Genomic DNA, 115,343 nt, shown 5'->3' with positions numbered 1-115,343 from the left:
TCCTCGCCGAACGAGGCCGGGAGTCCGTTGGGGTTCAACGCCGAGGTCAGCTCGACGCGATCGGTCGCGGCCTTGCCGTCCCACACGAAGGAGAAGAAGCGGCCCGTCACGTAGTCGCCATAGAGATAGCGGCCGCGCAGGCACGGGATCTTCGCCCCGCGGTAGACATAGCCGCCGACGATGGAGCCCGCCTCGCTCCGCGGGTGCTCGACCGCGGGCGGGAGACCGCGCGGCTTGCACGTCGCGCCAGGAGGGTAGCAGTGGGCGCCCTCCATCGCCTCCCAGCCGTAATCGTTCCGGCCCTGGCCAGGGCGCTCCACCAGGATCTCTTCCCAGCTCTTCTGGCCGACGTCGCCGATGTACATGTCCCCGGTGAGCCGGTCGAAGCTGAACCGCCACGGGTTCCTGAGCCCGTAATCCCAGATCATCGGGTCGCCGCTGGTCATGTTGCCCGCCGGCGCCTTGCCCGGCTGATCGACGTCGATGCGGAGGATCTTGCCGAGCTTCGAGGTGAGATCGGCCGCGGGGCTCGGCGATCGCGCGGAGTCGCCGATCGCGGCGTAGAGATAGCCGTCCTTGCCGAAGGCGAGCATCCCGCCGACGTGGTTCCAGGCGCCGTGCTTCACGTCGACCAGCGACCTGACCGGCTCGGGATGGGCGGAGTCGCCGCCCTGCGCCGCGCGCTTCCACTCCTCGATCACCACGTTGCCGCGCGGGGCCGACGAGTAGTGGAGCCAGAAGCGCCCGTTGTTCGCGTAGTCCGGGTGGAACGCGAGCCCGAGCAGTCCGCCCTCCGCGTTCGGCGCCGGAAAGAACACGCGCGAGCGCACGTCGAGGAACGGCGCCTGCTGGAGGGCGCCGCCCTTGATGAGCCGGACGACGCCGGTCTTTTCGAGCACGAGGAGGCGCGACGGATCGCCGGGCGGCCCGGCGACATACGTCGGCTGATCGAGCCCGCTCGCCACCAGGGTGAGCTTCAGCTGCGGGACGCCCCCGCACTTCGCCGGGCGAGCGAGCTCCGCGGCGCTCGCGGGCGCCCCCTGCGCCGGCGGGGCGCCGTGGGCGGCGGGCGCCCCCTGCGCCGCCGGCGTGCCTTGCGCGGCGATCGCCGCGCCAGGCGCCCCCGTGCCCCCCTGAGCCGCCTGGACCGGGCTCCCCGCCGCGGCCTGGCCGGGAGGGCCGCCCTCGCGAGGCTCCTCGGGCGGCCCCGCGACCTGCACGCGCCTGTCGCAGGCGGCTACACTGCCAGCCAGCAGGAGGCACCAGGCGGTCCGATGGCACGCTCTCGTCGCATAAGCAGCGCGCCCCACGACGCGCCGGTGGCTCGGTCTCTCGGGCAAGCGGGCACCTCCCTCTCCACCTTCACCACGAGAGGCCGCGCCTGGCAAGCCGTGGCCGCGTCGCTGCTGCTGGCCGGCTGCGGCGGCTGCGGCGCGCAGGAGGCGCCCCGGCCCGAACCTCTCCCCACCCCACCGGACCAGGCCGGCCCGGCGGCCGCGACCACCACGCGCGCACCCGGCACAGGCGATCGCCCCGGCCAGGGCGCGGCCCAGGCGCCCGGAGGCCTGCCGCCTTGCAAGGACGGCGACACCGATCCTCACGATCTCCGCTGCACCGGGCTTTACAGCGACCCCGGCGCGCGCACGATCGCGGCGGGTGTCCGCGAGTTCAAGCCGGCCTTCGAGCTCTGGAGCGACGGCGCCGAAAAGACGCGGTGGATCTACCTCCCTCTGGGCGCGACCATCGATGTCTCCCGGATGAACGACTGGACCTTTCCTGTCGGCACAAAGCTGTGGAAGGAGTTCCGTCTGCCCGTCACCGGCGCGAGCCGCCGTATCGAGACGAGGTTCCTGTGGAAGACCGCGGAGGATCGCTGGACGCGCGCCACCTACGCCTGGTCGGAGGACGGAGCGAGCGCGATGCAGGTGAAGGCCGGTGTCCCCCACGTCCCCGGCGCCCCCGACTATGCGATCCCGGCGCAGGTCGACTGCATCCGTTGCCACGCTGGCAAGACCGACAACCCGCTTGGATTCGAGGCGATCCAGCTCGCCGCGCGGGGCGCCGGCGGCCTGACGTATGCCGAGCTCGTCGAGCGCGGCCTCCTGTCGACGACCTCCGGCGGCCCGCTCCCCGACGCGGCCGCGCTCGAGGTGCCCGGGACCGCGACGGAGCGGCGCGCCCTCGGCCTGCTGCACGTCAACTGCGGCGTCTCGTGCCACCACCCGCGCGGCGTCGCGACGCACTTCGAGATGCGCCTCGACATCGACGCCGCCGGCCGGGTGGGCGACGTGCCCGGCACGCGCGTCTACCAGACGGCGATCAACCAGCCCGCGAAGGTCCGCCCGCCCGGAGCGCCGCCGGGAGCCCGCTATGACCGGCTGAGGCCCCTCGATCCGGATCGCAGCGCCGTGCTCCGCAGCATGTCCCGGCGCGACGTGCCCGGCGCGCCGCCCGAGCAGATGCCGCCGCTCGCGACCCGGCGCGTCGACGAGGAGGCCGTCGCCGCGATCCGCGCCTGGATCGAGGCGATGACCCCCGCCGCCGGCTACCCGCGCCCCTCGCCTTGATCGCGATCGCCCGCCGGGGTTGCCCGGCGCGTCGCGAACATGCCCTCTCGTGGCAGCACCTCGTGCCGCCGTCCGAGGCGCCGGGAGGAAGGGAGCGCCGGAAACGCGCGAAGGGCGCCCGCAGGAAACGCCACCGCGCGCGCGCCGGGCCCGTGGTGATCGCGGCCCTCGAGCTTCATGCTCCCGGCGGGTCGCAGCGCCGCGCGGCCTCGACCGACCTCGCGCTCGCCGTGCCCACGGCGCCGGCAGATCCCGCCCTCGCCCGGCGAGCGCCCACGACCACGGGGGGAACACGTCACGTGAAGCAGCCGAAAGAGATCAAGACCGCGGAGGGCAAGCTCGGGGTCCTGCTGCCGGGGCTGGGCGCCGTCTCCACGACGACCATCGCGGGCGCCCTGCTCGCGCGGCGCGGGCTCGCGGCGCCCATCGGGTCGCTCACCCAGATGGGCACGATCCGGCTCGGCCGGCGCACCGACGAACGCGCGCCCAGGATCAAGGATTTCCTGCCGATCGCGGCGCTCGATCAGCTGGTGTTCGGCGCGTGGGACATCTTCCCCGACAACGCCTACGAGTCGGCGCGGCACGCGGACGTGCTCGAGCACCGCCACCTCGACGCCGTCCGCGAGGAGCTCGAGCGGATCCGCCCGATGCCCGCGGTGTTCTACCCGCAGTACGTCCGGCGGCTCCACGGCAACCACGTGAAGAAGGGCGCGAGCAAGGCCGCGATGGTCGAGCAGGTCCGGGAGGATATCCGCGCCTTCCTGCGCGACAGCGGCGCTGCGCGCGCCGTCGCCGTCTGGTGCGGATCGACCGAGGTCTATATCGCGCCCGCGGAGGTCCACTCCTCCGTCGCGCGCTTCGAGGCGGGCCTCGCCGAGGACCACCCGGCGATCTCGAGCTCCCAGATCTACGCGTGGGCCTGCCTGAAGGAGCGCGTCCCGTTCGCGAACGGCGCCCCGAACCTGACGGTCGATTTCCCGGCCGCGTGGGAGCTCGCGAGCAAGCAGGAGGTCCCCATCGCCGGCAAGGACTTCAAGACCGGCCAGACCCTGATGAAGACGGTGATCGCCCCGGGGCTCAAGGCGAGGATGCTCGGCGTCGCGGGGTGGTTCTCGACGAACATCCTCGGCAACCGCGACGGCGAGGTGCTCGACGACCCGGACTCGTTCCGATCGAAGGAGGTCTCGAAGCTCGGGGTGCTCGAGCACATCCTCCAGCCGCACGTCCACGGCGAGCTCTATGGCAAGCTCTTCCACAAGGTGCGAATCGAGTACTACCCCCCTCGGGGCGACGCCAAGGAGGGGTGGGACAACATCGATCTCGTCGGCTGGCTCGGCTACCCGATGCAGGTGAAGTTAAACTTCCTCTGCCGCGACTCGATCCTCGCCGCGCCCCTCGTGCTCGACCTGGCGCTCCTCCTCGATCTCGCGCAGCGCGCCGGGCTGCGCGGCACGCAGGAGTGGCTCAGCTTCTACTTCAAGAGCCCCATGACCGCGCCGGCCCTGTACCCGGAGCACGATCTCTTCATCCAGTCGATGAAGCTCAAGAACACGATGCGCTGGCTCATGGGGGAGGACCTCATCACGCACCTGGGCAACGAGTACTACGACTGATCGCCCGGCAGCTCCGCGCCGCCCCGCGGCGGCGTCACTGCCAGCGCAGGTGCACGTCGACGACCGCGCCCGTCCGCGTCGAGGCGCCCTCCGAGAACGTGAACGAGGCCCGCTCGATCTCGCAGTTGCCGCGCGCGTCACAGCGCCGCTCGCGCCCGTACGAGAGCTCGATCGCGACGAGCCCGCGCGACGCGATCGGCTCGAGCTCGCCGGCGCTCGACGCGCGGTTCGCGTCGCGGTCGCTCCAGAGCACGAGCCGCGACCACGCCTCGTCCCGCGCCGTGATCCGGCCGTCTCCGTCGGTGTCGAGCTCGCGGAGCGCGGTGAACCCGTTGTCCGCGCGGGCGCCGCCCGAGAGCACCGTCGCCGAGCCGAACAGCTCCTCGCCGCCGTCGATCGCCCCGTTGCCGTCCCGATCGAGCGCGAGCCACGGCGTCGCCGCGGTCGGCCAGTCGGTGGCGATCGTGGCCCCGAGCCCGCTCAGATCGAAGGCGCCGCTCATCGCGGTCACGTACTCGACCGGCCGCTGCTCGAACGAGAGCACGAGCGGCGTGCTGGCGGCGCCGCCGCCCGCCTGGCACCCGGTCCAGGTCGCCACCCCGTCGATGTTCTCGCATTGCTCGAAGCCCTCCGTCCCGTTGGCGGTGCAGCTCCGGGACTCGCCGATCTCACACGCCGCCTCGGCCTCCTCCCCTTCGAGCTCCTCGCCTTCGAGCGCGCCCTCGTCGGTGCCCTCACCGCTTTCCCCTTCTGTCACCTGCGCGGCGCATCCAGCGCCGATCGACGCCACGCCGAGGAGGAGCGCAAGCGAGGCAATTCCCATCGAACCGGAGCGAAGAATGGTCAGCTTGATGTTCATGGCACAGACCCGGAGCAAGCGTTGCGCCAGCCCCTCGCCGCCCGCTCATCCCGCGAAATCCCCGGGGATCATGGCACCAGGAGCCCCTGAAGCGCCCCGACGTGCCACCCTGCGCCAGGAGCACGACGCGAGTCGTGCCACTCTGGTCCAATCCGTGTCGTCTCACGCCCTGCCGGACGGGTGAGCCTTATCCGCGCGGCGGCGCGTAGAAATCGACGATCCGGATCGGCTCGGTCAGGCGCACGCGCACCCGTGATCGCTCCCCGCGGACGTCGCCGCCGATCTGGAAGCTCGTCACCGGGTCCATCTCGATCGTGACCTCGTCCACGAAGTAATCGAACACCGTCTCCAGGTCGTCGTACTCGCCGCTCCAGATGCTCGAGAAGTTCCGCACGAACGTGAACGGCGAGACGACCGACACGCGCAGCTGCATCCGGTCCTGGCGATCGTCCGCATAGGGGAACATCCGGAAGCCGAAGCCGTAATAGGGGATCGTCGACAGCGCCGCGATCTTCGCCGGCCCCTCGTAGATGACGCCGCCCTTCTTGATGGGCGCCCCCAGCATCGCCCCCTTCTCGCCGACGCGGATCGCGTCGTTGCCCTCGTTGATGATGCGGCAGTGCGGTGTTCGCCGCACGAGGTAGCTCGGGATCGTCCGCGTCGTCGCGGCGACGGCGTACGCCACCGGCCCCGGCGCGAGCCGCTTCAGCGGCCCCCGCGCGAGCGCCGACTTCACCGCGTTGTAGTCGCGGAGCATCACCGCATCGATCCCGAAGCCGCAGAACGGCGACAGGATGTCCTCGGCCTCCACGAGCCGCAGGTTCCGGCTCCCGGCCTCGGCGCGGAGCCGCTGGAGGTCGACAGCGAGCCCGGGCTTCGCGCCCGCGCCGCCGGACGCGCCGAGCACCCACGCCAGCGAGTTGCCCGTCCCCAGGCGGAGCAGCCCGAACCGCGGCAGCGGCAGCCCGCGCCGCTTCGCCTCGTTCACCACGGCCGTCACCACCACCGTGAACGTCCCGTCGCCGCCGCCCGTGAGGATCGTGCCGTAACCCCGGTCGACCAGGATCCGCGCGATGCCCTCGCTCTCCTCCACCCGCCGCGAGACGAACAGATCCCCCGTGTCAAGGATCTGATCGAGCGTCTCGATCACCTCCGCAGTCACGCTCTTGGCGTTGCCGTTCACCACCACGGCAATCCGGCTGCTCGCCGCGCCTCGCGGTATCTCGCTCGCACGACGCGGCGCATCAGCGACCGCGGCCTTGGGGACGTCATCGGCGGGGCCGCGACCGGCGGGCGGAGAGGTCATGCACCGCGATCTACCACGACCCACCCCTTCGCTTGGAGCGCGGGATGACGCGGGATCGCGCGGGATGCGCTGGATGGCTGCTGGATGACCAACTGCCCGGCCGGCGGCCTGCGCGCGGCAGGCGCCGCGGGCGTGGCCTACGCCGGATCGCAGCGCCGAGCCCGCCGGGGCCGGCGATCGTGGACCGATGTGACCGGCGCGACCCAGCGGTCCGCCCGACGACCGACTTTCCGCGAGGCCCGATAGCGTGCGATGCTCGCTGGTTTTGGCTCCCGGACCGATCTTGGGTCATGCTGCCCTTCGGGAAAGCGAAAAGCCTCCCCGAAACTTAGTGGACGGGGTGGTCGATTTTTTGGTAAGGCGACGACCTGGTGAGCCAATTGGGCTTGACAGCCGTGCGGGTCTTTACCGCCGCGCGGGCGGCGCGCGCTTGAGGCGAAGGGCCGCGACGATCTCGTACCCAGCGGGGGACGCAGCGACATGCCGAAGATCACAAAGCAGGGCAGCTCCGAGAAGGCGACGGGTATGAAGAAGAAGGCCTCTTCGAGCAGCAAGGGGGGCGCAGAAGCTCAGCTTGCCAAGCCCGTGAATCCGGTAATCAAGGAAGATTCGAAATCGGCGTCGAGCGCGTCGAAGCGTAAGCTCGGCCTCCGTGGCGCTGCGCCATGGGCTGCGCGGCACGCCGCGAAGCACGCCGCCGAGGCGCGGGCCCGGGCCGCGGAGCCGGCGCCCCCTGGCAGCGCCCGGGCGACCATCCGCGTGCCGAGCGGCGCCGAGGAGATCAAGGCGAAGATCGCCGAGCTCCACAACCAGACCCAGAAGATCCGCACGCTCCGCAAGCGGCTCGACAAGGGGTTCTTCGATATCGGGGTGGTGCTCGCCGAGATCCAGCAGCAGGAGCTGTATCAGGCGAAGGGCTACGGCTCGTTCGAGGCGTTCCTCGAGCGCGAGATCGACCTCGGCAAGCAGACGTCGTTGCGCCTCATCAAGGTCGCCCACGTCTTCCAGCGCGAGGTGGCCCTCGACTACGGCATGGACCGGCTGTTCGTCGCGCTCGCCGCCCTCGAGGGCGAGGTGCCCAAGCCCGCCCCCTCCGCGATCCCCTCCGCCCCCGGCTCCAAGCCTCCCCTTCCCCTGAAGCCCCCGATGCGCATCGTCGGCTGAGCGACGTGGGGCCGCCGCGGCGGCCCCATCAGCTGCCAGCGCCGCGGGGGGGTGACGAGCCGATCGGGCGCTCGACGGGCTCGGGGACGAAGCGGGGGAGGCTCACCCGGACCGTCGTGCCGTCGGCGGCGTGCGCGTCGACATCCACGCGGCCCGCGTGCTGATCGACGATCTTCCGGACGATCGCGAGCCCTAGGCCGGTGCCCGCCGCCTTCGTGGTGAAGAACGGATCGAAGATCTCGGCGAGGATCGTCGGCGCGATCCCTGGCCCCGTGTCCCCGATCGACAGCCACACCTCGTGCGCGTCCCCCGACGCGCACGCCCGCAAGACCCCGCCGTCGGGCATCACGTCGAGCGCGTTGACGACGAGGTTCAAGACCACCTGCTTGAGCTTCTCGACGTCGCCCAGCGCGAAGCAGTCGTCCGCCAGATCGCGGACGACCTCGACGTGGTGGCTCGCGAACGCCTCCTCCTCGAGGTCGAGCACGTCGCGCACGACGCGGGCCAGATCGACGGGCTCCCGGTGGGGCGCGCGCGGCCGGGCGAGCTCGAGGAACTCGCCGAGGAGCCGGCCCAGGCGGGCGATCTCCGCCTCGACGATGCCGACGCGCCGCTTCATGGGCTCGCGGATCGCCTCGTCGGAGAGGCGGTCGATGCCGCGGCTGAGCAGGTGGAGCTCCAGGACCGCGGCGTTCAGCGGGTTCCTGATCTCGTGGGCGAGCCCGAGGGCGAGCGGGGCCATGGCGTTCAGGGCCTCGGCGTCGGCGGCCCGCCGCTCCAGGGCGCGCCGCTCGGTCACGTCGATGCCGATGCCGTAGACGAGGTCGGTCCTGCCGCCGCGCCCGCCGCCGCGGACGCCGGAGAGGTGCCAGCGCACGCGGCGGACGGCGCCCACCGCGTCCCGGACGCCGACCTCGACCTCGGCGGCGGCGTCGCCCTCGACAACGCTCAGGAACGACTGGTTGAACCGGCGCTGATCGGGCTCGTCGACGAGCGCCTCGCAGAACGCCATGCCGAGCGCGGCGTCGCGGGACAGGCCGGTCAGCGCGGACAGGCGCGGGTTGAAGAGCGCGACGCTGCCGCCGGCGTTCAGGCCGAGGATGAGCACGTCCGCCGCGTCGATGATCGCCCGGTACCGGCGCTCGAGCTCTTCCCGCTCCCGCTTCAGCGAGATCTTCTCGATCGCCTGGGCCACGGTGGAGATGAGCTCCTCGGGGCGGAACGACTTGAGGATGAAGGCGAAGGCGCCGGCGCGGAGCGCGGCCATGGCGGCGTCGACGGTCGCGAAGCCGGTCACGAGGACGATCTCGCCGTGGGGGGCGGCGGCGCGGAGCGGGGCGATGAGCTCGAGGCCGCTCGCGTCCGGCAGCTTGACGTCGACGACCGCGACGTCGAACCCGTCGCGCCGGGCCGCCGCGAGCCCCTGCTTGCCGTTGGGCGCGAGGGCGACCTCCACGTCGAGCTCGCGCGCGCCCTCGAGGACCTCGCGGAGGTTTCCGGCGAGGCTCGTGTTGTCGTCCACGATCAGGATTCGAGCGGGCACCTGGGGTCTCCTGGGCGAGCGGTCCGGCGGGCGGCCCGATGCGCGGGGCGCCCTTCCGCTTTGGGGTCTTTCCTAAATTGTATGCTATGAGCCGCCGTCATGCGGTTCGTCGATCGGTGCCGTCTGAAGGTGATCGCCGGGGATGGCGGCAATGGAGCGATCGCATTCCGTCGTGAGAAGTACATCCCGTTCGGGGGCCCCGCGGGTGGAGACGGCGGCCGCGGCGGGGACGTCGTCTTCGTGGGCGACGGAGGCCTGTCCACGCTACTCGACTTCACCTACGCGCGCACGATCGAGGCCGACCGGGGCGAGCACGGGATGGGGAGCGACTGCCACGGGCGCGCCGGCGCCGACCGGGTCGAGAAGCTCCCCGTGGGGACGCAGATCTTCGACGCGGAGAGCGGCGAGCTGATCGCCGACGTGACCGAGCAAGGCCAGCGGGTCATCGTCGCCCGCGGCGGCAAGGGGGGCCGCGGCAACCTGCACTTCAAGTCGCCGCACGACAGGGCCCCGCGGCGCGCCGAGCCGGGCGAGCCGGGCGAGGCCCGCGAGCTCCGCCTCGAGCTGAAGGTGCTCGCCGACATCGGCCTGCTCGGCTTCCCCAACGCCGGCAAGAGCACCTTCGTCGCGGCCGTCTCGGCGGCCCGGCCCAAGATCGGCGACTACCCGTTCACGACGCTCACCCCGATCCTGGGCATGGTCGAGATCGGGGGCGGCGTCCGGGCAGGCGGGTCGAGCTTCGTCATCGCGGACATCCCCGGGCTGGTCCCGGGCGCGAGCGAGGGGGTCGGGCTCGGCATCCAGTTCCTGAAGCACGTGGAGCGGACGCGGGCGCTCCTCCACCTCGTGACGCTCGACGCGGGCGAGGGCCGCGAGCCGCTCGCCGACTACCGGGCGCTCCGCAAGGAGCTCAAGAAGTTCAGCCCGGAGATCGCGGAGCGCCCGGAGATCGTCGTCCTGACGAAGGCCGATCTGACCGAGGTGCGCGAGGCCTACCCGAAGCTCAAGGCGCGGTTCGCGAAGGCGAAGGTGAAGCTCCACCTCATCAGCGCCGCGACGGGCGAGGGGGTGCCGGAGCTCGTCCGCGAGCTCGCGGCGCTCGCGCGCAGGCGGGAAGAGCCGGCAGAGCAGGAAGGCTGAGCGCCTCGGCCCGGACGGCGGGCGCGGCGCGCACCGGCGGCGCGGCGTGAGCGCCGCCGCCGTCGGCGCATCGTGAGACGGCTCGGCCCGCTGGCTCGAACGGACACCGGCTCACGGAACGCGTGAAGAACGCTGACGGCGGCGCAGAGCCGGCGCCGTGCGCCCCCTCGTCATCACATCACCCGTCATCCGGCGCACTGGAAAAAGGGGTTCACCCGCCCTCGTGCGCACAGGCACGAAGTGCTCTCGCGTGGGCTGGTCCTCCACATCCGTTATTCTCGGGTTCGAGCGGGCGCGCCGCACCTGGACAGGAGAGCGAAACGCGAGTCCAATTTACGATCCCGACTCACGTGTCCTGTCGGAAGGAGAAGCCCTATGCGCTGGTCGACCCCCAACAAACCGTCTTCTCTCGCGTGGCGTGTCGCCCTCTTCGTGGCGCTCGGCACGGGCGGGACGGCGCGCGCGGATGTGGTGCAGCCGAACGGCACAGTCGTCCCCGCGGTCACGAGCCGATTGAGCGATCTGCTGAACGGCTCGACGAAGAACGACATGCTCGACGAGATGATCGACGTCGTGGCCGACGCCGCGGTGGAGCCCCAGGTGTTCTCACCGCTCTGCGAGTTCAGCGGCAAGTACATCGAGAAGGGGGGCGGCGCCAACTTCGCGGTCGGCTGGTACAACGTCGACGATGGCCGCGACAGCGGTGACCCGCCGCGGTACGTCCCCGTCGACACCGGAGCCAACCTCAGCACGCCGGCGCCGGAGAGCGATATCCAGATCCTCTTTCCGTTCTCTGGCTCCCTGCCGCCCGCCGCGCAGCGCGAGCTGACGGCCGTCTCGATCCGGGAGAACCCCGCCTACGCGGGCGGCCTCATCGGCTTCGTGCTGATCCCCAACCCGAACGGCACCGGCAACGGCAACGCCACGCAGTACCATTACACCGAGCACCGGTTCAACGTGGAGTGTACGGTGTGCGAGACCCCGGGGCCCTGGTACTCCGATCTCATCTACAGGTCGAACCAGCTCGCCAACACGTTCTACCTGGGGTTCGAGGATCTCGATTTCCAGAACGCCGCCGGCAGCGCGGGCGTCAACGGCAATGATCTCGATTACGAGGACTTCCTGTTCCGCTTCTCCGGCATCACGTGCTCCGCGGCCGGCCAGCCGTGCGAGATCGAGGAGAACGTGGGCGCGTGCCGCGCGGGCATCTCCGACTGCGACGCGCAGGGACAGGCGATCTGCACGCCGATCGTCGAGCCTGGCAGCCAGGCCGAGCAGTGCGACGGCATCGACAACGACTGCGACGACATCGTCGACGAGGAGGCGCCCTGTCCGGAGGACCAGGTGTGCAGCCGCGGCCGCTGCGTGAACCGCTGCGGCTCGGCCGAGTTCCCGTGCGAGCCGGGGCTCGTGTGCCTGGAGGGCCTGTGCGTCGAGCAGGCGTGCGTCGACGCGAACTGCGATGTCGGCGAGGTGTGCCATGACGGCGTGTGCCGCGCCCCGTGCCACGGCGTTGTGTGCCCGCACGGCCAGACCTGTCGCGGCGACCGTTGCCTGGATCCGTGCGACGGCGTGACGTGCGGCGCGGGCGAGGTGTGCGAGAGCGGCGTCTGCGTGGTCCAGTGCGGCTGCCGGGGCTGTCCCTCGGACGACCGCTGCGCCGCGGACACCGGGCGGTGCGTCGAGGCCGCGTGCGCCGACGTCGCGTGCGGCGCGGGCACCACGTGCCGTGGCGGGGCGTGCGTCGACCTCTGCGACGGCGTCGTGTGCCCCGCGGGCGAGCGGTGCGTGACCGGCATGTGCGCCGAGGAGCCGCCGGCTCCTGCCAGCACGACGGCGGCGGGTCCGACGCTCGACGTGGCCGCCTCGGTCGGCGCGGGCGACGCCGGATCGGGCGCGGACGCCGCTTCAGGCTCGGGTGGGGCTCCCGCCACCGGCGCGGGCGGGGACGCGAGCGGGAGCGGGGAGTCGGCGGGCTGCAGCTGCAGCCTCGGCGGCGACGCGCCGTCCGCCGGCGGCGTCGCCGCGTTGCTCCTCGCCGTGAGCCTCGGGCTCCGCCGCAGGAGGGGCGGAGACCCGGAGCGCTCGGCCCCGGGCCTCCGTATCCGTCGTTCAGGGTGATCCGGACGTCGGCCCGAAGAACTCGACGTCGTCGATCTCGATGGTGCCCGAGTCGGCCTTGTCCTTGCCGAGGAAGCCGTTCGCGCGGACGCCGTTCATCTCCGCGCTGAAGGAGAGGCCGACGATCGACCGGAGCACGTCGTTCACGTCGTCGCCCGGGTCGCGCCCCTGATCGATGGCCCAGCCCGGGAGCGCCATGTCGGCGAACCTGAGCTCGATCAGCGTCGGCTCCGCGGTGAGCCGCACGTCCCATCCGTGGCGAACGCCCGTGAGCCCTTCGCTCTGCGCCGGGCTCTCGACGTCGAAGCGCATCCCGCGCGCCGCCTCCGCCCGCGCCCAGAAGCGGACCCCCTCGAGCGCCGTCGCGTCGATCATGCCCTCGGCGAGAGGCACCCCGAAGTACACGTACTGCCCCCAGGGAGACGCCTCGTCGCGGAAGTCGAAGCGGAGGAGCATGCTCTGCGCGCCGTTCAGCGGATCTTCCTGCGAGAGGCCCTGCACGGCGCTCGACGCGTTGTTGGTGGACAGCACCGTCCCGACGTACAGCCCGAGCGTGTCCGCGGCCTCGAAGTCGTTGATCCCCGTCGCGGTGAACGAGAACGGCGCGAGGGGCGTGCCGCCGGCGAAGCGGCCCAGGCGCTCTCGCAGGATCGGCAGCTCGTTCCTGAGGCGCTCGACCGCGGGCTCCCACCCGGCGAGCCCGGGCCCGAGCGGGTCCTCCTCGACGGCGGTGCGGATCAGCGCCGCGTACTTGTCGACCTGCTCCTCGAGCCGCCCCTCGCTGAACGGGCCCTCGTGGAGCGCCTGCAGCGCGGCCTTGTAGCCCGCTGCGTCCTGGTTCAAGGCGGCGAACAGCGCATCGCAGCCCGGCGGGCGCACGTGCTCGGAGCCCATGAACACCGGGACCACGGCGCTGCAGTCCGCCGGCGTCTCCGTCCATCGCGGCACGTGGCCGAAGTAGGTGCTGGGGCCGAGGGTCTGATCGAGATCCCACGGGATGAGGTGGAACTTGCCCGAGGACGGCTCGTCGTAGAAGTAGAAGTTGTGGTTGAACGCGGCGCCCGCCTCGGTGGCGTAGTAGGTCGTGACGCCGTCCCAGTTCACGATCGTCTCGTCGACGGCCATGTAGCGCTGCAGCTGCTCGATGTCCGTCCACTCCGACAGCGCGGTGAGCCTCTGCTCGCCCTCGGCGGACGCGAGGGCGGTCGAGAACGCGATGAATCGCTCGTGCGTGGCCACGTCTTCGTTCGTCTCGATCCGCTCCGCGTAGTAGCCGGCGTCGTCCGCGACCGGCCACGCTTCCTTGTAGAGGTCGCCGTCCGGGGCCTCGGAGAAGTGGTGTTCCAGGAAGCGGCCGTCCACGTCCTCGACCATCGAGAAGAGCCCTTGGGACTCGCCGTTCACGCGCAGCGTCGCCCACGCGCTCCGCGGGGCGGCGACGCCCATCTCCCGGAACAGGCCATAGGCGATCCGCTCGTGGAGTCGAGTGGGGTCCCAGATCATGGAGTGGAAGTTCAGGCGCTTCTGCGCGTAGAAGCGCTGTCCGTCGACGACCTCGTCGAACTTCACCTTCATGCTGAGCTTCGGACAGGTGAGGTTCCCCTCCCCGTCGAAGCACATGGCGAGGGTGCCGTAACCGCCCTTGAACCGCAGGCCGACCACGCCCAGGCTCTTGCCCTCGTAGCAGGCCTCGGCCTCGACATACTGCTCGTCGCGTGCGTTCTCCTTGAGCTCCGCCCAGCGCTCTTCCGGAAGGTAGAAGTCGAAGCGCGGGACCTCCTCCGCCGCGTACAGCTCGTCCGCGTCGCGGTCGGCCAGCGCGGGGTCGGACGGCTCGCACCGCGGCGTCGGGGGCTGCCCGCCGCTCCCGCCGTCGCTCGTGCCGCCCTCTCCGCCGGCGCCTCCGCCTCCAGCGCCTCCGCCTCCGCCGCCTCCGCCTCCAGCGCCAGCCCCGCCCGAGCCGCCTGGCCCGACGCCGCTGCTCGCGCCTTCGTCATCACCGCAACCTGCGCCCACCGAGGCAGCCGCAAGTGCAAGCACCATCCAATACCCAAGCTTCATCCAACGATCCTCCAAGAGCCTCGACCCTAGTCGTGGCCATCCCGTCCGTCGATGCCTGATTTTCACGACAGGCATGGACGCCTCGCTGGACATCGTGCGTCGCCGCGCCGCGTGACCCCGCGACCCCGCTCATGACCCGGCACGAGGCGCGCGGTGATGGTACTTTTCCAGGCGTGAGCCAGCGCCCGTATCCTGAGCCCCAGGCAGCCCGCCTCTTGTCCGTCGCGGAGTGGGCAGCGCTGCCGGAAGACGAAGCCGGTGAGCTCATCGATGGCCGCCTGGTCGAGGAAGAGATGCCCGATTGCGTCCACGAGCTGGCCGTCGCCTGGCTCATCCACACCCTGCGGGCCTGGCTCATCCCGCGCGGCGGCTTCGTCTTCGGCTCCGAGGTGAAGTACGCGCTCAAGCCGCGGCGCGGGCGCAAATCCGACGTGTCTGCGTTCCTCCCGACCTCGCGGAGGCCCCCGGCCCGTGGCGCCGTCGGCATCCCGCCGGACATCATGGTCGAGATCGTCTCCCCCTCACCGCGGGACAGCCGGCGCGATCGCGTCGAGAAGCTCGAGGAGTACGCCGCGTTCGGGGTGCGCTGGTACTGGCTGCTCGATCCGCAGCTCCGCACGCTGGAGATCCACGAGCTCGCGCGCGGCGGGCTCTACCAGCTTCGCCTCACCGCGCCCGGAGGGGTACTCCGGGAGGTTCCGGGCTGCGAGGGGCTGACGCTCGATCTGGACGCGCTCTTCCGCGAGCTCGACCGGCTCGACGCGACGGATCCGCAGGAGCCGCCGCAAGGCAGCGCGGACGACGAGGCGTAGCAGCGCAGGCGGCGAACGGCGCGGCCGCGCGGCGGTTCACCCGCGATGCCAGCGCGGCTCACCCGCGGTGCCGTGGGGCGCGCTCCCTCGCGGCAGGGGCCGGCGCCTCCGCCTCGACGGCCAGGCACGCCTCGAACCCCTCGATGTAGCTCGGGTAGAGCAGCGCCATCCCGAGGGTGCGCTTGATCTTCGCGTTGTCCACGGCGCGATCGTGGCGGAGCGTCTCGTGCAGATCCTCCCGCGGCGCCCCGGCCGGCAGCGCGAGGCCGAGCCGCGCGCAGAGCCAGCGGACGACCTCGATCTGCGGCACGGGCGCGTCGTCCGCGACCAGGAAGGCCTCGCCGGGGGCGGCGCGACCGGCGCGCTCCAGCGCCGCGAGCGCGAGGCGCGCGAGGTCCTCGACGTGGATGCGCGAGACGACGTTCCTGCCCTGCCGATCGCCCTCGCCGGTCATGCGGAAGTCGCCGCGCAAGAGCCGCTGGTGCAAGCCGCGGCCCGGGCCGTAGATGCCCGCGGCGCGCAGCACCACGGCGCCCCGCGCGCGGTACACGTCCTCGGCCGCGAGGCGCGCCGCCGCGCGGGGGCCGTCGGCCGACGTGGGCGTCGCCTCGTCGATGCGCCCCGTCGCGTCGCCGTACACGGCGGTCGACGAGACGTAGGCGATCGCGCGCGCGCGGCGGAGCGAAGGCGCGATCGCGGCGTCGGTCGCGCCGTCGGGCGGGAAGGCGACGAGCACGTCCGCGCCGTCCGTCACGAGCCGGTCGACGGCCTCGGCGGTGAGCGCCGGGAGGACGCTCACCTCGATGCCCGCCTGCGCGAGCTCCGCGGCGCGCTCCGGCGAGCGCGTCGTCGCGACGACGCGGCCGCCGGACGCCCTCCGCAGGCCGGCGACCACCGCGCCGGTGAAGCCGCAACCCAGGACGATGAGCGGGGGGGAGGTGTTGAGCATGGGTGCTGGCGACGCTTCTACCAGCAAGCGCGAGAGGACGCCTCCGCGGCGCGAGAGCGCTGCCGGCCGCGCCCGAGGTGCACGGAGGGGGTCGCGACGTCGTCGCCTTCGTGCGGGTGGGTCGCCGGGTCTGCGCGCCGCCGCCTAGGATGGTCATGGTAGGGCTGGCGGCCACGCTTCGATCGCCGGCATGGCGGGGGCGCGGCGCAACGAAGGCAGGAAGGACTGGGAAATGGGTAATAGGGAGAGAGCGAAGAAGCTGCTGCTCGTGGTCGCGACGGCGGGGCTCACCGCGTGTGAGGACGACGATATCTCGATCAATCCCCCGCCTCCACCGCTCGTCTGCGACGAGCTCACCCACGACTCCTGGACAGGGCTCTTTGCGACGGCGAGGTTCAAGAACGATCCCCAGGATCCACAGGCTCTCCTCTTCATCGAGCTGCACATCAACAATGGCGGCGATTGGACCGCCCCCCCCGTCGTGACGGCCTTGTCCGGAATGACCATCAACGCCTACAACCAGTCGTCGAGGACCATCGTCGCCCGCGTGGACGACGGCGCCACGACCGCCAGTTTCCAGCTGCGCGGCCAGCTCGCTGACAGCGCGACGACGTGCGACGTGGACCGCACGTTCACCCTGACGATCGACGAAGAGAACAAGGTTGAGATCACGAGGCACGACGCGCTCCCGTTCCTGCCGCACAGGCGCGCCTCGCTCGATCCGGGCAGGCACGCCTCGTTCGACGTGATGCGGTGCGACGGCGGCGACGCCGGGCCGCGCGCGTCGGGCGGTGAAAACGAGCGCGCCTCACGGACGAAGGCCGCTGGCACCACCGAGGCGACGGCCGACGTGGCGCGGGGCGACGCTGGCCGGAGAGGCCGGGCATCTACCCGGCGGAGAGGCTGAGCGAGCGCGGCGAGCGCAGCCCCGCGCCGGCGTCGTGGCATCTCGACCTCACGGGTCGACGGCCCGCGCCCCGGGGAGCCGGCCAGGCCGCTTGCACGGCCCGGACGGCGTGGCTCCGACGGATGGTCGAAGGCCCGCTCCGCGTCTGGTAGCCTGGTCGACGCGGAGCGGGCGGCCGGGACGCGAGCGAGCTCGCCGCCGCAGCGACGCGCCTCTGCGCATGGCGGTCCACGTCTTCATCTCCTACGCCCCCGCGGATCGGTCGCACCTCGAAGCGCTCGAGGCGCACCTCGCCTCCCTCAAGCGGCAGGCCTGGTGAGCACCTGGCACCGCGGCAGGATCGGCCCAGGCGCGATGCGCGACGAGTCGATCGCGGCGGAGCTCTCCTCCGCCGAGGTGGTGCTGCTGCTGGTGAGCGAGGCGTTCCTCGCCTCGGACAGCTGTTACGAGCGAGAGCTCGGGCGAGCGCTGGAGCGGCATCGCAGCGGGGCGGCGCGCGTGGTGCCCATCCTGGTGCGCGCGTGCGACCGGGAGGGCACCGCCCTTTCGGAGCTCCAGGCGCTGCCGCGTGACGGCGTGGCGGTGACGAGCTGGGCCAACCCGGATGAAGCGTGGAGGGAGGTCGTGCAGGGCATCCGCGCGGCGGTGGAGGAAGCCGCCGCGAGCGCGCGCCCGGAGGCGGCGCTCGCCGGCACAACCGCGCTGCCCGGCGCGCTCGGCGTGAGCCTGCGCGAAGCAGACGAGACGATCCGCGCCGTCGACAGGCAGATCGCCGCCGCGCAGAAGCGGCGGGTGAGGCTGAGGGCCGCCGGCGCGAGCACCGAGGAGGTGGACCGGGAGATCGTCGACCTCCGGCGCAAGCGCCGGGAAGGCGGCCAGCTCCACGTCGGCGAGGAGCTCAGCGATGGCCGGTACCTGCTGCTGGAGCGGATCGGGCGCGGCGGGTTCGCGACCGTGTGGCGCGCGCTCGACGCGGGGCGGGGCGACCTGCCCGTGGCGATCAAGGTGCTGCACCCGAACCTCGCGGGCGACGAGAGCCGGCAGGAGCGGTTCTTCCGGGGCGCGCGCGCGATGGCAGAACTCGACCATCCCGGCGTGGTGCGCATCCTCGATCCCAAGGGCGAGGACAGCGGCTGGCACTACTTCGTGATGGAGCTCGTCCATGGCGAGGACGTTCACAGCGCGGTCGTCGGGAAGCGACTGCCGGCAGAGCGGGTGATACCGATGCTCCTCAGCGCTGGAGAGGCGATCTCGTTCGCGCACGGGAAGGGGCTCGTGCACCGGGACGTGAAGCCGGCGAACATCCTGCTCGACGGAGAGGGGCTGCCGCGGATCACAGACTTCGATCTGGTCTGGGCGCGCGACACGACGGGAGGCACGAGGAGCGGGGCGCTGGGGACCTTCCTCTATGCGGCGCCGGAGCTGATGCACCGCCCGCAGGACGCAGACGCGCGCGCAGACGTGTACGGGCTCGGCATGACGGCGGTGTTCTGCCTGCACGGCGGTGAGCTGCCGCCGATCATGATGCGGTATCCGGGGCGGGTGTTGGAGCGGCTGCCGTGCAGCGATGCGATGCGGAAGGTGCTCGAGAGGGCGATCGAGTTCGAGGCGTCAGAGCGGTTCCCTGATGTGGCGGCGTTCTGCGAGGCGCTGCGGGGCGCGGTGGGGAGTGCGGGCGGGGTGGAGCGGGAGAGCTCGAATAGCGCGAGGGTGGAGGACGAGCCGCGGCAACAGGCGCACGAAAGCGCGCGGCGGGTAGCGGGCGTGCTCAAGGGGGAGGTACGGCGAGACCTGGAAGAAGGCGGCCCGATTCGCCGAGCGATCATACAGACAATCTCGGGACCGCGAGCGGGGCGTGTCCAAGAGCCGGTGACGCTCGCCGATTGGACCGTAACAGCGGTCGCAGCAGGAGAGGTGCGCGCGGTCGTGACCGGAAGTTGGAGTCTCGTATGGCCAGAGCGCCCGGATTCCGGCGCAGCCGAGGGGTCGTTCCAGGAGCGCGGGACGTTCCGCTGCGGAGTCCGCGTCGAGGAGTTCGGGGGGCTCCGGCCATACCGGCCGAGATACCGGAGCGACTTCTTCGAGGCCCTGTTGCCGTGGGTGGAGGTTCCTGGCGGAGTGTTTCTCATGGGCAGCCCGGAAGGAGACACTGACGCTCACGAGGACGAGCGGCCGCAGCGTCGAGTAGAGGTCACGGCATTCGCTCTAACCGCCACGCCCGTCACCGTGAGACAATACGCGGCCGTGTTGGGAGGGCATATCACCGGAGGGAACGCCGATCAGCCGATCACGATGGTTTCATGGGAAGATGCCATCAAGTTCTGCAACGCTTTCTCCCAGCTGGCGGGGAGGCACAGGTACTATGCACTGAACCGGGACAGGCGAGTGTGGGCGCAAGATAACGACGGCATCCGACTCCCGGACGAAGCGGAGTGGGAATACGCGTGCCGCGCCGGGACGACTACCAGATATTTCTTTGGCGATGACGAGCGCCAACTCGGAGAATACGCCTGGTACCGCGAGAATGGCGGAGGACGGGCCTCCCCCGTCGGCATGAAGAAAGCCAGCCCGTGGAACCTTCATGACATGCACGGGAATGTCTTGGAGTGGACCTGGGACGAGTACCCCGGCAGGTCTGGGCGAGGTGGTGGCGGTACGGCGTTCGCCGACAGAAGCAGGATGACAGCCATGCACCGTCCGCCCCTCGGCGCTCGGGTGGTACGCGGCGGCTCGTTCATCGACGCCCCTACGCTCCTGCGTTCGGCGCAAAGGACCGGGGCCGCACTCGACAGTCGGAGTGAGCTTATCGGCTTCCGCTGCGCTGGCCCAGCCCGCCGTCGAGGCTTCCGCACAACCGGCCTCTCCCGCAGCCGAGGTTAACTCTCGGTGCCGGGCGCTCACCCCGCCGGCTTGCGCGTATACCGGTGCTTCACCCCGAGCGGGAAGTACTCCGGATCCCCCGCCGCCCTCAGCGTCACCCGCGGCGCTCGCTTCCCGGCCGGCACGTAGCTCCTGAACTCGCTGTTCAGCCGGACGAGGTGCTCCTCGATCGACCGTGCCGCCGCCTCGCGCCGCGCCTCGCTCGCCCCCTCCCCCGGCGCGAGCTCGACCACCACCGACAGGACCACATCCCTGTCCGCACCCTCGCGGACCTCCAGCACGAACTTCCCGGTCACCCACTCCTTCACGCCGGGCTGCTCGATGCCCACGACCACGTTCTCCGGATAGATGTTCGCCCCGAAGTACGACACCGTGAAATCCGAGCGCCCGAACACATGGACGAACGGGAGCTCCCGGGCCCCGCGCTCCCCGTCGAGCTCCCGCCGCGGGTCGAAGCCGAAGCCGGCCAGGGCCGCCATCATGTCCGCGTGTGAAGTGACGCCCCCGCTGTCGAGGATCGCATAACGAACGAGCGGGACGCCGTTGTCGCCCGAGAAGAGGAGCATCCCGTCGCGCTGCTCGAAGAACCGCTCCGCGGGGTCGTACTGCACCAGCGTGGGGAGCCGGTCCTGCCCGAACAGGGCGCGCGCGGCGTCCGGCCTCCCCGCGAGGAACCGGCGGATCGCGATGCTGAGCGGCGTCTCGTTGCCCAGCACGCCGGCGTCCGCCGTCCCGTACAGCGAAGCAGAGTCGTAGCAGGGCGACGTCGACCCGACGCGCTCGCCGACCAGGGTCCGCCACTCCTCGCTGAACACCTCCCCGGCCATCACGAGCTTGATCCGGAGAGGCGCCCAGTCGACGCCGCGGGCCCGCCCCGTGTCGATGACGTCCTTCAGGAACGGCGGATAGCCGAGCAGGACGACCTGCTCGAACGCCGGCCCCAGATCCTGCACGACGCGGAAGATCTCTTCCTTGTTGTTGCCCGGCGTGACGACCGTGATCGGATATCCCTTCGCCGCGAGGTGACGGCAGCACGCGGCGGTGTACATCCCGCCGACCCACGAGCCGAGCGCGAAGCACACGACCGCGAGCGTGCGGCGCGTGTCGGCCCGGAAGCCGTCGTGGAACACCTGCTCGAAGCGCCGGGCGACCGGGAGCTCGTCCGTGACGGAGCGCGGCCAGAACGTCGGCTTTCCGGTCGAGCCCGAGGAGACCGCGATCATGTCGCACGGCTCGACGCGCCCGCCCCGGCAGAGATCCGCGATGGGGTGCCGGAGCACGTAGTTCTGCTTCGTGATCACCGGCAGCGCCGCGAAATCCGCGGACGTCCGGATCGCCGCCGGGTCCACGCCGTGCTCCGCGAGGAAGCGGCGGTAAGCAGGGACAGCGGCGGCGACCTCGTGGAACAGCGCGAGCGCGCGGTCGGCCGGATCGGTCTCACGGTGCCGCGACAGCGCCGCGTCGAGCGGCGTGCTCAGGAAGGCGTCGATGGCCGCCAGGACCCGCTTGGGTTGCACATCCTGCATCGCGAGATCTCCCTCCGTTCGATGTTCGCAGGAACGCAGGAGCCGGTCCAACGCCCGCCTGCCTTCCTCCCCCTCGCCTCGCGGGCGAAAGCGCCCGCGCAGCGTCAGCGCCCTCCACCCCCCGCCGCGCCGGCGAGCTCCGCCGCGAGCGCGATCTCCTCGGCGCGCTTCTCGTAGCCGTCCGGCGGCTCGGGAGGCGGGTTCGCGAGCCGCGACGTGATCACCGTCTCCAGCCAGCGCCGGAGCGGCGTGTGCTGGAAGCCGAGCTCCGCCCTCGCCTTCGCCGGATCCAGCATCGACATCCAGCGGTCGCTGAACGGCGACATCGCGACCGGATCGATCCCGCGGGCCCTGATCGCCGCCGAAGGGATCGGCGCGAGCCGCGCCGGCGCGCCGAGCAGCGAGGCGATGAGCTCGAGCAGCTCGGTGAGCGTCGGCGTCTCGTCCATGCAGAGGTTGTACGCCTCGCCGAAGGTCGACGGCACGAGGAGCAGCTTCACGATCGCCCTGACGACGTCACCGCTGTAGACGTGCCGCACAGCGTGTCCGCCGCCGTCCGGGACGAGCAGCGGACCGCCGTCGAGCATGCGGACGATGTACCGATCGAGGCGGCGGTAGGGATCGCGCTCCCCGTTCACCATCGGGATGCGCAGGACGGTCGCGGGGAAGCGGTCCCTCTGCCAGGCGGCGGCGATCTCCTCCTCGCAGCCGCGCTTGTTCACGCCGTAAGACCACGCCTCGCGGTCCTCTTCGCCCGCGGGCTCAGGGAGGAGCGGGCCGTGGTAGTCGCGCTCGCGCGACGGCCGCGGGCACGCCTCCCGGACCAGGTACACCGAGCCGGTGCTGATCATCACGTAGTGGCCGATGCGCCCGCCCCCGAGCGCCTGGACCGCCGCGCGGCCGTCCGCGGCCGTGTACGCGGTGAAGTCCACCGCGGCGTCGAACTCGCGACCTCCGAGCGCCTGCGCGAGATCGCCGGCCGCGCGATCGCAGCGGACCCGCGCGACGCGATCGCCGAACGCGTCGGGCGTCGCGCCGCGGTTCAGGAGCGTGACCTGGTGGCCCGCCGCGAGCAGGCGATAGACCAGGAAATGACCCATGAATCGAGTGCCGCCGAGCACGAGGACGCGCATGCGCGGCAACCTATCACCGCCGCGCGCAATGACGATAACGAGGACGAGGACGCCATCACGCGTGGGACGGCGCGCGGGAAGGAAGCCCCCGCCGGGCGGGCTCGCGCGCGGCGCGGACCGGGACCAGGTCGACCCCCGGTCGTGCTAGATAGCGGGCCGTGCCGTTCTCCCACATCCTCGGCCAGGACACCGCGGTCGGCACGCTCGTGCGCGCGCTCGAGGCGGGCCGCGTGCACCACGCCTACCGCTTCGAGGGCCCGCCGGGCGTCGGTAAGGAGCTCGCTGCCGTCGCCCTCTCCCAGGCGCTCGTCTGCACCGGGGGCGACCCGCTCGGCTGCGGGCGCTGCGACGCGTGCCGGCGCGCGGCCGCGCGCTCCGACGGGCGCCCCGCGGCGCCGCTCCACCCCGACGTGCAGATCGTCGCGAAGAACTTCTACCCCGCCGCCGTCATCGGCCGGAGCCGCGACGAGCTGACCGAGATCTCGGTCGACCAGGTCCGCGCCATCGTGCTCGCCCGCGCCGCCTACCCGCCCCACGAGGGGCGCGCTCGGGTGTTCATCGTCCGCGACGCCGAGGACCTCAGCGTCGGCGCCGCGAACGCGTTCCTCAAGACGCTCGAGGAGCCGCGGCCCGGCACCCACTTCATCCTCTTGACCTCGCGCGGCGATCGCCTGCTCAACACGATCCGCTCGCGCACCCTGCCCGTGCGCTTCGCCCCGCTCTCCGAGGCCCTCATCCGCCGCATCCTCCGCGATCGCGGCGTGCCCGAGGGGCGGCACGACCTCGCCGTCGAGCTCGCCGCCGGGAGCGCGTCCACGGCGCTCGATCTCGCGGACGAGGAGCAGACCGCCTCGCGCGACGCCTTTGTAAAGGGTGTCCTCGATGCCGCGGCCGCCCGGGACCTCGGGCCCGCCGTCGCGTTCGCCGAGTCGGTGGACCGCGACAAGGGCGCCCTCAAGGACGACCTCCGCGCGCTGAGCGCCGCGCTCGCCCGAGAGGCCCGCGCCGCTGTCACGTCCGATCCGCGCCACGCAGGCCTGTCGGCCCGGCGTTACGCGGCGGTCTCCCGCGCCGTGGCGCAGCTCGAGCGCAACGCCTCGCCGAGCCTCGCGATGGCGTCGCTGATCGCGGAGCTGCGCAGCGTCGTTGGCTGACGGGCGCCGCGCGCCCACGTGGCCGCGCGGGCCGGCGTCAGCCCTCGCCGCCTCCGCCCAGCCGCTCGTACCCGCCGTCCTCGATGCGCCGCCCGGCCCACGCGTGGATCCGCCCCTCGCTGGCGAGCACCACGGCCGCGTCGCGCCCGGCGCCGTCGTAGAGGGCGATGATCCCTGCGTCGCCCACGGAGGGCGCGCCCTGCCCGCACCGCTCGAGCGCCGCCGGCAGCCGCGCCCGCCGCCGCATGGTCGCGCCCGCGATCTCGAGCGTCGCCGGCGGCTCGTCCGGCGAGTCGGCCGCCGCGGGCGCGAGCCACAGGATCTCGCGCCGCGGCGCGGGGAAGGCCACGACCGCCACGTGCGCGCCGCCCTCGGGCGCGAGGAACACCGCGGCGACGATCTCGCCCCGCTCGCGCGCGACGATCGCGCCCGAGAGCCAGCGCTCCTCGCTCCCGGCGAGGACCACGTCGCCGAGCGCGAGCGGCAGCTCGTGCCACGGCGCGTCCCCCGGGGGCGCCGCCGGCGCGCCTCGCGCGCGCTCGCCGCCGTTTCCTCCCGGCGCCTCCCGCTCGCGGCGCGACGCCATGTAGCCCACGGTCGCGGCCACCGCGGCGGCCGCCGCGAGCAGCGTGAGGCTCATCGCGCGCCCCTGTCCACCGGCGCCGCGCGCGCGCCCGCCAGCGCGAGCGCCTGCGAGAGCGCCTGCTGCAGCGCCCGCGCCCGCGCGCTCACCTCCTCGAGGGCGCGCGGCGCGGGCGTGTCGTGATCCGGCAGCAGCGCGGCGATGATCGCGGCCGCGGAGCAGCGCGCGCCGACCTCGGCCGCCCTCTCCAGGGAGATGCCGCCGATCGCAACGACCGGGAGCCCGGGACACACCCGCTCGACCAGGGCGCACAGCGACGCGAGCCCCTCGAGGCCGACCACGGCGTCGGGGCGCTCCTTGCTCGAGGTCGCGAAGATCGGCCCGATGGCGACGTAGTCGAGGCGCTCGAGGGACTCGCCGGAATCACCGGCATCGCGGAGCTCGCTCGACGCCCGCAACGCGGCCTCGATCTGGGCGGACGTGTGGGTCGAGAGCCCGACGCGCAGCGGGACGGAAGCGCGCTGCGCCAGCCTGCGAACCGCGGCCACCGGGAGATCGTCCTGGCCGACGTGCACGCCGTCGCAGCGGGCGAGGATCGCGAGATCCGCCCTGTCGTTCGCGAACAGCGGCACCCCCGCGCGCGCGGCCAGGGGCTGGATCGCGCGGAGGAGCGAGAGCGTCTGGGCCGCCCCGCCCCGCTTGTCGCGCAGCTGGATGGCCGCGGGGCGCGCGTCGAGGACGGCCTCGGCGAACGCCGCAGGATCGAGCCCGCGGCGCGCGAGGGAGTCGGTGTCGACGATGGCGTACAGGCCGCGCATGACCACGCTTCGAGCGGTGGGAGAGCGCCCGGGCGCTCCGGAGGAGGCCAGGCTCGCTGGCTACGCTAAGGTTGACGCCCCCGGAAAGAAAGCGGAAGCGTTCGCTCCCGAACGGATCCTCCATGCGCACACGTCTCGTCCGGATCGCCTGTCTGTTCACCTCGATCGCTCCTGCTGCAGCGGCCGTGATGGGGCTCGCGTCGAGCCCTGCGCTCGCGGAGGAGAAGTCGAGCCCCGCGCAGCAGACCGAAGGGCCGGGCTCCGCCGTGCCCGCGGAGGGGCCGAAGGCTGCCGCCGCCCCGCCGCCTGCAGGGAGCAAGGTCGCCGCGCCCAAGGCGAGCGTCGGCGCGCCCAAGACGAGCGCGAAGAAGAAGGCGCCCGAGTCCCCGCCGCTGCCGCCTTCACCGGCGCGCCTGTGGCTCATCGCGCCGTCGCCTCACGGGCCCTGGACGTTGCGGATCGACAACGAAGGCGAGCGGCCGATGCGCATCCCGGCGGACGTGCGGCTGCTGCGCCTCGAGGTCGACACGCTGAACAAGCGCACGAAGAAGACGGTCCGCTGCGCCGCGCCCGCGGGGCTCAAGCCGAGCGGCTTCCCGGAGCGGCGCGCGCTGCTGCTGGCGCCCGGCCAGTCGTACATGGAGCATTTCGACCCGCGCCTGCTCTGCTTCGGCAAGGACGAGGCGGCGCTCGTCGGCGGCTCGGTGGTGAGGACCTGGTACGGCTGGGGTCCGCCGCCCAAGTGGTCGAAGAAGCCACCGGCGGCGCCGTTCGCTGCGGAGTCGACGGACGATCCGCCGGCGTTCGCCCCTGCGCCCGGCCTCGCGGCGCCCACCGTCGTGCTGAGCTACGGCCTGCCCCCCAAGGAGGCCGCCGCGGACGATGCGGGCGGCGCCGAGCCAGCCTCTCCGGCGGACGAGACGGCTCAGCCTCCGGGCGACAAGGCCACTCAATCCTCGGGCGACAAAGCCGCTCAATCCTCGGGCGACAAGGCCGCTCAGCCCGCGGACGACAAGGCTGCTCAACCCGCGGACGACAAAGCGGCCCAGACGTCCGCGGACAGGCCAGCTGGCGAGTCCCCGGAAAAGCGCGTCCCGTCGGACAAAGGCCACAGCGCCGGTCCGCCCGGCAAGCCGATCAAGGACGCCAACGCGCCTCGCCTGGAGCTCACGAGCGAACCCTGGTCCGACGCGGCGAGCCCTCGCTCGATCGTCGTCCGGGTGAGCGCCAAGAACGCTGGCAGGCGCCCCATGACCGTCGCCATCCGGTCTCGGATGCTCGAGTTCCACGTCGCCGGCCCGAACGGCGAGACGGTATGCACGGCGGCCCCGCCGACGGGGGCGATCCCGCGCGATCTCTTCAGGACGCTGAAGCCCGGCGCATCGGCCGACGTCTCGCTCCTCCTCCGGGAGGTCTGCCCCGCCGACACGTTCAACCGCGAAGGCCTCTACGAGGTCACAGCCACGCTGCACGCGAACGAGCCGGGCACCGGGCTCGGCCTGGACGCGTACACCGCCGTCGTCCCCGCCAAGAACACGACGCTCCTTCGCGTGAAGAGCGCTCCCGAGCCGTTCTACGCAGCCGCGCCGCGAGCCGTGCCGACGCCCAAGCCGAAGCCCGAGGCCAGCCAGGCGCCGGAGCACGAGGAGCACGACCCGTAGCGCGAGGAACAGGAGCGCGCGTCAGTGCGGCTGGGCCCCCCGTCCCTCGCGCGACTTACACCGGAAGGATCCCCCGCTTCTTCTCCGGCCGCTCCACCCGCTTCTTCCGTGCGAGCTCCAGCCCCCACGCGATCGCCCTCCGGGTGTCCCGCGGATCGATCACGTCGTCGATGAGGCCCCAGCCGGCGACCTTCATCACGTCGATGTTCTTCTGGATCGCGTCGACCATCCCCTGCTTCACCTCCGGCGGCGGCGGCGCGTCGCCGAACATCTTCCTCGCCGCGATCCCGAGCATCCCCTCCGGCCCCATCACGCTGATCTCCGCGGTCGGCCAGCCGACGATGAGGTCCGGCTCGTACGCGCGCCCGCACATCACGTAGTAGCCCGCGCCGTACGCCTTGCGCACGACCACCGTGATCTTGGGCACGGTGGCCGCCGCCATGACGTGCAGCATCTTCGCCCCGTGGCGGATGATCCCCTCGTGCTCGACCTTCGAGCCGATCATGAACCCCGGCACGTCCTGCAGGAACACGAGCGGGATGTTGAACGCGTCGCAGATCTGCATGAAGCGCGCGGCCTTGTCCGACGCGTCCACGTCGAGGATGCCGCCCATCTGGGTCGGCTGGTTGGCCACGACGCCGACCGGCTGGCCGCCGATGCGCGCGAGGCAGGTGATGATCGACCGCGCCCACCGCGGCTTCAGGTCGAACCGCTCGCCGTGATCGACGATGGCGTCGATCAGCTTCAGCATGTCGTAGGCGCGCCGCGGGCTCTCCGGCAGGAGGTCGAGCAGCGACTCCTCCCGCCGGTCGATCGGATCCGTGACCGGCAGGCGCGGCGGCTCCTCGTCGCAGCTCGACGGGAAGAACGACAGGTACCGCTTCACCGCGGCGACGCACGCGGCGTCGCTCGGGTACTCCGCGTCCCCGACGCCGCTCTTCGTCGCGTGCACCTTGCTGCCGCCGAGCTCCTGCTCGGAGATGTCCTCGCCCGTCATCGCGCGCACGAGCGCGGGGCCGCCGAGCGCCATCGAGCCGACGTCCTTGACCATCGGCACGAAGTCCGCGAGCCCCGGGATGTACGCCGTGCCCGCGGCGCCTGGCCCCACCATGGCCGCGACCTGCGGCACGACGCCGCTCATGTGCACCTGCTCGCGGAACAGGTGCCCAGAGCCGGCGAACAGCGAGATGCTGTCCGGGTGCATCGAGCCGGGATCGATGCGCGCCCCGCCCGAGTCGATGAACCACACGATCGGCCAGCGGCCGCGGAGCGCCATCTGCCGCAGGCGGGTCACCTTCTCCTCGCCCGTCTGCCCGATGCTGCCGCCCTTCACGGTGAAGTCGTACGCCGCGGCGCAGACCATCCGCCCGTCGACCTTGCCGAACCCGCAGACCACCGCGTCCGCCGGCGGCCGGTCGCTCCCGTCCGGCCCGGCCGCGAGCCCCATCTGCGTGCCGTGCATCCCCACCTCGAAGTGCACCCCGTCGTCGAAGAACGCCGCGAGCCGCTCCCGCGCCGTCATCTTCCCGCGCGCGTGCTGCTTCGCCACGCGCTCCTCGCCGCCCATCCGCCGCACCAGCTCCCGGCGGGCCTCGAGGTCCTTCACGAGCTCTCGCATGTTCACGGGCCACCTCTCCCTGCGCGCCCCGGCGCGCCTACCTGCCCGACCAGCGGGGCTTTCGCTTCTCCAGAAAGGCCAAAAGCCCTTCCCGCGCGTCGTCCGTCGCGAGGCAGCCGGCGAGCCGCTCGCGCAGGAGCGGCAGCGCCGACTCGAGGTCGAGATCGTCCTGCGCCGCGAACGCCTCGAGGCCGAGCCGCACCGCGATCGGGCTCTTCGAGGCGATGGCGGAGGTCACCTCGTCGACCGCGGCGTCGAGCGCGCCCGGCTCGACCACCTTGTTGAGCAGGCCGCACTGCGCGGCCTCGTCGGCGTCGAGGCGCTGCCCGAGGAGCATCATCTCCAGCAGCTTGCGCCGGCTCACGTGCCGCTGGAGCACCGCCATGATCATCATCGGGAACAGTCCGACGTTGATCTCCGGCGTCCCGAGCTTGGCGCCGCGGGCGCCGATCGCGAAGTGCGACGCCGCGACGAGCCCGAGCCCGCCGCCGAGCGCGTGCCCGTTCACCCGCGCCACGATCGGCTTGCTCGAGTTCGCGAAGGCGAGCAGGAGGTCCGCGTAATCGCCCTTCATCTCGGGCGGCGGCGCCCCCTCGGCGCCCGCGATCTGCGCGAAGTCCCCGCCCGCGCAGAACGCGTCGCCCGCGCCGGTCAGGACCACGCAGCGCACCGCCTCGTCCGCCGCGCCCGCCGCGAGGGCGTCGAGGAGCTCGCTCACCATCGCCGGCCCGATCGCGTTCTTGCGCCACGGGTTGTTCAGCGTGAGCCGGAGGACGCCCCCCGCGGAGAAGGCCTGGATGACCGTATACACGCGCTCCGTCACGAGGCCGCTCCTCCTGCCGCTCCTGCCGCGCCGCCGTCATGAAGGCCCAGGATCTGACGGGCCTCCTCGACGGTCGCCGGCCTGCGGCCGACGTCGCGCACCATGCGCACGGCCACCTCGCAGAGCTCTCCGTTGCTGCGCGCCATCTCGCCGCTCGGCAGGTAGAAGTGGTCCTCGAGCCCGCACCGCACGTTGCCGCCGAGCACGAGCGCCGCCGCCAGCATCCTCCACTGCCCGTGGCTGATCCCGATCACCTCCCACTCCGAGCCGGGCGGCATGATCCTGGTCTGGAGCTGGAGCGACTCCACGTGCGCGGGGATGCCGCCCAGCACGTTGACGATGAACGAGAACTGGAGCGGGGGTTTGAGCAGCCCCATGTCGACGAGCGGCCAGGTGCCCTGGGTGTGCCCCGTATCGAAGCACTCGAGCTCTGGCTTCGTCCCGGCCTCGTTCATCGCGTCAAGGAGCTTGCAGATCTTCGCGTACGTGTTGGGAAACACCATATCGAAATCGAAGGTCTTCCGCGCGCGCGAGTACTTCGAGTAGTTCATGGTGCCCATGTTGAGCGCCGCGATCTCGGGGCGGCTCTCCCGGACGGTCGCGCACTGCTCGCTCACGTCGTCGAGGAGGGTGCCCGTCGAGAAGTTCAGGATCACCGGGCAGCGCTTGCGCACCTCGTCCTTGATCCGCGCGAACACGGCCGGAGAGAAGGTCGGTGATCCGTCGTCGTTGCGCGCGTGGATGTGCACCGCCGCCGCCCCTGCGTCGTAGGCCCGCTTCGCCTCCTCGGCGATCTCGACCGGCGTATAGGGGATGGCGGGGCATTGCTTGCGGCCGGCGAGCACCCCTGACAGCGCGCAGGTCACCACGCAGATATCGGGATCTCGTCCGTTCGGATCCCTCGGTTCCCCGGTGAACGTCGGCTTCTCTCTCATGCCCCCTGCCTCCCTTTCGCGTCCTCAGCGCCGTCGCTCTTCTTCCGTCCGGCTCTGTCCGACCCGCGAGACCACCTGTTTCTGCAGCTTCGTCAGGATCCGGAGCAGATCGCGCAGGTCGGTCGAGCTCAAGCTGAGCAGCGCGCTCCGGAAGATCTCCATCGGTTCGACCTGGATCTCGCGGGCGAGCCGCGCCCCCTTCTCGCTGAGCCGGATGTGGACGACGCGCCGGTCGGCCTTCGAGCGTTCGCGGCGGACGAGCCCCTCTCGCTCCATGCGATCGACGATCCCGGTCACCGTGCTGTTCTGCGCCCGGATGCGCTCCGACAGCGTGGACAGCGAGAGATCCTGGAACGACTCGAGCAGCTTGAGGATGGTGAGCTGTGGCCCGGTGAGGCCGAATCCGCTCGCCATGCCCTTCGTGAGCCTGCGCGACTCCGTGTAGAGATAGATGATCATCTCCACGATGGCGTCGATCTCCGGCCTCTCGGGCGGCGGCAGGGTCGCTGTCACGATGCTTCGTGTACGAAATATTCGCTCCCCGGGGGTGCGTCAAGCTCCCGCGCCCCCCTCCGACCGAGCGGGCGCTGTCCCACCCTCCGAGACATCGGCGTTCACCAAGCTCGTCCGGTCACCGAAGCCCGCCCCCACCATCGGTCACCAACGTGGACGTTTACGTGGTCATGAACGTTTACGTGGTCGTGGTCGTCAACGATAGGCCGTGAACGACCACCACCACGACCACGTAAACGTCCACGTCAACGTTCGGATGTAGGAGAACGCGGCGCGAAGTCGGATCTACCGCCGCTTCCCTGTCGCCCGGTCTGCCCGGAGCTCCCGGATGCACCACCTCAGCGCCTCCTGGAGGTCCCGATGCACCTGGACGGACGAGAGATCGACGCCGAGCGACGAGGCCGTCTGCGCCACCTGCGGCTGGACTCCGGCCACCACCCCTTGCGCGCCGAGCAGCTCGATCGTCTGGAGCATGTTGATGAGGTGCTGCGCCGTCGTGGAGTCGACCTCCTCGACCCCCGTCACCTCGACGATCGCGTAGCGCGACTTCGTCTCGACGATCGTGCGCAGCAGCTTCTCCGTGATCTCTGTCGCCCGGTGGCGATCGATGCTGCCGACGAGCGGCAGCACGAGCACGCTGTCCCAGACCTGGATGATCGGCGTCGACAGCGTCTCGATCGCGGACTCCTGCCGCGAGATCACCGCGCGCATCGACTCCTGCTGCTCGACCACCTCGCGCAGCGACTCCTCGGCGCGCATGCGCTCCAGCGTGATCGCGAACATCTCGCCGATGACCTGGAGCAGCGCCCGGACGCTCTTGTCCCACGCGCGGGTCGATCGCACCGCGTCGAGCCCCACGACGCCCACGAGCCGCCCCGCGTAGGCTGCAGGCATCCGGACGAGCGAGGCGATCCCGAGCTCCGTGAAGGCCCGCCGCTCGCTCGCTGCCTCATCCGGCAGATCGGCCACGCGCGGCACGTCGCACACCTCGAGGCGGAACAGCCGCTCGACGAGCCACGGATACACGTCCCTGGACACGACCCCCCGCTCCGCGCGCAGCGACGGCACCCCGTCGGCGCACCACTCGTGCGTGTTCAGGAACCGCCGCCCGTCCTCCGCGAGGAGGAACAGGCTCGTCCTGTCGGCGCGCAGCGCCTTGCCGAGCTCCGCGAGCGCCGAGTGGAAGCCGCGGTCGACGTCCGAAAGCTTCACGTTGATGAAATGGGCCGAGATCGACGCGACAAGCATCTTCGTCTCGATCCGCTGCATCAGCGCCCGCTCGAGGCGCTTCTGCTTGCCCACGTTGCGCGCCCACCCGTACACGAGCCCCTCGCTCGGTACCGAGAGCATCGACCACGACAGCCAGACGTAGAGGCCGCTCCTGCTCCTGCACCGGTTCTCCAGCCCGAGCGTGACGGGCCCCTGGCGGAGCCGATCCATCTGCTCCCGGGTCGCGACGACGTCGTCCTGGTGCACGAGATCGAGGAGGCTCCGGCCGACGAGATCCTCGGTCCCCAGGCCGAGCGTCCGCTCCCAGGCGCCGCTCACGCGAAGGAACGATCCATCGCTCCGCAGAACACACAGCGGATCGGGACAGACAGCGAAGAACCTCTCTACGTCCGCTTCGTTCGCAGGTGTGCCCATCGCCGGTCGCCTTACCCAGCCCACACCCCCACGCTTAGGTCTCCTTGACGTCCTCGAACGTCGTCCGCGCGGCCACGTGCTCCTCGTTCAGGTTGAGCAGGATGGGCAGCGTCTCGTGCTGCCAGTCATCGTCGAGGATCCGCCGCACGGTCACCCGGCCGGGCACCAGGTTGTACACGGCGTCCACGATATCCATGATGACGTAGAAGCCGTTCGAGTTGCAGAACCGCATCTTCACGAAATCCATCACCGTGGACGTGATCGGGTGCTGCGGGAGGACTCGGGCGAGCTCGTCCAGGTAGCTCGACAGGTACCGGTACGGGTTGTCGATCCGGATAGCGCCCTCGAAGGTCAAGACGAGGCGGTTGTCGTCATCGAGCCGGGCGACCGACTGAAAGACGCTCAGCCCGCCATCCGTGATTTCTCCATAGCTGAGAGCCTTCATACGCGACCTTTCGTGGAAAACATACGCAGCCTTTTCAAGGGAAAGTAGCCTGGACGACGAGGATTCCATCGACGTACTGCGTCGAGAGATGGAACTTGTTCTCGGCGGTCAACCGAATGAGCCCTAGACCGCCCCTGCGTCGATCGTTGCGCCGCTCGCGCACCGTCCTGGCAAAGAGCTCTCTCGGGTCCTCCGCGGCGAAGATCTCGTCGAATACCGCCTTGACGGTCCGGTACTCTTCCGGCGTAACGCGGTTGGATACCTTGATGAGCAATCGATCCGGATCGATGCTCAGATCGAGCCGTACCTCGCTCTCACGCTCGGTCCCGTGCTGGAGCACGTTGGTGACCAGCTCCGTGACCACCACGTTGACCTTCTGGCAGATCCGTCTGGGGTAGAACCTCACCAGCAGCGCGTCCAAAAAGTTCGCAAGCAGGCCGGCCACGTCGCCCGTGATGTGATCGATCGGAGATATATATATCGATGCACCGACCGACGTCTGCGAATGATTCTTCTCGGGCTTCATCAGGCGCACCTTCGCAGGATGATCAGTGTGATGTCGTCGGCGTCCGCCACCCGGAACCGCGTGTAGTCCTCGATGCACCGGTCGAGGATCACCTGCACGGGTTCCTCGCTGTGCTTGACGACGATTTCGTTGAGACGTTGCACGGAATATATCTCCCCGCTCGCGTCCTGCGCCTCGAACATCCCGTCTGTGTACAAGGCGAGGACGTCATCCTCCTCGAACGGCAGCTCGAACTCGTGAAATGGCTTGATGCGCAGACCGATGAAGTTGCTCACCCGGTTGAACGAGCGAGGCGTACCGCGACGGACCAGGAGCCCGTACCCTCCGCCCGAGACGTAGCGGAGGAATCGGTCAGTAAACATGACGAAGTTCACCGTCGCGTAACGGCGAACCTCCCGGAGGAACGAGTAAGCGCTCCGGTTCACCCAGTCCACGATCGCCCCCGGGCTATCCAGCCGCTTGGTAGCGTGGGCGAACTGCGCCTTCAGAAACGCCATGATGAGCGCCGACGATACTCCGTGACCTGAGATATCGTAAACACCTATCGCGTGGCGCTCGCCGGGAAGGTAGAAGAAGTCGTAGTAGTCTCCTCCGACCTGGGCGAGCTGCTTGTGGAAGATGGCCATGTCGAACGACGAGGCGATGGCCCCGCTCGCCTCCGGAAGCAGGGCGCGCTGGACCTGCCGCGCCACCGCGAGGTCGTCGTCGATGGCCCGGTTGTACCCCTCGAGCTCGTTCTCGATGCTGGTCGCGTGTTCCAGGATCGCCTCGTGCACCAGGGAGAGGTCGTCGAAGTCGAGCTTCAGCTTGTCGACGTACTCCAGCAGCGCGCTGCAGCGCTCCATGAAATCTGTGAAGTTCCCCTCCTCGCGGAGCAAGGTGTTCCACGCTTGCCGCTCCTTCACGATCGCCCTGATGGCATCCAGATTGCTCTGCTTCTGCAGGAAGCCTCTGGAGTGCATCGAGCTGATGTCCTTGGGTGCAGTCATGGCTCGACCTGGACGCGATTCGGGTTGGACGGAAGAACCCATCCGATCTCAATCACAGAGTATCATCTCGAAGTTCTGATTGAACTTCTTGAGGTTGGGCAGCGACTTCCCTTGCCACGGGATGGACTTCGACCCGCGGACGATGAGCTGGAGCTCGCCCTTCTTCCTGGTGGCGATCGCGAACTTGTAGAGGACGTTGATCCCTGAGCTGTTCAGGAAGTTCAGCGCCCTGACGTCGAGTGTGATGGTGGGAGGGTTCGTGGCGAGGACCTTGTCGAGCAGCTCCTCGATAGGGGCGTACTCGGTGGTGCCGCCAAGGCGAAGGATTCCTTCCAGGTACACCACCACCTCAGAGGGATCGTACCAAACCCGATAGTTGCCACCCTTGATTTCCATTCTCGACCTTTCATTCAAAATAGGAATCCTGGCCATCGTCTTGATGCTGAAGCTGTTGACCGAGATCGGGTCCAGCTTCCACCCAAGACTGACACCGTAATCATTCATGATGATGAGATACCCGAGCCCCGACCCGGCGTTCTCCGCGTCCTCGGCGTTCGCCTCCGCCTGTCGACGCAGGAGCTCCCCAGGGTCCTCCTGTGTGAGCTCTAGGAGCTTCTCACGAAGCGAGGGGACGGCGGCGTTCGTGATCTGGTTGCTGACGAGGCACACCAGGTCCTCACGCCCGATACCCACGGTCACGGTGATGTCACCGTGCTGATTGAACTTGACGGCGTTCTCAACCAGTTCGTTCAGAACGTACCCGATGGCGCCTGAGACCTCGTCTCGGCTGATGAGCCTGTCCTCGCCGTCTATCTCCGGAAAGAGCTCGCCGAAGTACTCGGCCATGAAATTGGCCGTCAGGTTACAGAGGCTCCATCTCACCGCGAACGAGTCGGGGTACAACGTCAGCGACATGTGTTCGCTGAACGAATCGTCTAAAGAGTAGACGCCGATGATTTCGCTCATGGTAATGCCCAGTCTCCCCCTTGCTCATACCCTCTTAATGACAAGTACAGTGATGTCATCATGGATTTTGTTGTAGCCTACGTGCGCCAAGACGTCCTCGATGATAGCGTCCTTGATCTCCCGCGAGGTTCTTTCGTGGTTTCGCGAGATCACCTGACACAGACGGTCGATTCCGTACTGTTCCTCTGAAGAGTCCTCCGCCTCGGTGATGCCGTCGCTGAAGAGCGTCACGACGTCCCCGGGCGCCAGCTTCACCTCGATGCTACCGATGAAATCGCTGATATCCAGGTCGATGCCTATCGGCAACCCGAGCCCCATGGTCTCGACACGATCGAGGGTCCCGTCCTTCCGGACGATGATCAGATCCTCGTGCTGACCGGTGAGCTGGAGCTCGCCGTCGCTGTAGTCGAGCAGGGTCAAGGACAGGTTCTTGTCTGACCGGATGCGCTGGATGTTCTGGTAGATGACCTTGTTGACGATGCTCAGGAACTTCTTCGGATCCCGCTCGTTGGCCGCGAGCAGCGTCCGGACGGCCGTCTGGACCATGAGCATCAGCACGCCGCTCTCCAGCCCGTGCCCGGTGACGTCGCCGATGCCGATCTTGACGAGCCCGTCGCTCCGCAGCACGTCGTAGTAGTCCCCGCCGACCTCGTCGGCAGGGGCCATGTAGCCCGCGATGTCGAGGCCCGGGATCTCCTGGAGCTCGCTCGGCGCGGGGAGCACCATGAGCTGGAGCTGCCGCGCGACGTTCAGCTCGGCGCCGAGCCGGATGTTCTCCTGGGCGAGCTTCGCGTTCAGCTCGCTGATCTCCTCGTTCGCCTTCTCGAGGGCCCTCGTCCGCTCGCCGACGAGCTCTTCGAGGTTGTTCGTGTAGGCCTCGATCTCGCTCGCCATCTCGTTGAACGCGACGCCGAGCTGCCCGATCTCGTCCGCGGAGTTCACGTCGATGCGAACGCCGTAATCGCCCTCGCGCATCCGCGTCGCGCCGGTCGAGAGCGCGACCAGGGCGCCCGTCATCTTGCGGGAGATCAGGTAGACGCCCAGCATGAGCACGAGGAACGAGGCGATCGTGATGAGGACCTGGGTCCCGACGATCACCGTCCTGCTCTTCTCGATGCTCTTCTGCGCCGCGAGGAGCGAGGCGTACATCTCCTTCTTCGGGACGACGAAGCCCATCGTCCACCGCTCCTTGGCCACGCGCGCGTCCGGCCCGGCCCAGCCGTTCACCGGCGCGAGCCGCTGGAGGGCGATGATGTACGTCTCGCCCGATATCACCATCTCCCGGTAGTCGACTTTATCATCGTTCGGAAGGACGATGCCAGACACCCCCGCGTCCTCGCTGTCCTTGAAGAAGCGCTGCAGCATGCCGACGCCGGAGTTCTGGCCGGCGCCCGCGTCCGTGCGCAGCCGCAGCGTCTTTGCGCCGAGCTCGTTGACCGCGAAGACGTTCCCGTCCGCCTGGGCCAGGAAGGCGAAGCCCGCCGTGGCCAGCTTGACGTCCTTGATCGACGCGATGAGCTGCGCGAGCGTGAGATCGAGCCCGACGGAGCCCACGAACGTCTTGCGGTCCTTCGCCCAGAGCGGGTGGAACGCCGTCATCACGATGCCGCCGCCCGCCGCGTCGTCGTACGGCGCCGTGACCGTGGTCTGATCCGGGTGCGCGCCCAGCCCGGCGGGGTCCTTCGCCCACTCGTTCCAGCTCTCGGCGATGCCGGGGAAGAAGAACTTGTACCACCCCTGGTCGTTGTGCCCCGGATACAGCTTGTCGAAGGTCGACGCCATGTCCGTGTACGGCGTCAGCCGCACATACGGCTTGTCCTCCGGACCGATGTAATAGATCTGAAGCTTGTCGGCGCCGTACTTGCCGAACGAGGGCAGGATCAGATCCAGAAACGCGGTCTCGTTGACGGCCCGCTGGACCTCGGGCAGGATCGTCCCGTCCTTCCCCAGGTAGCCCCAGACGCTGACGACGCTCGGCTCGCTAGGATCGTTCTGGTACCAGTTCCCTTTCGGGTTGTACTTCATCTGATCGCGGAAATACGGGAAGTCGGCGGCCGTCTGCAGGAACGGGGCGACGTCCTCCTCGCGATCGATCACGGTCTGCAAGACGCCGGCGAGGGTCTGGAGATCCCTGTACGCCTCACCGAGCCTGAGGTTGACGTGAGTGGCCTTGTCCTCCAGGTGATTGGTGAGGTACTCGCGGTTCGCCGAGTTGAGGCCGGCCTCGATCTCCGCGGCGGCCTCGCTGCTCAGCCGGTGGATGCCTTGCCGCCCGACGACGACGTTCCACACGGCGCCGAGCAGGACGCTCACGCCCGTCACGAAGATGATCTTGGTGCTGAACTTCCTGAACCTGAAGAGCAGGCTTTGAGGCCGCTGTTCGCCAGAGTTCCGAGGTTGAACGCTCACGGCTGGCAATCTCCTAACGGCACGGCCCTGGGCCACTCGATCGGCATCACGACGCGGCGGAGCATGACGACCCGGCCTCCCCTCACATGACCCGCATCGGCTTGCGGCCCGAGCCGGCGTAGATCGGCCACGAGGCGAGGCCGTGCGGGTGCGTGATGGCCGCCATGTGAGCGCGCAGCCCGGTGCTCAGCTCGGCATGGTAGTCCGGCGGGGCGCCGGCGGTCCGGGCCATGTTGGCGGTCACCGAGATCCAGCACTCGACGACGCGCGCGAAGTCGAAGCAGTCCGTGTTCATGTTGTTGATGTCGATCAGGTTGACGCGGATGTCCTCGAGGCCGGCCTCCCCCATGATCTGCCGCGTCTTTATCCCCGTATCGAGATCCATCCCGATCGACCTGCCGAGCTCGACGAACCGCTTGTAGGTCGCGCGGATGAGGTCCTGCTCCGGATAGCCGTACGCGCACGACAGGAGCTCGTTCGTGATGTAGATCCGGCCGCCCGGCTTGCAGATGCGATAGAGCTCCTGCATGATGCGCTCGGGCTGCGGAAAGACCTGGAGAGACAGACGGCAAGACACGAAGTCGAACGAGTTGTCCGGCAGGAGCAGCGCCGCGGCGTCGCCGTACTGATACTCGACGTTCTCCAGCCCGAGCCGCCGCACGTGGTCCTGCGCGTAGCGGAGCGCGGGCCGGGAGTGATCGACCCCGACGACGTGCTCTGGCTTGAACTCCTTCTGGAGCAAGATCGCGAAGTCGCCGAAGCCGCACGCGATGTCGGCGATCTTCATCCCCGGGTAGAGGCCGTGGTTCGTCAGCCCCGTCTTCTCGTGCTCCCAGATGATGCGCTCCTGGAGGCGGAGGACGTCGATGAACTCGGCATCTTCGAGCATTCCCTGGCTCGGGTAGAACGCGACGTCGTAGATCTCGACGGAGACGCTCGAGTAGATCTCCGCGATGACCTGAAACTTGCGGATCGCCCAGGGGATGACGCTGGAGATGATCAGCCTGATCTTGAGGTTGGGACGAGCCTCGACGGCCCAACGGACAAACCTGTTGATCTCCAGGAATGCCACGTTGTTCATGTACTTGAGCCGCTTGAAGTCCAGGCAGAGCTCGCCGCTCGCGTTCTTGGCCGCGGTCTCCAGCGTGCCGCGGATGGCCCTCATCTGATCGGCACCGAACGGCCGCAGCATGCCCGAGAGCGCAACCTCCTGGTCGGTCTGGTCGACGCGCATGCTGAAGGTCACCTGCGAGCGCCACGAAGGGAGGCCGCTCGCAGACGAGGGCGGTACGGCGGATTCGCGACCGATCGGAGCTGTCATAGTTCTTCTACCTCAGTGAACGGGAACTGAATCGCCAGAAGGAGCCAGTCCCCGCTCGTGGGTTCGGAGATACTGAGCTTCGAGCCGTAGACGACCGCGAGTTCGAGCAGCCCGAGCGCCTGAGCGTCATCATCCGGAACGTCGTGCTCGAGCTGCTCTCGATACCAGGCCATCGGGTCCGGCTGATTGGCCAGCTGGACGGCGTGGTTGTAGAACTTGGCGCTCTGCTCGTTGATCGGGACCTCCGCCTCGACGAGGATATGGTTCTGCTTCTTGCGGAACCGCATCTTGATCTCGCCGGTGGATCCGTGATTCCGGTATATCGCTTCCAGCAATTCGTTGAAGAACGTCGAGAGCAAGGTCGCGTGGCGCTCGGGGTCATCCTCATTGGCGCTCGCGTACCTCGCGAGGAAATTGGCTAGCTGATGACAGTGGTTCCACCGTTTACTGAAGCCACCGACCGAGAAGTTCGCGGAAATGACCATGCCGTCCGCCGGTAACGCGGGCGGCGGTCGCAAGGTCGGAGCTATGTCGGCCTGCTTGGAAACGGACATCAAAGCCTCGGGGGTTGGTTGACAAGTGAGGCACGAACGAGGTTACCCGGGTTCGGGGTGCCCCGTCGAGTGCATCGCGAGGTTTCCAGCGAGCGCCATCCGGGCCTTCACGCGGCAGAAACGTCAGCGACCGCCCGGCCGGTTGCACCAGGTATGCCACCGCGCGGTAAAATTTCTGTAATACAGCTCGCATTTGCCGAAGACCACTGGTCTCATGACCAGGTGAACCAATGTAGGGTGTCGCCTGCTGGCCGGCGGCTCCGTTCGGTCGTTTCGCACAGTTCCGGGTGAAACGGGCTCCGCTTGCCTCAGCACGCGATGTTCGTGGGTCACCACGACAGGCAGACATTTTGTCCACAGAGCACCCGCGCCGGCGGCGCCATTTGTAGTCCTCTACACATGCGCTCCCCGCTCGCCTCGGCGGGGCGCACAGTCGTTGACCATCAGACCATTTGGAGCAGCAGAAGAGAGGTAATCGAAAGTGCGTCGCTGCTGTCAACCCCTTCCTGCGCGCGGCCGAGGTGCGCTCAGACATCGTGTGGTCCCGCGACTCGCCGCGGGAGTGCGAGGAGATCCGTGCGCCCACCTACCACGCAGCCCATCGCGCGCCGGAGCCGAGTGCGTCTCTCCGGCTCGGATTCGGTATGCGGCCCTCCCGCGCGGGAGTCGGCGTCTCGCGGCAGCGCCGCGACGAGTCCCACGCCGGGCGAGCGCTCGCGGCTGGCGCCGGGTATCGTCAGGCGTCCGGAGCGCTTCACAACATCGATGGTCCTGCAGCCGTCGTCCTGCTGCCGGGCGCCGCTCGACGAGCGCCCTCACCTTCGCCGCGAGCGGCGCGAGCGGCCAAAAGACGCGCGGGGTCGGACATGGCAACGATTGAGCTTGACAATCATCCATGCAGGCCGCGTGTGTTCACCGTCGCGCTGTCCGGCGCAGCAGCGCGCAACCTCCCGAGCGCAGCGCGCAGCGCGCGCCTGACCGCGGGCTCGCGCCGCGCAGCGCAGCGCAGCGCCGCTGTGGCGCACGCGACCGGCGCTTCGCGCGTCACCGCGGCGGAGCGCCGCGCCGCTCGATGGCGTCGAGCTCGTCCATCACCGCCTTCACGCGTGGATCCGTGGGATCGACGGCGCGCGCCTTCTCGTACGCTGCGCGCGCGTCCTTCAGCTGGCCCGACTGCGCAAGGGCGTTGCCCAGGTTGATCCAGGCGCTCCCGAGCTTGTCGTCGAGCTTGAGCGCCTCGCGGTAGAGCGCGGTCGCCTTCTGCAGGTCGCCACGGAGGTGGTACGCATACCCGAGGTTCGATCGGTAGGTGGCGCGCGCCGGGTCGCGCGCCACAGCCGCCTCGAGGTGCGGAACGGCGCGCGCGGGATCGTTCGCGGCGAGGAGCGCCGTCCCGAGGTCGTTCTGCAGGCGCGCGTCCGCCGGCGAGAGCCTCGCGGCGCGCTCGTAAGCGCGGATCGCGTCGGCCGTCCTCCCCGCGGCCAGGAGCGCTGTCCCGAGGTTCGCCTGCCGCTCCGCGTCCCCGGGTGCGAGCTCTGCGGCACGCGTCAGCTCGCGGACAGCGTCTTGCAGGTTGCCGAGCGCGAGGTGCGCGACGCCGAGCGCGGAGCGCGCCTCGGCGTCGCTCGGGGCGAGCTCCGCGGCACGTGTCAGCTCACCGAGCGCGGCGTCGGCCCGGCCGAGGACGAGGAGTGTGCGGCCGAGCTCGAGGTGCGCGAGCGCGTGGTCAGGCTCGAGCGTCACTGCGCGCTTCAGCTCCGGGAGCGCGGCGAGCAGCGTCCTGTCCCCCGGCGCCCCGTTGTAGTCGGTGGACACGCCTGCCCGGGCGATCGCCGCGCGCTGGGCGCCGACGATCGCTGCAGCGTCCTTCTTGTCGAGCTGCGCGGCCGCGCGATAGGCCCTCTCGGCAGCGGCGAAATCGCCGCTCGCATAGGCGGCGTCGCCCTCTTCGAGCTTCCTGTCCGCCGGCGTGCCGGTGCCGCGCGCGACGCGCGGAGGAGGGCTCGCCGCCGCGACCTCGCTGGTGGACGGCGCGTCGAGCGGGACGCCCGAGCCGACCGGCGGGCCTGCCGCGCCCGGGGCAGCGCCGCTCCCCGGAGGCGGCGCGGGCGCGGCGTTCGCCGTCGGATCGAGCCGGGCAGACGGCGCAGGGGCCTCCGCCGAGGGTCGCGGCGCCGGCGAGCGCGACGCTGGCGCCGCCGGGGCGCAGCCGGCGAGCGCGAGCAGGACGCCGAGCCGGCGGATCGCTCCGCAGGCGCTCACAGCTTGTACGGGGTCATCGCGTGCTCCTTGCCGTCGTACCGGAGCAGCACAGGCTTGTTATCCATCTTCGTCGCCACGCCGACCGGCCGCTTCCAGCACCGGACGAGCGCCACGAGCGTCTCGCGCGCGTAGTCGGCCCGGAGGTCGAAGCCGCCGTGCACGTGCTCGAGCAGGAGCTCTCCCCGGTTGCCGTAGTTGGCGTCGACGACACGGATGTACGGGTCGCCGAAGTTCGTCAGCTGGAAGAGGAGCTTCTCCTTCACCTCCTTGAACTCGCGGCTCTCGATCTCGAACCTGTCGTTCCGCCCCGAGAAGCCGAACGTGTACATCTTCTGATCGATCACGAACTCCGGCGTCAGGAACTCGTCGATGAAGGTCACGTCATTGTAGAGCGCGCGCACCTGGAAGATCTTCTCGCGGCCGAGGCCGAGCCGCATGTCCCAGGTGCGCTTCGCGTCGAGGTCCGCGCACTCCTCCCACTCGCGGCCGAAGCGGCCCTTGTTCCATCGATCCTCGATGTAGCGATAGAGCTCCACGCCGACCTTGTAGGGGTTGAAGCGCCCCGGCGCCGTCGCCATGACACCGGCGTTGTTCTCGGCGTAGTCGATGATCTCCGACGCATCGAGGACCTTCTCGGTCATCATCTTCGAGTGCCAGTACGAGGCCCACCCCTCGTTCATGATCTTCGTCTGGCGCTGGGGGACGAAGTAGTACGTCTCCTCGCGGATGATCTCGAGCACGTCGCGCTCCCACCGATCGAGCGGCGCGTGGTCGAGCAGGAACTTGAGCACGTCGCGCTCCGGGCGCTCCGGCACCTTGCGCTCCGGCTTCTTCTGGTCCTGCCGCTTCTTCCGCTGCGCCGCGAGGATCTCCTCCGGGTTGATGAAGGAGTCCATGTACTCCTTGGCCCGGAGCTTGTAGGTGTCCATCGGCTCCTCCGTGGGCTCCTCGTCCTCCCTGGCCACGGGGCGGCCGGTGAAGGGGGCCCACGGGTCGATCAGGTTCTCGAGCGAGAGGCAGTGGTCGACGAACGCCTCGACCTTGTTGATGCCGTAGCGCTCGATGTGGCGCGACACGCGCGCGCCGTGGTTCGCCATCTTGTCGATCCACTTGCGGTCCGGATCGTAGGCATCGCTCTTCCGCACCGGGTCGAGGATCGGGCCGCGATGGTCGAGATCGGTGGACCGGAAGCAGAAGTTGTTCTTGAAGAAGTCGACGTGCGCGTACACGTGCGCCATGACGAGCTTCTGGTCGGTGAGCGAGTTGCCCTCGAGGAGGTAGGCGTACGAAGGGTTGTTGTTGATGACCATCTCGTAGATCTTCGAGAGGCCATACTCGTAGCTCTTCGAGAGCTGCTCGTACTCCATGCCGAACCGCCAGTGCGGGTAGCGGCTCGGGAAGCCGCCGTACGCGGCGATCTCGTTCATCTGGTCGTACGTCAGCATCTCGAAGATGACGGGGAAGAAGTCGAGCCCGTAGTCCCGGGCGATCTTCTCGATGCGCTCCTTCTCGGTGCGCAGGTAGCGGGGAAGCGCGGTGTTCAGGGCGAACTTGCTCATACCGCTCTACTTCCCCTTCCCCAGGAAATCCTTGATGCTGCCCACGATGGCGTCCTTGTCCCTGATCTCGCTCACCACCACCCGATCGTCCTGCGAGAAGTGTTCTTTCAGATCCTTGATGAACTGGCCCGAGCCGTACGGGCTCTCGACCTGCCCGTAGGCGAACATGTTGACCCGCGGCAGGATCTGGGTCTTGAGCACGTCCACGCAGGAGAGCGTGTCGTCCATCGACCAGTTGTCGCCGTCGGAGAAGTGGAACGGATAGATGTTCCACTCGTCCGGCGGGTAGTCGTTGTCGATGATCTGCGAGCACAGCTTGTAGGCGCTCGAGATCATCGTGCCGCCGGACTCGCGCGTGTGGAAGAACGTGTCCCGGTCGACCTCGCGGGCGATCGCGTCGTGGATGATGAAGCGCGACTCGAGGCCCTTGTACTGGCGGGTCAGCCACGCATCGAGCCAGAACGACTCGATGCGCACGATCTCCTTCTGCTCGTCGCCCATCGACCCGGAGACGTCCATCATGTAGATGATGACCGCGTTCGCGACGGGCTCGGTGATCGTCTTCCACGAGCGGTACCGCTTGTCGTCCGGGACGGGGACGACGACGGGCGCCGCCGGGCGGAACGTCCCGCTCGCGATCATCCGCTTCAGCGCCTCGCGGTACGTCCGCTTGAAGTGGCGCAGCGACTCGGGGCCCACCCTGCGGATGCCGGAGTAGCGATCGTGGGCGTTCGAGATCTTGCTCTTGCCCTTGTCCTGGATGTCGGGCAGCTCGAGCTCCTCGCCGAGGATGCCGGCGAGCTCCTCGAGCGTGACGTCGACCTCGAGGAGGTGGTCCCCCTCGCCGCTGCCCGCCTGCCCCTGGCCGGGCTGCTTGTCGTCCGAGCCCCCCACGGGATCGCCGGGGTTGCCGTCGCCCTGCCCCACGCCGCCGCGTTGCTTGTCGCCGAAGCGGAAGCGCGGGATGTCGATCTGAGGGATGGGAATCGAGACGAGGTCCTTCCCCTTTCGTCCGATGAGCTCGCCCTGCGAGATGTACTTGCGCAGGTTCTCGCGGATGCGGCCGCGAACGATCTGACGGAAGCGCCCGTGATCCTGGTCGATCTTCAACGACACGCTCGCGAGTGTAGCATCGGAAGCCGCCTCGGGTCCGCACGTTCGGCGGGCCGCCGAGGTCTCCCGCCCCGGCGGCGCCGCTTCCCCGCTTCCGTTCGACATCTCCATCTCCACTTCCCCACGTCCCCGCCGTTGCCCCACCGCCACGCCCGCCCGTCGTGAACTGCCCCCGTGTTAGCCTCCGCGCCGTGCTTTTCCGAGCGCGCTGCCTCCTCGTGTTCCTCGTGCTCGTGGTCCTCGCGGCGCTGGCCCTCGGGTGCGGCTCCCGAGAGCAGCTCGTCGGGCTGCCCGATCTCGCGGGCGCGGGGGGCGCCCCCGACGCGCCGCCCCCGGACCCGCCGCTGTGCCGGGAGGACGGGCTCCCCTGCCAGGGCGCGGCGGACTGTTGCAGCGCCGCATGCGCGCAGGGGATCTGCGGCGGCGACAGCTGCGCGCGGGACGGCGCGCCGTGCGCCGCCCCGGGCGACTGCTGCGCCGGCCTGTGCGCCGGCGGGCTCTGCGGGCAGGGCTGCTCGGCCGACGGGGCGCCGTGCCAGAGCGCGGCGGAGTGCTGCGCCGGGGTCTGCATGGGCGGAGCCTGCGGGCGGGGCTGCTTCCGGGACGGGAGCGCGTGCGGGTCCGCGGGACAGTGCTGCTCGCTGAGCTGCGTGGAGGGCGCATGCCGCGCGCCGTGCATCCCGAACGGCGCGCGCTGCAGCGCGGGCGACGCGTGCTGCAGCGGCGCCTGCGTCGCGGGCGCCTGCGCCGAGGCGTGCGCGCCCGACGGCTCCATGTGCGGCCAGAGCGCGGACTGCTGCACCGGGCGCTGCAACGCGGGCATCTGCGGCGGGTGCAGCTCGGACGGGGTCGCGTGCGGCTCGGCCGATGCGTGCTGCAGCGGCGCGTGCGAGGACGGCGTCTGCCGGCCCCCGTGCGCGCGCGACGGCCAGCCGTGCGCGGACTCCGGCGAGTGCTGCAACGGCAGCTGCCAGAACGGCCTCTGCGGCGGCCCCGCTTGCCCGTCGGACGGGACGGGCTGCGGAGGATGCGTGGCCGAGCGCTGCTGCGCGCAGCTGAGCCAGTGCCTGCTCAGCCCCACCTGCGCGGACGACGTCGCGTGCTTCTTCGGCTGCCTCGACGAGGGGAGCGGCCCCGCCGTCTGCGGGTTCCAGTGCATTCACAGCCCGGAGACGTTGCAGCTGCTGCGCTGCGTGGGCAGGAGCTGCGGCGGCGGCACCTGCTTCTGACGCGCGGCGCGGGGCGCGATGGCGCGCGAGGGGAGCGGGTCTCGCGCGGGCGTGGGGCTCGCCGCGCCCGCGGCTCCACCGCGCGGGTCTCGGGCGCGGATTTGCCGAGCGCCTGACGCGCAATAGGCGCTTCCGCCGGGGTTGGCTACAGCGGATCCTGATTTCGATTCCGGTGCTTCCCGCCGACTTTCCGACCGGGAAAGAGGGAAGGCTGTGGCACCATGAGTCCACGAGCGAGCTCATGTCGAGAGAGCTCGGGGGGAGGGCTCAATGCCGAGAGGCGAGACATCGAAGGATACGTCCAAGCAGAGGAAGCGGGTCCAGAGCGGCGAGCGCGAGCAAGCTGCGCCCGCGATATCCCAGGGCGAGGCGGGTCGGAAGGCTCCGCGCAGGCGGACGAAGTCCGCTGCCGGCGCACGGATGGCCGCTGTGTCGACCCGGCGGGTGACCCGGGCGAAGAAGGGAGCGAGCAAGGCAGGAGCGAGCGCCGCGGCGCGGCCGGGCACGGCGCGGAGCACCGCGGCGGCGGAGAAGAAGAAGACCAGCAGCGCGCCGAGGAAGGCGACCGCCGGACAGACGAGCCGGCAGCAGAGCGGCGCGGCCAAGAGGGCTGCCACGACGAGGAAGCGGACCGCCACCGGTAGCGCGGCGGGGCGCGGCCGGAGCGCGGCCGGCGCGACGCCGGCCGGCGGGCGCAAGACGACGCGCGCGGCGGGCGCGACGCCGGCCGGCGGGCGCAAGACGACGCGCGCGGCGGGCGCGAAGCGCGCGGCGCCGCAGCGCGCAGCAGCGATGAGGAAGCCGTCGGCCAGCGCCCGCGTCGGGCGCGGAGCCGCGCGGCGAACGAAGGCGGCGCAGTCGGGCGCGCAGAGGGCGGGGCAGAAGCGCGCGACCGCCGGCAAGCGGTCGGCGGCCAGCTGAGCTGCAGCGTCGGGCGCGCCGCTCGCCGCGGAGCGCCCAACCGCACCTTTCCCGTCACATCCCATCCCAAGCATCCCAAGAGGCCGCCGGCAGATCTCGGCCGTCGCGCCTCCGCGCGAGGCCCCACCTCCGGGCGCAGCGGCACGCCGGCCACCTTCGCGGCCAGCGTGAGGGGTGGGCGCGCGCCCGCTCCGCCGCGCAGGCGACGAACGCGCCCGGAGCGCGGCTGACGCGCACGACGCCGCGCCCGGGCGCGGCAGCGCGGCTGACGCGCACGACGCCGCGCCCGGGCGCGATCAGGGCGGTGACGCCAAGGGCTCGCCGACCATGAGGACCACCCAGGTGGCGGCCAGGAAGGGATACGGCGCCCCGCCGAGGCCTGGCATCGTCGACCGCGCGCGCCGCGCGCAGAGCGGGCAGCCCGCGTCGCCGCGCCGGCTGAACAGGTACCGGCGCGAGGACGGCGGCGGCGCAGGACAGACCTGAACTTCATCGCCCTCCATCACTCCGCGCATCCCCCCCATCTCGCCCTGCAGCGGAAGCGCCTCCGTGCGCCCGGTCTCCTGCGACGCCCCGCGCAACCGCGGAGCACGACCGCCCTCGCGAAGCCAACGCTCGATGGCCCGGTATGCAGCCGCTGGCTTAGGGCGATGCTGGACCATCGTAGGAATGTCCCTTCTGCCGAGCCGAAGACCAGCGACCAGGCTCCGGATGTAACCCCGCACTGCGGGCGAGATTCATCCTAGCAGGATCCCCGGACCATGCATGGATGACATTCCGTACCTGCGTGGTGCTTCCCACCGCGACAGCCTCTTGTCTCGGCTGTCGTCATGATTGTCGTCTTCGTACGTCTTCGTACGCCTCCGTCTGCTCAATCGATATCTCCGAGGCGCACGCGGAGCGCGGCGCGGCGAAATGGGTGCGCAGCGCGGCAGCGTGTCCCGCCGCCGCGCGCAATGGAGCACAGATGCTCCGCGGCTCGTGGTCTCCCGCGATCAGGCGAGGCGGATAGCAACAGGATATCCCGGAGAGGAACGAAGGCGACCCCCGATGGCGCGCGGCGCTCGCCGGATCGAGCGGAGAGGACGCTCTCCGCCCATCATCAAGGATCGTTTGCGGGGCAGCTCGGGATGGAGACGACGTAGTTCAGGAGAATACCGACATGGGTCCTTCAGCCCCGGCGGCGCTCCGAGACCGGCGCACGGGCGCCGGCGGCGCGGCGGACGCCAGGGACGCGAGGGAGGCAGGTCACTGCGGGATGGGGATCGGCGGCGGCTCGTCGTCGGGCACGATGCAGGACGACAGGTCGAACAGCATGAAGAGCAGCGCCTTCTCCTGAGCGCTCAGCTCCTCCGCGGAGCACCCCTCCGGGAAGGGCGGGCCCGTGATGTCCGCCGCAGAGACATGGATGTCCGTGAACACGAGACGCCCGCACTGCTGATCTTCTGGGGCGTCGACGGGCGTGTTGAATGTGAAGTACTGGACCCCGGCCGGCTCGGGCTCGTCGTAATAGATCCACCGGGTCGAGACGTCCTCGGTCACGTCGCTCACCGTATGCTGCGCGCCGTTGATGACGATCTCGCCGGGCACGTCCGACGCGCCGACATTGACGAGCCACTCCGCGAGGGCTTGCCCCTTCGGGAGCGTGGTGTCCACGAGCGCCGTGAGAGGGCTCTCCGGGTCCGTGACGTCGTTGTCCCAGACCGCCGTGTCCGGGAACGGCGCCGGCCCCCGCTTCAGCCAGACGTTGTGCCAGTGGGACGCGAACACGCGCCCGCCGAGCGAGGTATAGTCGAACATGGCCTGGCGCGCGGGCCCGGGTTTGTCTTCCACGTGCGGGTCGCCCTCGCAGGCGAGGATCACCATGTCGTACTGGCTCAGGGCGTCGACGGTCCCCCAGAGGCTCGTGGCCGGCGTGAACTCCGCGCCTTGATTCAGGCGATCCGCATAGCGCGTCGTCACCTCGTGATCGACGTCCCCGCGGCCGGCGAACAGGTTGATCCGCCCGGTCCCGGTCTCCGGCGTGAACTCGCTCTCATCAATCCCGAGTTTGTGCAGCAAGCACTCGAGCGGATCGGCGCCGCCCGTCGTGAGCGCGATCTTCGGGATGTGCCCCTCTGATTGGTTGCGCGGCAACCGGATGATCCCGGCGTCCGTCGCGGTGTCCTTGCATCGGTCGACCACGGGGAGCGTCATCTCGCGGCGCCATTTGCCCACCTGCACGACGAGCGGGATGTTCTCGCCGACCGGCACGTCCTCCAGGACGAACTTTCCTTCCGTGTCGGTCAGCGCCGTCACGAGCGGTGAGCCGGAGAGCGTCGCGCTGCACTGATCGCAGGTCGCGCCGTCGGGGATGGGTTCAAGCGGCGCATTGGGCACGTAGACGATCACGTTGTAGAGCGGCAGTTTGCCCGAGGGGTCGTACACGGTGCCGCTCACCGTGGTCTTCGCCCCGTTCTCGCATTCGACCTGCTGGCATTCGAGGCCCTCGCAGTCGCCTTCGCCTCCGACGCCGCCCCCGCTGGCGATCGCCGGGAAGCCGCCGAAGCCACCGCCAATTCCACCGCCAATTCCACCGCCAATTCCACTCCCACCGCCAGGCCCCGCGCCGCCGGATGCTAAAGGCGCCGTGCCCCCGGTATCTCCGCAGGAGCAGCCAGCCATGACGCCCGGTGCTACAGCGATCGCAGCCATCAAGACTCCCGCCTTGCCCGACCAAGTCACCATTTCGAGCCTCCCGGCGACGCGAGCAAAGGTGCTCTGCTGCCGCCCAGTCTCTATCGTATGCCAGACTGTAGAAATCGGGAAGTATGTCCAGCAAAGAGCAGGAATGGAGCGATGGGTTATTAGGGCGAGCCCTGATACCTCTGACTACCGCGTCCGCAAAGGACATGCGTGTCGCGCGGTCGGACGGCCTGGACAGTGAATATTCGTGCGTCCGACATGGTGCGTGACGCAATGACAAGAAGGATTGACGGATCGATGATTCGTGACGAGCGCGTTGTTCTTTCGCACCGCGCGCCGCGCGCCGCGCGCCCCGTGCAATTGCTCCGCGAGCGAGGTCCCGCGACGAGCGCCGCTCGCGCCTCCGGCTCGCCTGAGCCCGCTTCGGGCCCGTCCGGCGGATTACTGCGGATCGACGCGGGTCAGCCCGAACCAGAGCACGGCGTGCCACCGCTCGTGCCACTTCAGCAGCATCGGCCCGATCGCGAGCCCGGCCTCCACGGTCCGCAGCTCGTCCTTGACCGCGCTCACCGGCCAGGGATTGCCGAACGCCTTCTCGCCATACGTCAGCGCGAGCGTCGGCTTGCCGTCGAGCTCCGAAGCGATCAGCTGCGCCTTGAAGCGACAGATCCGGCTCCCGAAGACCACGTTCGTGCCGGAGTTGCCGCCATGGTCGAACTCGTTCCCTTTCCAGGGCATCCAGCGCGACGCGAGCGCCGTGATCAGCGGGCGCGTCGCCAGGTGGATCCCGGCCGTCGGCTGCAGGGCGAGCAGGCGCCCTCGCGGCAGATCGCCGAGCTCCGCCGGATCCGCCGGCTTCCCTGCCTCGTAGAACTGCCTCAGCGTACCCGGGTGCGCGCCGACGAGGCTATCGAGGGAGGTCGTCCCGGTGACATGACGGTGCCCGACGGACGGGCGTGCGCTCTGCTCGCTCTGGGTGGTCATCGGAACGCCTGGCATTCCACCGCGTCCGACTAGGGTCAACGGCAACCGTCAGCGCTCGTCTTCGCACGGTTCCCCCGGTTCCGCAGGTTCCCCCGGTTCCGCAGGTTCCCCCGGTTCCCCCGCGCTCGCCGTGTTCGCCCCTCGCGCCTCGCTCGCCTCACCGAGAGACGCCGCGCCGCCCGCGACGATGGCCTCGTACGCCCGGCGCACGCGCTCGGTGATCGCGCCGTAGCGCGCGAGCAGCTCGCGCGCGGCCTCGGCCGCGGTGCGGCCCCGGATGCCCGTCCGACGCGCGAGGGTCGGGACCCCGGGCGCGTCCTCCTCGAGGAGCTGCGACGCGTCCGCGTGCACGATGCGGATCCGCTGCTCCAGCTTGCGCAGGAACGCGTGGCCGTCCCGGAACGTCTCGGCGTGCTCGGCCGAGAGGTGTCCGGCCGCGGCGAGCGCGTCGATCGCCGCGAGCGTCTCGGTGGTCCTGACGCGCGGATCGGCGCCGTGCCGGATCTGCAGGAGCTGCACCGCGAACTCGATGTCCGCGAGTCCGCCCCGCCCGAGCTTGAAGTCGCGGCGGCCGCGGCGCTCGTGCGAGAGCTCGCTCTCCATGCGCAGCCGGAGCCGGTGGATCTCCTCGGCGATCCGATCGAAGTCGTCCGCCTGGAGGTACGCGGCCTCGTGCACGATGGCGATCGCCTCCGCCCCGAGCTCGGGATCGCCGGCCGAGGCGCGCGCCCGGATGAGCGCGAGCCGCTCCCAGATCGCCGCGCGCATGTGCCGCGCGCCGGGCGACGACTCCGGCTCCGCGGGCGCCGGGGAGGCCGCGTCGGCGCGGCGGATGCCGTGGTAGCGAGCGAACGAGTCGATGGACGTGACGAGCAGCCCCTGGCTGCCCGACGGGCGCAGGCGCGTGTCGAGCTCGTAGCCTGGGCCCGCCGCGTGCGACATGGAGATGAGCCGGATGATCTGCCGCGCGCGCCGCGCGTAGTACGTGCCGGGGTCGGACGCGGCCCCCTGCTCGCCGGGCGGCGCGCACGCCGGGTCGAACAGGAAGAAGACGTCCAGATCCGAGCCGTAGCCGATCTCGCGGCCGCCGAGCTTGCCCATCGCGATCACGGCGAGCCCTCGCACGGGCTCGCCCGGGGGCGTCCCCAGCGCGAAGCGCGTCGCGGCCTCGAGCGACGCGTCGGCCAGATCCGAGAGCGCGAGGGTCGCCTCGCGCGTGCCGACCTCGCCGCTCAGGTCGGCGAGGCCGACCTCGATGGTGACGCGCGCCTTGGCGCGCCGGAGCGCCCCGATGAGCGCCTCCTCCGGATCCTCGTCCGGCGACGCCTCGCTGAGGCTGGCCTCGATCGTGTGTCGGATCAGCTCGGCGCTCGGCGCGCCGCGCGCGAACAGGACGGCGTCGACGAGCTCGGGGTACCTCACCATGGCGTCGCCGATGAACGCGCTCGACCCGAGCGCCTCGACGAGCCTGCGGAGCGCGCGCGGCTCGTCGCCGAGCATGCGCGCGTAGACGGAGGAGTGCCTGATGCGGGAGAAGCACAGCCGGAGGAAGCGCGCGGCCTGCTCCGGATCGGCGGCGTCGACCACCGCGGCGAGCAGCGTCTCCGCGAGGGACGAGGACGCCTCGCGGCTGCGCGCCCCGAGCAGGCCGTCCGGGTGGCGGGACAGCTCGAAGAGATCGTCGGCGACATCGCGGAAGCGCGCCGTCAGCGAGGCGTGCGGCTCCGGCGGCGCGGCGAGCTCGGGCGCGGCGCCGTCGGCGGCGGCCGCCGGCTCGCCGCCGAGGACGAGCACGGCGTGCTTCGCCAGCGCCTCGGCGAACGCGTCGCGATCGCCGTGGTCGAGCGCGGCCATCGCGTCGATCCACCGCGACGGCCGGGCGCTCCCCTTCGGCAGGAGCGACAGGAGCCGGGCCTTGATGCGCCCCCGGCGCTGCGCGGTGTCGGCCAGGAACGCCGCGGCGTCCTCGAAGCGCAGCGCCCGCGCGAGGCGCGCGATCTCCGCCTCGCTGTCGGGGAGGAGGTGCGTCTGCACGCCGGTCGCGGACTGCACCGCGTGCTCCGCGCGCCGGAGCGCGAGGTAGCCCTCCACGAGCTCCCGCCCCTCCCGGTCGGTCACGTACCCCAGGGTGCGCAGGCGCCGCAGGCCGTCGAGCATGCCCTGCGCGCGCGCGCGGGGCTCGCGCCCGCCCCAGATGAGCTGCAGGGCTTGCACGAAGAACTCCGCCTCGCGGATCCCGCCCGGGCCGAGCTTCAGGTCGCGCGACGCGTCGTGCGGGAGCTCCGCGCGAGCGCGATCGACGAGCTCGATCATGTCGACGGCGAGCTGCGGATCGACCTGGCGCCGCCACACGAACGGGCCGAGCACCCCGAGCGCCTCGGCGCCAAAGTCGAGATCACCGGCGATCTCGCGGGCGCGGAGCAGCGCGGCGCGCTCCCAGAGGCGGCCGAACGACTCGTAGTAGCGCTCGGCCGCGGCCAGGGAGTTGACGAGCGGACCGCTCCGGCCCTCCGGGCGGAGCCGGAGATCCACGCGCCAGACGAAGCCGTCTTCCGTGACCTCCTCGAGCGTCGACGTGAGGCGGCGCGCGACGCGGGCCCAGAAGTCGTGCAGGGTGACCGAGACGGCGCGATCGCCGGGCAAGCCCACGTGCCCGTCGTCCGTGTCGTAGAGGTAGATCAGATCCACGTCGGAGCCCGCGTTGAGCTCGTCGCCGCCGAGCTTCCCCATCCCGAGCACGACGAACTTCGAGCGCGCGCCCGTCGCGGTGCGCGGCTGTCCGAACCGCGCGGTCACGGCGGAGACGGCCTCGGCGAGCGCGACCTCGATCGTGGCCTCGGCGAGCGCGGTGAGCTCGCGCGCGGTGACGTCGATGTCCGCGCCGCCCGCCGACGGCGGGAGCAGCTCGCGCAGCGCGACGCGGATCCGCTCCTCGCGCGCCACGCGCCGGAGCTCCCGCCGGACGCGGTCCGTGTCCGAGACGTCGCCGACGCGGCTCCGGATCCGCGCCAGGTACGTGGCGCGATCGCGCGCCGTCTGGTGGCCTTCCGCCGCGAGCCGCTCCACGATGTCCGGATTCGCCTCGATGATCGCGCCGATCGCGGGGTAGGCGGCCGTCAGGAGCGCCGCGATGGCGAAGGCCATCGTCCCGGGACGAAGCCGAGTCGACAGCCGCTCCGCGCGGTCCTTCACGCGTTGCTCATCGATCGCGCTCGCGATCTCCAGGAGCCTCGAGACCTGTTGCATGGCGGGAGGCTAGCAAGACCGTGGGGGCGTGAACGGCGGTTCCGCAGGGCCCGACCGCCGGTTTATCGCGACCTGGCCCCACCTCGCGCCTTGGCGGCGTCGCTCTCAGATCCTATGCTCGCCGGGTGCGATTGCTCTGCGTCTCGGATATTCACGGCCACGCCGACGCGCTCGCGGCGGTCCTGGCCACGGCCGAGCGCCGAGGGTATACCCAGCTCTTGGTCGCCGGAGATCTCTGCTTTCCCGGCCCGAAGCCGCTCGAGACGTGGCGCCGGCTCACCCAGGCCAAGGCGGTTTGCGTACAGGGCGTATCGGATCGCGCCCTGGCGACGCTGGACCTCGACAAGGTCAGGGCGCGGAGCGAGCACGAGCGAGCGCGGCTCGATCGCCTGTCCCAGACGCGCACCGAGCTCGGCGAGCTGATCCTTGCGCGGCTGGCGCGGCTCGCCCCGACGTACCGCCTGCCGCTCGAGGACGGCGGCGAGCTCGTCCTGGTCCACGGCTCCCCGGCGGATCCGCTCGAGCCGATCTCTCACGACATGACCGATGAGGAGGTGCTCTCCCTGCTCGGCGACGATCCGGCGGATGTCGTGATCTGTGGTGGCTCCCACGTCCCGTTCGATCGGATGGTGGGCGGCGTGCGCATCATCAACGTCGGCTCGGTGGGCGAAGCGCCGTGCTCGCTGCGGGGCGACGTGCGGAGCACCGTCGATCACGTGCGCGTCGGTGCGCGCGCGCCTGGCGAGCTTGTACGGAGCGGCGCCGTCTCAGGGTATGGCGCGGGGCACGCCGACGCGACGTTCGTCGAGCTCCGAGCGGGCGAGCTCTGGGTCGAGCAGCTCGTGGTGCCGCTCGGCAGGGCTGCGTGAGCGCGCAGGTGCGCGGGAGCGCTCCGTCGGGAGCGGGCGCAAGGGGTGGGAGACGCTCGAGCCGCGCGAAACGCGCGACGCTCCGTCACGCACCCTACCCGACAGGGAACATCGCCTGTGCCCTGCCCTCGCGCTTGAACCTATTTCAAGGATTTAGGATCATCCTCAGGGAGCATGGGCAGCTACCTCCCCGACGATGACTTCGAGGCCACGCGGGTGGCCAACGTTGGGGAACTCCACAAGGAGCTCCCGGCGCGCTCGCCGAAGGACCGCGCCTACCTCATCGTGCTCGCTGGCTCGAACGTCGGCGAGATGTACCGGGTCGAGGGCGCCGAGATCGTGATCGGCCGAGCATCCGGGGCGACCATCCGGCTGAACGACGACGGCATCTCGCGGCGCCACGCGCGCCTCCTCCAGATGGACAGCCAGGTGCTGATCGAGGATCTCAACAGCTCGAACGGGACGATGGTGAACGGCGAGCACATCACGCGCGTCGCCCTGCACGACGGCGACAAGATCCGCCTGGGCTCGACGACCATCCTCAAGTTCACCTACCACGACCATTTGGATGAGTCGTTTCAGCAGCAGATGTACGACGCCGCGCTGCGCGACGCCCTCACCAAGGCCTTCAACAAGAAGTACTTCCTGGATCGGCTCGAGACCGAGGTCTCCTATGCGCGGCGGCACGGCGCGCACCTGTCGCTGCTCATGTTCGACGTCGATCATTTCAAGAGGATCAACGACACCTTCGGGCATCTCGCCGGCGACTACGTGCTTGCGAGGATCGCCAAGATCGCGAGCCACACGGTGCGGACCGAGGACGTGTTCGCGCGCTACGGTGGAGAAGAGTTCGGCATCCTGTGCCGCGGCGTGGGGCTCGAGAACGCGGGCATCCTCGGCGAGCGGCTGCGCCTCCTCATCGAGGGGTCGGTCTTCGAGCACGAGGGCGTTCGCATGCCGACGACGATCAGCGTCGGCGTCGCGGCGCACCCCGAGCTCGCGGTGCAGACCGGCATGGAGCTCATCGCGGCGGCCGATGAGGCGCTCTACGAGGCGAAGCGCACCGGCCGCAACCGCGTGCTCCTGAAGTTCGGCCTGAAGCCGTAGAGCGGGGCGCGGGTTCATCGCAGCGCCGACCCGCCCTACCGCGGCCGCGGTAGGGCGCCGCGCCGCCCGAGCTTCCGGCGCATGGAACCGTGCGCCCGCAGAACGCGGGCGGTGGGGCGCGCCCGCTGGCCGGGCGCGGTGCCTCAGTCGATCTTGAGGAGCTCCTTGACCTTGGCGATGACCTGCGGGGCCTGGATCGGCTTCGTGATGTACGCGTTCGCGCCGAGCTGCAACGCGCGCTGACGATCCTCCTGAGACCCCTCGGTGGTGATGATGATGATCGGGGTGTCCTTGTGGACCGGATCCGTGCGCACGCGCTTGACGAGCTTGAGCCCGTCCATGATCGGCATGTTGATGTCGGTGATGATTACGTCGTACTTGGTCGAGGCGAGCTTGCGGAGACCGTCGACGCCATCGTCTGCCTCGGTGACGCGGAGGTTCTTCACGCGCGCCAGCGCGAAGACCAAGAGCTGCCGCATCATGGGCGAGTCTTCAACGATCAGACACGAGTACTCGGCCATGATCAGTCCTCCAGGTCCAGGAATGCCTGGACGCCAGGCACCTTCCGGCCGGCGTCGGTGAAGAGCCGCGCGTTGATGAGGGCGGGGGCGGCCTGGGCCCCGAGGAGCTTGAAGAGCTCGGTGTCCACGTTCACGAACTCCGTCTTCTGCGGGAGCGTGCTGAAGATCGCGATGACACCCACGGTGCGCCCGTTGAAATCGAGCGGGATCACTGCAGCGGGATCCTCGATGCTCCCCTTGGAGACGTCCTTGGTCTCGTCGAAGAAGATTTCCCCCTTCGAGAATGCCTGGCCGACGATGCCTTCGGTCACCGGCATGCGCGCGATCTCCTCGACCGCGACGCCTTCGCTCGCGATCGAGACGAGCTCTTTACCATCGGGAGACGCCAGGTACACGGAGAAGGCGCCCGCCCCGAGGAACTGCGCCAGGAGCTCCTTGAGGTTGCGGAGGACATGGCGCACGTTGCGCGCCGCGTGCAGCTGCGACAGCGCGACGTACAGGTTCGCGAGGTTCGCCAGCTCTCCCTCCGCCTCCGAGTAGCGGCTGTTGAAGCGGTCCGAGGCCGCCACCATCCGCACCGACTGCGTCACCAGGTCGCGTTTCTCCTGCTCGAGCTCCTCGATCTTGCGGAGCAGATCGCGGATGGCCGAGTCGCTCGCGAGGTGCGCGCGGAGCTTGCCGTTCTCCGACTCGAGCTCGGAGATCTTGTCACGAAGGCGCTCGTTCTCGCGGAGGAGCTCCTCGGTCAGCTGCGCCCCCTTGCGGAAGAACTGCTGAATGAAGGCATCGCGCTCCTTCTTCAGGTCCTCGGGGGGACGATCGCTCGGACGCCCTTTTTTCTCCGTCATTTTATCCCGGGGTTCTCCAGAGCTTCGGACCGTATCATGCGGGGCTGACCGGACGGAAGCGTCGAGCGCGGGCCGGAGGCGTGCCCGGCGCCCCCGCCAAGGACAGCGACCGCTGGGCGCCTTGCCGTCCCCGCCGACAACGTCGGTTCGGCCCCGCCGGCCCTACCCTGGGGACCGGACCCCGCCGTCTCGGCCCCCCTACCCCCGTTACCGCCACCGCCACAACTACGCCCTCTCCATCTGCTTCATCTGCTTCATCTGCTTCATCTGCTTCAGCAACCGGGTCCACCTGCGCAGCTCCCGTCCGAGCAGCACGGGTGCCTTCTGGAGTGACGCGATGTCGCGCGCCCCGACGAGCAGCATGACCGCCCGGAGCTCGGCCTCGACGCTCTCGAGGTACCGCACCGCTGCGTCCCGTCCCCCCGCGACGAACGCCTGGAGGACCGGACGCGCGATCCCGGCCGCATGCGCGCCGAGCGCGAGCGCTCGAGCGACGTCAAGGCCGCTCGTGATGCCTCCGGTCGCGATGATCGTCTTGAAGCGAGGACGGATAGCGCGGGCGATGAGCACCGAGGCGGCCGTCGGTACCCCCCACTCGCGCAGCGCCTCACCGAGGGAGCGGGCCGCACCCGCGGCGCGGGCCGCCTCGACGGCAACCCAGGAGGTACCTCCAGCGCCGGAGACGTCCAGGTCGCGGACGCCCGCCCGGACCAGGCGGTATGCCGTCCCCGGGCCGATCCCGCAGCCGGTCTCCTTCGCGACGACCGGCACGCTGAGTCCGCTCGCGAGCCGGCCCATCGCATCCAGCGCGCCGGCGAAGTCCCGGTCGCCGCCCGGCTGGACCAGCTCCATCGCGGGGTTCATGTGGACGCAGAGCGCGTCGGCGCCGACCTGGGCCACGAGCTCGGCGACCGCCTCCGTCGACAGCGATCGCGCCTGCACGGCGCCGATGTTCCCGAGGAGGAGGGTGGTCGGAGCGTGCGCGCGGACCTCGTAGGAGGCGGAGGCGTCGCCGTTCAGCATCGCCCGCTGGCTCCCGAGCCCGAAGCCGTACCCGCGCTCCTCGGCGATCTGCGAGAGCTCCCGGTTGATCGCACGCGCGCGCTCCGTCCCGCCGGTCATGGCCGCGATCAGGAGCGGGACGCGGAGCCGCTTCCCGAGCAGCAGCACCGAGGTGTCGATCGCGTCGAGGGAGAGCTCCGGCAACGCGTCGTGGATCAGGTCGACCTGCTCCAGCAGCGTGGTCTTGGCGCGGAACCCGACATCGCCGGTCGCGCAGAGCTCGATGTGATCCGCTTTCCTCTCGGAGATGCCCTTCGCCTCTTCCGTCATGGGGGCACAACTTTACGCGGTCGCCGACCGCCGTCGAAAGGGAAGTGGCATGGACAAAAAAACGCCAAAATTCGCGTCCCCGAGCCAGGCGCTGCCGCCCGGCCCGCCTTCCGCTGCCGCTACCTGGGAACTACCGCGCGACCGCCGCGCAGCGGTGGCATACAGTAGCTGTATGGACCTCCCGGACGAACCGCAGATCCGCTGGATCCTTCGTACGACCGCGACGCTCCTCCAGCACGGCGCGGAGCCGGTGCGCGGGCTGGTGCAGCCGACGGCCGAGTTCTTCCCGGACCCGTTCGACGGCTCGCCGAAGACGGTGGCCGCCCTGATGCTGCGGGTCCAGGAGCACGCCGGGCTCCAGGATGTCCCGGTGGAGCTCGCGGTGGTCACCCCCGAGGGGCAGGCCAGCACGGTGAACTGCTCGAGCGGCGCATGCGGCGGGATGGCGCTGGAGTCGAAGCTGGAGCGCGTCGCCCCGCGCGGCGACGGCGGGTACCGGGTCGCGCTCTCCGCGGGCGAGCTCCGCAACCCCACGGTGCTCACGACGGCGTTCGTGCGCGCCGTGGCGTACATGTTCCTGAGCGAGGCCGGCGCCTTCGACGCGCTCGCGCCGTCGGACCGCGAGCCCGCTGTGGATCTCGCCGCCGTGCTGCTCGGCTTCGGTGTCCTCGCGACGAACGGCTCCTACCTGTACGCGAAGGGCTGCGGCGGCGTGCAGGTGCACTCGGCGACCAAGATGCCGGTCGACGAGCTCGCTCTCGCGCTCGCCGTCTACTGCCGGCTGCACGACGTGCCCGATCGGACCGCCGCGCGGCACCTCGACGTGACGCCGCGCGCCCACTTCGACGAGTCCGCCGTCTGGGCCAGCTCCAACGCCGCGCTCGTCCGCATGCTGCGCGCCGCGCCGGACCGGATCGCCGCGGACGACTATGCGATCGGCGAGTCGAGGAGCTGGCTGGCCCGCGCGCTCGGCCTCGGCAAGCGCCGGCCGGCGCGGACGGCGGACGACGAACTGCGCGAGCTCGAGCGAGAGCTCGCGCCCGCGGCCGGCGCGGCGAAGCCGCGACCGCTGGACGAGGGCAAGGCCAAGAAGCTTGCCGAGATCCGTGCTCTCGTGGACGAGAGCCTGGGGAGCTGAATGAGCGTACGACTGTGGGACAAAGGGGGCGCGACCGACGCCCAGATGCTGCGTTACACCTCGCGCGACGACTGGCAGCTCGATCAGCGCCTGCTCGCGTACGACCTGCGGGCCACGATCGCGCACGTCCGCGGGCTCGCGCGGATCGGCGTGCTCAGCGAGGCGGAGCGGGACGCGCTCGTCCGCGAGCTCGAGGTGCTCTCGGCGCAGAACGAGGCCGGCGAGCTGCGGCTCACCGAGGACGACGAGGACGGCCACAGCGCGATCGAGGCCGCGCTGGTCGCCCGCATCGGCGACGCGGGCAAGAAGGTGCACACCGGCCGGAGCCGCAACGATCAGGTGCTCGTCGCCACGCGCCTGTACGAGCGCGACGCGCTGGACGAGCTCGCCGAGAACGCGACGGCCGGCGCCCGCGCGCTGCTCGATCTCGCCAGGCGCGAGGCGGAGACGCCGATGCCCGGCTACACGCACCTGCAGCGGGCGGTGCCGTCGTCCGTCGGCTACTGGGCCGCCTCGTTCGTCGAGGGGCTCACCGATGCGATCGACGTGGTGCGCGCGACGCGGGCGCTCGTCGATCGCTGCCCGCTCGGGGGCGCCGCGGGCTTCGGCGTGAACCTCCCGCTCGACCGCGTCGGCGTCGCGCGCGAGCTCGGGTTCGCCGGCGTGGCGCTGAACCCGCTCGCGTCCCAGACGTCGCGCGGCATCATCGAGGCGCAGATCCTCGCCGCCGCGTGGCAGGTGATGGCCGTGAGCCGCCGGCTCGCGTGGGATCTCAGCCTGTTCGCGATGAGCGAGCTCGCGTTCATCCGCCTCCCGGAGGCGTTCACGACCGGCTCGTCGATCATGCCCCAGAAGCGCAACCCCGACGTCGTCGAGCTCATGCGCGCGGCGTGCTCCGTCGTCCAGGGCGCGCTCGCCGAGGTGCAGTCCATCGTCGCGCTCCCGTCGGGCTACCACCGCGATCTCCAGCTCACGAAGGGCCCCACGATGCGCGGGCTCGACGAGGCGCTCGCGACGTCGCGCCTCTTGCCGCGGCTCGTCGAGGGGCTCGCGTTCGACCGGGAGCGCATGGCCCGCGCGATCACGCCGGAGTGCTTCGCCACGGATCGCGCCGTCGAGCTCGCCGTGGAGGGCGTCCCCTTCCGCGAGGCTTACCGCAAGGTCGCGGCCGAGATCGCGGCGCTTCCGGCCGGCGACGCCGCGGCGAGCCTCCGCGCGCGCGTGTCGCTCGGGGCTCCGGGCAACCTCGCGCTGGACGACCTGGCCCGCAGGCTCGATCGCCACGCGCGCTAGCTCCGCCTGTCAGAGGTCCTGCCATGGGCGGGCGCGCGCCACGCAGGCGCCGCCCGCCCGAAGGCCGTGCTCCCTGGCCCCGCGTGTCAGCGATCCCTGACGGGATTCGTCACGTGCGGAGCTAGCGCTGCCGCGTCAGCTCGCGGACGGAGCCCGGGTCCGCCACCAGCACGAGGGTCGCCATGTCGAGGAACAGCCCCGTGTCGACGACGCCCGGGATGCTGCGGATGCGCGCGTCGACCGCTGCGGGCGCGTCCATCGGGCCGAACGCGGTGTCGAGGATCCAGTTGTGGTTGTCGGTCTGGAAGGGATACCCGTCCGCGTTCTTGCGGATCGCCGGCTTGCCTCCGAGCGCGATCAGGTGCCGCGCGGCCGTCGTGCTCGCGAAGGGCACCACCTCGACGGGGATGGGCACGCGCGAGCCGAGCTTCTCGACGAGCTTCTCGGGGGTGACGAGGATGATGAACTGCGCGGCCTCGTAGGCGACCACGCGCTCGCGGAGGAGCGCGCCGCCGAGGCCCTTGATGAGGCCAAGGTCGGGCGCCACCTCGTCCGCGCCGTCGACGGCGACGTCGAGGCGCTCGACCTCCTCGAGCGACACCATCGGGATGTTCTCGCGGCGGCAAAGCGCCTCCGAGCGCTCCGACGTGGCGACGCCCTTGATCTGGAGCCCTCGGCGGACGCGCTCCCCGAGGCGGCGGATGAAGGCCTCGGACGCCCGCCCGGTGCCGAGCCCGAGCAGCATCCCGCTGTCCACGCGCGCGAGCGCGGCGTTGGCGATTCGATCGAGGTCGGAGGGGTCCGGTCCCGCGGTGCTCATGCGCTGCTCATCGGCCATCGGGACCGTCAGCGCAACGGGATTTTGTCGAGCTGGTCGAGCGGCCCCGGGCAGAGCGGCCGGAGCCTGCAGCCCTTGCACTCGGCGCCGGTCCAGATCGCCTCGAACGTCGCCTGCATCTCGTCGAGCAGGAGGTCGTCGTCGGTGAGCACGCCCGCCTCGAAGTTCCGCCGCCCCTCGCCCTTCGCCCCGAGCCCGGCGCCGGTGAGGTTCGCGGAGCCGAGGTAGAGGAGCGCGCCGTCGACGGCGATCATCTTCAGGTGGACCCGCGGGCAGCGCCGCATCTCGATCGGCGGCCGGGGCCGCCGGCGGAGCTCGGCGCGGAAGGCGCGCGACGGGACGCCGGCGTGCAGCAGGCGCAGCTCGACCCCCCGGGCGGCGAGCGCGTCGAGCAGGTCGAGGAATGACATGTACCGGCCGCGCGCCCGCGCCCTCGATCCGATGGGCGCCTCCACGCGGAGCTCCTTCACGTTCGCCGTCGCCATCCACACGGAGACGCGCGCGTTCGCCACGGCGCCCATCACGAGCGTGTCGTAGTGCGCCCTGTCGCGGAGGAGCGTCAGCTCGACGCGCCGCTTCAGCAGCGATCGCGCCTTCGCCTCGGGTTCGGTCCTCGTGCGTGCCCGCGGGCGCGCCGGCCGAGCGCTCACGCCCGTTGACCGGCGCTGGAGGGCGCGTGATCGAGATCGAGGTGAGCGCTGAGCAGGGCCCGGACGTCCTCCGGCATCGGGACCGACACCAGCTGCACGAGGTCGGTGGTCACCACCGTGTGCCGCAGCTCCGCCGACAGCACGCCGTCGTGCGCGCGGTGCATGCGGTACCGGAGCGTGGCGCTCCGCCGGCCGATACGGGCGACCGACGTCTCGATCCGGAGCGCCTGGCCGTAACGCACCGGCGCCGCGTAGTCGGCCTCGACCCGCACCGCCGGCAGCCCGATCCGCCGCTCGAGGATGAGCCCGGCGTAACCTCCGTCGAGCGGCGCGAAAAAACGCTCCATCGCCTCGTGCGCGTAGCTGAGGAACCGCGCGAAGAAGACGATGTTCGCGGCGTCGACGTCTTCGAACTTGATCGGGCGATCGAGGGAGACCATCGCGGCTAGGACAGGTCCTCGGCGAGCTTCTCCAGGGTCGCTCTCCCGAGCGCCGCCCTCACCGCGTAGCGCGGGTGCCCGACGACGAGCGATACCGTCGCCTTCCTCGCCTTGATCGCCGCCTGCGCCTCGGCCGGGAGATCCGCCTTGAGGTAATGCACGGCCGTCGTGCGGTCTTCCATCGATCCTTCGCGCTTGCCGAGCGCCCGCGCGGCGACGCCGTCGACCTCGATCGACACGGTGTCCTCGAGGCCCACCAGATCGATGAGCATCCGGTCGCGCAGCGCTCGATCGGGGATCTCGACGAAGAGCGTCAAGCTGAGCTGCCCCGCGCCCGGGATGAGATCGTTGTACGTCTCGATCTCGTGGAGGATGCCGCTCTCGCTCGTGATGCGCTCGGTGCGGAGCATCTCCTGGATCTGGAAGAGCACCGAGTCGCGGTTCTCGAACACCGCGGTCAGGTGGTCTCCGATCCGCACGCGGCGGGGCCGCTTCTCCTCGATGATGCGGCCGCGGAATCGCTCGCGGATCGCCTCGTATTCGCCGATCCCGAGCACCTCGTTGCGATCGATGGGACGCATGACGTTCCTCTCCTTGACGACGTCGGACCGAGACTCACGGCATCGGGCCGAGCCCGTACGCGTGGGCGAGCGCCTCGACCGGGTGCAGCACCTTCGCGCCGTTCTCCTTGATCATCCTGAGACCCGCGAGGGTGCAGTCGCTGACGATGACGTCCGCGCCGGCGACGCCGCGAACGAGCTTCGACGCGTACTTGCGCCCGGTCTCGTAGTGGGCCGCCTTCATCCCCCACGTGCCGTCGACCGCCGAGCACTGCTCGATGACGCGCACGTCGGTGTCGGGGACGACGCCGAGCACCCTGGCGCCCGGGAAGCCGATCTTCTGCGCGCGCAGGTGGCACGCGGCGTGATACGCGATCGTGCCGAGCCCCTTCTTGAACTCGCGGTTGAGCGTCTTCTCGCGGCCGAGCTGGACGAGGAACTCCATCATGTCGACCGTCGCGGCCGCGACCTCGCGCGCCTCTGCCGTCTTCAGGTACTCCGGCCACTCCTTCTTCATCGTGTAGCCGCACGTCGGGCCGATCACGACGATCTTCCTCCCACGGCGCACGTGCGGCAGCAGGAGCGCGACGTTGTGCTTCACCTTCGCGGTGAAGGCCGCGAGATCGCCGCCGTCGAGGTTCGGCATCCCGCAGCACGTCAGCGCTCCCCCCGGGGTGTCTCGCAGATCTGCCGCCGAGGAGCAGCCCGGGACGTGCACCGCGTAGCCGTTGTGCTCGAGGACGCGAACCGCGGCCTCGGGGACCGCGGGCGTGTTGTACTCGCCGTAGCAGGTCGCGAAGAGCACCACGTCGCCTTGCTTGCCGGCGCCGGCCGCAGCGCCGTGCTCCGCGAACCAGGACGAGAACGGCCTGCGCGCCATCTCCGGGAGCGGGAACTCCGACGAGATCCCGGTCACCTTCTCCTGCACCTTGCGGAGCAGGCGGCTCGCCTGCACGAGGTTGGCGAGCGGCGCGACGGCGCCGGAGCCCAGCTCGCCGATCAGCTGCGGCTCGCCGAGGATCCTGTCCACCAGCGGGATGCCCTCCCGCTGGGCGCGCACCGCGCGCTCTCGCGCGAGCACGCGCGGGAAATCCAGGAGCTCGTACGCGTGCTCGTCGGCCGTGTACGGGCACTTGATGTAGCAGAGCTTGCATTGCCAGCACTCGTCGCCGACGGCCTTGAAGTCATCGTAGGTGAGGGCCTCGGCGCCTTCGGCGACGCCGGCCTCGATGTCCCTGTCGACGCGCGCGAAGAGCTCGGGGAACGAGCCGCAGTACCCGACGCACATGCGGCACTCGTGACAGATCTGGAACGTCCGCCGCAGCTCTGCCTCGAGATCGCGGGGCTCGAGATATCGCTCGTCGTTCGGCGATGTCGCCGGTGGACGGTCTGGTGCACGCCGGATGACGCTCACTGGTCGGCTCCTCTCAACATCGTCAACGTGGGGTACGGCGCGAAGGGACGGCTCGCCGCGCGGTCCAGCGCCGGACGGCAGTCGGGGCCGCGATGGCGCGCGCGCCCCGGGTCGAGTCGCCGTCGGTCCGGCGCGCCCCGGAGCGCTCGCGCTCTCGCGTCGGCCGATCTCAGAAGTCGAGCGACTGCAGCGCCTTCGTGAAGCGCCCGGCGTGAGACTTCTCGGCCTTCGCGAGCGTCTCGAACCACTCCGCGATGTCCTCGAAGCCCTCGTCGCGGGCCTCCTTCGCGAAGCCCGGGTACATCGTCTCGTACTCGTGGGTCTCGCCGGCGACGGCGGCCTTCAGGTTCTTCTCCGTGCTGCCGATCGGCAAGCCGGTCGCCGGGTCGCCCGCCTGCTTGAGGTAATCGAGGTGGCCGTGCGCGTGGCCGGTCTCGCCGTCCGCCGTGTCCTTGAAGAGACCGGCGACATCGGGGCGACCTTCGACGTCGGCGACCTTTGCGAAGTACAGGTAGCGACGGTTGGCCTGCGACTCCCCGGCGAACGCGTCCTTCAGGTTCTGGTGCGTCTTCGTGCCCGTAAGCTGCTTGGTTGTCATGGGTTCGCTCTCCTTCCTTCGGTTGAACGGCTGGGGTGATGAGTCCCTGGTGCCCGCGCGGGTCGGCTCGGCGGCGCGGTGGATCCGCTAGACACGTCCAGGGCGCCGCGCGCCTCGAGCCCCTGCAGGGCGGAGTCGACTGTTCGCCGCGCTGCGCCGGGCGTCTTGCGCCTTGCCCCGCGCGCCTTCGCCACCCCGGGTGCCCTTCGCGCAGGCAGCGCAGAGCCCGCGGTAGATCCGCTCGACGGCACGGACCTCGAAGCCGGGCGCGGCAGCGAGAGGCGCGGGGGCGATCTCGTCCGAGCGCTCGGCGGATGGATCGGGCGGCTCGCACGGCACATCGCGGACGAGCCCGCAGCGATCGCAGACCGCGTGATGATGCGCCGCCATGTTCGGGTCGAAGCGCGATGCGCCCGGCGACAGCGACAGCGCGGCGCACAGCCCCGCGGACGCCAGGGCGTCGAGCGTGTTGTAGACCGTGGCGAAGCTCATGGTCGGCAGCGCCGGCCGGAGCCGCTCGAACAGCTCCTGCGCCGTCGGATGTGTCGGATCCGCCGCGAGCTCGCGCACGATCGCTAGGCGCTGCGGCGTCAGCTTGAGCCCCGACGCTCGCACGCACGCCAGCATGGAGGCGATCCGGGTATCCTCCTCGACCACGCTGCGCTCGAAGCCGACCGCGCGCCCGCGGACATCGCGGGACGCGACCCCCTTTGCAGCACCTGTCCGCGAGGTGGCCACAGCGAGATGTGTACTTAGAAAGTTTCTCAGGTGCAAGTCCCAATAATTACCGACGGACAGCCAGAGAAATCCGGGGCAAATTGCGGATTCCGGCGAAACCTGAAGAGCAAGACGAGTCAGGCGGGCCTTTCGGAACAAGCGAAACAGCCCGGACGGCGCGCTGTGACGTCGTGCTGCGCGACGACCGGGAGGTCTTGCGAGGCTAGAAGGCCTCTGCCATAGTGCGCGCCCCGCGCTGCCGGCCCCCGCCGGCTTGCATTTCGCCCGCCGAGTGGGCCAGTTTTTTCCCAGCAGAGGACGCTTCGAGACATGCCGACAGACGCCATTCAGTGCAAACCGCTCGAGGTCGCCGTGGGCGACAAGGGTATCGAGCGCGCCATCAAACATCTCAAGAGGAAGATGGCCGCCGAGGGGATCCTCCGCGAGCTGAAGCGCCGTCGGCACTACATGAAGCCGTCCGTGAAGCGACGGAAGAAGGCCTCGGAGGCCGCTCGTCGTCGCCGGAAGCGGTCGAAGATGGACATGGTCGCATAGAGCGACCACCCCTCACGCAAGAGCAGCCGGCCAAGACGCAGAAGACGCACACGGACGCTTGATTCGAGCGTCCGCGGCGTGCTCTGCGTCTTGTCATTTTGTTCGTCCAGCAGTTACCCCGGTAGCGTGATGCAACCGCGGCTGCGCGCCTGAGCGACGCGGAGGCGGTGCCCGCGCCGCGTCCAGCTTGGGGAGGTCCCGATGCGCGCCGTGGTGGTCACGACGTCCTATCCGGTCAGCGACGAGGATCCCTCCGGCCATTTCGTGCGGTCGTCGGCGGAGGCGCTCGCGCGCAGCGGCGCCGAGGTCCACGTGATCGCCGCCGGGGGCTCGCTCCTCGATCCACCTTCGCGGGACGGCCGGCTCGTCGTCTATCGGGCAGGCGGAGGCGCGCTGTTCGCGTGGCCCGGCGCCGTGGCGCGCGCGCGCGAGTCGCCGCTCCGGCTGCTCTCCGTGGCGCCGTTCGCGGCCGGCGTGCTCGAGCGGCTCCGTGAGATCGGGCCGGTCGATCGCGCGGTGGCGCACTGGATCATCCCGTGCGCGTGGCCGCTCCTGCTCGCGCTTCCGCGCACGCCGCTCGAGGTGCACGCGCACGGCGCCGACGTCCGGCTCCTGCTCCGCGCGCCGCGCGCGGCTCGCGCCGCGGTGGTGAGCGCGCTCCTCCGGCGCGACGCGCGCTTCGTCTTCGCGGCGCGCGCGCTGCGCGACGCGCTCGCAGGCTCGCTCGCTCCGGAGCAGGCTCGGGCGCTGGATTTCGCCTCGCGCGTCGAGCCCCCCGTGTTCGATCTGCCGCCGGTGGCCGGGCGCGCAGCCGCGCTCCGTCGCGAGATCGTGAAGGGCCCCGGCGAGCGCCTCGCCGTCGTCGCGTGCCGGCTGATCCCGACGAAGCGGGTCGAGCTCGCGATCGAGGCGGTGCGCGCCGCGGGACCTGGGTTGCGCCTCGTCGTCATCGGAGACGGTCCAGAGCGCGGCGCGCTCGAGCGCCTCGCGAGCCGCGGCGACCTCGATGCAAGGGGCTCGCGCGGCGCGGGCATCACGGCGACGAGCGAGGGCAGCGCGGCGGTGCGCTTCACGGGCACGCTCCCGCGGAGCGAAGCGCTCGCATGGATCGGCGCAGCAGACGTGCTGCTGCACCCTTCGTCGCACGAGGCCGCCCCCACGGTGATCCGCGAGGCGCGCGCGCTCGGCGTGCCGGTCATCGCCTGCGACGCGGGCGACGTGGTCGCATGGGCCAGGAGCGACGACGGGATCCTCGTCGCGGACAGCACGGCGCAGGGCCTCGCTGCCGCGCTCCGCGGCATCTGACCGCGCCGCTCGGATCGCGCGCCCGCGACGTCGCGCCGAGCGCCCCGGCGTTTTCGTCGGAGGATCCGCGCCCGGCGCCCGGCTGCATCCAGCGCCAAACGCCCCGTCCGGAGCGAGTCTGCGATCCTCGATGCGATGCCCTTGCAATTCCCAAGGCTTCGACTACGGTGCGCCCTCGCTCCGCACCGAAACGTGGCGGCGGAGTGGCTCGGGGCGTAGCGCAGCCTGGTTAGCGCACTTGACTGGGGGTCAAGGGGTCGGTGGTTCGAATCCACTCGCCCCGACTGGTCCGGCGGAGAGATTCTCCGGCGGACCTTTCGGCTTTGTAGGGCTTCAGCTTCTGTCGACTGTGGACCCGCCGGACAGCGACCAGCGACCGCGCGGCGGCATCATCGAGCTCCGGTGTCGTCCTGGTCAGCCGGCTCCCGGCGCTCGCCGCGTCATCCGGCAAGCGAGGGCGGTGAGACAGGCGTGACGGGCCGATCGGCCTCGCCGGCGAGCTCGTCCTCGATGGCGATCATGGCGGCCATCACCACGTGTTCGGTGAAGGTGAAGCCGACCACCTGCACCCCGACGGGCAGGCCCACGCTCTTCGCATCGACCTCGGCGGCCCGCTTCTCCAGCCGGTCGCGCGGCCGCTCGCGGCGCGCCTCCTCGGGCCGCACGCGGGTCACGGGGACGACGCCGGCCGGGAACTGCGTGAGGTTCCACAGCATCGCGGCGCTGCCCGCGAGGACGAAGTCGCGCGACGCGGCGTGCGGCAGGGCCGGCGTGGCGTACGGCGGGCAGAGCAGCAGGTCGAGCGCTTCGGCGCGCATCGCCGCCGCGATCGCGGCGCGCGCCTCGCGCAGGGCGTGCGTGGTGCGCCAGAACTCCGAGACCGACTTCGGCCCTGTGACCTCGAGGAGACGCTGGAGCCGCCGCTCGCCCGCGAGACCAGCGACGCGCGCGGCGGCGCGGCGCGCGAACGGCGGGAGCGAGGCCATCGTGCGGAGCGAGCGGAGCGAGACGTCGATGTCCGTCCCCTCGCTGCCGTCCTCGCCGGCGTCGAGGAGCGACAGCGCCGTCGCGCCGCCGTCCGCCGAGAGCGCCGCGAAATACGCGTAGACCGCGTCGGGGATACCGGGCGGCGTGAACGGCACGACCGTCGCGCCCCGCGCGCGCAGGGCCGACGCCGCCTTCGCGACGGCGCGGGCGACGGCGGTCGACGGAGGCACCAGCCCGTCGTCGCAGTAGAACCCGACGCGCAGGCGCGCCACCTCGACGCTCGCCGGCTCGATGATCGGGAGCGGCGGCACGCGCACGTCGAGCTCCGCCATCGACGCGGGATCGAGCTCGGACATGACGAGCGCGAGGTCGCGGGCGCTCCTGGCCATCGGTCCGATCTGCGCGCGGATCGCCTCCTGTCCGAGGAGCGCCGTGTTGCTCCCCTTGTTGGTCCAGCGATCGAGCGTCGGCTTGAGGCCGGCGATGCCGCAGCAGTGCGCGGGGACGCGGATGCTGCCGCCGATGTCCGTGCCGACGCCGAGCGGCGACATCCCCGCCGCGATGGCGGCCGCCTCGCCGCCGGACGAGCCGCCCGGGCTGTGATCGAGGCTCCACGGGTTCGCCGTCTGCCCGAAGAGCGGGTTGCGCGCCTCGTTGTACAGGAGCAGCTGCGAGACGTTCGTGCGCCCGAGGATCACGGCCCCCGCGCGTCGGAGCAGCGCGGTCACCGTCGCGTCGCTGGTCGCCCGATGCCCCCTGCGGGACGCGACGCCGAGCGTGGAGGCCATGCCGGCCATGTCGAGCGACTCCTTCACGGTGATCGGGAGCCCGTGGAGCGGGCCGCGGACGTCCCCGCGACGGCGCTCCTCGTCGAGGCCGCGGGCGGCCGCGAGCGCCTCGTCGCGGAGCACCTGGGTGAAGGCGCGGAGCCGCGGCTCGAGCGCGTCGATGCGCGCCAGGTGCGCCCGCGTGAGCTCCTCGGAGCTGATCTCGCGCGCCGAAAGGAGCGTGGCGAGCGCGGTCGCTGAAAGATGGGTCGGATCGGTCGATGCGCTCACGGCAATTCGACGAGTATCACAGGTCCGCGCGCGCCAAGGATTGCTAGGCTCCGCTGCCGCGCGCCCGTCGCGCGGAGAGCGCCGAAGCCATGCAGCCGCTGCCGATCGATCCGATCCTCCCCGATCTCTGCGCCACCCTGCGCGCGCGCCCGAGCGTGGTGCTCGAGGCCCCACCCGGAGCGGGCAAGACGACGCGCGTGCCACGCGCGCTGCTCGACGCGGGCTTCGCGGAGCGCGGCGAGATCCTGGTGCTCGAGCCGCGGCGGCTCGCGGCGCGCCTGTCCGCGCGGCGCGTGGCCGAAGAGCTCGGCGAGCGCGTGGGCGAGACCGTGGGCTACACGATGCGCTTCGAGGAGGCGTCCAGCCCGGCCACGCGCGTCCGCTTCGTGACCGAGGGCGTGCTGACGCGGCGGCTCCTCGTCGATCGCGAGCTCCGGGGCGTGAGCGCCGTGGTGCTCGACGAGTTCCACGAGCGGCACCTCGCCGGCGACGTCGCGCTCGCGCTGCTCCGGCGCCTGCAGCGCGGCGCGCGGCCCGATCTCCGCCTCGTGGTGATGTCCGCGACGCTCGACGCGGGGCCGATCGCGGCGTTCCTCGGCGAGCCGGAGGCGCACCTCGCCCCGGCGGCCAAGGCCGAGCGCGGCCACGACGCCACAGCGGCGGGAGCCTCGGTGGCGCCGACGCTGCGCGCCGAGGGGCGGATGTTCGACGTCGCGATCGAGTACCTGCCGAGCGCCCGGGTGAGCCCGTCGACCCACGCCGCGGGCGACCGCCGCGCCCCGGCGCACTGGGGCGACAGGACGCTCGAGAGCCTTGTCGCGTCGTCGGTGCGGCAGCTCATCGAGGAGGGGCTCGACGGTGACGTGCTGGTGTTCCTGCCCGGCTCCGCGGAGATCAGGCGAGCGATGGACGCGTGCTCCCCCATCGCGAAGAGCGAGGACCTGCTGCTCCTGCCGCTCCACGGCTCGCTGTCCGCGGCGGAGCAGGACCGCGCGGTGCGCCCCGCGGATCGGCGAAAGATCATCCTCTCGACCAACGTGGCCGAGACCTCCGTGACCATCGACGGCGTCGTCGCGGTCGTCGACAGCGGCCTCGCGCGCGTGGCCGCGCACGCGCCGTGGTCGGGGTTGCCGACGCTGCGCGTCGCGCCCATCGCCCGCGCCTCCGCGGCGCAGCGCGCTGGGCGCGCCGGGCGGACGCGGCCCGGCCGCTGCCTCCGGCTCTACACGCGCGGGGATCTCGCCTCGCGGCCGGAGCACGAGGCGCCCGAGATCCGCCGGCTCGACCTCGCGGAGACGGTGCTCGAGCTCTGCGCCGCGGGGGTCACGGATCTCGAGGCGTTCGGGTGGCTGGAAGCGCCGCCCGCCGCCGGGCTCGCCGCGGCCGAGGCGCTGCTCGTGCGGCTCGGCGCGCTCGACGAGGGGCGGCGCGTGACGCCGACCGGACGGCGGATGCTTCGCTTCCCGGCGCACCCGCGCCAGGCGCGGATGATCGTCGAGGCCGAGCGGCGCGGCGTCGCCGGCGACGGGTGCACCCTCGCGGCGCTCGTGGCGGAGCGCGACCTCGGGGCGCCGTCGGGCGCGCGGGAGCCCCATGGTCGGAGGAGCGACGCGCGGCACAGCTCCGACCTGCTCGCCGCGCTCCAGGCCTTCGAGGAGGCGGATCGCGCGCGGTTCGCGGCGGACCGCCTGCGGTGGCTGGGCGTGGACCCGGCGCGCGCGCTCACCGTGGAGCGGACGCGCAAGCAGCTCTCGCGGCTCGCCGATCACCGGAGCGCCGCGCCGCCGGAGACCGTCGAGGCGCGCGAGATCGCCCAGCGCATCGCGATCCTCTCCGGATACCCCGACCGGGTCGGGCGCCTCCGCCGGCCGACCAGCGCGACGGGTCGGACCGGACGGGAGGTCGTGCTCGCCGCCGGCGGGACGGCCGCGCTCTCCGAGGCGAGCGTCATCGACGAGGTCGATCTCGTGGTCGCTGTCGACATCGAGGAGCGCAGCGAGGGACGCTCGGCGCGCACGGTCGTCCGGGCGGCGAGCGCGATCGAGGCCGACTGGCTGCTCGACCTCTTCACGGACGCGATCCGGGACACGACGGAGGCGACGTGGAACGCCGCCGCGGAGCGCGTCGAGGTCGTTCGCCGGCTGTCGTACGACGCCCTCGTGCTCGACGAGGCGCGGCCGGCCGCCGGCGCCGGCGGTCCGCTGGCGGAAGCGGCGGCGCGGGAGCTCGCGGCGCAGGCGAGGGCGAAGGGGTGGCGAGCGTTCGTGAAGGGCGACGCCCTCGAGGGCTGGCTGTTGCGGGTCGCGTTTGTGCGCGCGAACTGCCCCGACGCAGCGTTACCGGACGTGGACGAGGAGGCGGTGCTCACCACGCTCGAGGCGCTCTGCGACGGGCGCAGGAGCTTCGCCGAGCTCCGCGACGCCGATCTCTCGAGCGCCGTGCAGGCCTCGCTGGGCCCCGCGAAGGCGCGAGCGCTCGCGGAGCTCGCCCCCGAGTCGATCGTCCTGCCCGGCGGCCGGCGGGCGCGCCTCGAGTACACGGCGGGCGCGCCGCCGTCGCTCGCGTCCCGTCTGCAGGACTTCTTCGGCATGGCGGAGGGGCCACGCGTCGCCGGTGGGCGGGTGCCTGTCGTGCTGCACCTGTGCGCGCCGAACCAGCGCCCCGTGCAGGTCACGACCGATCTGTCGGGGTTCTGGGCGCGCCACTATCCCGCCATCGCGAAGGAGCTCCGCCGCCGCTACCCGAAGCACGCGTGGCCGGACGATCCCGCCCACGCCGCGCCGCCCTCGCGCGCGCCGCTCCGCAAGGCTTGAGTCAGCGCACGAGCGCCACGCTCCGCGCCGTGTCGGCGACCGTGCGGAGGAGCATGCGCACGATCCCCTCGCCGAGGGGCAGCGTGAACGCGACGTCGCTCTCGCGCTGCGCGACCTGCATCGGAGGGACCGAGCCGTAGCCGAAGCCCCACGAGGAGAGCAGGGTCGCGATCCTGGCGATCTGCTCGAGGTTGCGGAGCGCGACGGCGCCGTTCGCCGCGCTCTGCGGATCCGTGTACGTGAGGGCGCCGGCGAAGTTGACCCCGGGCGGCTGGAAGTTGCCGATGACGCGCACGTACTGGAGCCCCGCGAGGAAGGGGAACTGCCCCGCCGCAGACGCGACCGCCGCCTGGCTCGAGAGATCGCCGGCCACGGCGAACGACGCGCCCTTGGTCCCGAGCAGCTCGACCATCCACGAAGGCACGGAGCGCGTCAGCTTACCGGAGCGGAGGCGATCGAGGGCCCGTCGCATCCCGGTCTCGTTGCCGGTGAGGATCGTGTGCGGCGTGAGCACGACGAAGCCGACGTTGCCGGCCGTGAAGAGATCGTTGTCCGCGTAGCGCGTCTTCACGAGCGGCGCGCCGATCACGGTGACCGACCTGGCGTCGGCGGAGCGGCGGATCGCGTCGACGTCGAAGTTGCCCTGCATCACGGCGCAGAAGTCCGCGCCCTGCATGGCATAGAGGCCGCCGTAGACCTTCACGATGTCGCGCGACGGGACGAAGTTCGACTCGGGGCCCAGCGGGAGCAGGCTCGTGACGATCTGGTTGACCTCGCCTCCCAGGCCGGAGGTGAACAGGGCCGCCGCGTCGAGGTATCCGAGCATCACCGCGCCGCTCGGAAGGACGGCCAGGGGGTCGCGATCGATCGCCGTCGCGTCGATCTTCTCTCCGCCGACCAGCGCGAGGCTGTCGTCGGCGCCGCCGCAGCCGCCGAGCGCCTGGAGGGCGAGCGCCGCGATCGCGATCGCGCCCGCCGCGCGGCGCAGGGCGGCAGCGCCTCGGGAATGGAACAGCGTCCGCACCATCGCGCTCGCCATCAAGCTCGCTCGTGCGGCGGGTCGGGGCGCTCCAGCGGGAAGGAGCCGATGATCTTCAGCATCTTCGTCTCGCGCTTCACGCCCTCGAGCGCCGCGACGAGCGCCCGATCGGTCGTGTGTCCGCTGACCTCCACGTAGAACACGTAGTCCCAGCCCTCGCCGGGGACGGGGCGGGAGTTGACCCGCCGGAGGTTGCAGCTGCGCTCCTTGAAGTGCTGGAGGATGTCGTGGAGCGCGCCGGGCCGATCGTGGACGCTGAAGAGGACCGCCGTGGCGTCGTGGCCCGAGCGCGGCGACGGGAGCCGGGACAGCACCGCGTAGCGGATCCGGAGCTCCCCCTCGTCGCCGACGTTCTCGCGGGCGACCCTGAGCTCCTGCCCGCCCGCGAAGCCGCGGGGGACGATGGCGGCGCTGCCCTCGTTCTCCGCCGCGAGATCCCAGGCGGCCTGCGGGCCCCGCACGTCGAGCACCAGCGCGCGCGGGTGCTGGAGCTCGAGGTAGTTCACGCAGGCCACGTGGTCCTGGGGCGAGGAGTACACCCGCTCGACGTCGGCGAGGCTGCCCGTCCGGTTCACGAGGTCGAGCGCCTGCACCAGCTGGCGCTCGCCGACCACCTTGAGATCGGCGCCGCCGATCGCCTGGATCGTCGGGAAGATCGGCCCTTCCTTGAGCGACTCGTACGGGACCACCGCGAAGTCAGCGCGCGAGCGCGCGACCTCCTCGATGGCGGCGAGGGGGCTGTCCGCGCGGACGAACTCGCCTCCGATCCCGAAGTGATCGTGCGCCGCGGTCCAGCCATAGTCGCCCTCGGCCCCCAGGTACGCCACCCGGGGCGCGAGCTCGAACGCGCGCGAGGCCGCGTCGATGGCGACGAAGATCGGCCGCACCGCGCGCTGCGGGAACGGGGGCGTCACGGCGCGCTCGAGCGCCTGCATGTGGGCTGCGTCGGCCGTGGGGGCGAACCGGGCCGTGCCTGTCCTCAGCTTGGCAAGCTCGTGCGCGATGCGAGCCCGCCGCTCGATGCTGCGAAGGATTTCTTGATCCAGCTCCGTGAGCTGCCGGCGGAGCTCCTCAAGTCGCTTTCTCTCATCCATCCAGGGCACCCTAGCACCACGCCCGGCGCCGGTGGGCACGCAGCACTGCCGGCGCACCACGACGGCGCCACTGCGCGCTGCGCCGCGCTGGCCATCCCCCTGTCGCTGCTCGCCGAGTTGGCGTCAGGCCGCCGCGGAGGAGGCGGACGACGCGCTGGAATCGCTCTTGGTGCTGCCGCTCGCCGGCGAGGCGCTGCTCGACCCGGAGTCCGAGCTCGCCCCCTCCGACCCTGAGGAGCTGCCCGACCCGCCGTCCGACTTCGCGGGCGGCTTGTTCGACCCCGAAGCGTAGAGGTCGGAGTACCAGCCACTGCCCTTGAGGATGAAGCCCGTGCCGCGCGAGATCTGCCGCCGGGCTGTCGCGTTGAGGCACGACGGGCACTCCGAGAGCGCGGCCTCCTTGATGGACTGCTCGGCCTCCCATTCATGCGCGCAAGATGTGCAGGCGTACTCGTAAGTGGGCATGACGTTTCTACTCCTCGGAACAACCCGAGGAGTATGGCCACGTTAGCCACCTGTCAAGGCGGCTGCCAAAAGCACACCTTGCGCTTCGGACATCGCTGCACCAGCGGGATGCGCAAGACTTGGTCCTCGGCGCGCTCCTCGGTGCGCGTGAGGAGCCAGGATTCCGCTCTTGCCGCGCGGCGCCAGCCCACGTAGACCCCGAGACGCCAGTTGTGACGGTACGTGGCGTGCTGTGACGATACGTTTAAGCCCGCCCGGCCGGTCCCGGGGACGTCATGCGCATTCGTAAGCTCGAGATCAGCGGGTTCAAATCGTTCGTCGACCGGACGGTGGTCCATTTCGACACGGACGTGGTGGGCATCGTCGGTCCCAACGGATGCGGCAAGTCGAACATCGTCGACGCCATCCGGTGGGCGATCGGGGAGCAGAGCGCGAAGCACCTGCGCGGCAAGTCGATGTCGGACGTCATCTTCAACGGCTCCGAGACCCGCGCCCAGCACGGGATGGCCGAGGTGACGCTCACCTTCGACAACAGCGAGCCGACGGCGGCGTCGCAGCTGCCGCTGGAGTACCGCGACTACGCGGAGATCGCGGTGACGCGCCGGCTCTTCCGCGACGGGACGAGCGAGTACCTCATCAACAAGACCCAGGTCCGGCTCAAGGACGTGACCGACCTCTTCCTCGGCACCGGCGTCGGCACGAAGGCCTACTCCATCGTCGAGCAGGGAAAGATCGGGCTCATCGTCTCGGCGCGCCCCGAGGACCGGCGGATGCTCATCGAGGAGGCCGCCGGCATCACGAAATACAAGGCCAGGAAGAAGCAGGCCGAGCAGAAGATGGACCAGACGCGGCAGAACCTGCTCCGCGTGGGGGACATCGTCTCCGAGATCCAGCGGAACCTCGCGTCCTTGAAGCGCCAGGCGGCCAAGGCCGAGCGGTACGTCAACTACCGCAAGGAGCTGGAGGACCTCGTGCTCCACGAGGCGTCGCACAAGCTCCTCGAGATCACGGTGCTCACGCAGCACGAGTCGCTCGGCAGGGCCGCGCACGCGGAGCGCGAGCAGGCGTCGCGCACGGCGCTCTCGGCGCGCGAGGCCGAGATCGAGGTCACCCGGCTCGAGGCCCTCGCCTGCGAGGAGCGGGCCGAGCGCGCGCAGAACGAGGCGTTCGCGGCCGACAACCAGGTGCGCACCCACGAGGCGGAGATCGCGCGGGCGCGCGACCGCCTGCGGCACCTCGAGGAGCGGCTCGTCACCGCGGCCAAGGAGCAGGGAGAGCTCGAGAAGACGGTCGAGGAGCTCAGCGCAGAGAAGGCGCAGCTCGAGGCGCAGCTCGCCGGCGTCGACGAGGAAGAGGCGCGGGAGAGCGAGCTCGCGCTCGAGCAGCACGAGCGGCTCGAGGAGCTGCGCCACGGAGAGCGGACCGCCGAGCACGAGGTCGCCGCCCTGCGCCGGCGGGCCGCCGAGGCCACCGCGGCGGTCGCGGCCGCCGAGGCGTCGCTCACCGGCTTCGATCGGCGCATGGCAGAGATGAGCCAGCGGCGTGCGAAGCTCGAGGACGAGCTCGGGCGGCTGATGTACGAGTCGGAGGAGCTCGAGCGGCGGCGCTCGTCGCTGACGCGCAACGTGACGGAGCTCGCCGAGGGGAAGCGGATCTCGGCGGAGGAGCGGTCGCGGCTCGATGTCGAGATGAAGGCGCTGCGCGAGCAGGCGGTCTCGAGCGATCGCGCCGTGGAGCACGCCAAGAACGAGCTCGGGCAGCGGCGCAACCGGCTCCGCGCGCTCGAGGAGCTGCACGCGCGGCTGGAGGGCGTCGGCGCCGGGGTGAAGAACCTCCTCAAGACCAAGGACCCGGCGCTGCTCGGGCTCGTGGCCGACCGGATCGAGGCGCCGGCCGAGCTGACCGCGGCCTTCGCGGGGCTGCTCGGGGACCGGCTGCAGTGCGCGGTCGTGAGCGACGTCGAGCGCGGGATCGCGCTGCTCGCGGATCTGTCGAAGAACAACCGCGGGCGGGCGAGCGTGATCGCGGCGCGGCCCTCGTTCGTGGCCGGCGCGACGCGGCGGCCGCCGCGCGGGGAGGGCGTGCTCGGGCCGCTCGTGGACCGGCTCGTCTTCGCGCCCGAGGACGAGGCGCTGGCGCGCGCGCTCGTGGGGGACGCGGTGGTCGTCGCCTCCGCCGAGGTCGCGGCGCGGCTCGCGGCGGAGGGCGCCGGGTGCACGCTCGTGACGCTCGACGGCACCGTCCTCCGTGAGGACGGCGTGGTGAGCGGCGGCTCGGGCGACGCGGTCGCGGCCGGCATGATCGAGCAGAAGCGGGAGATGCGCGCGCTGCACGAGTTCGTCGCGACGAAATCGGAGGAGGTGACGGCGCTGCTCGACGCGCAGCAGAAGCTCCGCCTGCGCATCACCGAGGTGGGGACGGCGCTGGAGCGGGCGCGGAGCGAGGCGCACGAGGGAGAGCTCGCCCTGGTGACGGCCGAGAAGGATCTCCGCCGGGCGGAGGAGCAGCTCGCCGCGGCGCAGAAGCGCGAGGGCGTGGTGCGCTCCGAGCTCGAGGACCTCGCCGACAACCTCGACGCCGGCGGGAACGAGCAGCAAGCGGCGCGCGACAAGCTCGAGGCGGGGCGAGCGGCGCGCGAGGCGGCGGCGGCCGGCCTCGAGCACGCCGAGCAGGTCGCGGCCGAGTGGCGCGAGCGGGTGCTCGGGCAGCAGTCGGTCGTGACCGAGCGCAAGGTGAAGCTCGCGCGCGTGCGCGAGCGCGCCGCGGCGGCGCGGGGCACGGTCGAGCGGCTCACGCGGTCGTGCAACGAGCTCCGGGGCCGGATCGCCCGGCTCGACCAGGAGCGGACCGAGAGCGCCGTGGGCGCGGGGAAGGCCGCGGCGACGATCATGATCGCGCGCGAGGCGCTGGTCCGCGCCGTCGCGGAGGCGCACGCGGCGCAGGCCGCGCTGACCGAGGCGCGGCGCTCGCTGGACGAGGCGCGGCAGGCGCACGGGGTGCGCGAGGCCGACCTGCGCGGGCTGCGGCAGGAGCTGGCCGAGGTGTCGGAGCGGCTCCGCAAGCACGAGCTCGCGCTCGAGCGGCTGCGGGTCGAGCACGACCACCTCATCGAGGGGGTGCGCGAGCGCTTCCGCGGGCTGGAGCTCGCCCGCGTGGTCGGCGACTACCACAAGCGGCCGCCCGCCGACGCCTCGCACCGCGCGCGCATCCAGGAGCTGACGGAGCTGCTCGACCGCATGGGCCCCGTCAACCTCGACGCCGTGCGCGAGCACGCCGAGGCCGAGGAGCGGTACACGTACTACTCGGGCCAGAAGGCCGATCTCGAGAAGGCGCTCGACGACCTCGAGAAGGCGATCGCCCAGATGAACCGCGAGTCGAAGCGGCTCTTCAAGACGACGTACGACGGCATCAACGCGCGCTTCAAGACGCTGTTCCCCAAGATGTTCCGCGGCGGCCAGGCGGAGCTCCGGCTGACGAACCCCGACGACATGCTGGAGACGGGGATCGAGATCCTCGCGCAGCCGCCGGGCAAGAAGCTCGGGAACATCGAGCTCATGAGCGGCGGCGAGAAGGCGCTCACCGCGGTGTCGCTCATCTTCGCGATCTTCCAGTTCAAGCCGTCGCCGTTCTGCATCCTCGACGAGGTCGACGCGCCGCTCGATGAGGCGAACGTGGCCCGCTACAACGAGGCGATCCGGAGCATGACGAGCCACTCGCAGTTCATCCTCATCACGCACATCAAGCGCACGATGCAGTCGGTCGACGTGCTCTACGGCGTGACGATGCAGGAGCCCGGCGTCTCGAAGCTCGTCAGCGTGAAGATCAACGAGACGGCGAAGCGCCCGGAGCGCGAGGCGGCGCCGGCGGCGGCGGTGGCGTGAGCGCGGAGGGGGCGGCCGCGCAGCGCCTGTCGCGCGGCGCCTCGGGGCTCCGGCACCTCCGCTGGGCCCGCGAGGTGCTGGCGACGCTCGAGGCCCACGTCGAGCACAATACGGCCCTCTCCGGCGCCGATCGCGAGGCGCTCCAGGGCGAGGCGAGCGCGCTCGCAGCGGCGGTGCAGGCGCTCAGCGGGGCGGTGAAGCCGTACCGGGATTTCCTCGAGCGGACGCGGGTCCGCTACCGCGGGCGCGTGCGCGTCGCGGAGTACCTGGTCCGAGAATCCAACGCGGGCGAGGCGGGCGGCGCGGTGCGCGCGCACCTTGGTGCGGCGCGCGCGCACCTCGAGGAGGCGCTCGTGGAGCTCGCCTGGATGGAACAGGCGCAGCGCCAGCCGCTCAAGGCAGCGCTCTCGGACGAGATCGATCGGCTGCGCGAGGCGCTGGCGCGGATGGATGCACACCTCGCGGGGCGGCTCTCCGGGAAGTTCGTCGAGAGCCTGTATCCGCCGCTCACGGACGGCGCGACGAGGATCGCCGACGACGGCGATCCGGACGACGACGCGACGTCCAGCCTTCGATAGCCGCGCGAAGCGGGCGAGCCGACCGGCTGGCGCGCGGCTCGAAGGAGACCGGCGAGGCGCCTGGCAGGCGCAGCGGAACGGATCACCATGCCTGCACGCCGGGATGGAGATGCGGTAAAGGATCTTCGAAGGACTCCTGAAACGGGTCTTCGAAGGACAGCTGAGAGGACGTCGATGGGCTGCGCGGAGCCGGCCGCCATCCTGCTCCTCCGCGGGCGCGCCGCGGCGAGCGAGCGATTCGAAGCGCTGATCCGACGCCATGTGCCGGACGTCGGCGTCACCTCCGATCCCGCGCACGCCCTCGAGAGGTGCCTGAGCGACGCGCCGCCGGTGCTCGCCGTCGACTGGAGCGAGCCCGCCAGCGCCGCCGCGCTCTGCGGCCGCGTGCGGGCGCAGCCCGGCGGCGACGCGGTGTTCGTCCTCGCGATCACCGAGCGCGACGGGGACATCGACGGCATCCTCGCGGCCGGCGCGAGCGATTTCCTCCTCGCGGGCGGCGACGGCGCGGGCCCCCGGGCGCGGCTCTCCGTCATCCGCGAGCGCGCCGCGCGCGACGCCGCCTCGCGCCAGGCGCTCGCGCAGACGCAGGCCCGCCTCGTCGGCGCCGGCCGCATGGCGAGCGTCGGCACGCTGGCCGCCGGCGTCGCCCACGAGATCAACAACCCCCTCGCCTTCGTCATCACGAACGTCGACGCGGCCATCCGGCGCATCGGCTCGCTCGATCGCCGGAACAGCGCTGCGCGCGGCGGCCCCTGGGCGCGCTCTCACGGCGACGGCCGCGCGCCGTCGAGCGAGCTCTCCGACGTGCTGAGCCTGCTGGAGGACGCGCGCGAGGGCGCCGAGCGGGTGCGGCTCATCGTGCGCGATCTCCACAGCTTCTCGCGCGCCGAGGAGGACCGACGCGGGCCGGTCGATCCCCGGCGGGTGCTCGACTCCTGCGTCCACATGGCGATGAACGAGATCCGGCACCGCGCCCGCGTCGTCCGGAGCTTCCAGGAGGTGCCGCCCGTCCAGGCGAACGAGCCGCGGCTCGCGCAGGTCTTCCTGAACCTCATCGTGAACGCCGCGCAGGCCATCCCCGAGGGGCTCGCCGAGCAGAACGAGATCGAGCTCTCGACGCGCTGTGACGCCGAGGGGTCGGTCGTCGTGGAGGTGCGCGACACGGGCGCCGGGATCGCGCCCGAGTCGCTCGCTCGGATCTTCGAGCCGTTCTACACGAGCAAGGAAGCTGGCGAAGGGCTCGGGTTGGGGCTCGCGATCTGCCACTCCATCGTCACGGCGCTGGGGGGTCGGATCGAGGTGGACAGCCGCCCCGGCAAGGGGAGCACGTTCCGCCTCGTCCTCCCCGCCGCCGCGGCCAGCGAGGCGCACGCCTCCGCTGCGCCCGGCTCGCGCGCGTCGAGGTGGCCGCGCGAGAACGGCAGCCTCGACGCGCTCGCGCCGGAGGCGGCGCAGCGGCAGCGGGTCCTCATCATCGACGATGAGCCGCTGCTCACGCGGGCGATCGCGGGGACGCTCGAGCCACGTCACGAGACGACCGCGACCGCGAGCGCGCGCGACGCGCTCAGCCGGATCCGCGCCGGAGAGCGCTACGACGCCATCCTGTGCGACCTCATGATGCCCGATATGACGGGAATGGATTTCTACACTTCGCTTGCCGAGCATGCGCCCGAGCAGCAGCGCCGTGTCGTGTTCCTGACCGGCGGCGCCTTCACGGAGCGCAGCAAGGCGTTCCTGCAGCAGGTCAACGCCCGGCTGCTCCTGAAGCCGTTCGACGCGGCGACGCTGCTCTCGCTGGTCGACGAGGTCGTCGCCGCCCGCTGACGAGCGCGCTGGTCGACGAGGTCATCGCCGCCGCCCTGACGAGCGCGCGAGCTCTCTTCACGCGCCGCCGATCGCCCCGCGCTCCGGGAGCGCGGCGTCGGCGCGCCCTCACCGGTAGTCGCGCGATTTGAGCGCGATCTCCTCGCCGCTGGGCAGCTCCAGCCGATCGAGCTCGCGCGCGAGCACGTGGACGACCTCGCCCTGCCGCTCGATCCGCCCTGCGACGAGCAAGAGCGCCGCGTTCCTCGCCACGTGCTCGTACTCCGCGAAGACCTGCCGCTGGACGATGACGTTGACCACGCCGGTCTCGTCCTCGAGCGTCATGAACGTCACGCCGCTCGCGGTCGCCGGCCGCTGGCGTCCGACCACCATCCCGGCGACCCGCACGCTCTCCCCGTCGCGCGCGGCCTTGATCTCCTCGGCGGTCCGCACGCGCCCGGCCCCGCGCCGCCGCTTGAGCGCCCGCCGCACGTGCCGCATCGGGTGGTCGTGCAGCGACAGACCCACGCGCCCGTAGTCCAGCGCGAGCTGCTCCAGCGGCCTGAGCGGAGGGAGCCCGACGTCCCGGTCCTGCTCGATCGGGACGCCCTCGAACAACCCCTCCACGCGGGGGGCGCGCGCGCGCCAGAGCGCCTCTCTCCGGGCAGGCACCAGCGCGGCGAGCGCGCCCGCTTCTGCGAGCGCCTCCACCTCGTTCTTCTTCAGCTCCGTGCGCCTCACGAGATCCGGGAGGCTCGTGAACGGCGCCTCCTCGCGCGCCGCCACGATCGCCGCCGCGGCCGCCTCGCCGAGGCCCTTCACGAGCCGCATGCCGAGCCGCAGCGCCGGGCCCGCCGAGGGCTCGGCGGAAGGCTCCAGGATCGCGTCCCACGCGCTCTGCACCACGCACACCGGCCGCACGTCCACGCCGTGCCGCTGCGCGTCCTGCACCAGCGCCGACGGGCTGTAGAACCCCATCGGCTGCGCGTTGAGCAGCGCGCAGGTGAACGCCGCCTGGTGGTGGACCTTGAGCCAGGCCGACGCGTACACGAGGAGCGCGAAGCTCGCCGCGTGCGACTCCGGGAAGCCGTACTCCCCGAAGCCCTGGATCTGCTGGTAGAGCATCTCCCCGAACCTCGCCGAGATCCCCTGCTCGGCGAAGCCCTGGATGAGCCGCCCGCGGTGCCGCTCCAGGCGCCCATGCTTCTTCCACGCCGCCATGTCGCGGCGCAGCTGGTCGGCCTCGCCCGGCGTGTAACCCGCGCCGACCATCGCGATCTGCATCACCTGCTCCTGGAAGAGCGGAACGCCGAGCGTGCGCTCCAGGATGGGATCCAGGCACGGGTGCGGGGACACCGGCGGCTCTTGCCCCGTCCGTCGGCGCAGGTAGGGGTGCACCATCCCGCCCTGGATGGGCCCGGGGCGCACGATCGCCACCTCGATCACCAGGTCGTAGAACTTGTTCGGCTTCAGCCGCGGGAGCATCGCCATCTGCGCGCGGCTCTCGATCTGGAACACCCCCACCGTGTCGGCCCGGCCGATCGCCTCGTAGACAGCCGGATCCTCCGGCGGGATCTGCGCGAGCGCCGCGATCGGATCGAACGCGGCGCCTCGGCCCGCGTGGAGCAAGACCCCTGCGGGCGCAGGGTCCCCTGCCGCGTCGACCAAGGGACCCGCGGGCGCAGGGTCCCCTGCCGCGTCGACCAAGGGACCCGCGGACGCGGGGTCCCGTGCCGTGTGGACCAAGGGACCCGCGGACGCGGGGTCCCGTGCCGTGTGGACCAAGGGACCCGCGGACGCGGGGTCCCGTGCCGTGCGACCCGCGAGCGCGGCGTACCGGTCCGAGTGGATCAAACCGAGCGCCTTGCGGATCGCCGTCAGCATGCCGAGCGCCAGGACGTCGATCTTGAAGAAGCCGAGATCGTCGAGATCGTCCTTGTCCCACGGGATCACCGTGCGGCCCTCCATCCGCGCAGGCTCGACCGGGGCCACCTTGTGCAGCGGCTCGGACGACAGCACGAAGCCGCCCACGTGGATCGAGAGGTGGCGCGGGAAGCCCTCGAGCGCGCTCGCCATCATGACGGCCTGCCGGACGCGCACGTCATCCGGATCGAGGCCCGCCTCGCTGACCCGCTGCTCGGTGATGTCCGCCTCGTGGTGGAGCACGAGGCCGCTCAGCCGATCGACCTGATCCGTTGAGAAGCCGAACGCCTTGCCCACCTCGCGGAGCGCGCTCTTGCCGCGGTAGGCGATCACCTCCGAGACCATCGCCGCCCGGTCGCGCCCGTACATCTCGTAGATCGCCTGGATCACCTCCTCCCGGCGCTCGTGCTCGAAATCGACGTCGATGTCCGGGGGCTCGTGGCGCTCCTCCGACAGGAAGCGCTCGAAGAGCAGGCTCGACCGGGCCGGGTCCACCGCCGTCACGCCGAGCACGAAGCACACCGCGCTGTTGGCCGCGCTCCCGCGGCCCTGGCAGAGGATCTGCCGCGCGCGCGCGATCTTCACGACCTGCTGCACGCTGAGGAAATAGGGCGCCACGCCGAGCTTCGCGATCAAGGCGAGCTCCTTCTCGATCTGCGCGCGCACGGGAGACGGCGTCCCTTCCGGGTAACGGTCGCGGCAGCCCTCCTCGGTGAGGCGGCGCAGCGCCTGATCTGACGTCTCCCCCGGCATGCAGAGGGCGTCGCTCGGGAAGCTGTAGCGGAGCTCGGACAGCGAGAAGCGGCAGCGGGACGCGACCTCCACCGTGCGCGCGACCCAGGCCGGATGATCGCGGAACAGCGCCGCCATCTGCGCGCCGGACCGCACGTACGCCTCCGCGTTCGGCGCGATCCGCGTCCCCGCTTGATCGAGCGTGGTCTTGGTCCGGATGCACGCGAGCACGTCCGCGAGCGGCTTGCGTGACGGGTGATGATAGAGCGGGCGCGCCGTCGCCACCACGCAGTGGCCGTAGCGGCGCTCCGCCGCGAGGGCCGCCGCGACGCGCTCGCCGTCGCGGCGGTCGAGGTGCTTCCAGGTCGCGACGAGCGCGCGCTCGCCGAACGCGTCGCGCAGCGTGCCGAGGAGCGCGCCGGAGACGCCCGCGGGCACGAGAGGGTCGAGCGGCACGATCGCGGAGAGGCCCCGCTGCGCCGCCGCGATCGCCTCCGCCGAGATGCTCGCCATCCCCTTCTCGCACTCGGCGTGCGCGATCGTGAGGAGGCGGCAGAGGTTCGCGTAACCCTCGCTGTCCTGGACCAGGAGGACCACCGACGGCCGGACCTCCGGCGCGCGCTCGGCGCCCACGCGCGGCGCGCCCAGCGTCAGCTCGGCCCCGACGATCACCCGCTGCTCGACCTTCTTCGCCGCCGTGTGCGCGCGCACGCTGCCGTAGATCCCGTCGCGATCGCAGAGCGCGAGCCCCTCGAGGCCGAGCTCCTTGGCGCGGTGCACGAGCTCCTCGGGGTGCGAGGCGCCCTCCAGGAAAGAGAAGCAGGAGCGGCCGCAGAGCTCCACGAACGGGACCGACGCGCCGGCGCTCACTCGCACCACCCCTGCAGGAAGGCCTCGCCCGTCGCGCGGTCGACGTAGATCCACGCTTCGCCGCAGGAGCTCGCGCTCGCGCCGTCTCGAGGAGGGCGCAGCTCGCCGAGGCGCGCCGGGGCGGCCTTGCCGGACGGAGAGCCCGAGACGAGCCAGGCGCGCGCGTAGTCGCGCGACGCCGGCGTGGGCGTCCACCACTCCACCGCGTCGATCCGCATCACGAAGGAGAGCCGCTCGATCGCGTAGAGGTGCCGATCGACGGCCACGATCGCCCCGCGCCCCACCCGGCCGAGCGGGATCGGCTGCGCGAGGAGCCGCGCGGGCTCCAGCGCCGGCGCGTCGGCGCCCCCCGCCTGCTCCGCCGCGCCCCGATCCGCCGCGGCGCGCGCGCGGGCCGCGGCGGACGCGCGCGTCATGGCCGCCTCGCCAGAGGCCGGCACGAGCCGCGAGCGCGCCTCGGGACGGTGCGCGTCGGCGATCTCCAGGATGCCCACCCGCTCCTGGCCGATCTCCGCCGAGAGCTCGGCCAGGAGCGCCGGCAGGCTGTCGGGATCGACCGACCGGTCGCGCGACAGATCGAGCTGCACCCGGCGGGCCCGCGCGATGCGCGAGGCGATGACGTGGACCCCCACCGCGGGCGCCGCGAGCTCGATCCGCTCGAGCCTCGCCTTCAGCGGGCGGAGCAGATCGCCCGCGTCCGAGAGGGGCACCGGCATGTCGACGTGGAAGCGCAGCGAAGGGCCGCGCCCGTCGTCTTCCAGGAGCGCGGCGGCGCCGTCGTCCTCGCGCTCGCCGAGGCGGAGCCGCGCGATCGAGCGATCGTAGGCGATCGCCACGTTGAGCCGCCCGCACGCCTCCCCGCGCGCGGCGAGCCGCGACGCGATCCGCGACGTCATGCCGCGCAGCACGAACAGGAGCGACTCGGCGCTCTCGATCGGCTCGTCGAAGAGCACCTCCTCCTCGAGCAGCCGGGGCACCTCGAACGGCAGGAGCGGAACGGGATCGCGGCCGGCGAGGAGCTCCATCACGTCGGCCGTCCGCGGCCCCAGCCGCGCCGCCACCTGCGCCCGCGGAAGGCGCGCGAGATCCTCGACGCGGAGCACGCCGAGCCGGACGAGGAAGCTCGCCACCTCGCGCTCGACCGGGAGCGCCTGCACCGGCAAGGGCCCGATCGCCTGCGCCCCCTTGCCCGGCGGCGCGATCGGGGCCTCCGCCCCTCCCCCGCCGTCCGCGTGCGCGCCGAAGCGCGCGAGCGCCTGCGCGAGCCGCGGCCCGTCGGCGATCGCGAGCCGCGCCCGGTGACCGAGCGCCGCGACGCGCTCGCCGAGCTCGCCGAGCAGCGCCTCCTCGCCGCCGACGAGGTGCGACGCCCCGGTGATGTCGAGCCACACCGTGTCGTACGGGCCGTCGCCCCAGGGGCTCCGCGCCTCGCTCACGGCGCGCTCGGGAGCGCGGCTCGCCCGCGCCGCGCCGGCGCGCGGGGCCCCCTGCTCGCCGAGCTGGATCGACGCCGTCGCCCCGAGCCCGAGCGCCACCTCGGCGACCCGGCCGAGCGCCGCGTCGATCTCGGCGAACGTCACCCGGTGGATCGCGAGGTGGGCGACCAGCGCCGCCGCCTCGACGACCTTCTGCCCCGGCCTCACCCCGTACCGCCTCGCCTCCTCGTCGACCACGTCGATCACGGCCGCCGGCGCCTGCGCCTCGCGCTCGGGCTGCGGGGCGAGCGCCGCGCGGCGGTCCTCCTCGCCCCCGAGGATCACCGCGAGCGGCGCCTTCCCGCTCGGCGAGACCGGCCCGCGCTGCTTCACCAGCTCGCACGCGAGCTGCGGGAGCACGATCGCCACAATGCGCCTCACCGCCATCGCCTCTCCTCCCTCACGCCCGCGACAGCGCGGGCCGCGGCTCGCCGCCCGCCGTCCGCTCTGCCCTGTCCCCGGGCCGCTCCCCGAGCACCACCGGGGTCGGCGAGGTCACGCGCCCTCGGCGGTCCTTGGCGACGCGGACCATCAACCGGTTCTCGGCGACCTGCTCTAGCTCCAGCCGCATCGCGACCGGCAAGGGCATCGGCCGCGCCGCCTGGCGATCCGTGAGGAGCAGGATCGTCCCGTCGCTCCCCTCGATCGCCAGGGCGAGCTTGCGCACCACGTTGACCCAGCGCGCGAGGTCCTCCTCGCGGCGCCCCGCCCCGGGCGCGCTCCGCTCCCCCTTCCCAGCGCCCTGGCCGAAGGCCCCCGGGACCCCGGCCACGTCGATCACGAGCACCGCGAACGCCCGGCTCATCGCCATCCGGACCGCGACCTTCGCGAGCACCTCCGGCGGGGGCCGCACCACGAGCAGCCGGCTCAGATCGACCTGCGCGCGCGCGACCGCCGGCGCGTAGAGCGAGCCGCTCGGATCGATCCACGCGCACCACGCCCCCGCCGTCGCGCTCGTCCCGCGCAGCCGCGCCTCCGCTTGCGCCGACGCGCACGCGGAGAGGGCGAGCGAGGTGGAGCGCCCCAGCCCCCGCGGCGCGGCGAGCTCCACCACCCCCCCGCGCGGCAGCCCCCCTTCCGGGAGCGCGTCGTTGATTTCCCGCAGGCCGAGCGGGAGCGTCTTGGCGCGCGCTTCGAACTCGGGGAGGGTATGGCGCAGGAGGTCCCGGGCAAGCGGAGCGGCAAGAGCGGCGGACGACATACTGAACACGATAACAGTGCCCCGCGAGGCTGCCAACTTTGCAGGACGAACAACGTCCTACCCGCGCCCGGCGCGTTCTCCTTTTGTCCTTCCAGGGCTGTGGAACGGCCTCTCCGGCAATTTCTGTGCGGATCGGATGGCAGGACGACGGGGAGGAAGCGAATGCCGTCACGGACTCTTCAATAAGTCCGACTTGGGCAGGTCGACCTCATGGCCGGCGACGATGAGCGCTCCTGCCAGCAGCCCCGCCGCGCGCGCGGCGGGCCCGACGCCTCAATGCGGCGGAGCTGCCGCTCTAGGGACGCCCCCGATGTAGCGTGAGCTCGGGCGAATGAGCCGCCCCGCGCGCCGTTGCTCGTCGATGTGCGCGCACCAGCCCGCGACCCTGCCCACCGCGAAGGTCGGCGCGAAGAGCGCGCGTGGCAGTCCGAGCGCGTCGAGCAGCACCGCCGTGTAGAACTCGACGTTCGCGCGCAGCGGGCGCTCCGGGTGCCGCGCGCTGAGCGCGGCCTCGGCCGCCCGCTCGACCTCGCGCGCCAGCGCGAGCCGTGCGCTCCGCGCGCCGCCTGCCGTCCGCTCGAGCCGCTCGATCGCCCGCTCCAGCACCGCCGCCCGCGGATCCCTCACCCGGTAGATCCGGTGGCCCATGCCCATGATCCGCCGGCCCGCCGCGAGCTCGGCCTGGATCCAGCGCTCGGCGCAGCCCGGGGCCGGCGCGCCGCCCTCGCCCGCCTTCGCCGCGACCGCGTCCAGCATGTCGAGGACCGGCCCGGGCGCGCCGCCGTGGAGCGGCCCCTTCAGCGCGCCGATCGCCGCGACCACCGCCGAGATCGCGTCCGACCCCGTCGAGGTGACCACGCGCGCGGTGAAGGTGGACGCGTTCATGCCGTGATCCGAGACCGTCACGAGGTACGTGTCGAGCTCGCGCGCCTCGGCCTCGCTCGCCGCAGCCCCCCGCGCCATGCGCAGGTAGTCGGCCGAGAGCCGGAGCGCCGGATCGGGCGCGACCGGCGCCTCCCCCGCGCAGCGCCGCGCCCACGCCGCCGCGAACGTCGCGACCGCCCCGGCGATCGCCGCGGGCGGGACGTCGCCCGAGAGGTGCGCGACCGCCGCTCGGATCGCATCCATCCCGTCGCCCGCCTGGAGCGCGTCCCCGAGCCGCCCGAGCAGCGCGAAGGCCCTCGTCCGCCCCTCGGCGATCGCTCGCCGGAGCGACTCCCGCTCCGCCGCCCCGGGCAGCGCGCCGCCCCAGAGCAGCCCGCACGCGTCCTCGAAGGTCACCCCGCCGCCGCCGGCGAGCTCCTCGACGTCGTGGCCCGCGAGGGTGAGCCTCCCCCGCTCTCCGTCCACCTCCGAGAGCCGCGTCTCCGCCACCACCACGCCCTCCAGGCCGCTCGCGAGCGGCGCCGCCACATCCCTCATTCCGATCACCTCCGCTGACGACATCTTGGGCACCGCACGAGGTTGATCAACCTTGATTGTACAATCAACCATGCACGGCCTCGAAGCGCGTCGAGGAAGAATCCCGGAGGACGCCGAGGAGGGCGGTGCTAGGAGGGACGTGTGTCGTCGGCGCGCGCGACGCTGGCGCCTCGTGCATCGGAAGACAGCATGGATGCAACGTGGATGGGCGCTCATGGTGGATCTACCTGACTCCGGTCAGCGGCCCTCGGCGTACGTGACCGGCGCCGAGGCGGCGGAGCTGCTCGGCGTGAAGCGGGAGACGCTCTACGCGTACGCGAGCCGGGGCGTGCTCCGGGGGGTGCCCGGCGGGCGAGGGCGCGCGCGGCTCTATCTCCGGGCGGACATCGAGCGGCTCAAGGCGCGGCACGACGCGCGCGCCGGCCACGGCCCGGTCGCCGCCGAGGCGCTCCGGTGGGGCGAGCCGGTGCTCGAGTCGGCGCTCACGGCGATCGGCCCGCGCGGGCCCGTCTACCGGGGCAAGGAGGCGGTCGCGCTGGCGCTCGACGACGTGCCCTTCGAGGCGGTCGCCGAGCTGCTCTGGACCGGCGAGCTGCCGGCGGAGGGCGCGCCGACTGCGCGGCCAGGCCGGCTGAGCGTCCGCCCGGCCAAGCTCGCGGCGCTCCTGCCGGAGGGCGCGCCGCCGTTCGTCGCGCTCGCGCTCGTGGTGCCCGCGCTCGGCGCGCACGACGCGACCCGCCACGTGGGCGCGCCCTCGGGCGACGGGCGCATCCCCACGGGCGACGCGGAGCGCGCGCGGGCGCGGGCCCTCGTGCGATCGCTCGCGGCGCTCGTGGGCCTCGGGCGGGACGCGCGCAGGGCGACCGACGCCCTCGAGGCCGACGGGGCGGCGCGGCGGCTGCTCCTCGCCCTCGGCGCGAACCCCTCGAAGAAGGCCGAGCGCGCCGTGAACCGCGCGCTCCTGGTCTCGGCCGATCACGAGCTGAACGCCTCGACGTTCGCGGTCCGGGTGGCCGCCTCCACCGGCGCCGACCTCTACGCCTGCGTCAGCGCGGGGCTCGCCGCGCTCTCCGGCCCGAGGCACGGCGGCATGACGGACCGGGTGGAGGCCCTGGTCGCCGAGGCAGGCCGGCCCGAGCGCGCCGCCGCCGCGGTCCACGAGCGGCTGCGCCGCGGCGAGCCCATCGCCGGCGTCGGGCACAGGCTCTACCCCGAGGGCGACCCCCGCGCCCAGCTGCTGATCGACACGGCCCGCGCGCTCGCCCCGCAGAGCGCGGCCTTGCGCACGGTGCTCGCGCTCGTCGACGCGCTGCGCGACGCCGGCCTCGATCCTCCGTCGCTCGACCTGGGCCTCGTCGCGATCGCGGCCGCGCTCGGCCTGCCGGCCGGCACGGCGGCGGCGCTCTTCGCGGTGGGGCGCGCCGCCGGGTGGATCGCCCACGCGTTCGAGCAGCGGGAGGCGGGGTACATGCTCCGGCCGCGCGCCCGGTACACGGGGCCCTGAGCCCCGCGCCCGTCCCTAAAAATCGACCTGCATTCCGAGCTCGACCACCCGGTTCGGCGGCAGACCGAAGTACGCCGTCGCCGGCCGCGCGTTCCGCGAGATGAAGGCGAACAGCCCCTTGCGCCACCGGGACATCTTCGAGCGCCCGGTCGTCAGCAGCGTCTCCCTGCCGAGGTAGTAGCTCGTCCTCCCGAGATCGATGTCGAGCCCGTGCCGCTTGCACCCCTCGAGCACCGACGGCGCGTTCGGCGTCTGCATGAAGCCGTAACACGCGGTGACCTGGTAGATCCCCTCCCCCCGCGGGATCACCGTCGTGCGCCGCTCCGCCGGCACTTCCGGCACGTTCGTCACCTGGATCGAGAGGAGCACCACCTGCTCGTGCAGCACCTGGTTGTGCTTCACGTGGTGCAGCAGGATCGGCGGCGTGCCCTCCGGGCTCGACGCCATGAAGACCGCCGTCCCGCGCACCCGGTGCGGCTTCACGCGCTTCACGTCCTCGAGGAACATGTCGAGCGGCAAGATCGCCGACTTGATCGCCTCGGCGAGGTGCTTGCGCCCCGTCTTCCAGGTCGTCATCACCGTGAAGATCGCCGCGCCCATCACGATGGGCACCCAGCCCCCGTGGAAGAACTTGGCGCTGTTCGCCGCGAAGAACGCGAGATCGATCACCAGGAAGAGCCCGGCCAGCGGGAGCGATTTCCAGACCGGCCAACCCCACGTCTTCCGGGTGACCACGTAATAGACCACCGTGGTGATCCCCATCGTCCCCGTGACGGCGATGCCGTAGGCAGCAGCGAGCGCGCTCGAGTTCTTGAAGGTGAGGACCAGCACGATGCACGAGATCAGGAGCCCGCTGTTCACCTCGGGAATGTAGATCTGCCCCGCCTCGTCCTTCGACGTGTGGACCACCGTGACACGCGGGAAATACCCGAGCTGCACCGCCTGCTGGGTCAGCGAGAAGGCCCCGGAGATGAGCGCCTGGGACGCGACGACCGTCGCCGCGGTGGCGATCGCCACCGTGGGGTAGAGCGCCCACGACGGGACGAGCGCATAGAACGGGTTCGCCGCCGCGGTGGGGTCCGCGAGGAGCTTGGCGCCCTGGCCGAAATAATTGATGAGCAGCCCGGGCCAGACGATCGTGTACCAGGTGTATTTGATCGGAACGCGGCCGAAATGCCCCATGTCGGCGTACAGCGCCTCGCCGCCCGTGATGCAGAGGACGACCGCGCCGAGGATCAGGAAGCCATGCAGTTGGTTCTCGACAAAGAAGCTCACCGCGTAGGTCGGTGAGACGGCCCGGAGCACTCCGGGGCTGCTGATGAGCTCCTTGGCCCCGAGCAGCACGAGCGTGACAAACCACACGAGCGTCACCGGCCCGAAGATCGACCCGACCCCGGCGGTGCCGCGCTTCTGCACGAGGAACACGGCGAGCAGCACGCCGCAGGTGAGGATCGGCACGACGGCAGGGTCCAGCTTCGGGATCGCGACATCGAGGCCCTCCACGGCCGAGAGCACCGAGATCGCAGGCGTGATCACGCCGTCGCCATAGAGGAGCGCCGCGCCGACGAGGACGAGGAGCACGAGGAGGCCGCGGCCCTCGCCCTTGCGATCGCCGCTCGGGACGAGCGCGAGCAGCGCGAGGATGCCGCCCGCGCCCTCGTTGTCGGCCCGCGTGATGAACGTCACGTACTTGACGGTCACCACCATCATCAACGACCAGAACATCAGCGAGAGCACCCCGAGCACGTTCTCGGGCGTCGGAGCGACGTGGTGCGGGCTGCTGGGGCTGAAGCACTCCTTCATCGCGTAGAGCGGGCTCGTCCCGATGTCGCCGTAGACGACCCCGAGCGCCGCCAGCATCAGCGGCCACATCTTCTTCGAGCTCCCCAGGTGGGCGCGCTCGGCCATCGGAGAGGACGCGGGGCGCTCAGCGGCAGGGACCGGTCGTGGGCTCATCGTCATCGCGGGCGAATCCTACTCCATCGAGAGCGCGCCTCGCGAGGAGGCGGCGCGCGCCGGCTCAGCCGAGCGCGCGCGCCGCCACGGTGAGATCCTCGATGAAGCGGGAGAGCTCGGCTCGCCTCGTCGCTTCGTCTGGCATGCGGAGGATCGACGCGGGGTGCACGGTCGCCAGCACGCGCGGCGCGAGCGGCGAGGCGACGATCCTGCCGCGCTCACGCGTGACCCGGAACGAGCCGCCGAGCAGCGCCTGCGCCGCCGTCGCGCCGAGGCATACCACGATCGCCGGCTGCACAACCGCGATCTCCGCGGCGAGCCACGGCAGGCACGCGCGGATCTCGCGCGCGTCCGGCTTCATGTGGATGCGGCGCTTGCCGCGCGGCTCCCACTTGAAGTGCTTCACCACGTTGGTCACGTACGCCCGGCGCCGCTCGATCCCCGCCGCCTCGAGCGCGCGATCGAGCAGCTGCCCCGCCGGACCCACGAACGGCTTGCCGGCCAGGTCCTCCTTGTCGCCCGGCTGTTCGCCGACGAGGAGCACGTCCGATCGCGCCGCGCCCTCGCCGAACACCGTCTGCGTCCCGCGCTCCCAGAGCGGACACGCCCGGCACCGCGCGGCGGCCTCGCGCAGGCTCGGCAACGAAGGAGGGCTGGGGACGAGAGCCGACGCCGTCGCCTCGCCGACCCCGCGCCCTGCTGCATTTCGTCTCGCCACGGTCGCCATGACCGCCTCCGCAGCATCGCTCGTGCCATGGGCGACGCGGCGCGGTCGAACGCGCCGCGTCGCGAGGAGCGCGGCCGACGAGCGTCTTGACGGCTTCCGGGAGCCTTCCCATAGTGCCCCGGTCCTCCGACGTTGACCGACCAGTCAGAATGCCCCGCCTTGCCGATCGCCGCGCCCGGATCGAGCTGCTCCGCGCCGCCGAGGCTGCCTTCACCGAGCGCGGCCTGGCCGCCGCGAGGGTCGAGGACATCACCGAGCGCGCAGGCGTCTCGAAGGGCGCGTTCTACCTGCACTTCCAGAGCAAGGACGACTGCTTCAAGCAGATCGTCGAGACCTTCATCGCGCGCCTCGCCGACTGCGTGGAGCCGCCGCCCATCGTCTTCGAGGCCGAGCGAGCGTCGGTGAACGAGTACTTCAAGCGGGTCCTCGCCCACGACCTCGAGGTGCTCGAGTTCTGCTGGCAGAACCGGGCGCTCCTCAGGATGATGCTGGCGGGAGGCGGTGGGACCCCGTACGCCTACCTGATCGACGAGTTCGCCCAGCGCGTCGCGCGGCAGGTGGAGGGCCGCGTCCGGTACGCGATCGACATCGGCCTCTACCGGCGCGATCTGGAGCCCAGCGTCATCGCCGCGCTCATCTCCGGCGCCTTCGATCGCCTGGTGCGCAAGCTCATCGACGCGCCGTCCAGGCCAGACATCGCCGCCTGGGCCGCGCAGGTGCTCCAGCTCTTCACGCACGGCCTGCTCGCCCCGGAGGTGCGCGCCGTCGCTGACCTGTCGGTCATGGAAGCCCCCCCGCGCAGCGCGCGGCAGACCGCCGCCCCGCCGCCTGCCTCAGCGTCGAGCAGCGAGCGCCGGCGCTCCAAGGCCAAGGCGACCTAGGTGAACTGGGCGACCTAGGTGTAGGGCTTTGCCTGAATAGAACTGCCGGACGCTCAGCGGTGCCAGGACGGCTTACAGGGAATCCCTGACAAGCGATTCCATATCGCCCTAGCGGTCGGTCGGGCAGCAGCTGGGCTACAGCTAGCAGTCAACGGGATTTTCGGCGGGACAGTGAGGGGGTGAAGCGGGGAGCCGGCGGGGGAACCGTTCGGGCAACTCGGGAGGAGCGCAGCCTTGGGGAGCGGTCCTGCTCGTTCAATCGCACCAGGCTGGCCGTCGCGCGCTCTGGCCGGTCGCAGGCACTCTCTGGACGGCTCTCCGCAGAAGAACGGAACTGTCGAGGGGGCGGAATGGGCATAAAGACGGGTCGTGATGGACGGTTAATCCAGGAGCTGCTCCGGCAGACCTGCCGCTCGATCCAGTGGCGTGCGGACACCGCAAGGTCGATTGCGGACAGGATCGAGGTCGCCCTCGCCGAGCACGCGCTCCACGTGTCCACGCCGGACGTCGACCTGCGCGTCCGGCTGACCAAGGACTTTGCGCTCGCCATCGCGATACGCGTGCTGTCCTTCGGCGAAGAGGCCGAGGAGTCGCTGAGCAAAGCCCTGTGTCAGGACAGGTCGCTCATGGCGGAGCTCGTGAAGGCAGAGTGGCAGCTCGTGCGCGCCGCCTGCAGAACAGCCGAGCAGACCGCCGGGAGGCTGGTGCTGCTGACGGCGGTACCGGAGGCGTGAGACCGCAAGCAGGACGAGCGCCGAGGACTCGCGCCCTGGGCTCACGGCGAGAGATCCGTGAGAATCTCATGGAGCGGGGGGCTCGCCCGCTCGGCCCGGCGCCATGGCGAGCTGCACTCCGGAAGCTGCTGTCGAGAGCGCAGACACCGCATGACGCGACCGGGCCCACGAGGCGATAGAAATGGCGCCCCAGACCAGCTACAGCATTTACGTTCGCTTCCGGGGCAGGCGGCTCGCGCTCACGAAGCACATCCGCTCGCTCGAGACGGCCCGGTCTGCGCTGCAGGCCTTGCGGGCAGAGCGGTTCCACGACGCCGATCAGGTCTTCCTCGTCAACGACGCGACGAAGCAGATCGTCGACGAACGGGGGTGGGAGGACGCCGCGGGGCACGCGGAGGATCAGCAGATCAGCGTCAATCTCCGCCTTCCGACCGATGGCAAGCGCGCGGAGCGCACGCAGGACGCTGGAAACGACGAGGTGGATCGATCGCTGCAAGGGGCGCAGGCTCCCGCGCTGCTCGCGGCGTCCGAGGTGCTCGCGGCACCCGCCGAGCCCATGGCGCGAGCCGAGGGCGAGGCGCGGCACGTCTCACCGGAGAGGAGGTGGTCCGGGGTCGAGAACCTGGAGCCGCCGCGCGTGCGCCTGCGCCGCGCGATGGCGGCAGCCCAGGTCGCCCGAGCGCACCATGACGCCGCGCTGGAGGCCATGACAAGGCTCCAGCCCGGCGGGAGGATGGACGAAATGGCACGGATGAGGCTCAACGATTCTGCCCGAATGGTATCCGACCGATCCGCACACATCATCGAGCGGCTCGAGCAACTCCTGAAGCGCCTGGAAGGCGCGCGCTGATAGGGTGAGATGACCGTGAGGCGCCGTGTCCCATGCGCGACATGGACGACGACAGCCATCGTTGACGGACCGCCCACCGGAACCTTGGCTTAGTCCCTGTCAGGCTCCCGCCGTCGCGAGACGCGTGAGAGCGCGCCCAACCGTTCAAGCCAACAATGCCCGAACAGAAGAAGTCACGCCGGACGCAACTCGGGGCACCGGGCCCGAGCGACGCCGCGCCCCAGGCCGGCAGGGCATCCGCGCCGGGGCGCGCGCCGGTCCCGCCCGAGGACGCCGGCGAGAGCCCCGCGGCGGGCGAGCCGCGCCCCGAGGGTGAGCTGCGCTTTCCCGTCGTCTGTGTCGTCGCTTCGGCCGGCGGACGCGGCGCGATCGCGGAGCTCCTCCGGCGGTTGCCCAGCAGAGATACCAGCCTCTCTCTCGTCCTGATCTACAGCGCAGATCCAGGGGAGCTCCCCCTCCTCGAGCTCGTGGCGCAGAGCAGCTCTCTCCCTGTTGCCGAGCTCCGATCGGGGATGAAGCTCGCGCCGGGTCGCGTCCAGGTCCTGCCCCCGGAGGCGCAGGCGACGCTGGCGGGGCTCCGCGTCGAGCTCGCGCCGCGGGGCGAGGGCGGCCCGGGCCCTGGCGATCTCTTCCTGCGCTCGCTCGCGGGCGAGCTGGGGTCGGGCGCGGTGGCCGTCGTGCTGTCCGGCGCCGGGAGCGACGGCGCGCTGGGGCTGAAGGACGTGAAGGCCGAGGGCGGGGTCACCTTCGCGGAGAACCCGCGCGGCGCGGAGCGGCCGGCGCTCCCGCGGAGCGCCATCGCGGCGGGAGGCGTCGACTTCGTCCTCAGCGTCGAGGAGATCGCGGCGGAGCTCGTGCGGATGGGTCGCCCCGGGCACGTGCTCGCTCCATGGCTCAGGCAGGGTGCGCCCCTCGGCATGGACCCCGATCTCAGCAAGCTCCTTCGGCTGCTTCACGCCGCGGTGGGCGTCGACTTCAGCCAGTACAAGAAGAGCACCCTGAGGCGGCGCATCCAGCGGCGAATGACGCTCCATCGGCTCGCCACCCTCCAGGATTACCTGGATCATTTGAGAGCGCACCCCGGCGAGATCGAGGATCTCTACCAGGACCTCCTCATCAAGGTCACCACGTTCTTCCGCGATCCGGGCGCCTTCGCCGCGCTGAAGACCCACGTGTTCCCGGTGCTCATGCACAGCAGGCCGCAGGACTCCCCTGTTCGCATCTGGGTGCCGGGCTGCTCGACGGGCGAGGAGGTCTACTCTCTCGCGATCTCGTTGCTCGAGTTCCTCGAAGCCGACGCGACCGATCATGCCATTCAGATCTTCGGCACCGACCTGAGCGAGGCGGCCATCCAGCAGGCGCGGTCCGGGATCTACATCGAGAGCATCTCGATGGACGTCTCTCCCAGCCGGCTGCGCCGCTTCTTCGTCAGGGTACAAGGCGGCTTTCAGGTCAACAAATCGGTCCGCGATCTGTGCATCTTCTCGCGCCACAACGCCGCGGCCGACCCGCCCCTGCTGAAGCTCGATCTCATAAGCTGCCGCAACCTGATGATCTACCTGGAGCCGAGCCTGCAGCGCCGGCTGCTGCAGACGTTCCACCAGGCCCTCAAGCTCACGGGTTTCCTGCTCCTCGGCTCGTCCGAGAGCCTCACCACGGCGCCCGATCTGTTCGGGGTCGTGGACAGGACCCACAGGATCTTCTGCAAGCGCGCCGCGTCGGAGGCGGCCCACTCGCTCGCCCTCACCGCGCCCGCTCTGCCCGGCGCGCCGGTGGTCGCGCTGGCGTCGGAGAGGCCGCGGGAGCCCGAGGGGCTCGGCATGGATGCGGTGCGCAAGGAGGCCGACGCCATCGTCATGGCGCGCTATGCCCCCGCCGGCGTGGTCGTGGACGAGGAGATGCAGATCGTCCAGTTCCGGGGCAAGACGGGGCCCTACCTCGAGCCGTCACCGGGCGACGCGAGCCTCCACCTCTTCAAGATGGCCCGAGAGGGGCTCGTCCTCGGCATCCGGGCCGCCGTCGACGCGTCGATGACCTCGGGGGTGATGGCCCGCAAGGAGCAGCTCAAGGTCAGGCAGGACGAGAAGATCCGGTACGTCGACGTCGAGGTCTGGCCGCTCAAGGTGCGGCTCCCGCAGGGGCGCTGCTTCCTCGTCACCTTCTCCGAGTCGGGCGCCGCGCGGCTGGACCGGCCGGGCAGCGACCCGGCCCCGAGCGACGCCCAGAAGGATCTGGAGATCGTGCAGCTCCGCAGGGAGCTCGTGACCACGAGGGAGTACCTCCAGTCGCTCATCGATGAGCTCGAGGCGACGAACGAAGAGCTCCTGTGCACGAACGACGAGATCCTCGCGAGCAACGACGAGCTGCACAGGGTGAACGACGCGCTCGAGGGCGCCCACGACGAGCTCGAGTCGGCGAACCAGGAGCTGACGACCATCAACGAGGAGCTCCGCAGCAGCAACGTCGCGCTCGGCCTCGCCAACGACGAGCTGCGCAAGCTCCTCGGCGGCATGAACATCCCGATGCTGATGGTCGACGCGGACCTGCGGATCCGCCGGGTCGCCGGCGCCGCCGACAAGCTGCTCGGCCTCGCCGCGAGCGACGTGGGCAGGTCCATCCTCGAGGTGAAGTCGAGGAGCGTGGCCGACATCGCGCCGGTCGTCGCCGAGGTGCTCGGCAAGATGAGCACCGTCGAGCGGCACGTCGAGGACCGCGACGGGCGCTGCTATCTCATGCGAGCACGCCCTTCACGGACCACCGACGACGAGGTCGACGGCGCGGTGATCTGCTGGCTGGAGAGCGAGGCGCCGAGGCGCGCGGCGCGCGAGCTCGCGGGCGGGCGCGACCGCCTCTCCGCCGTCTTCGAGGTGCTGCGCCATCCATTCCTCCTGCTCGACGGGGAGCTCCGGATCCGGGCGGTCACCCGGCGCTACTGCGAGCAGTTCATGGTCCCGCTCGGGGACATCGAGGGACGATCGCTCTCGGCCATCGATGCCGGATGGAACACCCCGCAGCTGGAGCAGCAGCTCCGGGATGTGCTCCACCGCCGCGCCGCGCTCGTCGACTTCCGCCTCGAGGCCGTGCTCGCGCACGCCGGCCGCAGGACGCTCTCGTTCTCAGCCTTCCGGCTCCAGGCCGACGAGGGTGAGCTCCCTGCCCTGCTGCTCGTCGTCGAGGACAGGACGGCGCCCGAGATCGATCCGGCCGCTCCACCCGGGCTGCGGCCAGCGCGCCGCGCCGGCCCCGGCTGACGCGCTCATCGCCGCCGTGTCCGCCAGTCCCCCGAGGCGATCCGAGGCCACCCCAGCGCCTGCGCTGCGGGCATCAGGTAGGCCTCGCAGAGCGCGCCTCCATGAAGCTCGATCGGCTCACGCCTGAAGAGGTCGGGGCAGTCCTCGTAGAGGTCGAGCGAGGGCAGCGCCTCCGGGTCCAGCTCGTACAGCTCCCCGAGGACCGCGACCGAGCCCCCGCTCACGAGCGCCGGGTAGGCGCCGAGATCGGCGAGCTCGAACGACGGGGCCGTGCGGGCGGGCCCGAGGCACCGCGCGCGCCCGAGCAGCGCGTGCGCGCGCTCGCCGCGCATCAGCGTGCCGTAGACGAACAGGCGCGCCGTCACCGGCAGTGCTGTTCGACCGCGGCGAGCAGCTGCTCGAGGTTGATCGGCTTCTTGAGGAACTGCGCCGCGCCGAGCGAGGACACGAACTCGTCGCGGCCCGTCGCCGAGATGATCACCACCGGGATCGCGGCGAGCTCCGGATCCTTCTTCTGCTCCGCCCTGAACTGCCAGCCATCCATGATCGGCATCATGAGATCGAGCAGGATGAGCCCGGGTCTCGGATCCGTTCTCAGCGCGCTGAGCGCCTCGCCGCCGTGCGCCGCCGACGCGACGGCGTACCCCTCCTCCTGCAGGAGCTCGGCGAGGGTCTCTCGAATATCCGGATCGTCATCGACAACGAGGATCCTCTTCAAGGGAGTGGCAGGCACGGTGCATCAACCACTATGCGAAAGCCTGACGTCACGGCGAAACAGGGAAAGCCCTGAATCCCTGCTCGGGTTCCGCTTGATGAGGCTCTTTCTGCGAGGAAGGGGGCTCATGAAGGTCTCTCTACGTCTCTCTACGTCTCTCTCCGGCAATCAGCGCCGCAAAGGCGCCTCGGAGCGGAGCCCGCTCCCGCGTCGCCCGTGCGGCCACGCAGCCGCGCGGGGTCGACGTTGGGTGAGCCGGCAGCTCTGGCAGGCGAGGTCGGGCGTACGCATTACGGCGATCGATCGTCGGCGGTCGAGCCCGATGTTACAGCACGGTGGCGCTCCGGCGAAGCCGCTCTGTGCCCGATCTGCGGCCAGCCAGGGTGAGCGCAGCGCGGCTTGGTCCCCATCCACCACGTCATGAGCGGCGATCCTACCACCGGCGCCGGGGGGCGCAGCAGCCCGGCGTCCGCCGGAACGACGGCCCGAGGCGCGCGCGACGTGGTCCGAACGGGCAGCGTCAACGGTCCATATCTGTGGAGCCGAGCGAGCCGAGCACCACCTTCGAAAGGGTGCCCAGCAGGACGTCGATGTCCACCGGCTTCGGGATGAGCGCGGCCGCATGCAGCCGCTCGGCGATCGCCTGCATCTCGTGGGGGAGGCGGGCGGAGAAGATCATGAGGGGCGAGGGCGTGCCGAGCCCCTCGATCTCGGAGACAAACCGGTCCGTCGTCATGCCTGGCATCGTCAGATCGAGGAGGACCGCGTGGAAGCGCCGCTCCGCGAGCGCATCGAGCACCGCGCGCGCGGTGGCGGTCAGCTCGACCTCGTACCCTTCCAGGGTCAGGAGCTCTTCCAGCATCGTCGCGGTGTCAACGTCGTCCTCCGCAACCAGGATCACGTGCTTGCCACACATGGCTCCCCTCGGCTTTCTTCAGTAGCGGGGGTCGCTCGCCAGGGCAGCGCGCCCTCTCTTCCCCGTGCTGGGGGAGGACGGGATGGGCGCTCGACGCTGCCCGAGCCTCCGCTGGCCAGCAGCCAGCGCAGCGCGAGCAACCTCGGTGATGCCCCGGTGTGACGGATCGCCCAAACACACCGGGGCGCTCGCCGCGGTGCGCCACACGTGCGACCACGCCACGAAGTGCGCAGCCCGACAGTCCGCCGCTGTCTGCCGATCCGGTACGTTCCGTTCCCCCTCTCCCGCCCAGGGCAATATGAAAGCCCGACTGCGCGCCGGATGCAACTCCGGGCAGAAGGAGCAACTCCGGGCGCAAGGAACCGACCGGGGGGCGGGGAGCGAGAGCAGACAGAGAGCGCGAACGGACTCCCCGACAGGGGAGACACCCTGGTAGACTCTCATGGATGCCTGGCGAACGCCGCGTCGCGCTGCTCGCGATGGAGCCAACCATGCCGGACGGTGGGGGAGCGCCGTCCAGCCATGGAGTCCGTCGTGTCGAGGCCTCCTTGCTCGCCGATCCGGACCTCGCCGGCGTGCCGATCCACGTGATCGACGCGCAGACGAGGGATCTCGACGCGTGGGTCGCGGAGGTCGAGACCGTGGACGCGGACGTGGTCGGCCTCGCCGCGCACGTCTGGTCGTTCCCCACGTTCATCGAGGTCGCGCGCCACCTGCAGCGCAACCGGCCGGGGCGCACGATCGCCCTCTGGGGGCCCCTCGCGCGCCCCGCGATGTTCGCGCTCGCGCCCTGGCGCGACGCCACCGCTTGCATCGACGCGCTCGTGCACGGCAACGAGCTCACGTTCCGGGACATCGTCCGGCTGAGCGAGCGCTCTCCCGATGCGCTGCGCGCCGTGCCGGGGCTGCACGTGTCCACCGCCGGCGGCTGGGTCTCGACGGGCGACCCCCTCCACGTGGCGCCCGACGCGCTCCCCTCGCCGATCCGGATGAAGCTGCTCCCGACCGATCGCGTCGTCCCGCTCGAGATCTGCCGCGGGGGCGGCATGAGCTGCGCGACGTGCGGCGTCTCCGCGGGCGACGCTGGCAGCGTCTTCTCCGAGGCCTACCTCGTCGAAGAGCTGAGCGCGCTCCGCGCCGCCGGCGCGCCGGGCGCGCAGATCGTCGACGCCCCTCTCAACCTGAGCGCGGAGGCGTTCCGGAACTTGGTGGCCGCGGAGAAGCAGGTCGGCTTCTTCAAGCAGGCGACGCTGACGGCATCGATCGATCCCGAGCACGTGCACGACGAGCACCTCGAGTTCCTCCGCGGCGTCGCGCGCGTGTCGCTCGACGCGCGGCTGCCGCCGCTCAACAAGGAGACGGGCGACGGCACGCAGCGCCCCTTCAGGGAGTCGAAGTTCGCGAAGGTGATCGAGGAGCTCTCGACGTTCACGGACATCGAGGTGGACATCCTGCTCGGCCTCCCGGGCGACGGTCCGATCACGTTCCGGCGCACGCTCGAGCGCGCGCGCGAGCTCCCGTGCAAGGTCCGCATCTTCCACAGCCTCGTCCTTCCGGACGACCTGATGGTCCGCGCGCCCGCATCGTTCGAGCTCCGCTTCGACCCCTTCACGCTGATGATGCGCTCCTGCCTCGGCTGGTCCGAGGACGCGCTCTCTCGCGAGCGCAGCCGCCTCATCGAGATGGCCTACCGCGAAGGCGGCGAGATCACGCCGGACATGTGGTCGTTCCCCGGGCCTCGGGAGATGCGGCGGCCCGCGATGCCGCTCGGCAGCGGCGTGGTCCCGCCGGGCGCGGAGATCCGGGTCGAAGGCGCGACGACGCTCGCGCCGGCGGGCCAGGACTTGCAGCGCGTGCTCGAGCTCGGGATCAAGGAGGCGACCTCCGGCGGGTGGACGTTCGTGGAGGCCTCGGCGCGCCCGGGCGAGATCGTCGTCATCATGAAGACGCGCGACGGCGCGCTGGTCGTCGAGATGCGCCCCGCCTCCCCCACGGAGAACGCCTACAAGGTCGTGGACGGCGTCGCGTTCGGCTACCGCTCGCCGCGCGGCGTGAAGATGAGCGACGGCGCGCTCCGCCTGCTCGATCGCGTCCTCCAGCGCCTCCACGCGCCGGCGCGCACGGCGCTCGGCCTGTCGACGCAGGACGGCGGCCCCGGCTCGGCGCGCGTCCGGCGCTTCCGCGCCACGCCATCGTGACCCCCTCGCCCCGATAGCGCAGCGCGCGCCGCGAGCCTCCGGCTACTCCTTGCCGCGCAGGGCCGCCGGCGCCCGCGGCGGCATCGATTCCATGGGCCGGGCCCTCGAGAGGAGCTCTCTCCGGAGCTCGCTCAGGCGCGCCGGAGAGAGCTCCATGTGGTCCACGATGTAGGGGTGGACCTGGCGGCTCTTGCCCCGGATGCTCAGCGCGCCGGTCGGCTGCGCCGGGACGCAGTCGTCAAGGGTCGCGTACGTCGTCTGGCAGATGATGATCTTGGAGCCGAGCTCCTTGTTGAACTGCTCGAGGCGCGCGGCCGTGTTTACTGTATCTCCGATGCAGGTGTACTCCATGCGCTGGAGCGAGCCGATGTTGCCGGAGATGACAGTGCCAGTCGCGATCCCGACACCCATCTGGATCTCGCCGCAGCCGAGGAGCTTCCGCTGGTTCATGCGCTCGAGCGCCTGCACCATCTCGATCGCCGCGATCACGGCGCGCTTCGGCGCGTCCTCGACGGAGAGCGGCGCGCCGAACACCGCCATCAGCCCGTCGCCGATGTACTTGTCGAGGGTGCCCCCGTAGCGGAACACGATCTCGACCATCTCCGTGAAGTACTCGTTCAGGAACGAGACCACGGCCTCCGGCTCGACCGACTCGGTGAGCGGGGTGAAGTTGCGGATGTCGGTGAACATCACCGAGACGTGCCGCCGCGTGCCTCCCAGCTTGAGCCGCCTCGGATCGGACAGGACAAAGTCGACGAGATCCTTCGACAGGTACCGGCCGAGCTCCTGCTTCTCGCGCTCGAGCCGGAGGCGGGCCATGGACTCCACCTCGGCCCGCACGACCAGGTTGCGCGACATCCGCGCGATGATGCCGGCGACGACGCCGGGGAGCGCGATGAAGAGGATCTGCTGGCACTGGTCCGCGATGTTGATGGCGTTCTCTCCGTAGACGGACACCGGGCTGATCGGGATCGCGCCGGAGCCGACCGTGACGGCGAGCACGACGGAGTTGAAGAGGGCCGACAGCCCCGCCGAGTACAGGCACGCCGCGAGGCTGTAGCGGAAGCCCGACATCAGGTTCCAGAGCACGTAGACGGTCGCGAGGTAGCTCGTGAAGTACTCGATGATCCCGGAGTGATTCCTCGCGTTCCCCAGGGCCGTGAGCGTCAGGAGCGCGAGGTCGACGAAGATGCTCACGTACTTGAGCCAGCCCGCGTAGACGCCGGGGCGCAGCCGGAAGAACGCGTAGAGCACGAGCGAGTAGGCGAGGTACCCGCCGGTCAGGATCGCGAAGATCTGGTTGGCGGCCGGCGTGTTGATCGTCCACACGTGCATGAGCGTGGCGGCGCTGAGCAGCGCGAACGCGAACCGGATGTGGTTCACGATCTGCTCGCCGCGCATCTCCTGCGCCTCCATGATGCGCGCGATCTCGGGCGACTTCTCGATGCTCATGTGCGCCGTCCCCCTGCGCGCCTCAGCCGAGACCGCGCCGCGGCGAGCCCACGCGCGCAGAGCGCCGTCGTCAGCGCTCTGCCCTGGTGGTGGCCCTCGCGACCGCGCTTCATGGGCACCCGGTAGAGCGGCTCCGCTGGCCAGGAGCCGTCCACGAGCTGGCGCTCGCCGAGGTAACGCATCCCTCGCTCAAGGAGCAGCGGATCGGGCCGCTCCCTCATCGCGGCCCCCTCGATGCACGCGGCCGTGCGGAGCGGCGTCCCGAAGCCGCCGTCGAGCCGCTGCGATCGGAGCATCCGCGACAGCGTCGCGGCCTCGACCGCCGCGACCTCGTCGGCCCACCGCGCGTGCCCCGCCCTCCCCCGGTAAAGCCGCGCGAAGCGGAGGAACGCGAGGTCCGTGTACGAGGCGTCGTAGAAGCAAGCGCCCTCGAAGCCGCCTTCCGAGGCGGCGTCGAGCACGCGCCGCGCGTTCGCGTCGATGAGCCGCGCGAACCGCTCCGCGTCGAACGAGAGCAGGCCCACGAGCAGGTTCAGCCGGACCGTCGCGCAGTCGTCACCGGCCCACGCCACGCCCGGCGTGGTCGGCCCGGCGGGCCCGCGGTAGAACCAGGTTGGAACGACGCCGTCCTCACCCACGTTGGCCAGCATGACCTCGATCCACGACTCTGCCCGCTCCTTCGCGGCGCCCGTCTCGGCGACCAGCTCGAGCACGACGCCGAGGAGGTCGCCGTCCGGCGGGACGTCACGGAACGCGCCGAAGTAGCGGAGCTCTCCCGCCGGGATCTCATCGAGCAACGCCGCGGCGTCGGCGCGGACGTCGCGCCCGACCTCCCCGATCTCGATCAGCGCTCTCAGGATCGTCGCCCGGACGAACCAATGCCCGACCGGCTGCTCGCTCGACCCGAGCACGCCGAAGCGCTGCACTTCCCAGGACTCGCGCCACGGCGCGGCGTCCAGGAGGAACGCGGCCGCCGCCTGCAGATCCGCGCGTGCCTCGTCGGGCGGCGCCGGCTCGCCCTGCGCGCGCGGCGGCCCGAGCGCCGCGCCGGGACCGAGGAGATCGCGGAAAGACATCAGCCCCTCGAAGAAGCGGAGGCGCTCGCCGAGCGCATCGAGGAATTCGCGCTGCGCCTCGGCGAGGCCGCGCGCGCTCGGGCTCGTTCGAGGAGAGGTGGCCACGACCTCACGGGCGGACGCGAGCGTCTCCTGCATGCGCGCGGCGAGCGCGGCGCGGTACGGGCGGGTCGCGAGCAGGCTGTGGATCTCGCCGCGGCGCACGCGGGACGCGCGCTCGCCCGAGAGCGCGCGGAGCAGCGGAGGAGCGAGCCCCGCGCCGCGCAGCCAGAGCGCGAAGAGCGGCGTGAGCGTCGGCGCTGCGAGGTCAGGCGCGATCGGATCGATCCAGAGGCGCACGAGCCCATCCAGGAGCCAGATCGGCTCGGCCACGGCCTCTCCGAAGCGACGGGCGGGCGCGAGATCGTCGCCTGCGACGAGCGCGGGCGCCGTCCAGAGGGCCACGGCCTCGCGCGCGCCGGCGGCGGTGGGCGCCGCCATGGCGCCGGAGCCGTCGATCTCGATCACCGGGTTCTCGCGCCACGAAGCCTCCGCCAGGTCGGCCAGGCCCAGGAGCCACCCGTGCGCGCGCGCGTCGTCCGCGTGCTGCGCGAGGAGACGCGCGGCGATCGCGCCCCGCGCGAGCGCGTCAGGAGCGCCTTCGATGCCCCCGGCGGCCACCGCGGCGACCGCCACGGCGGCGTCCGCGGCTGCGTCGCGCGCGGACACCCGCCCGCAGAGCCGCAGCGCCCAGCTGGCCCACGGGACGCTGCACCCGGGCGGTGTACCCACGCTGCGCTCGAGCGCGAGCGCTCCCCACGCCGCTTCACCGCGCTGGAGCGCCCCCTCGGATGACAGATGCGCCGACCAGGCGCGCCCGCACACAGCCCGATCACCCGGGTCGATCCATGGCCAGGCGGCGGTCACCCCTCCAGCCGGGGACAGCGTCACATACCGACTCCGCCCTCACGCGCCGCGGCCGAGATGGCCGCATCGACCGCTTCGGGCGTCGAGGTCGCGGCATCCCGGATGCGCTGGAGCGTCTCCGCGCCGACGTCGTACCCCTCCGCCTGGATGGTGCGCTCGGGATCGGCAAGGAGCTGCTGGCGGAAGCTCGAATCCACGACGGCACGACCGATGAGCTCTGCCTCTGATTTCTTCGACGTCACGACTCCTCGCTTTCTCGCTCGGAGGCTAGGAGACCTCCAAACGGCGAGCAAGTACAAGCAGGCGCGTCCGCGCGTGCTCGCGTCCTCGCGGGGTGTCGCGTCCGCGCACGACACACCGGTTCACCGCGGCGCGACGGCGGGCTCGCCGGCGAGCGCGCCGAAGAACGCGAGGAATACCCGCCGCTGGATCGCGACCATGTACTGCTCGCGCTCCCTGCAGAACCGCGCAGCCTCCGGTAGCCCGAGGGCCCCCGCGGCGACCTCGGCGCGAGCCAGCTCACAACGCGCCTCCTCCAGGATGGCGTCGAAGCCGCCGCGCGCAAACAGCCGCGCGCGCAGGGCCGCCGCGCTGCGCATCTCCTGAGCGCTAGAAGGCCCCCTGGCGGAGACGTCGGCCCCGCTCGGCGACGCCGCATCCGCCTCAGCAAGCGCCCAGAGCCGGGAGAGCACATACGTTGTGTTGCCGAACGCACGATCCTTCTCTGCGTGCAGCAGGTCCGCGAACAGCTGATGCGCTGCGACAAGGGCGGAAACGAACTCCTCGAGGGCAGCCAGGTGCTCGGCCTGCGACAGCGCGAACAGGGCCGCCGCCGCCGGGAGCACGAGCGGGCGCGAGCGGGCGAGCACCCGCCGGAACGCGGCGCCGTCCCGCGGGCCTGCGCCGCGGTGGAGCCGTCGCTCGAGGAGCATCGCCTCGCCATACCCGAGCCAGACCTCTTCGAAGAGGCCCCAGAACGCGCTCCCGCCGGGCAGCGAGCGGGCGAGCAACGCCTGATGGCGAGCGAACAACGCCCCGGACAGGAGCACCGTCGCCCCAGGCTCACCGACCCCTTCGTCCAGCAGATCGTCCTCGATCCGGACGTGCAGGTACCCGACCGCTGCCGCCTCGGCGAGGTCGACGGCGAGCGGCGGAAGCGCCGGCGATCCAGCGTCCAGCGCAAGCGCTGGCCCGCCGGGACGCGTCGCGACCCAGAGCGGCAGCTCGAGCACGGGGAGCGCCGTCGGGTGCGAGAAGTAGCCCTCGCCTGGCTCCCCCTCGAACAGCCTGAGGCGCGCGGCGAGCTCATCGAACAGCGCGCCGAGCTCGCTCCCCAGCCGAGCCCGGAACGACGCGAGCCGCCGCAGCACCTCGGCCTCGAGCGCCGCCTCAATGGCGCCTCGCGCGCCCTCGCCTCCCCTTGCGCGGCAGTCTTCGCTCATCCCACCTCCGGACGGCGCAGGCGGCGCCGGCTCGGGCGACGCTAGCACGAGCAGCCTCGTCCGAGGGGGCGGGCGCCGCCGACTTTGCCCCGCGCGCCGCCCGTGCGACACTCAGCGACTTCACGAGATCAGAAACCATGATCGATTCCGAGCGTTTCGCTGGGCGTCACGCGGACATCACGACCGACGCGCGCGCTGACGTCCTCGATTTTCGCGACACCCTCTATCGCCCCACGATGGTGGAAGTGCCTCCGATCATGCCCCCGGAGCGCTTCGTGGAGTACGGCGTGCCGGTGCTCGACCAGGGCAAGAACAACGGCTGCACCGGCTTCACGGTCGCCACCGTGGCGCACTACCTGCTGCGCGGGCGCCGGGTCTCGCCGGATCGCAGCCTCGTCAGCCAGAACATGGTGTACACGATGGCGCGCCGCTACGACGAGTACCCCGGCGAGGACGACGCGAGGGGATCCAGCCTGAGGGGCGCCATGAAGGGCTGGCACAAACACGGTATCTGCTCCTATGAGCACTGGCCGTGGGACGCGAACGATCTCCACGGCACGCTCACGCCGGAGCGCGCAGTGGACGGGATGCTCCGGCCGCTCGGCCTGTATCAACGGGTGAACCACAGGGACCTCCCGGCGATGCACAGCGCCCTCGCGGAGGTCGGGATCATCGCGGCCTCGGCGCTGATCCCGTTCAACGGCTGGTATTATGGGACCCAGAGGAACGGCATCATCCCGACGGTCGACAAGACGAACCCCTTCATCGCCCCCTGGGGAGGTCACGCGTTCGCGATCATCGGGTATGACGCGGAGGGCTTCTGGCTGCAGAACTCGTGGGGTGTCGGCTGGGGCAAGGGCGGCTTCGGTCGACTCTGTTACGACGACTGGCTTCAATACGGCTTCGACGCGTGGGTCGGGCGGCTCGGCGTCCCGATCCGCCTGAACCAGGCGCGCTCGCTCCGCCCGCTCACGTCCACCAGCCGGACGTTCGCCAGCCTGCGGCCGCACCTCATCAGCGTCGACATGCACGGCCAGCTCCAGCAGCGCGGAGCCTACGGCACGTCGTCGGAGGACGTCCGTATCATCATGGAAGAGGATTTCCTGAGCGCGACCGCGACGTGGAAGCGCCGCCGGCTCGTCCTGATCGCGAGCGGCGGGCTGCGCCGGCAGATCGACGCGATCAACCGGATGTCGCGCCTCCGGCCGAAGCTGCTCGGGCACGAGATCTACCCGATCGAGCTCCTCTGGGAGACCGACCATTACCCGCGCCTCCTCGAGATCCTCCATCGCGCCACGGAGGGGCGCCGCCACGACGGCTACGATCCCAGGGCGTTCGGGTTCATGATCGATCGGCGCGACGACGCCCTCGAGCCGCTCGTCCGCCGCATGGGCGGCAAGGCCGAGTGGGACCGCATGAAGCTGGCCGCGGGCGACGCGACGATGGACGCCGACCACGGCGGCGTCCGCGAGATGATCGGCCGCCTCGCGTCGCTGATGGACGGCGATCCGAAGATCGAGCTCCACCTGGTCGCCCATTCGAGCGGCACGTTCCTGCTCGCGCCGCTCGTCCAGCTGGTCACCTCGGAGAAGGGCAAGAAGATCGAGGGCGGCCCGATGCGAGGTCAGCTCGGGCTCGGGCTCCCCATCGAATCGCTCTCCCTGCTCGCGCCGGCGAGCGCCATCGACGCGTTCCGCGACACGTACATGCCGCCTATCAAGAGCGGCATGGTGCGCCGGTTCGCCCTGTTCACGCTCACGGACGAAGCGGAGCTCCAGGACCACTGCGAGGTGTACGGCAGGTCGCTCCTCTACCTGGTGTCGAACGCCCTCGAGCGGCGCCCGCGGGTGCCCGGCACGAGCGGCGTCCCGCTGCTCGGCATGGAGGCGGGGCTCCTCGATCCCGAGAACGCCGACGTCCTTTCGCTGCTCACGGAGACCAAGGACGACCGGCCCGTCGTGTTTCCGACGGCGGAGTGGATCAAGGGGCCCAACACGAGGTTGCCTCCTCACGGCTCCGAGGCGCGGCGGCATGAGGACTTCGAGAACGACATGACCACGTGGAAGTCCGTCATCGCCCGCATCCTCAACCAGCCGTTCGCCGATCACCTGCCGCCCATGTCGGCGCGGGATCCGTGGTGAACGCGCGCCCCTCACCCCTCCGGGCGGCGCCGCTCCGCTGAGCTCAGCCCGCGGAGGGCCGGGGCGCCGAGCCGCCCGGACGCGAGCGGCGGCGCGCTCGCGCCGCTCAGGAGGAGCGCGAACGATGCGCGGATCTCCTCGCCGAAGTTGATCCGGAAGAGGCCCATATCGGGGCGGCTGCGGATATCGCGGATCACGTCGCTGGGATCGCAGACCTGGCGCATCCCGATGAGCAGGGCGTACATCCGGATGAGGGTCGGGCCGCCGTGGCCGGGAGCGAGCGACGGCAGGCACCGCTCGAGCAGCACCCCGGTGCGCTCGACGTGACCCAGGAGAGAGAGCTTGAAGCGGAGCGCGGCCTCGTAGCTGACGTTCTGCTCGAGCACGCTGTGGAGGATGCCGAGCAAGCGTGTCATCGCGTCGCGCGCGGCGAGGGTCGTCGACAGGATCGAGGCGACGCTCGCCGAGGCGTCCTCGGCAGACGCGCCAGACGCCCCAGACGCGCCGCGGCGGGCCCGTGAGGGCCGGGGGCGCGCCGCGCTCGCGTCGCCGCGGGAGGCGCAGAAATGCGTCAGATGGATATCCACATCGTGGAACCACTTCGCGAGCTCTTGATCGACGACCGCGAGAAAGAGCTCCTCTTTCGTGGTGAAGTAGAGGTAGAGCGTGCCCTTGGCGAGCCTGGTGCGCTCGGCGACCTGAGCCATGGTGACCTCGGAATAGGGGGTCTCCTGGAACAGCTGCCAGGCTGCGTCGATGATGAACCGCCGCCGCTCCTCCTTCTGCTCCTCCTTCCTCGCTCTCCGCGTCGAGCTCATAGACTCCCCGGTCTACGATGTCTCCAGAAGCGCCGCAATCCAGACTCAGCGGTCACCACACAGCGCGAATTCGAGCCGACGGGCGCGACCAGCGCTCGCCGCGATCGCTCAGCAGAGCAGCGAAACGCATGTTGCAGCCGCGGTAACCGCGTTCATCACATTTCGCCGGACACGGTCACACCGAACCCGTGCAGACCAAGGAACATCGGGGCAACGCCCGAACGCGCCACCCGTTCGACGGTCCTTGAGAGGGCGCGCGCGACCCGCGCCGGGAGCCAGCCCGACCCCTCGGGTACACCGAGAGGCGCGGCGGCGCGCGAGACGCGCGCGACGCGCGGCGCGGGCAGCGCGAACAGGCCAGCGCCGTCGTTGCAGGGTAGCGCAAAGCAGAGAGGAGAAGAGACCACGGTCGCCACCACGACGACCGCCAATCCCCTCATGATCGTCGAACCAGCGCTCACCCCTGCACCCACATCAAACCTAGCGCTGCCACAGGCGATTGTCGTGAGCGGCAGGGCAGCAAAATAACGCTGTCGCTGTCCAACAATGGAAGTTCGACATGGAGAGTCGCCCTTTCTGCGACATCCCACCTAGGCCACGGCCGCGCCAAGTCGGGCGCTCCCCGGATCGCGCTCTTTCAGCCGGCGGCCGCCATCGCCAGGGCTTTATGGATCACGCGGAGCGCGACGTCGGTGAGGCCATAGGCCGGCAGCTCGGGGACGGGCACGAGGGCCACCTCGGAGGCGTCGTCTCCTGGAGAGAGGGCGCCTCCGATCGACTCGCACAGATAATCGAGGATCACATAGTGATAGGGAGTCGCCACGATCTCCACGACCTCCACGAGGGGGCCGACGCGGACGTCGAGGCCCGTCTCTTCGCGGATCTCGCGGGCAACGGCGTCCGCGAGCCGCTCTCCGGGCTCCACGCGCCCACCCGGAAGCGACCAGGAGCCCTCGAGGGGAGGACGAGCGCGCTTGACGACGAGCACGCGCGGCGCGTCAGGCGCATCCGGCCGGCGATCGATGACGACGGCGCCCACCGCGACGCGCGGGGGCGAGAGGGCGCATGCCGGCGCGTCGCTCACGGGGCGGCAGCTTCCGTGCGGCCGGCCTTGCAGCGGACGTCGCCCGGCGTCGCGACCGCGAGATCGTACTCGCCCAGCGCGAAATCGCCGGGGATCACGACGGCCCCGTCGTACCGGCCGCGGTCGTCGGTCGACAGCGAGCCGACCGTCACGCCCTGCGGCGCCGCGGTCCCCGTCAGGATCACGTCGACGCGGACGTGCCCGCACGGCGCCCCGGCGCTGCTGACCTGTCCCTGGAGGTGGAGGGGAAAGCCGCGGCGGATGTCCTTGTCCAGCGCGGTCACGACGACGTCGGTGCTCTCCGCCGCGCGCCCGGCCGCATCGCTCGTGGGCGTGGGCGCAGGGGGCGGCGGCACGGCGGCGCCGCTGCTCCCGGCCCCTGGGCCAGCAGGCCCCGGCTGCGCCTGCTCGGCGCGCGTGCGGTCGGCGAGATCCTGGCCCGAGTCGCGCTGCTCCGGCCAGCTGTAGGGATCCGGCGGCGGCACATGCGGCGGGCGGCTCGGATCGACCTCCTGGTCCATGTTGAGGGCGGCCCCCCCGAGGTCGATGCGGTGCCAGAGCGAGCCATCGAAGACCTCCACCCAGGCGTGCGCCTCGTTGACGACCATCCGCGCGGGGATCCCGATGTGCAAGGCCGTGACGAGGAACGCGAAGGCGCGGTGGCGGCAGACGCCTTTCCGCGAGAGCGCGAGATCCAGGTAGATGTCGCCGTTCCCCTTGGGCGGGTCGTCCGACGGGGCGAACGACCGGAAGTACTCGACCATCTTCTGAACGACGTCGCGCGGCCGCATCGCGGACGAGATGCCGATCGCCTGGGCGACCTGCCTGAACGCCGCCTCGTGGGAGGCCTCCTGCGGCCCGCGGAAGGGCTCGAGCTTGCTCCAGCCGACGTCGGCGAAGTCGCTGCCGAAGGTCGCGCGGGGGATGGCGAGCTGCACGATGAGCCGGACGCGCGCGCTCTTCGTGCCGCGCACGAACCAGTTGTCGGCGCCGTCACGCAGGACGACGACCGGGGTATCGGGGTTCACGTGCATCCGCACGAGCCGCGTGTCCGGCCCGACCGTCGGGATCCGGACCGGCTCGTTGGGCACGAGATCGACCGCGATGTCCCCGTAGAACGCCTCGTCGCCCGCCGAGACGGCGCTGTCCGCCTTGACGGTCTTCAAGATCCGATCTCGGACGACGAGCGAGTAGTCCGCCCTCACGGCGTCGTACGCTTGCAGCCGCTTGAACGGCGCGGTCGCGGGGGAGAACGGATCGTCGTAGCGCTCGACGTTCGGCCGGCGGGTGTCGCGATCCGGCTCGTAGGACGCGTCGGGGCCGGCGTCGGATCCGACGTTGCTGTAGACCTGCTGCTGGTTCGACGGCGGGCGCTGCGGGTCGGGCGCCGTGGCCAGGCCGCTCGGCGTCTGGATCGCCGCGGGGAGCCCGCCGTCGAGCGTCGTCGTGGCGAGCGACACGTCCTCCGCGGGATCCGGCGCGATGAACTCGTGCAGGAGCGACGCCTGCGCATCGGCGAGCCGCGACACGGCGCAGGCGAGCGCGAACACGAGCAGGCTGCGCGCCGAGCCGCCGAACCGGCGCCTGGACACGGGGACAGCCGGCGAAGCAGCAGGGCGCAGGCGCGCGACCGGAGAGGACATCAGGGGTCTCTTATGAAACCAGAAACCCCGGTGATGTTCCACGGCGGCTGGTCGGTTGCGGTCAGCTACCTGCCCGGCGGCCATCTTCGATCGCGCCGGCGGCGCCCAGGTCGCCCACGTCGCCCACGTCGCCCACGTCGATCACCGGTCAGCGCCGGAACTGCGCGGCGTCGGCGTGCTGGCGCCGCGGGTGCGGGGCGGAGCGCAGCCGGTCGATCGCTTCGGTCGACTCTCCGCGCGCGGTGAGCTCGGCGGCGAGCACGTCGAGGGCGGGCTGGAAGATGTCCGTCCGCGCGAAGCGGCCAGCGCGACCCCCCGCGAGCCTCGGCAGGACGGCGACGATGCGCCGCATGCCGTCGGCGTAGCGGCGGGAGATGGCCAGCCGGTCGATGAGAGGCTCGAGGAAATCGGCGACCGCCGCCGCGCGGTCGCGGACGCCGTCGCAGGCCTCCTTCATCGGCTCGAGGAGCAAGAGCGTCCAGAGGACCGTGTCGTCGAGCGGGCGATCCGCCGCGGTGCGCCGGTCGACGTAGTCGAGCACGCGCCAGAGGCGCTGGCCGGGGCCGTCATCGCCGCGATCGTCGTAGAGCAGCGCCGAGACCTCCGGCAGGAGGACGTCGAGCACCCCGGTCTCCCACGCGAGGTAGATGGTGCGGCGCGCCTGGCCGCCGCGCAGCAGGCGCAGGATCTCCTCCGAGAGGCGCGGGCGCGCCGCGAGCGCGAGCGCCTCCCGGCAGTAGACGACCGCATCGTAGACGTCGGGGGTGATCGCGAAGCCCAGCCGACCGGCGAACTTGAGCGCGCGCAGGATGCGGATCGGATCCTCGCGGAAGCGCGTCTCCGGATCGCCGATCGTGTGGACCACCTGGCGGCGCACGTCCTCCATGCCGCCGACCCAGTCGAGGATCTGCCGCGCCTCCACGTCGTAGAAGAGCGCGTTGATCCGGAAGTCGCGGCGGAGCGCGTCCTCGTGCGCGACGCCGAACGCGTTGTCGCTGCGGATGAGCAGCTCGCTCCCGTCGTCGGAGTCCTCCTTCGGGTTGCGGCGGAAGGTCGCCACCTCGATGACCTTGCCGCCCTGGAAGAGGACGTGCACCAGGCGAAACCGCCGGCCGATGATGCGCGAGTTGCGGAACAGCTCGCGGACCTCCTCCGGCCGCGCGCTGGTGGCGACGTCGAAATCCTTCGGGCGCCGATCCAGCAGCAGATCCCGCACACATCCGCCTACCAGGTAGGCCTGAAAGCCGTGGCGTACGAGGCGTCGCACGACTTTCTGGACGTCCGGATCGATCCGCGCCTCGTCGAAGACGACCTGGTAGCGCCGCGGGGTGGGGATGTCTTCGTCGACGAGCTCGACGCGGAACGGATCTTCGTCGAGGGCGCCTGTGTCCGTCGGCATGAGCTCGCCCTCGGGCCCAGCGCGTGGCCCGAAGGCGCTGCGGCTCTCGTACATCGGGAGTTCGGCGTCGTGAAACGCCGCTGTGCCGTTATCAGGTGATGGGGTCGCGCGACCCATAGTCAGCAACCGAAAAAGCGCCAGGCAAAGCCTGGAGGGAGTGGAGGACGACTGGCGCGCGATTCTGGGATTCCAGTACTCGCTGGAGAACCGACCCGCGCAGATGAGGCCCGCGCCCGCGGACCTCCGAACCACGCCGGCTCGCTCGCCGCGGCCAGTGTCGGCCTGACGAGCGGATCCGGCTGTCGCCCGGAACAAGAGATGGTAACGGCCGTCTAGCAGGGCTTCGCCGTGAGAGCAAAGCCGAGGCGCAGGGGGGCCGACGGAAGCCTCCGGAGCGAGCGGGCTTCACGGTTTGGTGCCCCAGTGCCCGACGCCGGGGGGCGGCGGCGCGCCGGCGTCGGGCGGAACGGCGGACGACGTCCCGGCGCGGGCCTCGGGCGTCGCGAGCAGCGCCTGCCGCAGCTCTGCCATCGAGGCGAACCGGCCGCGGGGGTCCTTCACGAGCGCCTTGCGCACGACAGCGTC

General features: G+C 71.2%; 91 protein-coding genes, 1 tRNA gene and 1 pseudogene (2 of these 93 only partly in view). 32 read left to right on the top strand and 61 right to left on the bottom strand.

Annotated elements, in window-relative coordinates:
- Positions 1 to 1,340, bottom strand: the 5' portion of a protein-coding gene (locus WMF11_RS10120; RefSeq protein ID WP_437977297.1) for a PQQ-dependent sugar dehydrogenase. The gene continues 67 nt to the left of window position 1, outside the view; the window shows 1,340 of its 1,407 coding nt (coding positions 1-1,340); the start codon lies at positions 1,338 to 1,340; its stop codon lies off the left edge, out of view.
- On the opposite strand from WMF11_RS10120, the gene WMF11_RS10115 reads away from it, so the two are divergent.
- Together WMF11_RS10115 and WMF11_RS10110 are read left to right on the top strand one after the other, a co-directional pair.
- Positions 1,320 to 2,567, top strand: a complete 1,248-nt coding sequence (locus WMF11_RS10115; RefSeq protein ID WP_437977296.1) for a hypothetical protein — start codon at positions 1,320 to 1,322, stop codon at positions 2,565 to 2,567. The two genes, WMF11_RS10120 and WMF11_RS10115, sit on opposite strands and share 21 nt — an antisense overlap.
- Positions 2,568 to 2,866: 299 nt before the next feature.
- Positions 2,867 to 4,180, top strand: coding sequence for an inositol-3-phosphate synthase (locus tag WMF11_RS10110; protein ID WP_437910969.1), 1,314 nt, complete (start codon positions 2,867 to 2,869; stop codon positions 4,178 to 4,180).
- Positions 4,181 to 4,214: 34 nt separating this feature from the next.
- Here the strand turns inward: WMF11_RS10110 and WMF11_RS10105 are convergent, their stop codons facing one another.
- Both WMF11_RS10105 and WMF11_RS10100 read right to left on the bottom strand, forming a co-directional pair.
- Positions 4,215 to 5,039 carry a calcium-binding protein gene (locus WMF11_RS10105; RefSeq protein ID WP_437977295.1) on the bottom strand — a complete coding sequence of 275 codons (825 nt, stop codon included), beginning with the start codon at positions 5,037 to 5,039 and terminating at the stop codon, positions 4,215 to 4,217.
- Between the two features lie 187 nt (positions 5,040 to 5,226).
- Positions 5,227 to 6,345, bottom strand: a complete 1,119-nt coding sequence (locus WMF11_RS10100) for a diacylglycerol/lipid kinase family protein (RefSeq protein ID WP_437551343.1) — start codon at positions 6,343 to 6,345, stop codon at positions 5,227 to 5,229.
- Between the two features lie 480 nt (positions 6,346 to 6,825).
- On the opposite strand from WMF11_RS10100, the gene WMF11_RS10095 reads away from it, so the two are divergent.
- Positions 6,826 to 7,509, top strand: a complete 684-nt coding sequence (locus WMF11_RS10095) for a hypothetical protein (RefSeq protein ID WP_012234436.1) — start codon at positions 6,826 to 6,828, stop codon at positions 7,507 to 7,509.
- A gap of 28 nt (positions 7,510 to 7,537) precedes the next feature.
- Here the strand turns inward: WMF11_RS10095 and WMF11_RS10090 are convergent, their stop codons facing one another.
- Positions 7,538 to 9,052 (bottom strand): ATP-binding protein, encoded by a 1,515-nt coding sequence (locus WMF11_RS10090; RefSeq protein WP_437977294.1) that lies wholly within the window; start codon positions 9,050 to 9,052, stop codon positions 7,538 to 7,540.
- A 99-nt stretch (positions 9,053 to 9,151) separates the two neighbouring features.
- Here WMF11_RS10090 and obgE point away from each other — a divergent pair, with 99 nt between their 5' ends.
- Positions 9,152 to 10,192: a GTPase ObgE gene (obgE, locus tag WMF11_RS10085; protein WP_437551339.1), complete on the top strand. Its 1,041-nt coding sequence runs from the start codon at positions 9,152 to 9,154 to the stop codon at positions 10,190 to 10,192.
- A gap of 375 nt (positions 10,193 to 10,567) precedes the next feature.
- The gene (locus WMF11_RS10080; protein WP_437977293.1) at positions 10,568 to 12,313 is read left to right on the top strand and encodes a hypothetical protein; all 1,746 of its coding nucleotides are present in this window, start codon (positions 10,568 to 10,570) and stop codon (positions 12,311 to 12,313) included.
- Here the strand turns inward: WMF11_RS10080 and WMF11_RS10075 are convergent.
- The gene (locus WMF11_RS10075; RefSeq protein WP_437977292.1) at positions 12,305 to 14,374 is read right to left on the bottom strand and encodes a CotH kinase family protein; all 2,070 of its coding nucleotides are present in this window, start codon (positions 14,372 to 14,374) and stop codon (positions 12,305 to 12,307) included. The two genes, WMF11_RS10080 and WMF11_RS10075, sit on opposite strands and share 9 nt — an antisense overlap.
- Before the next feature lie 173 nt (positions 14,375 to 14,547).
- On the opposite strand from WMF11_RS10075, the gene WMF11_RS10070 reads away from it, so the two are divergent.
- A complete protein-coding gene (locus WMF11_RS10070; protein ID WP_437908204.1) occupies positions 14,548 to 15,186 on the top strand; it encodes a Uma2 family endonuclease in 639 nt (212 codons plus the stop codon).
- A gap of 58 nt (positions 15,187 to 15,244) precedes the next feature.
- Here WMF11_RS10070 and WMF11_RS10065 read toward each other — a convergent pair whose 3' ends face one another.
- Positions 15,245 to 16,135 carry an NAD-dependent epimerase/dehydratase family protein gene (locus tag WMF11_RS10065; RefSeq protein ID WP_437908203.1) on the bottom strand — a complete coding sequence of 297 codons (891 nt, stop codon included), beginning with the start codon at positions 16,133 to 16,135 and terminating at the stop codon, positions 15,245 to 15,247.
- 232 nt (positions 16,136 to 16,367) lie between these two features.
- Here WMF11_RS10065 and WMF11_RS10060 point away from each other — a divergent pair, with 232 nt between their 5' ends.
- From WMF11_RS10060 to WMF11_RS10050, 3 genes and pseudogenes are all read left to right on the top strand, one after another.
- Positions 16,368 to 17,042 carry a hypothetical protein gene (locus WMF11_RS10060; protein WP_437977291.1) on the top strand — a complete coding sequence of 225 codons (675 nt, stop codon included), beginning with the start codon at positions 16,368 to 16,370 and terminating at the stop codon, positions 17,040 to 17,042.
- Between the two features lie 315 nt (positions 17,043 to 17,357).
- Positions 17,358 to 17,543 (top strand): annotated as a pseudogene (locus WMF11_RS10055) (SIR2 family protein); the annotation flags it as partial.
- A 123-nt stretch (positions 17,544 to 17,666) separates the two neighbouring features.
- On the top strand, positions 17,667 to 19,922 hold the full coding sequence (locus tag WMF11_RS10050) for a bifunctional serine/threonine-protein kinase/formylglycine-generating enzyme family protein (RefSeq protein WP_437979296.1): 2,256 nt from the start codon (positions 17,667 to 17,669) through the stop codon (positions 19,920 to 19,922).
- Positions 19,923 to 19,939: 17 nt separating this feature from the next.
- On the opposite strand, the gene WMF11_RS10045 is transcribed toward WMF11_RS10050, so the two are convergent.
- Together WMF11_RS10045 and WMF11_RS10040 are read right to left on the bottom strand one after the other, a co-directional pair.
- Positions 19,940 to 21,448 (bottom strand): phenylacetate--CoA ligase family protein, encoded by a 1,509-nt coding sequence (locus WMF11_RS10045; protein WP_437977290.1) that lies wholly within the window; start codon positions 21,446 to 21,448, stop codon positions 19,940 to 19,942.
- A gap of 104 nt (positions 21,449 to 21,552) precedes the next feature.
- Positions 21,553 to 22,581, bottom strand: a complete 1,029-nt coding sequence (locus WMF11_RS10040) for an NAD-dependent epimerase/dehydratase family protein (protein WP_437977289.1) — start codon at positions 22,579 to 22,581, stop codon at positions 21,553 to 21,555.
- 158 nt (positions 22,582 to 22,739) lie between these two features.
- Here WMF11_RS10040 and WMF11_RS10035 point away from each other — a divergent pair, with 158 nt between their 5' ends.
- Entirely contained in the window at positions 22,740 to 23,735 is a 996-nt protein-coding gene (locus tag WMF11_RS10035) for an ATP-binding protein (protein ID WP_437551323.1), read from the top strand.
- 37 nt (positions 23,736 to 23,772) lie between these two features.
- On the opposite strand, the gene WMF11_RS10030 is transcribed toward WMF11_RS10035, so the two are convergent.
- Both WMF11_RS10030 and WMF11_RS10025 read right to left on the bottom strand, forming a co-directional pair.
- Positions 23,773 to 24,375 (bottom strand): hypothetical protein, encoded by a 603-nt coding sequence (locus WMF11_RS10030; RefSeq protein WP_437977288.1) that lies wholly within the window; start codon positions 24,373 to 24,375, stop codon positions 23,773 to 23,775.
- Entirely contained in the window at positions 24,372 to 25,136 is a 765-nt protein-coding gene (locus WMF11_RS10025; RefSeq protein WP_437977287.1) for a thiamine phosphate synthase, read from the bottom strand. Before WMF11_RS10025 ends, WMF11_RS10030 begins: the two co-directional genes overlap by 4 nt.
- Before the next feature lie 122 nt (positions 25,137 to 25,258).
- Here WMF11_RS10025 and WMF11_RS10020 point away from each other — a divergent pair, with 122 nt between their 5' ends.
- Positions 25,259 to 26,797, top strand: a complete 1,539-nt coding sequence (locus WMF11_RS10020) for a hypothetical protein (RefSeq protein WP_437977286.1) — start codon at positions 25,259 to 25,261, stop codon at positions 26,795 to 26,797.
- Positions 26,798 to 26,852: 55 nt separating this feature from the next.
- Here WMF11_RS10020 and WMF11_RS10015 read toward each other — a convergent pair whose 3' ends face one another.
- The 15 genes from WMF11_RS10015 to WMF11_RS09945 all read right to left on the bottom strand — a co-directional run bounded on the left by WMF11_RS10015 (position 26,853) and on the right by WMF11_RS09945 (position 44,477).
- Positions 26,853 to 28,415, bottom strand: a complete 1,563-nt coding sequence (locus WMF11_RS10015; RefSeq protein ID WP_437979295.1) for an acyl-CoA carboxylase subunit beta — start codon at positions 28,413 to 28,415, stop codon at positions 26,853 to 26,855.
- Between the two features lie 37 nt (positions 28,416 to 28,452).
- A complete protein-coding gene (locus WMF11_RS10010; protein WP_437977285.1) occupies positions 28,453 to 29,238 on the bottom strand; it encodes an enoyl-CoA hydratase/isomerase family protein in 786 nt (261 codons plus the stop codon).
- Positions 29,235 to 30,173: a 3-keto-5-aminohexanoate cleavage protein gene (locus WMF11_RS10005; protein WP_437551313.1), complete on the bottom strand. Its 939-nt coding sequence runs from the start codon at positions 30,171 to 30,173 to the stop codon at positions 29,235 to 29,237. The genes WMF11_RS10010 and WMF11_RS10005 overlap by 4 nt, the downstream gene beginning before the upstream one ends.
- A gap of 24 nt (positions 30,174 to 30,197) precedes the next feature.
- Positions 30,198 to 30,686 carry a MarR family winged helix-turn-helix transcriptional regulator gene (locus WMF11_RS10000; protein ID WP_437551312.1) on the bottom strand — a complete coding sequence of 163 codons (489 nt, stop codon included), beginning with the start codon at positions 30,684 to 30,686 and terminating at the stop codon, positions 30,198 to 30,200.
- Positions 30,687 to 30,971: 285 nt separating this feature from the next.
- Positions 30,972 to 32,330, bottom strand: coding sequence for an STAS domain-containing protein (locus WMF11_RS09995; protein ID WP_437977284.1), 1,359 nt, complete (start codon positions 32,328 to 32,330; stop codon positions 30,972 to 30,974).
- Positions 32,331 to 32,364: 34 nt separating this feature from the next.
- On the bottom strand, positions 32,365 to 32,775 hold the full coding sequence (locus WMF11_RS09990) for a hypothetical protein (protein ID WP_012234416.1): 411 nt from the start codon (positions 32,773 to 32,775) through the stop codon (positions 32,365 to 32,367).
- A 34-nt stretch (positions 32,776 to 32,809) separates the two neighbouring features.
- Entirely contained in the window at positions 32,810 to 33,301 is a 492-nt protein-coding gene (locus WMF11_RS09985; RefSeq protein ID WP_231864758.1) for an ATP-binding protein, read from the bottom strand.
- Positions 33,301 to 34,290, bottom strand: a complete 990-nt coding sequence (locus WMF11_RS09980) for a PP2C family protein-serine/threonine phosphatase (protein ID WP_044964406.1) — start codon at positions 34,288 to 34,290, stop codon at positions 33,301 to 33,303. The genes WMF11_RS09985 and WMF11_RS09980 overlap by 1 nt, the downstream gene beginning before the upstream one ends.
- 48 nt (positions 34,291 to 34,338) lie before the next feature.
- Positions 34,339 to 35,256, bottom strand: coding sequence for a slr1658 superfamily regulator (locus WMF11_RS09975; protein ID WP_012234413.1), 918 nt, complete (start codon positions 35,254 to 35,256; stop codon positions 34,339 to 34,341).
- Positions 35,257 to 35,280: 24 nt separating this feature from the next.
- Positions 35,281 to 37,665 (bottom strand): PP2C family protein-serine/threonine phosphatase, encoded by a 2,385-nt coding sequence (locus tag WMF11_RS09970; protein ID WP_437551306.1) that lies wholly within the window; start codon positions 37,663 to 37,665, stop codon positions 35,281 to 35,283.
- 82 nt (positions 37,666 to 37,747) lie between these two features.
- Positions 37,748 to 38,911 (bottom strand): methyltransferase domain-containing protein, encoded by a 1,164-nt coding sequence (locus tag WMF11_RS09965; RefSeq protein ID WP_437298817.1) that lies wholly within the window; start codon positions 38,909 to 38,911, stop codon positions 37,748 to 37,750.
- A 71-nt stretch (positions 38,912 to 38,982) separates the two neighbouring features.
- On the bottom strand, positions 38,983 to 39,540 hold the full coding sequence (locus WMF11_RS09960; RefSeq protein WP_437534412.1) for a hypothetical protein: 558 nt from the start codon (positions 39,538 to 39,540) through the stop codon (positions 38,983 to 38,985).
- 1,044 nt (positions 39,541 to 40,584) lie between these two features.
- Positions 40,585 to 41,802 carry a tetratricopeptide repeat protein gene (locus tag WMF11_RS09955; protein ID WP_437977283.1) on the bottom strand — a complete coding sequence of 406 codons (1,218 nt, stop codon included), beginning with the start codon at positions 41,800 to 41,802 and terminating at the stop codon, positions 40,585 to 40,587.
- Positions 41,799 to 43,361: a SpoVR family protein gene (locus WMF11_RS09950; protein ID WP_437977282.1), complete on the bottom strand. Its 1,563-nt coding sequence runs from the start codon at positions 43,359 to 43,361 to the stop codon at positions 41,799 to 41,801. Before WMF11_RS09950 ends, WMF11_RS09955 begins: the two co-directional genes overlap by 4 nt.
- 6 nt (positions 43,362 to 43,367) lie before the next feature.
- Positions 43,368 to 44,477: a DUF444 family protein gene (locus WMF11_RS09945; RefSeq protein WP_437280781.1), complete on the bottom strand. Its 1,110-nt coding sequence runs from the start codon at positions 44,475 to 44,477 to the stop codon at positions 43,368 to 43,370.
- Between the two features lie 188 nt (positions 44,478 to 44,665).
- Between WMF11_RS09945 and WMF11_RS09940 the strand changes: the two genes are divergently transcribed.
- The 3 genes from WMF11_RS09940 (at position 44,666) to WMF11_RS09930 (ending at position 47,110) form a co-directional block, all read left to right on the top strand.
- A complete protein-coding gene (locus WMF11_RS09940) occupies positions 44,666 to 45,703 on the top strand; it encodes a hypothetical protein (RefSeq protein ID WP_437977281.1) in 1,038 nt (345 codons plus the stop codon).
- A 420-nt stretch (positions 45,704 to 46,123) separates the two neighbouring features.
- Complete coding sequence (locus WMF11_RS09935) at positions 46,124 to 46,624, top strand: hypothetical protein (protein WP_437977280.1); 501 nt, start codon at positions 46,124 to 46,126, stop codon at positions 46,622 to 46,624.
- A gap of 327 nt (positions 46,625 to 46,951) precedes the next feature.
- Positions 46,952 to 47,110 (top strand): hypothetical protein, encoded by a 159-nt coding sequence (locus WMF11_RS09930; protein ID WP_437551296.1) that lies wholly within the window; start codon positions 46,952 to 46,954, stop codon positions 47,108 to 47,110.
- A gap of 762 nt (positions 47,111 to 47,872) precedes the next feature.
- Here the strand turns inward: WMF11_RS09930 and WMF11_RS09925 are convergent.
- The 3 genes from WMF11_RS09925 to glnE all read right to left on the bottom strand — a co-directional run bounded on the left by WMF11_RS09925 (position 47,873) and on the right by glnE (position 53,539).
- On the bottom strand, positions 47,873 to 49,288 hold the full coding sequence (locus WMF11_RS09925; RefSeq protein WP_437977279.1) for a carboxypeptidase-like regulatory domain-containing protein: 1,416 nt from the start codon (positions 49,286 to 49,288) through the stop codon (positions 47,873 to 47,875).
- A 462-nt stretch (positions 49,289 to 49,750) separates the two neighbouring features.
- Positions 49,751 to 50,293, bottom strand: coding sequence for a hypothetical protein (locus WMF11_RS09920; RefSeq protein WP_437908183.1), 543 nt, complete (start codon positions 50,291 to 50,293; stop codon positions 49,751 to 49,753).
- 48 nt (positions 50,294 to 50,341) lie between these two features.
- Positions 50,342 to 53,539, bottom strand: a complete 3,198-nt coding sequence (gene glnE, locus WMF11_RS09915; RefSeq protein ID WP_437977278.1) for a bifunctional [glutamate--ammonia ligase]-adenylyl-L-tyrosine phosphorylase/[glutamate--ammonia-ligase] adenylyltransferase — start codon at positions 53,537 to 53,539, stop codon at positions 50,342 to 50,344.
- Positions 53,540 to 53,664: 125 nt separating this feature from the next.
- On the opposite strand from glnE, the gene WMF11_RS09910 reads away from it, so the two are divergent.
- Together WMF11_RS09910 and WMF11_RS09905 are read left to right on the top strand one after the other, a co-directional pair.
- Complete coding sequence (locus WMF11_RS09910; protein WP_437977277.1) at positions 53,665 to 54,408, top strand: metallophosphoesterase family protein; 744 nt, start codon at positions 53,665 to 53,667, stop codon at positions 54,406 to 54,408.
- A 174-nt stretch (positions 54,409 to 54,582) separates the two neighbouring features.
- On the top strand, positions 54,583 to 55,515 hold the full coding sequence (locus WMF11_RS09905; protein ID WP_437977276.1) for a diguanylate cyclase: 933 nt from the start codon (positions 54,583 to 54,585) through the stop codon (positions 55,513 to 55,515).
- A 143-nt stretch (positions 55,516 to 55,658) separates the two neighbouring features.
- Here the strand turns inward: WMF11_RS09905 and WMF11_RS09900 are convergent, their stop codons facing one another.
- From WMF11_RS09900 to fni, 3 genes are all read right to left on the bottom strand, one after another.
- Positions 55,659 to 56,036 (bottom strand): response regulator, encoded by a 378-nt coding sequence (locus tag WMF11_RS09900; protein WP_012234398.1) that lies wholly within the window; start codon positions 56,034 to 56,036, stop codon positions 55,659 to 55,661.
- A gap of 2 nt (positions 56,037 to 56,038) precedes the next feature.
- Positions 56,039 to 56,884 carry a GAF domain-containing protein gene (locus tag WMF11_RS09895; RefSeq protein WP_437551285.1) on the bottom strand — a complete coding sequence of 282 codons (846 nt, stop codon included), beginning with the start codon at positions 56,882 to 56,884 and terminating at the stop codon, positions 56,039 to 56,041.
- Positions 56,885 to 57,109: 225 nt separating this feature from the next.
- Positions 57,110 to 58,216, bottom strand: a complete 1,107-nt coding sequence (gene fni, locus WMF11_RS09890; RefSeq protein ID WP_437977275.1) for a type 2 isopentenyl-diphosphate Delta-isomerase — start codon at positions 58,214 to 58,216, stop codon at positions 57,110 to 57,112.
- Between the two features lie 172 nt (positions 58,217 to 58,388).
- On the opposite strand from fni, the gene WMF11_RS09885 reads away from it, so the two are divergent.
- Together WMF11_RS09885 and argH are read left to right on the top strand one after the other, a co-directional pair.
- Positions 58,389 to 59,354: a hypothetical protein gene (locus WMF11_RS09885; RefSeq protein WP_437551282.1), complete on the top strand. Its 966-nt coding sequence runs from the start codon at positions 58,389 to 58,391 to the stop codon at positions 59,352 to 59,354.
- The gene (gene argH, locus WMF11_RS09880; protein ID WP_437551281.1) at positions 59,355 to 60,647 is read left to right on the top strand and encodes an argininosuccinate lyase; all 1,293 of its coding nucleotides are present in this window, start codon (positions 59,355 to 59,357) and stop codon (positions 60,645 to 60,647) included.
- A 121-nt stretch (positions 60,648 to 60,768) separates the two neighbouring features.
- On the opposite strand, the gene rpiA is transcribed toward argH, so the two are convergent.
- From rpiA to WMF11_RS09845, 7 genes are all read right to left on the bottom strand, one after another.
- A complete protein-coding gene (gene rpiA, locus WMF11_RS09875; RefSeq protein WP_437551279.1) occupies positions 60,769 to 61,467 on the bottom strand; it encodes a ribose-5-phosphate isomerase RpiA in 699 nt (232 codons plus the stop codon).
- A gap of 26 nt (positions 61,468 to 61,493) precedes the next feature.
- Entirely contained in the window at positions 61,494 to 62,135 is a 642-nt protein-coding gene (locus tag WMF11_RS09870) for a phospholipase D family protein (RefSeq protein ID WP_437977274.1), read from the bottom strand.
- On the bottom strand, positions 62,132 to 62,575 hold the full coding sequence (locus tag WMF11_RS09865; RefSeq protein WP_437908177.1) for an acyl-CoA thioesterase: 444 nt from the start codon (positions 62,573 to 62,575) through the stop codon (positions 62,132 to 62,134). The genes WMF11_RS09870 and WMF11_RS09865 overlap by 4 nt, the downstream gene beginning before the upstream one ends.
- A 5-nt stretch (positions 62,576 to 62,580) precedes the next feature.
- Complete coding sequence (locus WMF11_RS09860; RefSeq protein ID WP_437908176.1) at positions 62,581 to 63,156, bottom strand: DUF3501 family protein; 576 nt, start codon at positions 63,154 to 63,156, stop codon at positions 62,581 to 62,583.
- 34 nt (positions 63,157 to 63,190) lie between these two features.
- Positions 63,191 to 64,549, bottom strand: coding sequence for a heterodisulfide reductase-related iron-sulfur binding cluster (locus WMF11_RS09855; RefSeq protein WP_437977273.1), 1,359 nt, complete (start codon positions 64,547 to 64,549; stop codon positions 63,191 to 63,193).
- 169 nt (positions 64,550 to 64,718) lie between these two features.
- Positions 64,719 to 65,147 (bottom strand): rubrerythrin family protein, encoded by a 429-nt coding sequence (locus WMF11_RS09850; RefSeq protein WP_012234388.1) that lies wholly within the window; start codon positions 65,145 to 65,147, stop codon positions 64,719 to 64,721.
- Between the two features lie 87 nt (positions 65,148 to 65,234).
- The gene (locus tag WMF11_RS09845) at positions 65,235 to 65,885 is read right to left on the bottom strand and encodes a Fur family transcriptional regulator (RefSeq protein WP_437977272.1); all 651 of its coding nucleotides are present in this window, start codon (positions 65,883 to 65,885) and stop codon (positions 65,235 to 65,237) included.
- A gap of 309 nt (positions 65,886 to 66,194) precedes the next feature.
- On the opposite strand from WMF11_RS09845, the gene rpsU reads away from it, so the two are divergent.
- The 3 genes from rpsU to WMF11_RS09830 all read left to right on the top strand — a co-directional run bounded on the left by rpsU (position 66,195) and on the right by WMF11_RS09830 (position 68,008).
- Positions 66,195 to 66,419 carry a 30S ribosomal protein S21 gene (gene rpsU, locus WMF11_RS09840; protein WP_012234386.1) on the top strand — a complete coding sequence of 75 codons (225 nt, stop codon included), beginning with the start codon at positions 66,195 to 66,197 and terminating at the stop codon, positions 66,417 to 66,419.
- 201 nt (positions 66,420 to 66,620) lie between these two features.
- The gene (locus WMF11_RS09835; protein ID WP_437977271.1) at positions 66,621 to 67,724 is read left to right on the top strand and encodes a glycosyltransferase; all 1,104 of its coding nucleotides are present in this window, start codon (positions 66,621 to 66,623) and stop codon (positions 67,722 to 67,724) included.
- Positions 67,725 to 67,933: 209 nt separating this feature from the next.
- Positions 67,934 to 68,008: transfer RNA gene (locus WMF11_RS09830), tRNA-Pro, on the top strand.
- A 156-nt stretch (positions 68,009 to 68,164) separates the two neighbouring features.
- Here the strand turns inward: WMF11_RS09830 and WMF11_RS09825 are convergent.
- Positions 68,165 to 69,769: an amidase gene (locus WMF11_RS09825; RefSeq protein WP_437977270.1), complete on the bottom strand. Its 1,605-nt coding sequence runs from the start codon at positions 69,767 to 69,769 to the stop codon at positions 68,165 to 68,167.
- Positions 69,770 to 69,858: 89 nt separating this feature from the next.
- Here WMF11_RS09825 and WMF11_RS09820 point away from each other — a divergent pair, with 89 nt between their 5' ends.
- Positions 69,859 to 72,582: an ATP-dependent RNA helicase gene (locus WMF11_RS09820; protein ID WP_437977269.1), complete on the top strand. Its 2,724-nt coding sequence runs from the start codon at positions 69,859 to 69,861 to the stop codon at positions 72,580 to 72,582.
- 1 nt (position 72,583) lies between these two features.
- On the opposite strand, the gene WMF11_RS09815 is transcribed toward WMF11_RS09820, so the two are convergent.
- The 3 genes from WMF11_RS09815 to WMF11_RS09805 form a co-directional block, all read right to left on the bottom strand.
- Positions 72,584 to 73,621 carry a hypothetical protein gene (locus WMF11_RS09815; RefSeq protein WP_437977268.1) on the bottom strand — a complete coding sequence of 346 codons (1,038 nt, stop codon included), beginning with the start codon at positions 73,619 to 73,621 and terminating at the stop codon, positions 72,584 to 72,586.
- Complete coding sequence (locus tag WMF11_RS09810) at positions 73,621 to 74,715, bottom strand: bifunctional chorismate mutase/prephenate dehydratase (protein ID WP_437551260.1); 1,095 nt, start codon at positions 74,713 to 74,715, stop codon at positions 73,621 to 73,623. Before WMF11_RS09810 ends, WMF11_RS09815 begins: the two co-directional genes overlap by 1 nt.
- 123 nt (positions 74,716 to 74,838) lie before the next feature.
- Positions 74,839 to 75,180, bottom strand: a complete 342-nt coding sequence (locus tag WMF11_RS09805) for an FmdB family zinc ribbon protein (protein ID WP_437551258.1) — start codon at positions 75,178 to 75,180, stop codon at positions 74,839 to 74,841.
- Positions 75,181 to 75,455: 275 nt separating this feature from the next.
- Here WMF11_RS09805 and smc point away from each other — a divergent pair, with 275 nt between their 5' ends.
- From smc to WMF11_RS09790, 3 genes are all read left to right on the top strand, one after another.
- On the top strand, positions 75,456 to 79,061 hold the full coding sequence (smc, locus tag WMF11_RS09800) for a chromosome segregation protein SMC (protein WP_437908166.1): 3,606 nt from the start codon (positions 75,456 to 75,458) through the stop codon (positions 79,059 to 79,061).
- Positions 79,058 to 79,639, top strand: a complete 582-nt coding sequence (locus WMF11_RS09795) for a hypothetical protein (RefSeq protein WP_437977267.1) — start codon at positions 79,058 to 79,060, stop codon at positions 79,637 to 79,639. Before smc ends, WMF11_RS09795 begins: the two co-directional genes overlap by 4 nt.
- Positions 79,640 to 79,813: 174 nt before the next feature.
- Complete coding sequence (locus WMF11_RS09790) at positions 79,814 to 81,463, top strand: ATP-binding protein (protein WP_437908163.1); 1,650 nt, start codon at positions 79,814 to 79,816, stop codon at positions 81,461 to 81,463.
- A gap of 108 nt (positions 81,464 to 81,571) precedes the next feature.
- On the opposite strand, the gene WMF11_RS09785 is transcribed toward WMF11_RS09790, so the two are convergent.
- The 4 genes from WMF11_RS09785 to WMF11_RS09770 all read right to left on the bottom strand — a co-directional run bounded on the left by WMF11_RS09785 (position 81,572) and on the right by WMF11_RS09770 (position 89,065).
- Positions 81,572 to 84,967 (bottom strand): PHP domain-containing protein, encoded by a 3,396-nt coding sequence (locus WMF11_RS09785; protein ID WP_437977266.1) that lies wholly within the window; start codon positions 84,965 to 84,967, stop codon positions 81,572 to 81,574.
- Positions 84,964 to 86,829 carry a DinB/UmuC family translesion DNA polymerase gene (locus WMF11_RS09780; protein WP_437977265.1) on the bottom strand — a complete coding sequence of 622 codons (1,866 nt, stop codon included), beginning with the start codon at positions 86,827 to 86,829 and terminating at the stop codon, positions 84,964 to 84,966. Before WMF11_RS09780 ends, WMF11_RS09785 begins: the two co-directional genes overlap by 4 nt.
- A 13-nt stretch (positions 86,830 to 86,842) precedes the next feature.
- On the bottom strand, positions 86,843 to 87,643 hold the full coding sequence (locus WMF11_RS09775) for a recombinase A (protein WP_231864756.1): 801 nt from the start codon (positions 87,641 to 87,643) through the stop codon (positions 86,843 to 86,845).
- 273 nt (positions 87,644 to 87,916) lie between these two features.
- Positions 87,917 to 89,065, bottom strand: a complete 1,149-nt coding sequence (locus WMF11_RS09770) for a citrate synthase (RefSeq protein WP_437977264.1) — start codon at positions 89,063 to 89,065, stop codon at positions 87,917 to 87,919.
- A 214-nt stretch (positions 89,066 to 89,279) separates the two neighbouring features.
- Between WMF11_RS09770 and WMF11_RS09765 the strand changes: the two genes are divergently transcribed.
- Positions 89,280 to 90,569 (top strand): citrate synthase family protein, encoded by a 1,290-nt coding sequence (locus tag WMF11_RS09765; RefSeq protein ID WP_437977263.1) that lies wholly within the window; start codon positions 89,280 to 89,282, stop codon positions 90,567 to 90,569.
- Positions 90,570 to 90,584: 15 nt separating this feature from the next.
- Here the strand turns inward: WMF11_RS09765 and WMF11_RS09760 are convergent, their stop codons facing one another.
- A complete protein-coding gene (locus tag WMF11_RS09760) occupies positions 90,585 to 92,531 on the bottom strand; it encodes a potassium transporter Kup (protein ID WP_437977262.1) in 1,947 nt (648 codons plus the stop codon).
- A 58-nt stretch (positions 92,532 to 92,589) separates the two neighbouring features.
- Positions 92,590 to 93,252, bottom strand: a complete 663-nt coding sequence (locus WMF11_RS09755; protein ID WP_437908153.1) for a UdgX family uracil-DNA binding protein — start codon at positions 93,250 to 93,252, stop codon at positions 92,590 to 92,592.
- Between the two features lie 149 nt (positions 93,253 to 93,401).
- Between WMF11_RS09755 and WMF11_RS09750 the strand changes: the two genes are divergently transcribed.
- The 4 genes from WMF11_RS09750 to WMF11_RS09735 all read left to right on the top strand — a co-directional run bounded on the left by WMF11_RS09750 (position 93,402) and on the right by WMF11_RS09735 (position 98,968).
- Complete coding sequence (locus tag WMF11_RS09750) at positions 93,402 to 94,133, top strand: TetR/AcrR family transcriptional regulator (RefSeq protein ID WP_437908151.1); 732 nt, start codon at positions 93,402 to 93,404, stop codon at positions 94,131 to 94,133.
- A gap of 350 nt (positions 94,134 to 94,483) precedes the next feature.
- Positions 94,484 to 94,867 carry a hypothetical protein gene (locus WMF11_RS09745; protein ID WP_437977261.1) on the top strand — a complete coding sequence of 128 codons (384 nt, stop codon included), beginning with the start codon at positions 94,484 to 94,486 and terminating at the stop codon, positions 94,865 to 94,867.
- Positions 94,868 to 95,048: 181 nt separating this feature from the next.
- A complete protein-coding gene (locus WMF11_RS09740) occupies positions 95,049 to 95,717 on the top strand; it encodes a hypothetical protein (RefSeq protein ID WP_437977260.1) in 669 nt (222 codons plus the stop codon).
- A gap of 155 nt (positions 95,718 to 95,872) precedes the next feature.
- Entirely contained in the window at positions 95,873 to 98,968 is a 3,096-nt protein-coding gene (locus tag WMF11_RS09735; protein WP_437977259.1) for a CheR family methyltransferase, read from the top strand.
- Between the two features lie 5 nt (positions 98,969 to 98,973).
- Here the strand turns inward: WMF11_RS09735 and WMF11_RS09730 are convergent, their stop codons facing one another.
- From WMF11_RS09730 to WMF11_RS09720, 3 genes are all read right to left on the bottom strand, one after another.
- The gene (locus tag WMF11_RS09730; RefSeq protein WP_437908143.1) at positions 98,974 to 99,333 is read right to left on the bottom strand and encodes a gamma-glutamylcyclotransferase family protein; all 360 of its coding nucleotides are present in this window, start codon (positions 99,331 to 99,333) and stop codon (positions 98,974 to 98,976) included.
- Positions 99,330 to 99,686: a response regulator gene (locus WMF11_RS09725; RefSeq protein WP_044964390.1), complete on the bottom strand. Its 357-nt coding sequence runs from the start codon at positions 99,684 to 99,686 to the stop codon at positions 99,330 to 99,332. The genes WMF11_RS09730 and WMF11_RS09725 overlap by 4 nt, the downstream gene beginning before the upstream one ends.
- Before the next feature lie 517 nt (positions 99,687 to 100,203).
- The gene (locus WMF11_RS09720) at positions 100,204 to 100,599 is read right to left on the bottom strand and encodes a response regulator (RefSeq protein WP_437551228.1); all 396 of its coding nucleotides are present in this window, start codon (positions 100,597 to 100,599) and stop codon (positions 100,204 to 100,206) included.
- Between the two features lie 446 nt (positions 100,600 to 101,045).
- On the opposite strand from WMF11_RS09720, the gene WMF11_RS09715 reads away from it, so the two are divergent.
- Positions 101,046 to 102,797 (top strand): oxidoreductase, encoded by a 1,752-nt coding sequence (locus WMF11_RS09715; RefSeq protein WP_437977258.1) that lies wholly within the window; start codon positions 101,046 to 101,048, stop codon positions 102,795 to 102,797.
- Between the two features lie 42 nt (positions 102,798 to 102,839).
- On the opposite strand, the gene WMF11_RS09710 is transcribed toward WMF11_RS09715, so the two are convergent.
- The 4 genes from WMF11_RS09710 to WMF11_RS09695 all read right to left on the bottom strand — a co-directional run bounded on the left by WMF11_RS09710 (position 102,840) and on the right by WMF11_RS09695 (position 107,673).
- Positions 102,840 to 104,249 carry an adenylate/guanylate cyclase domain-containing protein gene (locus WMF11_RS09710; protein ID WP_437908140.1) on the bottom strand — a complete coding sequence of 470 codons (1,410 nt, stop codon included), beginning with the start codon at positions 104,247 to 104,249 and terminating at the stop codon, positions 102,840 to 102,842.
- A complete protein-coding gene (locus WMF11_RS09705; protein ID WP_437977257.1) occupies positions 104,246 to 106,096 on the bottom strand; it encodes a hypothetical protein in 1,851 nt (616 codons plus the stop codon). The genes WMF11_RS09710 and WMF11_RS09705 overlap by 4 nt, the downstream gene beginning before the upstream one ends.
- A 155-nt stretch (positions 106,097 to 106,251) precedes the next feature.
- The gene (locus tag WMF11_RS09700) at positions 106,252 to 106,473 is read right to left on the bottom strand and encodes a Franean1_4349 family RiPP (protein ID WP_437534351.1); all 222 of its coding nucleotides are present in this window, start codon (positions 106,471 to 106,473) and stop codon (positions 106,252 to 106,254) included.
- A 120-nt stretch (positions 106,474 to 106,593) separates the two neighbouring features.
- Positions 106,594 to 107,673, bottom strand: a complete 1,080-nt coding sequence (locus tag WMF11_RS09695; protein WP_437908136.1) for a geranylgeranyl pyrophosphate synthase — start codon at positions 107,671 to 107,673, stop codon at positions 106,594 to 106,596.
- Between the two features lie 137 nt (positions 107,674 to 107,810).
- Here WMF11_RS09695 and WMF11_RS09690 point away from each other — a divergent pair, with 137 nt between their 5' ends.
- Positions 107,811 to 109,814: a C1 family peptidase gene (locus WMF11_RS09690; RefSeq protein WP_437551218.1), complete on the top strand. Its 2,004-nt coding sequence runs from the start codon at positions 107,811 to 107,813 to the stop codon at positions 109,812 to 109,814.
- 11 nt (positions 109,815 to 109,825) lie between these two features.
- On the opposite strand, the gene WMF11_RS09685 is transcribed toward WMF11_RS09690, so the two are convergent.
- The 6 genes from WMF11_RS09685 to WMF11_RS09660 all read right to left on the bottom strand — a co-directional run.
- A complete protein-coding gene (locus WMF11_RS09685; RefSeq protein WP_437977256.1) occupies positions 109,826 to 110,632 on the bottom strand; it encodes a TetR/AcrR family transcriptional regulator in 807 nt (268 codons plus the stop codon).
- A 155-nt stretch (positions 110,633 to 110,787) separates the two neighbouring features.
- Positions 110,788 to 111,093, bottom strand: a complete 306-nt coding sequence (locus WMF11_RS09680; protein ID WP_437977255.1) for a hypothetical protein — start codon at positions 111,091 to 111,093, stop codon at positions 110,788 to 110,790.
- A 176-nt stretch (positions 111,094 to 111,269) separates the two neighbouring features.
- Positions 111,270 to 111,716 (bottom strand): NUDIX hydrolase, encoded by a 447-nt coding sequence (locus WMF11_RS09675; protein ID WP_012234354.1) that lies wholly within the window; start codon positions 111,714 to 111,716, stop codon positions 111,270 to 111,272.
- On the bottom strand, positions 111,713 to 113,359 hold the full coding sequence (locus WMF11_RS09670) for a transglutaminase-like domain-containing protein (protein ID WP_437977254.1): 1,647 nt from the start codon (positions 113,357 to 113,359) through the stop codon (positions 111,713 to 111,715). The genes WMF11_RS09675 and WMF11_RS09670 overlap by 4 nt, the downstream gene beginning before the upstream one ends.
- A gap of 148 nt (positions 113,360 to 113,507) precedes the next feature.
- A complete protein-coding gene (gene pcnB, locus WMF11_RS09665) occupies positions 113,508 to 114,758 on the bottom strand; it encodes a polynucleotide adenylyltransferase PcnB (RefSeq protein WP_437551210.1) in 1,251 nt (416 codons plus the stop codon).
- A gap of 405 nt (positions 114,759 to 115,163) precedes the next feature.
- Positions 115,164 to 115,343: the end of a serine/threonine-protein kinase gene (locus WMF11_RS09660; protein WP_437977253.1), read on the bottom strand. The gene runs 783 nt beyond the window's last position; the window shows 180 of its 963 coding nt (coding positions 784-963); the start codon falls outside the window, past its right edge; it ends in the stop codon at positions 115,164 to 115,166.

It is taken from the genome of Sorangium sp. So ce295 (genome assembly GCF_051527405.1).
GTDB lineage: Bacteria > Myxococcota_A > Polyangia > Polyangiales > Polyangiaceae > Sorangium > Sorangium cellulosum_B.
Note: the sequence above shows the minus strand (reverse complement) of the source record. Positions and strands in the feature narration are given on the sequence as shown.

Bases quoted from the DNA above. Each gene is read 5' to 3' on its own strand.
- WMF11_RS10105 (WP_437977295.1), bottom strand. From the start codon at position 5,039: ATGAACATCAAGCTGACCATTCTTCGCTCCGGTTCGATGGGAATTGCC.
- WMF11_RS10100 (WP_437551343.1), bottom strand. From the start codon at position 6,345: ATGACCTCTCCGCCCGCCGGTCGCGGCCCCGCCGATGACGTCCCCAAG.
- WMF11_RS10095 (WP_012234436.1), top strand. From the start codon at position 6,826: ATGCCGAAGATCACAAAGCAGGGCAGCTCCGAGAAGGCGACGGGTATG.
- obgE (WP_437551339.1), top strand. From the start codon at position 9,152: ATGCGGTTCGTCGATCGGTGCCGTCTGAAGGTGATCGCCGGGGATGGC.
- WMF11_RS10080 (WP_437977293.1), top strand. From the start codon at position 10,568: ATGCGCTGGTCGACCCCCAACAAACCGTCTTCTCTCGCGTGGCGTGTC.
- WMF11_RS10075 (WP_437977292.1), bottom strand. From the start codon at position 14,374: ATGAAGCTTGGGTATTGGATGGTGCTTGCACTTGCGGCTGCCTCGGTG.
- WMF11_RS10065 (WP_437908203.1), bottom strand. From the start codon at position 16,135: ATGCTCAACACCTCCCCCCCGCTCATCGTCCTGGGTTGCGGCTTCACC.
- WMF11_RS10060 (WP_437977291.1), top strand. From the start codon at position 16,368: ATGGGTAATAGGGAGAGAGCGAAGAAGCTGCTGCTCGTGGTCGCGACG.
- WMF11_RS10045 (WP_437977290.1), bottom strand. From the start codon at position 21,448: ATGCAGGATGTGCAACCCAAGCGGGTCCTGGCGGCCATCGACGCCTTC.
- WMF11_RS10040 (WP_437977289.1), bottom strand. From the start codon at position 22,581: ATGCGCGTCCTCGTGCTCGGCGGCACTCGATTCATGGGTCATTTCCTG.
- WMF11_RS10030 (WP_437977288.1), bottom strand. From the start codon at position 24,375: ATGAGCCTCACGCTGCTCGCGGCGGCCGCCGCGGTGGCCGCGACCGTG.
- WMF11_RS10025 (WP_437977287.1), bottom strand. From the start codon at position 25,136: ATGCGCGGCCTGTACGCCATCGTCGACACCGACTCCCTCGCGCGCCGC.
- WMF11_RS10020 (WP_437977286.1), top strand. From the start codon at position 25,259: ATGCGCACACGTCTCGTCCGGATCGCCTGTCTGTTCACCTCGATCGCT.
- WMF11_RS10015 (WP_437979295.1), bottom strand. From the start codon at position 28,415: ATGCGAGAGCTCGTGAAGGACCTCGAGGCCCGCCGGGAGCTGGTGCGG.
- WMF11_RS10005 (WP_437551313.1), bottom strand. From the start codon at position 30,173: ATGAGAGAGAAGCCGACGTTCACCGGGGAACCGAGGGATCCGAACGGA.
- WMF11_RS09995 (WP_437977284.1), bottom strand. From the start codon at position 32,330: ATGGGCACACCTGCGAACGAAGCGGACGTAGAGAGGTTCTTCGCTGTC.
- WMF11_RS09990 (WP_012234416.1), bottom strand. From the start codon at position 32,775: ATGAAGGCTCTCAGCTATGGAGAAATCACGGATGGCGGGCTGAGCGTC.
- WMF11_RS09985 (WP_231864758.1), bottom strand. From the start codon at position 33,301: ATGAAGCCCGAGAAGAATCATTCGCAGACGTCGGTCGGTGCATCGATA.
- WMF11_RS09980 (WP_044964406.1), bottom strand. From the start codon at position 34,290: ATGACTGCACCCAAGGACATCAGCTCGATGCACTCCAGAGGCTTCCTG.
- WMF11_RS09975 (WP_012234413.1), bottom strand. From the start codon at position 35,256: ATGAGCGAAATCATCGGCGTCTACTCTTTAGACGATTCGTTCAGCGAA.
- WMF11_RS09960 (WP_437534412.1), bottom strand. From the start codon at position 39,540: ATGTCCGTTTCCAAGCAGGCCGACATAGCTCCGACCTTGCGACCGCCG.
- WMF11_RS09950 (WP_437977282.1), bottom strand. From the start codon at position 43,361: ATGAGCAAGTTCGCCCTGAACACCGCGCTTCCCCGCTACCTGCGCACC.
- WMF11_RS09935 (WP_437977280.1), top strand. From the start codon at position 46,124: ATGGCCGCTGTGTCGACCCGGCGGGTGACCCGGGCGAAGAAGGGAGCG.
- WMF11_RS09930 (WP_437551296.1), top strand. From the start codon at position 46,952: ATGAGGACCACCCAGGTGGCGGCCAGGAAGGGATACGGCGCCCCGCCG.
- WMF11_RS09925 (WP_437977279.1), bottom strand. From the start codon at position 49,288: ATGGCTGGCTGCTCCTGCGGAGATACCGGGGGCACGGCGCCTTTAGCA.
- WMF11_RS09920 (WP_437908183.1), bottom strand. From the start codon at position 50,293: ATGACCACCCAGAGCGAGCAGAGCGCACGCCCGTCCGTCGGGCACCGT.
- glnE (WP_437977278.1), bottom strand. From the start codon at position 53,539: ATGCAACAGGTCTCGAGGCTCCTGGAGATCGCGAGCGCGATCGATGAG.
- WMF11_RS09905 (WP_437977276.1), top strand. From the start codon at position 54,583: ATGGGCAGCTACCTCCCCGACGATGACTTCGAGGCCACGCGGGTGGCC.
- WMF11_RS09900 (WP_012234398.1), bottom strand. From the start codon at position 56,036: ATGGCCGAGTACTCGTGTCTGATCGTTGAAGACTCGCCCATGATGCGG.
- WMF11_RS09895 (WP_437551285.1), bottom strand. From the start codon at position 56,884: ATGACGGAGAAAAAAGGGCGTCCGAGCGATCGTCCCCCCGAGGACCTG.
- fni (WP_437977275.1), bottom strand. From the start codon at position 58,216: ATGACGGAAGAGGCGAAGGGCATCTCCGAGAGGAAAGCGGATCACATC.
- WMF11_RS09885 (WP_437551282.1), top strand. From the start codon at position 58,389: ATGGACCTCCCGGACGAACCGCAGATCCGCTGGATCCTTCGTACGACC.
- argH (WP_437551281.1), top strand. From the start codon at position 59,355: ATGAGCGTACGACTGTGGGACAAAGGGGGCGCGACCGACGCCCAGATG.
- rpiA (WP_437551279.1), bottom strand. From the start codon at position 61,467: ATGAGCACCGCGGGACCGGACCCCTCCGACCTCGATCGAATCGCCAAC.
- WMF11_RS09865 (WP_437908177.1), bottom strand. From the start codon at position 62,575: ATGGTCTCCCTCGATCGCCCGATCAAGTTCGAAGACGTCGACGCCGCG.
- WMF11_RS09860 (WP_437908176.1), bottom strand. From the start codon at position 63,156: ATGCGTCCCATCGATCGCAACGAGGTGCTCGGGATCGGCGAATACGAG.
- WMF11_RS09850 (WP_012234388.1), bottom strand. From the start codon at position 65,147: ATGACAACCAAGCAGCTTACGGGCACGAAGACGCACCAGAACCTGAAG.
- rpsU (WP_012234386.1), top strand. From the start codon at position 66,195: ATGCCGACAGACGCCATTCAGTGCAAACCGCTCGAGGTCGCCGTGGGC.
- WMF11_RS09835 (WP_437977271.1), top strand. From the start codon at position 66,621: ATGCGCGCCGTGGTGGTCACGACGTCCTATCCGGTCAGCGACGAGGAT.
- WMF11_RS09820 (WP_437977269.1), top strand. From the start codon at position 69,859: ATGCAGCCGCTGCCGATCGATCCGATCCTCCCCGATCTCTGCGCCACC.
- WMF11_RS09815 (WP_437977268.1), bottom strand. From the start codon at position 73,621: ATGGCGAGCGCGATGGTGCGGACGCTGTTCCATTCCCGAGGCGCTGCC.
- WMF11_RS09810 (WP_437551260.1), bottom strand. From the start codon at position 74,715: ATGGATGAGAGAAAGCGACTTGAGGAGCTCCGCCGGCAGCTCACGGAG.
- WMF11_RS09805 (WP_437551258.1), bottom strand. From the start codon at position 75,180: ATGCCCACTTACGAGTACGCCTGCACATCTTGCGCGCATGAATGGGAG.
- smc (WP_437908166.1), top strand. From the start codon at position 75,456: ATGCGCATTCGTAAGCTCGAGATCAGCGGGTTCAAATCGTTCGTCGAC.
- WMF11_RS09790 (WP_437908163.1), top strand. From the start codon at position 79,814: ATGGGCTGCGCGGAGCCGGCCGCCATCCTGCTCCTCCGCGGGCGCGCC.
- WMF11_RS09780 (WP_437977265.1), bottom strand. From the start codon at position 86,829: ATGGCGGTGAGGCGCATTGTGGCGATCGTGCTCCCGCAGCTCGCGTGC.
- WMF11_RS09775 (WP_231864756.1), bottom strand. From the start codon at position 87,643: ATGTCGTCCGCCGCTCTTGCCGCTCCGCTTGCCCGGGACCTCCTGCGC.
- WMF11_RS09770 (WP_437977264.1), bottom strand. From the start codon at position 89,065: ATGAGGGATGTGGCGGCGCCGCTCGCGAGCGGCCTGGAGGGCGTGGTG.
- WMF11_RS09765 (WP_437977263.1), top strand. From the start codon at position 89,280: ATGGTGGATCTACCTGACTCCGGTCAGCGGCCCTCGGCGTACGTGACC.
- WMF11_RS09760 (WP_437977262.1), bottom strand. From the start codon at position 92,531: ATGACGATGAGCCCACGACCGGTCCCTGCCGCTGAGCGCCCCGCGTCC.
- WMF11_RS09755 (WP_437908153.1), bottom strand. From the start codon at position 93,252: ATGGCGACCGTGGCGAGACGAAATGCAGCAGGGCGCGGGGTCGGCGAG.
- WMF11_RS09750 (WP_437908151.1), top strand. From the start codon at position 93,402: ATGCCCCGCCTTGCCGATCGCCGCGCCCGGATCGAGCTGCTCCGCGCC.
- WMF11_RS09745 (WP_437977261.1), top strand. From the start codon at position 94,484: ATGGGCATAAAGACGGGTCGTGATGGACGGTTAATCCAGGAGCTGCTC.
- WMF11_RS09740 (WP_437977260.1), top strand. From the start codon at position 95,049: ATGGCGCCCCAGACCAGCTACAGCATTTACGTTCGCTTCCGGGGCAGG.
- WMF11_RS09735 (WP_437977259.1), top strand. From the start codon at position 95,873: ATGCCCGAACAGAAGAAGTCACGCCGGACGCAACTCGGGGCACCGGGC.
- WMF11_RS09720 (WP_437551228.1), bottom strand. From the start codon at position 100,599: ATGTGTGGCAAGCACGTGATCCTGGTTGCGGAGGACGACGTTGACACC.
- WMF11_RS09715 (WP_437977258.1), top strand. From the start codon at position 101,046: ATGCCTGGCGAACGCCGCGTCGCGCTGCTCGCGATGGAGCCAACCATG.
- WMF11_RS09710 (WP_437908140.1), bottom strand. From the start codon at position 104,249: ATGAGCATCGAGAAGTCGCCCGAGATCGCGCGCATCATGGAGGCGCAG.
- WMF11_RS09695 (WP_437908136.1), bottom strand. From the start codon at position 107,673: ATGAGCGAAGACTGCCGCGCAAGGGGAGGCGAGGGCGCGCGAGGCGCC.
- WMF11_RS09690 (WP_437551218.1), top strand. From the start codon at position 107,811: ATGATCGATTCCGAGCGTTTCGCTGGGCGTCACGCGGACATCACGACC.
- WMF11_RS09685 (WP_437977256.1), bottom strand. From the start codon at position 110,632: ATGAGCTCGACGCGGAGAGCGAGGAAGGAGGAGCAGAAGGAGGAGCGG.
- WMF11_RS09670 (WP_437977254.1), bottom strand. From the start codon at position 113,359: ATGTCCTCTCCGGTCGCGCGCCTGCGCCCTGCTGCTTCGCCGGCTGTC.
- pcnB (WP_437551210.1), bottom strand. From the start codon at position 114,758: ATGCCGACGGACACAGGCGCCCTCGACGAAGATCCGTTCCGCGTCGAG.